Origin of the sequence: Grimontia sp. SpTr1, assembly GCF_947387585.1 — a bacterium.
Taxonomy (GTDB): Bacteria; Pseudomonadota; Gammaproteobacteria; order Enterobacterales; family Vibrionaceae; genus Enterovibrio; species Enterovibrio indicus.
In genome coordinates this window covers 1-115,343 of sequence record NZ_CANDOD010000007.1, presented here as the reverse complement: position 1 = coordinate 115,343, position 115,343 = coordinate 1, and the positions used below count along the sequence as shown (strand labels likewise).

The 115,343-nt window shown below is 49.3% G+C and carries 104 protein-coding genes and 5 pseudogenes (1 of these 109 running past the window's edge); 45 read left to right on the top strand and 64 right to left on the bottom strand.

Features of this window, described 5'->3' with window-relative positions:
- The 10 genes from QL223_RS12210 to QL223_RS12165 all read right to left on the bottom strand — a co-directional run.
- Positions 1-713: the 5' portion of a CpaF family protein gene (locus QL223_RS12210; protein ID WP_281544905.1), read on the bottom strand. It extends 565 nt beyond the left edge of the window; the window shows 713 of its 1,278 coding nt (coding positions 1-713); its start codon is at positions 711-713; the stop codon falls past the left edge of the window.
- A gap of 6 nt (positions 714-719) precedes the next feature.
- Positions 720-1,982 carry a type II/IV secretion system ATPase TadZ/CpaE, associated with Flp pilus assembly gene (locus QL223_RS12205; protein WP_002539831.1) on the bottom strand — a complete coding sequence of 421 codons (1,263 nt, stop codon included), beginning with the start codon at positions 1,980-1,982 and terminating at the stop codon, positions 720-722.
- Positions 1,983-1,993: 11 nt separating this feature from the next.
- Positions 1,994-2,527: a hypothetical protein gene (locus QL223_RS12200; protein WP_002539832.1), complete on the bottom strand. Its 534-nt coding sequence runs from the start codon at positions 2,525-2,527 to the stop codon at positions 1,994-1,996.
- Positions 2,524-3,795, bottom strand: coding sequence for a pilus assembly protein N-terminal domain-containing protein (locus QL223_RS12195; RefSeq protein WP_239643988.1), 1,272 nt, complete (start codon positions 3,793-3,795; stop codon positions 2,524-2,526). The genes QL223_RS12200 and QL223_RS12195 overlap by 4 nt, the downstream gene beginning before the upstream one ends.
- A 98-nt stretch (positions 3,796-3,893) precedes the next feature.
- Positions 3,894-4,670, bottom strand: a complete 777-nt coding sequence (gene cpaB / locus QL223_RS12190; RefSeq protein ID WP_002539835.1) for a Flp pilus assembly protein CpaB — start codon at positions 4,668-4,670, stop codon at positions 3,894-3,896.
- A 3-nt stretch (positions 4,671-4,673) separates the two neighbouring features.
- Positions 4,674-5,102, bottom strand: a complete 429-nt coding sequence (locus tag QL223_RS12185) for a prepilin peptidase (RefSeq protein WP_348651394.1) — start codon at positions 5,100-5,102, stop codon at positions 4,674-4,676.
- Between the two features lie 25 nt (positions 5,103-5,127).
- Positions 5,128-5,325, bottom strand: coding sequence for a Flp family type IVb pilin (locus QL223_RS12180; protein WP_002539837.1), 198 nt, complete (start codon positions 5,323-5,325; stop codon positions 5,128-5,130).
- Positions 5,326-5,972: 647 nt separating this feature from the next.
- Positions 5,973-6,419, bottom strand: coding sequence for a YeeE/YedE family protein (locus tag QL223_RS12175; protein WP_281544903.1), 447 nt, complete (start codon positions 6,417-6,419; stop codon positions 5,973-5,975).
- A gap of 11 nt (positions 6,420-6,430) precedes the next feature.
- Positions 6,431-6,856 (bottom strand): YeeE/YedE thiosulfate transporter family protein, encoded by a 426-nt coding sequence (locus QL223_RS12170; RefSeq protein WP_281544902.1) that lies wholly within the window; start codon positions 6,854-6,856, stop codon positions 6,431-6,433.
- A gap of 138 nt (positions 6,857-6,994) precedes the next feature.
- Positions 6,995-9,052, bottom strand: a complete 2,058-nt coding sequence (locus QL223_RS12165) for an ATP-binding protein (RefSeq protein WP_281544901.1) — start codon at positions 9,050-9,052, stop codon at positions 6,995-6,997.
- Positions 9,053-9,169: 117 nt separating this feature from the next.
- Between QL223_RS12165 and QL223_RS12160 the strand changes: the two genes are divergently transcribed.
- The 4 genes from QL223_RS12160 to QL223_RS12145 all read left to right on the top strand — a co-directional run bounded on the left by QL223_RS12160 (position 9,170) and on the right by QL223_RS12145 (position 14,848).
- Positions 9,170-10,516 carry a sigma-54 dependent transcriptional regulator gene (locus QL223_RS12160; RefSeq protein ID WP_281544900.1) on the top strand — a complete coding sequence of 449 codons (1,347 nt, stop codon included), beginning with the start codon at positions 9,170-9,172 and terminating at the stop codon, positions 10,514-10,516.
- Between the two features lie 270 nt (positions 10,517-10,786).
- On the top strand, positions 10,787-11,791 hold the full coding sequence (locus QL223_RS12155; RefSeq protein WP_002539844.1) for a TAXI family TRAP transporter solute-binding subunit: 1,005 nt from the start codon (positions 10,787-10,789) through the stop codon (positions 11,789-11,791).
- Between the two features lie 105 nt (positions 11,792-11,896).
- Positions 11,897-14,017, top strand: a complete 2,121-nt coding sequence (locus tag QL223_RS12150) for a TRAP transporter permease (RefSeq protein ID WP_281544899.1) — start codon at positions 11,897-11,899, stop codon at positions 14,015-14,017.
- Positions 14,018-14,410: 393 nt separating this feature from the next.
- Entirely contained in the window at positions 14,411-14,848 is a 438-nt protein-coding gene (locus QL223_RS12145; protein WP_281544898.1) for a DUF4399 domain-containing protein, read from the top strand.
- Positions 14,849-14,919: 71 nt separating this feature from the next.
- Here QL223_RS12145 and QL223_RS12140 read toward each other — a convergent pair whose 3' ends face one another.
- The 12 genes from QL223_RS12140 to QL223_RS12085 form a co-directional block, all read right to left on the bottom strand.
- On the bottom strand, positions 14,920-15,576 hold the full coding sequence (locus QL223_RS12140) for a sugar transferase (RefSeq protein WP_152442379.1): 657 nt from the start codon (positions 15,574-15,576) through the stop codon (positions 14,920-14,922).
- 22 nt (positions 15,577-15,598) lie between these two features.
- The gene (locus QL223_RS12135) at positions 15,599-16,777 is read right to left on the bottom strand and encodes a glycosyltransferase family 2 protein (RefSeq protein ID WP_281544897.1); all 1,179 of its coding nucleotides are present in this window, start codon (positions 16,775-16,777) and stop codon (positions 15,599-15,601) included.
- Positions 16,767-17,849: a glycosyltransferase gene (locus QL223_RS12130; protein ID WP_039850174.1), complete on the bottom strand. Its 1,083-nt coding sequence runs from the start codon at positions 17,847-17,849 to the stop codon at positions 16,767-16,769. Before QL223_RS12130 ends, QL223_RS12135 begins: the two co-directional genes overlap by 11 nt.
- 167 nt (positions 17,850-18,016) lie before the next feature.
- Positions 18,017-20,377: a hypothetical protein gene (locus tag QL223_RS12125; protein ID WP_281544896.1), complete on the bottom strand. Its 2,361-nt coding sequence runs from the start codon at positions 20,375-20,377 to the stop codon at positions 18,017-18,019.
- Between the two features lie 13 nt (positions 20,378-20,390).
- Entirely contained in the window at positions 20,391-21,869 is a 1,479-nt protein-coding gene (locus QL223_RS12120; protein ID WP_281544895.1) for a chain-length determining protein, read from the bottom strand.
- Positions 21,866-22,990 carry a glycosyltransferase gene (locus QL223_RS12115; RefSeq protein ID WP_002539852.1) on the bottom strand — a complete coding sequence of 375 codons (1,125 nt, stop codon included), beginning with the start codon at positions 22,988-22,990 and terminating at the stop codon, positions 21,866-21,868. The genes QL223_RS12120 and QL223_RS12115 overlap by 4 nt, the downstream gene beginning before the upstream one ends.
- Complete coding sequence (locus tag QL223_RS12110) at positions 22,987-23,709, bottom strand: acyltransferase (protein WP_281544894.1); 723 nt, start codon at positions 23,707-23,709, stop codon at positions 22,987-22,989. Before QL223_RS12110 ends, QL223_RS12115 begins: the two co-directional genes overlap by 4 nt.
- Positions 23,710-23,714: 5 nt before the next feature.
- Positions 23,715-25,538 (bottom strand): glutamine--fructose-6-phosphate transaminase (isomerizing), encoded by a 1,824-nt coding sequence (glmS, locus tag QL223_RS12105; protein WP_281544893.1) that lies wholly within the window; start codon positions 25,536-25,538, stop codon positions 23,715-23,717.
- Between the two features lie 169 nt (positions 25,539-25,707).
- On the bottom strand, positions 25,708-27,135 hold the full coding sequence (locus QL223_RS12100; RefSeq protein ID WP_002539858.1) for a lipopolysaccharide biosynthesis protein: 1,428 nt from the start codon (positions 27,133-27,135) through the stop codon (positions 25,708-25,710).
- Positions 27,132-28,274: a glycosyltransferase family 4 protein gene (locus QL223_RS12095; protein WP_281544892.1), complete on the bottom strand. Its 1,143-nt coding sequence runs from the start codon at positions 28,272-28,274 to the stop codon at positions 27,132-27,134. Before QL223_RS12095 ends, QL223_RS12100 begins: the two co-directional genes overlap by 4 nt.
- Positions 28,274-29,524, bottom strand: a complete 1,251-nt coding sequence (locus tag QL223_RS12090) for a glycosyltransferase (RefSeq protein WP_281544891.1) — start codon at positions 29,522-29,524, stop codon at positions 28,274-28,276. The genes QL223_RS12095 and QL223_RS12090 overlap by 1 nt, the downstream gene beginning before the upstream one ends.
- A 414-nt stretch (positions 29,525-29,938) precedes the next feature.
- The gene (locus tag QL223_RS12085; protein WP_281544890.1) at positions 29,939-30,946 is read right to left on the bottom strand and encodes a glycosyltransferase family 4 protein; all 1,008 of its coding nucleotides are present in this window, start codon (positions 30,944-30,946) and stop codon (positions 29,939-29,941) included.
- A gap of 423 nt (positions 30,947-31,369) precedes the next feature.
- Between QL223_RS12085 and QL223_RS12080 the strand changes: the two genes are divergently transcribed.
- Positions 31,370-32,308, top strand: a complete 939-nt coding sequence (locus QL223_RS12080; protein WP_002539864.1) for an NAD-dependent epimerase/dehydratase family protein — start codon at positions 31,370-31,372, stop codon at positions 32,306-32,308.
- Between the two features lie 81 nt (positions 32,309-32,389).
- On the opposite strand, the gene QL223_RS12075 is transcribed toward QL223_RS12080, so the two are convergent.
- From QL223_RS12075 to QL223_RS12020, 12 genes and pseudogenes are all read right to left on the bottom strand, one after another.
- Positions 32,390-33,826, bottom strand: a complete 1,437-nt coding sequence (locus QL223_RS12075) for a sigma-54 dependent transcriptional regulator (RefSeq protein ID WP_281544889.1) — start codon at positions 33,824-33,826, stop codon at positions 32,390-32,392.
- An 83-nt stretch (positions 33,827-33,909) separates the two neighbouring features.
- Complete coding sequence (locus QL223_RS12070; protein ID WP_281544888.1) at positions 33,910-36,969, bottom strand: PAS domain S-box protein; 3,060 nt, start codon at positions 36,967-36,969, stop codon at positions 33,910-33,912.
- Between the two features lie 57 nt (positions 36,970-37,026).
- The gene (locus tag QL223_RS12065; RefSeq protein WP_002539869.1) at positions 37,027-38,568 is read right to left on the bottom strand and encodes a response regulator; all 1,542 of its coding nucleotides are present in this window, start codon (positions 38,566-38,568) and stop codon (positions 37,027-37,029) included.
- A gap of 3 nt (positions 38,569-38,571) precedes the next feature.
- Positions 38,572-39,279 carry a hypothetical protein gene (locus tag QL223_RS12060; RefSeq protein ID WP_002539871.1) on the bottom strand — a complete coding sequence of 236 codons (708 nt, stop codon included), beginning with the start codon at positions 39,277-39,279 and terminating at the stop codon, positions 38,572-38,574.
- The gene (locus tag QL223_RS12055) at positions 39,279-41,378 is read right to left on the bottom strand and encodes an SLBB domain-containing protein (protein ID WP_281544887.1); all 2,100 of its coding nucleotides are present in this window, start codon (positions 41,376-41,378) and stop codon (positions 39,279-39,281) included. Before QL223_RS12055 ends, QL223_RS12060 begins: the two co-directional genes overlap by 1 nt.
- Positions 41,375-42,184: an OmpA family protein gene (locus tag QL223_RS12050; RefSeq protein ID WP_002539873.1), complete on the bottom strand. Its 810-nt coding sequence runs from the start codon at positions 42,182-42,184 to the stop codon at positions 41,375-41,377. The genes QL223_RS12055 and QL223_RS12050 overlap by 4 nt, the downstream gene beginning before the upstream one ends.
- Positions 42,185-42,209: 25 nt before the next feature.
- A complete protein-coding gene (locus QL223_RS12045; protein WP_281544886.1) occupies positions 42,210-42,536 on the bottom strand; it encodes an STAS domain-containing protein in 327 nt (108 codons plus the stop codon).
- A gap of 369 nt (positions 42,537-42,905) precedes the next feature.
- The gene (locus QL223_RS12040; protein WP_002539875.1) at positions 42,906-43,142 is read right to left on the bottom strand and encodes a hypothetical protein; all 237 of its coding nucleotides are present in this window, start codon (positions 43,140-43,142) and stop codon (positions 42,906-42,908) included.
- Between the two features lie 165 nt (positions 43,143-43,307).
- Positions 43,308-45,131 carry a response regulator gene (locus QL223_RS12035; protein ID WP_002539876.1) on the bottom strand — a complete coding sequence of 608 codons (1,824 nt, stop codon included), beginning with the start codon at positions 45,129-45,131 and terminating at the stop codon, positions 43,308-43,310.
- A gap of 191 nt (positions 45,132-45,322) precedes the next feature.
- Positions 45,323-46,831, bottom strand: coding sequence for an O-antigen ligase family protein (locus tag QL223_RS12030; RefSeq protein WP_281544885.1), 1,509 nt, complete (start codon positions 46,829-46,831; stop codon positions 45,323-45,325).
- A 182-nt stretch (positions 46,832-47,013) separates the two neighbouring features.
- Complete coding sequence (locus tag QL223_RS12025; protein ID WP_281544884.1) at positions 47,014-48,024, bottom strand: succinylglutamate desuccinylase/aspartoacylase family protein; 1,011 nt, start codon at positions 48,022-48,024, stop codon at positions 47,014-47,016.
- Between the two features lie 98 nt (positions 48,025-48,122).
- Positions 48,123-48,373: pseudogene (locus QL223_RS12020) on the bottom strand (hypothetical protein); the annotation flags it as partial.
- A gap of 103 nt (positions 48,374-48,476) precedes the next feature.
- On the opposite strand from QL223_RS12020, the gene QL223_RS12015 reads away from it, so the two are divergent.
- On the top strand, positions 48,477-49,079 hold the full coding sequence (locus QL223_RS12015; RefSeq protein WP_231590930.1) for a hypothetical protein: 603 nt from the start codon (positions 48,477-48,479) through the stop codon (positions 49,077-49,079).
- A gap of 157 nt (positions 49,080-49,236) precedes the next feature.
- On the opposite strand, the gene QL223_RS12010 is transcribed toward QL223_RS12015, so the two are convergent.
- The gene (locus tag QL223_RS12010; protein ID WP_281544883.1) at positions 49,237-50,115 is read right to left on the bottom strand and encodes a DMT family transporter; all 879 of its coding nucleotides are present in this window, start codon (positions 50,113-50,115) and stop codon (positions 49,237-49,239) included.
- 177 nt (positions 50,116-50,292) lie between these two features.
- Positions 50,293-50,928 (bottom strand): DUF1826 domain-containing protein, encoded by a 636-nt coding sequence (locus QL223_RS12005; protein ID WP_281544882.1) that lies wholly within the window; start codon positions 50,926-50,928, stop codon positions 50,293-50,295.
- Positions 50,929-51,138: 210 nt separating this feature from the next.
- Here QL223_RS12005 and QL223_RS12000 point away from each other — a divergent pair, with 210 nt between their 5' ends.
- On the top strand, positions 51,139-51,645 hold the full coding sequence (locus tag QL223_RS12000) for a hypothetical protein (protein WP_281544881.1): 507 nt from the start codon (positions 51,139-51,141) through the stop codon (positions 51,643-51,645).
- Positions 51,646-51,778: 133 nt separating this feature from the next.
- On the top strand, positions 51,779-52,165 hold the full coding sequence (locus QL223_RS11995; protein WP_281544880.1) for a DUF2306 domain-containing protein: 387 nt from the start codon (positions 51,779-51,781) through the stop codon (positions 52,163-52,165).
- A gap of 45 nt (positions 52,166-52,210) precedes the next feature.
- Here QL223_RS11995 and QL223_RS11990 read toward each other — a convergent pair whose 3' ends face one another.
- The 7 genes from QL223_RS11990 to QL223_RS11960 all read right to left on the bottom strand — a co-directional run bounded on the left by QL223_RS11990 (position 52,211) and on the right by QL223_RS11960 (position 57,899).
- Positions 52,211-52,939, bottom strand: coding sequence for a MipA/OmpV family protein (locus QL223_RS11990; protein WP_281544879.1), 729 nt, complete (start codon positions 52,937-52,939; stop codon positions 52,211-52,213).
- Between the two features lie 73 nt (positions 52,940-53,012).
- Complete coding sequence (locus tag QL223_RS11985) at positions 53,013-54,395, bottom strand: methyl-accepting chemotaxis protein (RefSeq protein WP_281544878.1); 1,383 nt, start codon at positions 54,393-54,395, stop codon at positions 53,013-53,015.
- Positions 54,396-54,399: 4 nt separating this feature from the next.
- Positions 54,400-55,542, bottom strand: coding sequence for an ABC transporter substrate-binding protein (locus tag QL223_RS11980; protein ID WP_281544877.1), 1,143 nt, complete (start codon positions 55,540-55,542; stop codon positions 54,400-54,402).
- Positions 55,543-55,639: 97 nt separating this feature from the next.
- A complete protein-coding gene (locus QL223_RS11975; RefSeq protein ID WP_281544876.1) occupies positions 55,640-56,134 on the bottom strand; it encodes a GNAT family N-acetyltransferase in 495 nt (164 codons plus the stop codon).
- 33 nt (positions 56,135-56,167) lie between these two features.
- Positions 56,168-56,365, bottom strand: coding sequence for a hypothetical protein (locus QL223_RS11970; RefSeq protein ID WP_281544875.1), 198 nt, complete (start codon positions 56,363-56,365; stop codon positions 56,168-56,170).
- A gap of 312 nt (positions 56,366-56,677) precedes the next feature.
- The gene (locus tag QL223_RS11965) at positions 56,678-57,196 is read right to left on the bottom strand and encodes a lipocalin family protein (protein ID WP_281544874.1); all 519 of its coding nucleotides are present in this window, start codon (positions 57,194-57,196) and stop codon (positions 56,678-56,680) included.
- Between the two features lie 67 nt (positions 57,197-57,263).
- A complete protein-coding gene (locus QL223_RS11960) occupies positions 57,264-57,899 on the bottom strand; it encodes an SGNH/GDSL hydrolase family protein (RefSeq protein ID WP_281544873.1) in 636 nt (211 codons plus the stop codon).
- Positions 57,900-58,191: 292 nt separating this feature from the next.
- Between QL223_RS11960 and QL223_RS11955 the strand changes: the two genes are divergently transcribed.
- The 11 genes from QL223_RS11955 (at position 58,192) to QL223_RS11905 (ending at position 71,631) form a co-directional block, all read left to right on the top strand.
- Positions 58,192-59,523, top strand: coding sequence for a glycine cleavage T C-terminal barrel domain-containing protein (locus QL223_RS11955; protein ID WP_281544872.1), 1,332 nt, complete (start codon positions 58,192-58,194; stop codon positions 59,521-59,523).
- A 48-nt stretch (positions 59,524-59,571) separates the two neighbouring features.
- Positions 59,572-60,462 carry a methylenetetrahydrofolate reductase gene (locus tag QL223_RS11950; protein ID WP_281544871.1) on the top strand — a complete coding sequence of 297 codons (891 nt, stop codon included), beginning with the start codon at positions 59,572-59,574 and terminating at the stop codon, positions 60,460-60,462.
- Between the two features lie 114 nt (positions 60,463-60,576).
- Complete coding sequence (locus QL223_RS11945; protein ID WP_281544962.1) at positions 60,577-62,265, top strand: formate--tetrahydrofolate ligase; 1,689 nt, start codon at positions 60,577-60,579, stop codon at positions 62,263-62,265.
- A gap of 141 nt (positions 62,266-62,406) precedes the next feature.
- Positions 62,407-63,561: a sterol desaturase family protein gene (locus QL223_RS11940; protein WP_281544870.1), complete on the top strand. Its 1,155-nt coding sequence runs from the start codon at positions 62,407-62,409 to the stop codon at positions 63,559-63,561.
- A gap of 134 nt (positions 63,562-63,695) precedes the next feature.
- Complete coding sequence (locus QL223_RS11935; RefSeq protein ID WP_281544869.1) at positions 63,696-64,676, top strand: dipeptidase; 981 nt, start codon at positions 63,696-63,698, stop codon at positions 64,674-64,676.
- A gap of 22 nt (positions 64,677-64,698) precedes the next feature.
- A complete protein-coding gene (locus tag QL223_RS11930) occupies positions 64,699-65,232 on the top strand; it encodes a DUF5943 domain-containing protein (protein WP_002539904.1) in 534 nt (177 codons plus the stop codon).
- Positions 65,233-65,366: 134 nt separating this feature from the next.
- Positions 65,367-67,427: an NADH:flavin oxidoreductase gene (locus QL223_RS11925; RefSeq protein ID WP_281544868.1), complete on the top strand. Its 2,061-nt coding sequence runs from the start codon at positions 65,367-65,369 to the stop codon at positions 67,425-67,427.
- Between the two features lie 20 nt (positions 67,428-67,447).
- Positions 67,448-69,364, top strand: coding sequence for a (Fe-S)-binding protein (locus QL223_RS11920; RefSeq protein WP_002539906.1), 1,917 nt, complete (start codon positions 67,448-67,450; stop codon positions 69,362-69,364).
- Entirely contained in the window at positions 69,365-70,561 is a 1,197-nt protein-coding gene (locus QL223_RS11915) for an electron transfer flavoprotein subunit alpha/FixB family protein (RefSeq protein WP_281544867.1), read from the top strand. It abuts the gene before it with no gap.
- Entirely contained in the window at positions 70,548-71,324 is a 777-nt protein-coding gene (locus QL223_RS11910) for an electron transfer flavoprotein subunit beta (protein WP_281544866.1), read from the top strand. The genes QL223_RS11915 and QL223_RS11910 overlap by 14 nt, the downstream gene beginning before the upstream one ends.
- A 76-nt stretch (positions 71,325-71,400) precedes the next feature.
- Positions 71,401-71,631 (top strand): glutaredoxin family protein, encoded by a 231-nt coding sequence (locus tag QL223_RS11905; RefSeq protein ID WP_281544865.1) that lies wholly within the window; start codon positions 71,401-71,403, stop codon positions 71,629-71,631.
- Here QL223_RS11905 and QL223_RS11900 read toward each other — a convergent pair.
- From QL223_RS11900 to QL223_RS11890, 3 genes are read right to left on the bottom strand one after another with little or no spacing between them, the layout of a single operon-like run.
- On the bottom strand, positions 71,628-73,256 hold the full coding sequence (locus QL223_RS11900; protein ID WP_281544864.1) for a choline dehydrogenase: 1,629 nt from the start codon (positions 73,254-73,256) through the stop codon (positions 71,628-71,630). The genes QL223_RS11905 and QL223_RS11900 overlap by 4 nt on opposite strands.
- Entirely contained in the window at positions 73,257-74,807 is a 1,551-nt protein-coding gene (locus tag QL223_RS11895) for a long-chain fatty acid--CoA ligase (RefSeq protein WP_281544863.1), read from the bottom strand.
- 48 nt (positions 74,808-74,855) lie between these two features.
- Complete coding sequence (locus QL223_RS11890; RefSeq protein ID WP_281544862.1) at positions 74,856-76,364, bottom strand: coniferyl aldehyde dehydrogenase; 1,509 nt, start codon at positions 76,362-76,364, stop codon at positions 74,856-74,858.
- A 161-nt stretch (positions 76,365-76,525) separates the two neighbouring features.
- Between QL223_RS11890 and QL223_RS11885 the strand changes: the two genes are divergently transcribed.
- The 3 genes from QL223_RS11885 to arsB all read left to right on the top strand — a co-directional run bounded on the left by QL223_RS11885 (position 76,526) and on the right by arsB (position 79,105).
- Complete coding sequence (locus QL223_RS11885; protein WP_281544861.1) at positions 76,526-77,554, top strand: AraC family transcriptional regulator; 1,029 nt, start codon at positions 76,526-76,528, stop codon at positions 77,552-77,554.
- Positions 77,555-77,650: 96 nt separating this feature from the next.
- On the top strand, positions 77,651-77,998 hold the full coding sequence (locus tag QL223_RS11880; RefSeq protein ID WP_002539914.1) for a metalloregulator ArsR/SmtB family transcription factor: 348 nt from the start codon (positions 77,651-77,653) through the stop codon (positions 77,996-77,998).
- Between the two features lie 81 nt (positions 77,999-78,079).
- Complete coding sequence (gene arsB / locus QL223_RS11875; RefSeq protein WP_039850183.1) at positions 78,080-79,105, top strand: ACR3 family arsenite efflux transporter; 1,026 nt, start codon at positions 78,080-78,082, stop codon at positions 79,103-79,105.
- A gap of 49 nt (positions 79,106-79,154) precedes the next feature.
- Here arsB and nadN read toward each other — a convergent pair whose 3' ends face one another.
- From nadN to QL223_RS11860, 3 genes are all read right to left on the bottom strand, one after another.
- The gene (gene nadN / locus QL223_RS11870; protein WP_281544860.1) at positions 79,155-80,981 is read right to left on the bottom strand and encodes an NAD nucleotidase; all 1,827 of its coding nucleotides are present in this window, start codon (positions 80,979-80,981) and stop codon (positions 79,155-79,157) included.
- A 204-nt stretch (positions 80,982-81,185) separates the two neighbouring features.
- The gene (locus tag QL223_RS11865; RefSeq protein ID WP_002539916.1) at positions 81,186-81,560 is read right to left on the bottom strand and encodes a hypothetical protein; all 375 of its coding nucleotides are present in this window, start codon (positions 81,558-81,560) and stop codon (positions 81,186-81,188) included.
- 94 nt (positions 81,561-81,654) lie between these two features.
- Positions 81,655-82,080 (bottom strand): hypothetical protein, encoded by a 426-nt coding sequence (locus tag QL223_RS11860; protein ID WP_281544859.1) that lies wholly within the window; start codon positions 82,078-82,080, stop codon positions 81,655-81,657.
- 264 nt (positions 82,081-82,344) lie between these two features.
- Here QL223_RS11860 and QL223_RS11855 point away from each other — a divergent pair, with 264 nt between their 5' ends.
- Positions 82,345-82,671, top strand: coding sequence for a gamma-glutamylcyclotransferase family protein (locus tag QL223_RS11855; RefSeq protein WP_281544858.1), 327 nt, complete (start codon positions 82,345-82,347; stop codon positions 82,669-82,671).
- Positions 82,672-82,735: 64 nt separating this feature from the next.
- On the opposite strand, the pseudogene QL223_RS11850 reads toward QL223_RS11855, so the two are convergent.
- From QL223_RS11850 to QL223_RS11825, 6 genes and pseudogenes are all read right to left on the bottom strand, one after another.
- Positions 82,736-82,948: pseudogene (locus QL223_RS11850) on the bottom strand (thiamine-binding protein); the annotation flags it as partial.
- 260 nt (positions 82,949-83,208) lie between these two features.
- Positions 83,209-83,307, bottom strand: a pseudogene (locus QL223_RS11845) (thiamine-binding protein); the annotation flags it as partial.
- 144 nt (positions 83,308-83,451) lie between these two features.
- A complete protein-coding gene (locus QL223_RS11840) occupies positions 83,452-84,315 on the bottom strand; it encodes a hypothetical protein (RefSeq protein ID WP_281544857.1) in 864 nt (287 codons plus the stop codon).
- Positions 84,303-85,193 (bottom strand): protein-ADP-ribose hydrolase, encoded by an 891-nt coding sequence (locus tag QL223_RS11835; protein WP_281544856.1) that lies wholly within the window; start codon positions 85,191-85,193, stop codon positions 84,303-84,305. Before QL223_RS11835 ends, QL223_RS11840 begins: the two co-directional genes overlap by 13 nt.
- 68 nt (positions 85,194-85,261) lie before the next feature.
- Positions 85,262-86,128: a hypothetical protein gene (locus QL223_RS11830; RefSeq protein ID WP_281544855.1), complete on the bottom strand. Its 867-nt coding sequence runs from the start codon at positions 86,126-86,128 to the stop codon at positions 85,262-85,264.
- 138 nt (positions 86,129-86,266) lie between these two features.
- Positions 86,267-87,133: an AraC family transcriptional regulator gene (locus QL223_RS11825; RefSeq protein WP_281544854.1), complete on the bottom strand. Its 867-nt coding sequence runs from the start codon at positions 87,131-87,133 to the stop codon at positions 86,267-86,269.
- Positions 87,134-87,262: 129 nt separating this feature from the next.
- Between QL223_RS11825 and QL223_RS11820 the strand changes: the two genes are divergently transcribed.
- From QL223_RS11820 to QL223_RS11810, 3 genes are all read left to right on the top strand, one after another.
- Complete coding sequence (locus tag QL223_RS11820) at positions 87,263-87,613, top strand: hypothetical protein (protein ID WP_281544853.1); 351 nt, start codon at positions 87,263-87,265, stop codon at positions 87,611-87,613.
- A gap of 90 nt (positions 87,614-87,703) precedes the next feature.
- On the top strand, positions 87,704-88,474 hold the full coding sequence (locus QL223_RS11815) for a prolyl oligopeptidase family serine peptidase (RefSeq protein ID WP_281544852.1): 771 nt from the start codon (positions 87,704-87,706) through the stop codon (positions 88,472-88,474).
- A gap of 34 nt (positions 88,475-88,508) precedes the next feature.
- Positions 88,509-89,102, top strand: a complete 594-nt coding sequence (locus QL223_RS11810) for a pentapeptide repeat-containing protein (RefSeq protein WP_281544851.1) — start codon at positions 88,509-88,511, stop codon at positions 89,100-89,102.
- 48 nt (positions 89,103-89,150) lie between these two features.
- Here the strand turns inward: QL223_RS11810 and QL223_RS11805 are convergent, their stop codons facing one another.
- Positions 89,151-90,383 (bottom strand): DEAD/DEAH box helicase, encoded by a 1,233-nt coding sequence (locus tag QL223_RS11805; RefSeq protein WP_002539926.1) that lies wholly within the window; start codon positions 90,381-90,383, stop codon positions 89,151-89,153.
- Positions 90,384-90,585: 202 nt separating this feature from the next.
- Here QL223_RS11805 and QL223_RS11800 point away from each other — a divergent pair, with 202 nt between their 5' ends.
- From QL223_RS11800 to QL223_RS11785, 4 genes are all read left to right on the top strand, one after another.
- On the top strand, positions 90,586-92,055 hold the full coding sequence (locus tag QL223_RS11800) for a glutamate--cysteine ligase (protein ID WP_281544850.1): 1,470 nt from the start codon (positions 90,586-90,588) through the stop codon (positions 92,053-92,055).
- A gap of 58 nt (positions 92,056-92,113) precedes the next feature.
- Positions 92,114-93,124, top strand: coding sequence for a succinylglutamate desuccinylase/aspartoacylase family protein (locus QL223_RS11795; RefSeq protein WP_281544849.1), 1,011 nt, complete (start codon positions 92,114-92,116; stop codon positions 93,122-93,124).
- Positions 93,125-93,663: 539 nt separating this feature from the next.
- Positions 93,664-94,602 (top strand): class I SAM-dependent methyltransferase, encoded by a 939-nt coding sequence (locus tag QL223_RS11790; protein WP_281544848.1) that lies wholly within the window; start codon positions 93,664-93,666, stop codon positions 94,600-94,602.
- Positions 94,603-94,816: 214 nt separating this feature from the next.
- Positions 94,817-95,539: a hypothetical protein gene (locus QL223_RS11785; protein WP_281544847.1), complete on the top strand. Its 723-nt coding sequence runs from the start codon at positions 94,817-94,819 to the stop codon at positions 95,537-95,539.
- A gap of 37 nt (positions 95,540-95,576) precedes the next feature.
- Here the strand turns inward: QL223_RS11785 and QL223_RS11780 are convergent, their stop codons facing one another.
- From QL223_RS11780 to malI, 3 genes are all read right to left on the bottom strand, one after another.
- On the bottom strand, positions 95,577-96,362 hold the full coding sequence (locus QL223_RS11780; RefSeq protein ID WP_156168234.1) for a class I SAM-dependent methyltransferase: 786 nt from the start codon (positions 96,360-96,362) through the stop codon (positions 95,577-95,579).
- A 110-nt stretch (positions 96,363-96,472) separates the two neighbouring features.
- The gene (locus QL223_RS11775; RefSeq protein ID WP_281544846.1) at positions 96,473-97,555 is read right to left on the bottom strand and encodes a site-2 protease family protein; all 1,083 of its coding nucleotides are present in this window, start codon (positions 97,553-97,555) and stop codon (positions 96,473-96,475) included.
- A gap of 61 nt (positions 97,556-97,616) precedes the next feature.
- Entirely contained in the window at positions 97,617-98,633 is a 1,017-nt protein-coding gene (gene malI / locus QL223_RS11770; RefSeq protein WP_281544961.1) for a Mal regulon transcriptional regulator MalI, read from the bottom strand.
- 331 nt (positions 98,634-98,964) lie between these two features.
- Between malI and malX the strand changes: the two genes are divergently transcribed.
- From malX to QL223_RS11755, 3 genes are all read left to right on the top strand, one after another.
- Positions 98,965-100,545, top strand: a complete 1,581-nt coding sequence (malX, locus tag QL223_RS11765; RefSeq protein WP_002539934.1) for a maltose/glucose-specific PTS transporter subunit IIBC — start codon at positions 98,965-98,967, stop codon at positions 100,543-100,545.
- A gap of 86 nt (positions 100,546-100,631) precedes the next feature.
- A complete protein-coding gene (locus QL223_RS11760; RefSeq protein WP_281544845.1) occupies positions 100,632-101,801 on the top strand; it encodes a MalY/PatB family protein in 1,170 nt (389 codons plus the stop codon).
- Between the two features lie 143 nt (positions 101,802-101,944).
- Positions 101,945-102,412 carry an Sbal_3080 family lipoprotein gene (locus tag QL223_RS11755; RefSeq protein ID WP_281544844.1) on the top strand — a complete coding sequence of 156 codons (468 nt, stop codon included), beginning with the start codon at positions 101,945-101,947 and terminating at the stop codon, positions 102,410-102,412.
- 37 nt (positions 102,413-102,449) lie between these two features.
- On the opposite strand, the gene QL223_RS11750 is transcribed toward QL223_RS11755, so the two are convergent.
- Positions 102,450-102,920 carry a DUF2846 domain-containing protein gene (locus QL223_RS11750; protein WP_281544843.1) on the bottom strand — a complete coding sequence of 157 codons (471 nt, stop codon included), beginning with the start codon at positions 102,918-102,920 and terminating at the stop codon, positions 102,450-102,452.
- Positions 102,921-103,197: 277 nt separating this feature from the next.
- Between QL223_RS11750 and QL223_RS11745 the strand changes: the two genes are divergently transcribed.
- Together QL223_RS11745 and QL223_RS11740 are read left to right on the top strand one after the other, a co-directional pair.
- A complete protein-coding gene (locus tag QL223_RS11745) occupies positions 103,198-104,226 on the top strand; it encodes a hypothetical protein (protein ID WP_281544842.1) in 1,029 nt (342 codons plus the stop codon).
- A 246-nt stretch (positions 104,227-104,472) separates the two neighbouring features.
- Entirely contained in the window at positions 104,473-105,438 is a 966-nt protein-coding gene (locus tag QL223_RS11740) for a hypothetical protein (protein WP_281544841.1), read from the top strand.
- Between the two features lie 67 nt (positions 105,439-105,505).
- On the opposite strand, the gene QL223_RS11735 is transcribed toward QL223_RS11740, so the two are convergent.
- A complete protein-coding gene (locus tag QL223_RS11735; RefSeq protein WP_281544840.1) occupies positions 105,506-106,531 on the bottom strand; it encodes an ion channel in 1,026 nt (341 codons plus the stop codon).
- 170 nt (positions 106,532-106,701) lie between these two features.
- Between QL223_RS11735 and QL223_RS11730 the strand changes: the two genes are divergently transcribed.
- The 6 genes and pseudogenes from QL223_RS11730 to rodA all read left to right on the top strand — a co-directional run bounded on the left by QL223_RS11730 (position 106,702) and on the right by rodA (position 110,982).
- Positions 106,702-107,049: a YkvA family protein gene (locus QL223_RS11730; protein ID WP_281544839.1), complete on the top strand. Its 348-nt coding sequence runs from the start codon at positions 106,702-106,704 to the stop codon at positions 107,047-107,049.
- 19 nt (positions 107,050-107,068) lie between these two features.
- Positions 107,069-107,458, top strand: a complete 390-nt coding sequence (locus QL223_RS11725) for a cupin domain-containing protein (protein ID WP_281544838.1) — start codon at positions 107,069-107,071, stop codon at positions 107,456-107,458.
- 81 nt (positions 107,459-107,539) lie between these two features.
- Positions 107,540-108,502 (top strand): annotated as a pseudogene (rlmF, locus tag QL223_RS11720) (23S rRNA (adenine(1618)-N(6))-methyltransferase RlmF); the annotation flags it as partial.
- A gap of 188 nt (positions 108,503-108,690) precedes the next feature.
- On the top strand, positions 108,691-109,086 hold the full coding sequence (locus QL223_RS11715) for a hypothetical protein (RefSeq protein WP_281544837.1): 396 nt from the start codon (positions 108,691-108,693) through the stop codon (positions 109,084-109,086).
- A gap of 29 nt (positions 109,087-109,115) precedes the next feature.
- A complete protein-coding gene (locus QL223_RS11710) occupies positions 109,116-109,793 on the top strand; it encodes a DedA family protein (protein WP_281544836.1) in 678 nt (225 codons plus the stop codon).
- Between the two features lie 76 nt (positions 109,794-109,869).
- Entirely contained in the window at positions 109,870-110,982 is a 1,113-nt protein-coding gene (gene rodA, locus QL223_RS11705) for a rod shape-determining protein RodA (protein ID WP_281544835.1), read from the top strand.
- Between the two features lie 163 nt (positions 110,983-111,145).
- Here the strand turns inward: rodA and QL223_RS11700 are convergent, their stop codons facing one another.
- Complete coding sequence (locus QL223_RS11700) at positions 111,146-112,375, bottom strand: ISL3 family transposase (RefSeq protein WP_281544834.1); 1,230 nt, start codon at positions 112,373-112,375, stop codon at positions 111,146-111,148.
- A 308-nt stretch (positions 112,376-112,683) separates the two neighbouring features.
- Between QL223_RS11700 and QL223_RS11695 the strand changes: the two genes are divergently transcribed.
- The 4 genes from QL223_RS11695 to QL223_RS11680 all read left to right on the top strand — a co-directional run bounded on the left by QL223_RS11695 (position 112,684) and on the right by QL223_RS11680 (position 114,663).
- A complete protein-coding gene (locus tag QL223_RS11695; RefSeq protein ID WP_281544833.1) occupies positions 112,684-112,980 on the top strand; it encodes an immunity 53 family protein in 297 nt (98 codons plus the stop codon).
- A 76-nt stretch (positions 112,981-113,056) separates the two neighbouring features.
- Positions 113,057-113,590, top strand: coding sequence for a hypothetical protein (locus QL223_RS11690; protein ID WP_281544832.1), 534 nt, complete (start codon positions 113,057-113,059; stop codon positions 113,588-113,590).
- Between the two features lie 103 nt (positions 113,591-113,693).
- The gene (locus QL223_RS11685) at positions 113,694-114,050 is read left to right on the top strand and encodes a hypothetical protein (protein ID WP_281544831.1); all 357 of its coding nucleotides are present in this window, start codon (positions 113,694-113,696) and stop codon (positions 114,048-114,050) included.
- 190 nt (positions 114,051-114,240) lie between these two features.
- Positions 114,241-114,663 carry a hypothetical protein gene (locus QL223_RS11680; protein WP_281544830.1) on the top strand — a complete coding sequence of 141 codons (423 nt, stop codon included), beginning with the start codon at positions 114,241-114,243 and terminating at the stop codon, positions 114,661-114,663.
- 170 nt (positions 114,664-114,833) lie between these two features.
- On the opposite strand, the gene QL223_RS11675 is transcribed toward QL223_RS11680, so the two are convergent.
- Entirely contained in the window at positions 114,834-115,007 is a 174-nt protein-coding gene (locus QL223_RS11675) for a hypothetical protein (RefSeq protein ID WP_281544829.1), read from the bottom strand.
- A gap of 2 nt (positions 115,008-115,009) precedes the next feature.
- Positions 115,010-115,343 (bottom strand): annotated as a pseudogene (locus QL223_RS11670) (hypothetical protein); the annotation flags it as partial.

The window sequence follows — 115,343 nt, the reverse complement described above, 5'->3', positions numbered from 1 at the left end:
TGCAATCTCAGTTCTGCCGCATCCTCAATAGTGACGACTCGCTCTTTCTCCGAAATATAGTGAGATAAAGCATTCATCATGGTTGTTTTACCGGAGCCCGTACCTCCTGATATCACAATGTTTGCGCGGCATCTCGAAGCAATGACCATCAATTTGGCTAATTCAGGAGTCATGGCTCCAAATTCAACTAGATCCGCAAACATGATGCTTTGCTTTTTAAACTTACGGATTGAAACGGAAGCACCATCAATCGCAATTGGAGGGAGCACGATATTTACCCGGCTGCCATCCTCCAAGCGTGCATCACACATCGGCACCGACTCATCCACCCGACGACCCACGCGTGCCGCAATGCGCTTTGCAACATTAATCAGTTGTTGGTTATCGATGAATGTGATTGGAGATTTTTCCACCAAACCATTTCGTTCGATGAAGACATCAGACGGACCATTAATCATGATGTCAGAGATTGTGTCATCTTCGATTAACGGTTGAATGGGACCTAAACCTCGAAGCTCATCGTACATCATTCGTACGAAGTCACTTCTCAACGCATTGTTAATAGGTACGTTGTCTTGATCGGCCAATAGGTTAATGGCCTCAATTAACTGCTGCTGCAGATCTTCACGTTTCAGTGAGGCAATGGCTTCCGCATCGATAGCATCAAAGATTCTCTCGCGAAGCGAACGATATAAGTCTCTTGTTCCCTGCATATGCGGTTACTTGCCTCCAAGACGAGGAAGAGAGAAAAGAGGCTTTCGCTTGGGTGACAAATCTTCACCAATAATAAGTGAGCACAAACGGCGAACTTCCCCACCAAACTTGGACTTGGTGCTTCCTGGATTCGTGCCGCTGACCAAAAACTCCTCAAGTTTGGTCTCGTACGGCAATACAATATCAACAGGCCGGTTTAGGTATTTTTCTACTTCAGCCTGCGTCACACTGGCAAATCTTGGTGCTCTATGCTGGTTTAGAACCAATAGAGTTCGAAAATTCTTCGGCCTCTCAGCTTCTTGAGTCTGCTTGGCAAGCTTATTCAACATGGCGGAAGTTTCGCGCAAACACGAAATGGTTGGTTCCATCACAATGACGGCAACGTCGAGCATTTGATGGATGGTATGTGGCTGCACATCGAAACTCACGGATGAAGAGAGGTCATCCAATATAAAGTTGGTTTCTGATGTCAAATAAGAGACGACGAGACTGTTCGTTTCGAAGAGGTCTGCTGAGCTCTCATTGTTTAGTCCTAAAGCCAGGTAATCCAATCGGTTGGAGATGCGAGTGACGAGACTTTTGGCAGAGGTGTGGTCCAACTCTGTACCGACTTCGTTATCTGTTAATCGTCTCTTGTCGCGATTTTTTAAACCAAGGAGAAGATCGAGATTACCTGAAAGATAGTTGTGGTCTACCACCATGCAGGAGGTTTGTTTGTCGTTCGTTAGTACCCAACTGAGCTCAGCGGTAAGCAATGACGCACCAACACCACCTCTCGTTCCAACAATACCCACACGCTTTGCTCGACGACGGTTTTTTAGAGAAGATGTTTCTATGTGTCTGGAGACGACAGACTGTACAAACTCTGCCAAATCGACTTTGTCTACTGGCCAAAGCAGGTAGTAGAAACCAAGAGACTTGAGTTCTCTAACAACGGAAATAGAGTCGACATCACCTATGATGATAATTGAAAGTGATGTTGGTAGACGCGCCGATAACTGACGACATTCTTTTAATGTGTCGGGACAACCAATCAGATCAATGACGGCTAATTGCGCTTTATTTTCTTCAACCTGAACAGCGACATCTTTGAACTTGTAAGGTTGGGTAATTGGAGGCTCATGACCATCGAAGCGAAAAGTTTCCTCAATCAAAATACGAACTTCATCTGTACGATAAAATTGTATTGCGCCCAAACTGTTTTTTGATGATGAAGTAGCTGTGGAGTCTTTCTGATCTTTCTTTAATAGATCGCCGAAATCTAACATGGACGACCCCTTTACATTGGACTTTGTGGCAGTACGCCAGAAATTTGAGACTTACCTGCAATCTTACGCTCTGGATACACCATCGATTCCCAACGTAGAGATTCGACAGTACAACCGTGATTGCGGAGATTATTCCCGGATATAACTGTGTAATCACACGACGGTGCTTGAACTTGGTGAACCACGGTAGAGATTGTGATGCTGTTTTCCTCTGTTTTCGCTGAGTTTTGTAAGGACACTTTCTCAGGCGATACACCTTGTCGAATTAGCCAGCGATAACTTTTTTGCGCCAATTTTTGCCCTTGTTTTCCGTTCCAAGAAATCTTGGCGCCATAAACCAGTAGCGCTTTGCGATTAAGGATCAGATACGCATCAACCTCATCACGAGCTCGCATCATGCCGTTCTTCTGCACTGAAACACTGTATTGATAATTCACTGATGTTACTGATAAGTGGCTTCCATCAACCGCGGGTGAATTCGCGGAACATGCAGTGAGAGCTAAGGCAGTTAAGCTTGCTATCAATGACAATCTTAATGAGATCATTTTTTGAATCCTCCGGTTGATAATATTTCCTCTTGCCACTGAGCGACTTCCGGTGAAGCCTCGAGGTTGACGCCAAAAAACCTGGATAGGGTTGAGGTTCGTTGCATGGAAGGGATACGCACGTTGCCGGAAGATATTGGTTCTACGAGCGAAACAGTAGCGACAATGACCAGTTCAGTTTTCCTTCGCTCTGTAGTGGTGTTTCGGAAAAGTGCGCCAAGGATGGGTACGTCGCCAATAAATGGGATTTTGGATAAGGCTTCTTCATCTTCGGTGCTTAATAGCCCTGCTAAGACAAAACTATCGCCGTCACCTAATTCCAAAGTTGTGCGTGCACGTCGCACTTTGAACGAGGGGATATCAAGTAGTTCATCACCAAATTGAGCATCAACTGAGCTGACTTGAGGAACAATCGAGAGCTTGATTTTGTCGTCCCGTAGCACTTCTGCAGCCAGATCTAAACCGATGCCGAATTCTTTATATTGAATGCGGTATCCATCATCCACGCGGTATGTAATAGGAATCTCTCCGCCGACAAGAAAGCTTGCAGTTTCTCCTGAAATTACTGAAATATTGGGTTCAGAAAGTACCTGTCCAACGGTGTCATCGTTGATAGCGGAAATATAGGCTGCGACATTGGTGGCGCTCCCTCCTAGGCCTGAAATTCCTCTAAAGAACTGTCCGTTTCCTGCAAAACCATCGCTTAAAATGGTTCCCCATTTGATACCTAGTTCGTTGACAAGAGAACTGTTAACTTCAGCAATGGTCAGTTTGACGTTGACTTGTTTAGAAACGCTTACTTCCAGGTTATTTACTAAACCTTCATAGGTACGACGCGCCATAAAGTCGATGTCGTAGCTTTCGTTATAAGAAGTTTTCCACTCAAGACGTTTCTCAGTAAAATCCTTTTTGAGCAACTCACCAACCATGGCGTAAATGTCGTTTTTCTCTTTTTGCGTGGGAACAAATCCAGATAAGACAACCTGGTCACCTAAATTTTGGACGGAGATATTGATATTCGGATAATGCAGATTGAGGATCTGCTCTACTTTGGTGAGGCTTTTATTTACAACAATTTTTCGACTTGAAAGCGTATTGCTGTTTTCACCAAAAACAATTAATGAGGTCTGTCCAATTTTTCTTCCAAACACCACCAATTTGTGATTGTCGATCACCTGATAGTCTGCGGTTTCTGGGTCAGCGATGAATACAGTTCCAATAACTTGGTCAAATTGAAGCGATCTTGCGTCGCCCACACCAAGGTTCATAATACCTGCAGCTTTTACTGTGGCTGCTAACAGTGTGCTGGTAAGCAGGATTGAACAAGTAATGAATCGATTCTGAAGGCGTAGCATATCCCTGCTCTCTAATTAAAGGCCCTTTGTTGACCGCGAATTTCTGTGACTGATTTGAAGTTGGGTAGTACGTCGTGCGTATCAGCACTTAAACTGTTTGAAGGCTTTAAAAAGTTGTCTGTTGACTTGATGACTTCCAAGATTCCGATGCGACGTGCGATAACCATTTTGGCTATTTGTTCGCGATCTAATTCGATGGTCAATGGCAATAGCCCCTCATCATGATCTTCGTCGATGGCTAACACGCGCACATTTTGTAGAAGTGGAGATACTGATAGTGTTCGAAAAGAGTCGATAAACTTGCTCTTGGAGGATTCACCAATATTCTGGTCATCAGATGTCAAAATAATGATATCTACATTGTCACCGACTGATATCCCGGATCCAATAAATTTCTTTTTCTCGATGGTGAGTGAATATGGCGCCATACCATCTTCGATCACTGCATCAACATAACCGGGATCTTCTGGAGTAATGAAGTCACTTTGGGATAAATACTCCTGCGCTGAAATACTGCGTTTTGCCACCATTCCAGAAATGATAGAGATATTGGTGTCGTAGAGGATCCCTTGCTCTAATGCGGTTTCCTCATTGATACGGAAGTAACGAAAATTACCACTTTTCAACATCTCTCCTTTTAACAGTGGCTCTTTGAGTTGAGCAACTTGATAGGAGATGTGAGAAATACCTGAAGCTGTCGATGGTCTGCTCTGGAAAACGCCGCTAAGACCTAGCACACCAATGCTGATCGATAACGTGGCTATAATGAAAAAAAGACGTTGGCTCATGGTTTAACTCAATTTGCTTAAATAAATCCAGAACAAGCAGGAAACTACGATAGGAACTCCATAAGGCACACCTCGCACACTGCTTTTTCGATATCTGTTGATGAGGAAAATGATGATGGCGGTAAAAAAACCAAAAATGCCTATCATCACAACACTCAGCAAAAAATATTTACTATCAATAATGAGCGCATAAGACGAAAACAATTTCGTATCGCCAGCTGCTAGAGTACCCAGCAGAAATAGAACCAGCCCTACACCTAATATCAAAACACTCTGGCTAAGTTGTAGTGAGTAATCCTCACTAAAAACGGCTAAAGATAAGCAGATAAAGCAGACAATTAAGTTCAATTTATTGCTTATGCGCCTATGCGAGATATCCGATAGTAGTACAACGATAGAGCTGGTTATCAGAAGCACCTCCAGAATGAACATTCGGGATGCTAAGCCGCTTCAACCATTAGTTAGTTGCGCCAGCGGTTCCGATGTTAGTCGTGATAGTTGACAATGCTGTGGTCAGAGCTGTGTTCAATTCACCATTATCCGCGAACACTGCAACTACCAATGCAGAAATCGCAACACCGATTACAGCATACTCAATCGAAGTTACACCGCGTTCATCACGTGCAAAACGCTCTACGATCTTTGAAAGAAACATGAGAAAACTCCATTTATATAGTTTGAGAGTGTTTAACTTTGGCAAAGTTTTTAAGAACTCAGTAATTAAAAAATAATCTTAAATGCCAAAGTTGGATCATAAGATATATCTGATATTCGAATTAATCTACCTGACTTACCAGATCTGTTTATTTCATTAATGAACCAGAAAATCACATATGACACAGATTAAGGTGGAATTAAACTTGTTGTATAGTTATAGGGTTGAATATAAATTGGAGGATAATTTGATTTTAGTCACGAATAAACATATGAAACATTTACTCTTGTCTAATGCTTAAACCAGATGAGATTTGTCATTATTTTTTACTTTGTTTGAGTTGGGTCACGGAATTTTTTTGTCAGAGAAATGTTAAATATTCCTGACCTATTGCAATTGGTTTAATGACTATATAAATAGAATTACATATATTTGCAGATTATTTTATGCATGGTGACTTTTTATATGGACACCCATTTTATCAACTAAATTGTAACAAATGTAAATGAAGCACAAATTTTGAGCAAAATAAGAGGGGGTGATTAGGAGGAGTAAAACTGACGCTGATCAATTTTTGAGCGGAAATGTAAATGATCGGATTCCCACTATAGACAAATATAATGTGACCTGTTTAGTAAAGATATTTCTTATCCCTGAATTTGGTAAGAAAATTTGGCTTTATTTTCTGTGAACACGTTAACCAAATACATGCCACATACCATGCTAGCACCAAACAGTGCTATCATGCCTGAACCCGATCCTATCGCTGTCACGGCTGGCCCGGGGCAAATGCCTGCAAGCCCCCAACCGATACCGAAGATGAGTGAACCACCCACCAGTTTTTTGTCGATCTGTTGGCTTAGATTGACTGAAAAAGAATCTGCCAGCGTTGGTTTAAGCTGTTTTCGTACCAAAAGGAAGTAGCCTGGAAGGAATACGAGCAAAGCGCCGCCCATGACAAACGCCAAGCTGGGGTCCCATTCGCCGAACACATCTAGAAAGCCGATGACTTTGGCGGGATTGACCATACCAGACACCATCATCCCCAATCCGAAAAGAAAGCCTGACATCAGGGCAACTAGTTTAAAAAGCATGATGATATTCCTTAAAGGTGAAAACGGATGAAAACGGTCGCAAAGGCCGCCGCCATGAAAACAAGTGTGGCGACAATAGAACGCTTTGAAAGTCGACCCATGCCGCAAATGCCATGACCGCTGGTGCAGCCATTGGCGAGTTTAGTACCAACCCCGACGAGAAGGCCGGCACACATTGTGAGGAGGGGAGAGGTGTCAGCTGACATGGCTGAAAAGTCAGGGTAGGGGAAACCAATGAAAGACGCTATCAGTCCGGCTGCCACCATGCCGCCTACAAACAGCAATCGCCAGGACACATCGGCGTTGTTAGGCTTCAGTAAGCCGCCGACGATACCGCTGATACCAGCAACACGACCATTCAATGCTAATAAAACTAAACCTGAAACACCTAGAAGCATGCCACCTAGCAGCGCGTCCCATGGTATTTGAAATGCCATAAATACTCCCGAATTTTAATGAGTCTGCCGCAATTGCAGCGAGTCCTAATATTTAAAATTCTAATGGAGTTGATATATAAGTCAATGCTAAATTAGATAAGGGTTATTTATTGACTGTGAATGATTTTGGGCGTTGATTTATTCATCTGGTTTTGTCTTTCCCAACTGGAACACCAACTCAAAGTCCATGCCGCCATGATTGTTCTTTCTGGCAGTAATGCCCCCTTCCATGTCCCGCATATTGTTGGCGCAAATAGAAAGACCTAAGCCCAAACCCTTTCCGATTTTTTTGCTGGTGGTGAAAGGCTCAAACAAGGTTTCCAAGGCCTCCTCTTCTACACCGATACCATTGTCTGACAGAGTAACGATGACCGAGGACTTTTCAGCAACAACCGAGATGATGAGGTGAGGCTGGGCAGTATTTGCCATGGCATCACAGGCGTTGGAAATCAGGTTGCCTAAGACCTGTCTGAGGCGCTGGTCTTCTGCCAATATGCTTGGCGTGTTTTCAGGCAAACGAACCCTAACGTTCACGCGATCCAGAGGCTGTTGATAGATGCGCAGGACTTCTTCCAACACATTTGGGAACGTAATGGCATCAAGCTTGTCCGGTTTGTTGTAAGCGAAGGTTTTAAGCTGGGTGGTCATATCGACCATGCGTTCAATGAGCTTATCAATCAGCAGGTTGTTCGAGAGGATTTTCTCGCCTTCACCCCGATCGAATAACACGCCGTTGGTTGTGACCAGCGTGCGAAGTCCGGTGAGTGGTTGGTTCAACTCATGGGCAATCGCGCTCGACATCCTTCCCATTGCGGCCATTTTACTGGACTCTATCAATTGAGCCTGCGCTTCATGTAGCTCTTCCGTTCGCTCCTCTACGCGCTGTGCTAAAAGCGTGTTGGCTTCAAACAGGGCTTCTTCGGCCTTCTTCCGCTTGGTGATATCCAGCAGAGTTGCAAGATAGAAATGGCGATCATGAAAAGGGAATGCCGTAAGAGAAACCAAGGCGGGAAAGGTGCTGCCATCATGCCTTTTCGCGAGGCTTTCCTGCGCATTGATGTTGATGTCTTCAATCACTTTTTTGTACTGATCGAACAGCAACATGATGGGGGAGTGTCTGTCCTCAATCAGTTGTGAAATCTTGATATTCGGAGTGGGCTCGTCGGTAAAACCAAACATGCTGATAGCCATGGCATTGATATCAACGATTTGCCCTTTTTCATCGATCAACAAGAGACCAACCTGTGTCTTGTTGATCATCTGGTTGAGTTTTTGTTCTGACTCTTCAATCAGCGCCTGAATACGGCGCTGGCTCAGGTTTTTCTGGTGGCGCTGATAACTGATCACCCCCAGCAGGAACAACAACAAAAGCAACATGGCAACGCTCCAACCAGCCGCCGATGCGTTTCTCTCCACAGAGCTGATAGGGGTGAGGTAGCTCAGACGCCATTTCAAATCGTCCAGTTGAATGGTCTGAGCAAAATAGCGGGTGCGATCAAGCTGCCAGACGCGGATAGTGTCTCCTTGCCACAGGCTGGATACCTTGGTTTTGATGTCTATGTCGCCATCGTTCAACGCATCGGCGGAAAACTTGTCGCTACTGGAAAGAAAAAATAGCCCTTCCGGGTTTTGTAGCAACATGATGTCAGAACTCGCGAGCCACTGATCAGTCAGCAGACGTAAATCAAGTTGTACAACGACAATGCCGACAATATTCAGCTCGCTGAAAATGGGCGATGAAAGGTAGTAGAAAGGGCTCACCCCTTTGGTTTTGCGTACCATGGATGTGCCTTCGCCGAGGGCGTGGACATCGCGCACAATCGCATCCAAATCCTGACTGGTGATGTAATCGCCATCCACACTGGAAGCCAGTACTTTTCCCTGATCAGACAGGATGTACCAACCTTTGGTATTGGCTGCTTTGTCGAGTTGACTGAGTGTGTTTTCAACCTCGTCACTGATTGAGGTATCACCCAAGGTTAAAGCAACCACGTCAGGATTGTTATTGAGCAAATAGGGAAGGTGATAGAAGCGCAGCAAGGCATGGCGAATCTCAGCGATGGCGTTGAGCAAATCCTGCTGTGCGGAATGTTGCGCTTGCACGGTGAGCCATTGGCGTGCGGTTTCTCTACCACCCCAGAAAAATACTGACACCAGGATCAGCGAAATACCGATAAGACTCCATTTACGGCGCATAGCAAGATTCCGTTTGCTGGTTTCGTTTCTTGTAGAACGTTGAGTATATTAACACTATAAGCGCTTTTCCGATGGGTGGAGCATAGCGCTATCTGAGAACTGAGGGATATGGAAACAATGCAGAGTGCAAGGATTGCCCTGATTGAAGATGACGAAATCGTCAGGCAAGCAACCTCCCAATGGCTGCAATTGGCAGGCTTTGATGTGGTTGAGTTTGGCTTGGGGAATGAGGCTTTCGACGTGATTCAGCATCAGGCATTTGACGCGATTATCAGTGATGTCAGATTGCCGGATATTGATGGGATCACGCTGTTAGAAAAGCTTATCGACAGTGGTGTGAGTGCGCCAGTGCTAATCATTACTGGTCATGGAGATGTTGATATGGCTGTGAAAGCCTTGCACCTCGGCGCGTTTGATTTTATTGAAAAGCCTTTCCAGCCGGACAGGCTATCGAGTCGTGTTTCTCAAGCGGTTGAGCAATTCCGCGCACAAACCTCGACCCAGCTTCGTGGAGAATATCTTGCAAGTCTCTCGGGGCTGGAAAAAGTACTTGTCGGTCAGAGCGAAGTGATGAAGCGACTCCGCGAGCAGGTTGCACGAATCGCACTTATCGACACCAATGTAATCATTTATGGCGAAACCGGATGTGGTAAAGAGTTGGTCGCCAACAGTTTGCACAAGGGAAGCGGCAGGAAATCCTATCAGTTTGTGCCGATCAATTGCGGAGCTATCCCGGAAAACCTGTTTGAAAGCGAGCTTTTTGGCCATGAAGCAGGAGCTTTCACGGGCGCCGCGAAAAAGCGCATTGGTAAGCTGGAGTATGCCGACAAGGGCACTCTGTTTCTCGATGAAATTGAAAGTATGCCTACGGCAATGCAGGTCAAAGTGCTGCGCAGCTTGCAGGAAAATACGGTTGAGCGGGTGGGCGGCAACAAGCAAATCAATATCGATCTTCGCGTGGTCGCAGCTGCCAAAGAAGATCTGCGCGATCATCCTGAGTTCCGGCAAGATCTCTATTACCGCCTGAACGTGGCGCAAATCTATATCCCGCCGCTTCGCGAGCGCGGGGAGGACATCCTCACGCTGTTCGAACACTTTGCCAAGGAATCCAATCCCAATGCGAGACCAGTGAGTGATGCAGATAAGAAAGCCATGATGTCCTATGGCTGGCCGGGGAACGTACGTGAACTTCGTAATGTTGCCATGCGCTTTGCGCTGGACGACACCATGTCAGTACTGGAAATTCTTTCAAATCGGCCTGTGACATCCAGTGAACCCAACAGCATGGGTGTGCCTTTGGCAGTACAACTGCATAACTTTGAGCGAAAGGTGTTGGAAGAGGCGCTGAGTCGGCATCAAGGACGCATCAACGATGTGATGCAGGAACTGGATTTACCCCGCCGTACACTGAACCAGAAAATGCAAAAGTTCGGCTTAAATCGCACAGATTTTACGGATTCCTGATAGTCCTGAATGAACTCGCGATATGCATCGGCACATTTTTGCTCATCGCCATCCGATAATCCTCGCAACCCCTTGCCAATACTGGACTTCCACAATAAGCAAAATCTTGCCAATGGTTTTTTCCTCCTATCAGCAGGATTTTGCTCATTTCTCTCTCACGTTTTCAAATAATTAAATAAAATCAGACAGATAAAATCTGGCATCTACTTTGCTCTTACCAAATCCAAATAACAAATTATTAACATGGAACGCAGTAAACAGGAGTGAAGTATGAAACTGAAAAAGATGCTGGCAGCAATGGCCGTAGTGGCTTCAATGGGCACAAGCGTGAACGTTGGTGCGGAAGAGAGAAGCTATATTCTCGCAACAGCTTCAACTGGCGGTACTTACTACCCGGTAGGTGTTGCGTTAGCGACGCTGAGCAAGGTGAAGCTGGGTCCTAAGTATCAGTTCTCCCTTTCCGCGATTAGCTCTGCCGGTTCGGGTGAAAACGTTAAATTGTTGAACGAGAACGAAGCCCAGTTTGCGATTTTACAAGGGCTTTATGGCGCGTGGGCTTGGCAGGGATCAGGTCCATACAAGGGCGTGAAGCAAGATGACATCCGCGCAGTTTCGATGCTTTGGCAAAACGTTGAGCATTTTATTGTACGTTCTGACTTGGCAGAAACCGGCACGGTGGCGGATTTGTCGAAACTGGACGGTAAGAAGTTCTCGATTGGCAAAAAGAACTCAGGGACAGAGAACTCAGGCCGCCACATTATGAGTGAACTTTCCATCTCTCCGGACAACTTCCACCTAGCGTTTATGGGCTATGGTGCCAGTGCCAATGCGCTGCAAAATGGCACCATTGAAGGAATGAATACTCCCGCAGGCGTGCCAGTAGGCGCGGTTACTCAGGCATTTGCTGCCATGGGTGATGATTTGAAGATTCTTTCTTTTACGGATGAGCAAATCAAGCAGGTCAACAGCACCTATAACCTTTGGACAGCTTACGAAATTCCCGCCAACACCTATCCCGGTCTTGATAAACCAATCACCACGGTCGCCCAGCCTAACTTCCTCGCGGTGCGCGACGATGTGTCGGATGACGATGTTTATCAACTGACCAAAGCCATCTATGAAAATCTGCCTTTCCTCCAGGGCATTCATAAAGCCACCAAAGCCATGGCGATTGAAAAAGCGATTGCTGGTCTTCCGGTGCCGTTGCATCCAGGTGCCGTGCGTTATTACGAAGAAGTGGGTATCGACATTCCCGCAGAGTTGAAAACGCAATAAGCCCTTTTTCCCCAATTGGGAGATTGAAAACGACATACAGCCCTGCTTTAGGGCTGTCTAGCAAGAGAGTAGTAACGCTCCTCGAAAGGAGTGCTGGAGCCAATCATGACGGATGCTGTAAACAAAGAGCTCGAAAAATTCGAGCTGCCTAATCGCATCGATATTCCCTGGGTGAACCTGACCATTACCGTTTTGGCGGTGGCATTATCCTGTGTTCACATCTGGTTCAACACCTTATCGACTTGGTCGGAACTTTGGGTTTCGGCGACCCACTTTGCCGGATTTGCGGTGATTTGTGCGCTGTGGTTTCCCGCCGCCAATCACCTGAAACATAACAAAATCGCTTTGGTGATAGACCTATGGATTGCCATCGCGGCGGTCGCTTGTCTGCTTTACATCCCCTACGCTGAAGATGCCCTTTATGAGCGCGGCGTGAAGTTTGTAGCGAGCGATTGGGTATTCGCCACGATAGCTATCCTGATTGCGATGGAACTGGTGCGTCGCACCATGGGTTGGTTTATCCCTGTGCTCATCGCGGTATGCCTGAGCTATGTCGTGCTGTGGGGGCAGTGGATGCCCGGCGTATTCCATTTTCCGGGTTTGAGCTTGGAAACCGTTTTGTACCGAAGTTTCTTCTCGTCTGAGGGCATGTTCGGCCCTATTTCCCGTATCAGCTGGAGTTATGTCTTCATGTTCATCCTGTTTGGTGCATTTCTGGTGCGATCCGGTGTGGGTGACTTTATCGTTCGTCTATCAAAAGCCGCGGCAGGGAAAATCATTGGTGGGCCAGGTTTTATTGCGGTGTTGGGCTCGGGCTTGATGGGGTCGGTATCGGGATCGAGCGTGGCAAATACCGTCTCGACGGGTGTTATCACGATCCCTTTGATGAAAAAAGCGGGCTTTCCGGCGCGGTTTGCTGCAGGGGTGGAAGCGGCAGCATCCACGGGCGGGCAGTTGATGCCACCAGTGATGGGCGCTGGCGCCTTCATCATGGCGTCTTATACCCAAATCCCTTACGTCGATATCATCGCTGTTTCCTTTATGCCAGCGCTGATCTACTTCCTTTCCGTTGCTTTCTTTGTTCGCATAGAAGCCAAGCGCAGCAATGTGCAGAAAGTATCGGAAGACGAAGAGTCGGTTCTGGGTGTGCTCATTTCAGGCTGGCACAACCTTATCCCGCTCGCGGTGTTGGTGTTTTTACTGATCCAAGGGTTCACACCGACTTACGCCGCGGGCATTTCCATTCTTTCTGTGATTGCAGCCAGTTGGCTCTCGAAAGATAACAAAATGGGACCCAATGCTGTGATCGAAGCATTGGCGTTAGGGGCCAAGAACATGGCGCCGACGGCGATTCTGCTCGTTGGTATTGGCTTGGTGGTTAACGTTATCAGCACGACAGGCATTGGTAATACCTTCTCACTGATGATTGATGGCTGGGCAGGCGGTAACCTGATGGTGATGTTACTGCTGATTGCGTTGGCTTCTTTGATCCTCGGAATGGGTTTGCCAGTGACCGCAGCTTATATCGTACTTGGTACTTTGTCCGCACCCGCGCTTTATACCTTGCTGGCAGAAAACCAGTTGATTGATCTGATTGTCGCTGGCGAGCTGCCTGAACAAGCGAAAGCCATCTTTATGTTGGCGGGGCCGGAAACCTTTGAATCGTTGAGCGCGGCGATGTCCGTAGAACAAGCCAAAGAGCTGCTGACGCTGGTGCCACCGGATTTCAAAGAAACCCTGATGGAACAAGCGCTGGGCGTTGAAGCTGTCGGGCTGGCATTGCTCTCTGCGCATCTGATTATATTCTGGCTGTCGCAAGACAGTAATGTCACGCCGCCTGTCTGTCTTACGGCCTTTGCTGCTGCGACCATCGCACGCACGCCACCGATGAGGACGGGCTTGACGGCATGGAAGATCGCCAAAGGACTTTATATCGTGCCACTTCTGATTGCCTACAGCTCGCTGGTGAGTTGGGACTTCACTGAAGTGTTGGTGGTGGGCATTTTTGCCATCTTCGGCATCTATTCACTTATCGGTGCCTTGGAAGGGTATCTGGAAGGTGCCTTGAACCCTTTGCTGCGATTGGTATTGATTGTTGCGGCAATCGTCATGGTCTGGCCGGGCTTACCACTTTGGATGAGGTTACTCGGTGTGATGACTTTCCTAGCACTCTTTATCTACAGTGGCCGAAAGGTTCCGGCTCAGACTGCAGCGTCATCCCACTAATGTCTTCTTTCATCTGGTTTAGGCATCAAGCCTGGACCAGATGTTTTTCCCCGTTGTCCCAAATCCTGACACCTTTTGTCAGCAAACTTTGCTCATGATTGTTTTAGGTTTGTGCCAGGGGCTGTTGACCTTTGGTGGTTAAATTTTGTTCTAGCCCTAAACGTTTTAGGCGCGGCGAGGTGTGTGTCGCCTAGTCACTCTAAGCAAATACACCTCAACAAAGCATAAAGCGTTTAGGGCAGAACCCTTTGGGCAGCGTTTGTGGGGACTTTCTGCTGCGTTATCGGCTTCTCATGTAGGCGAGCTACACATCGAAGCCTCTGCCTTGCATAAAACCCCCACAAACTGCTGCAAAAATCATCACCAAAGGTCAACAGCCCCTAAGGGTTATTCATGAAAAGTGACAGCTTTTTAGTGTTATGCGTCATGTCGATGCTTCTTGCCCCCGCACTTTTGGGCACTTTGGCGAACGCCACGACACCTTCTCCGCCCAATGCGCGCGTCTTCTTTATCACTCCACAAGATGGTGAGGTGGTCCCGCAGACCTTTAAGGTCAAATTCGGGTTGGAAGGTATGCGGTTGGCGAAAGCGGGTGAGAGAGTACCCAATTCAGGACATCATCATCTTTTGATCAACATTGACTCGCTGGTGGATTTTTCGCTGCCTTTACCAGCAACAAATAACATCCTGCATTTTGGTGGTGGGCAAACTGAGACGCAATTGACGCTGCCGAAGGGAAAACACACGCTGCAATTACTTCTCGGAGACTACCTTCATATTCCTCATGTTAAACCTGTTATTTCCCACAAAATCACCATTATCGTCAGATAAAAAAGCGCAGACTCCGGTGGTGGAATAGGAGCCTGCGCAAGGGTGCAGTGGATAGATAAATTGGATTTGTTTTATTGGCCGCGGCCGCACACCATCACAACCAAAGTGCGGAAGATGATGTAACAGTCCATTCTCAACCAACTCATTGGTGAAGACAGTGACAGTGCGTAAGAGTGGTCAAAGCCGACTTTTGAACGTACATCTTCAATGCAGGTGTCATAGCCTTGGTTAACCTGAGCAAGACCGGTGATGCCTGGCGTCACGCCATAAGTGCGGTCGGCAAAGTAAGGAATAGCAGTTTCCAGTTTTTGGTAGAAACCTGGGCGTTCTGGACGAGGGCCAATCAGCGCCATATCACCGGCCAGCACATTCAGAAACTGTGGCAGTTCATCCAGACGGGTTTTGCGCAGGAAACGACCTACGCGGGTCACGCGAGGGTCTTCTTTGGCTGCCCAAGCCGCGCCGCCAGCTTCTGCGTCAGCACGCATAGTGCGGAACTTAATCATGTTAAAAATCAGGCTACGGTCTGGCAGTGAACGACCAATGCGCATCTGGCTGAAGAAAACGGGGCCTGGGCTGTCGAGTTTGATAGCGAGTGCAATCAAAGGAAACAGCGGCAGTGTGAGTGCCAGTCCGATAAGAGAGCAGAAAATGTCCATCGAGCGCTTCGCTTTTGCAGTGATGGGATTGATGTCCATTTGCGCGTTGAGATTCATGTTCAGGTTCATGATGATCGTCCTCTTCCTAAATTCATTTGCCAGACGTGACACGCTGCCAATGTCCTTTTTCTAATCCAATGATGTAGCGCAGAGTACCAATCAGGTTTGCCGTGTGGCCGGCAACCAGGTAGTTCAGCGCCTTGCTAATTCTGTTTTTGGGCTGACAGCCGATCAGCTGACATATCGCCACGATGCTGTAAATACTGAGTTGTCCTGCCGCTGCAACCATGAAGAAGGGATTGGTCTTGGCAAGGTAGATGCTGCCTGCCAACGCAGTCAGCATCAGAAACGGCATCAGCACGCGTAACGCTTTGCCAGAAGCAAAGGTGAATGCGACACCGCGGTGGCTGGGGTGCAAACATTCTGCGAGGCGAATAAGCTGCTGACAGTTACCCGCACCAATGCGCAGACGGCGACGGAAGTCCTGCGCGTGGTTGGAGGCTTCCAGCTCCACAGCCTGAATATCTTCCAGCACCACTGCGCGGTAGCCTTGCGCCACGATGGACATTGGCAAGATGAAATCATCATTGATCGTGTCCAGCGCCAACGGCTTGAATAATTCACGGCGGATAAAGTACAGCGCACCATGTGCTCCCAATGCCGAGCCGAGTTGTGCTTCGTTGCGTTGGATTTTGTTCTGATAGTGCCAATATTGCTGTTCTTCTTCGCAAGGGTTCAGGAAACAGTAACGACTGTTTACTACGCCAACTTCTTTGCACTGAAAGCGTTTGGCCGCCAGACGCAGTGCGTCGTAAGAAATCAGGGCTGAAATATCGCTCATCGCCACCAGGTCGGTATGAATGGTCGCCATGGCTTTGTTGAGCACAATCACCTTGCCGTGATTGTCGATGTACTCAAGCACACGCAGGTTCAGGTGCTGGCACAGCGGTTCTCTGATGGTGTTGCGGGCAACTTCTGCCGTGTCGTCAGTGCAGCCATCGCATGCCAAAACGATTTCCAGCTTTTCTGCGGGATAGTCCAGCATGGCCAGATTTCGGATTTTCTCTGCGATCCATTGTGCCTCGTTGTAAGCAGGCAGCAGCACGCAGATGGTTGGCAGTGCTTTTTCATCCGCCATGGTTGCTGGCTCTGAGGCTGTGTTAGTGGTGAACCGCACCAACAGTTTCAGTAGCAGGGGGTAGCCAATGTGGTGATAAATCACCAGCGCGATACTCGCCGTTGTGAGCCAAAAAATCAGTTCATATGCCATAGCTAAGACCCTCCGCCAAAGAATCATAGGCTTTTGCCATGTTTCGGACATCGGCATGGCACATTACGAAATCTCGTGGGTTTTGAGTGCGGCTTTCATACAGGAATGGCAGGATTTTCTCCGCCATGTCTGCAGAATCCCCCGCTTTCAACAGTAAACCTGTTTTCGGGCAAAGCGTTTCGACAGCGCCACCCACATCGGTAACCGCAGTCGGAATGCCGCAAGATTGTGCTTCAAGGGGGGCCAGTGGAAAGCCTTCGTTGAACGATGGTAAGCAGAAGAGATCCAGTGATTGGTAGAAGGTTGGCATGCTCTCGACATGGCCAAGGAAATGAACGCGATGGTCAATCGCCAAACGTTCAGCCTGATCTTTCAGCGCGCTTTCCAGTGAGCCGGAGCCCGCAATAGCCAGATGATAGTGAGCAGGCAAATCGGCCATCGCTTCAATCAGCACGCCGTGGCCTTTCACTTCTTCGAGACGGCCACTGGCACCAATCAGTTTGACGCCAGAAGGCAGGTTCAATGCCTTGCGTGCTTTGAATTTGTCACCAGGAATGAATCGGGAAGTATCGATACCGTTCTTGATGACTTTTAACTGGTGAATGCCGGGTAAATCCATCATGCCCTGCGCCACGATGTCGGCATCTGCAACTTCGACAGGTTTGGCAATCAAGGAAACGATACGGTGTAGAAGGCGATGGCTTTTTTCACTGTAGTGCCAAGCGTCGTGCTCGGTGTGCATGTGAGCCATACCATTAAGGCGAGATGCCAAACCACCGTAAAAGAAGGGACCGATATGGTGGGTATGAACCACATCTGCTTTCAACTCACGAAGAACACGTTTCAACTGCTTCACCAGGGCATAAGACAGGCCAGGTTGCTTGTTGAGGAAAATGAGCTGGTCTTTGTGAGCCTCGAGACGAGGCCACGCTGCAATCGCAGATTCCAGATTACCTTCGAGACTCACTATCTTCATGTTGTTGCGGAACGTGGAGAAGTTCATCAGCTCGAGCGCCATGACTTCGAGTCCACCGGGTCTGAGATGTTGTACTACCTGCACTATGGTCTTCATGGTTTTCCCCAATTCGATTCAATCTTTAGGAACCTTGTTGATGAAGACCTTAGTGCATAGGGTGTGCCAATTCGTGTGTGGCATTTAACTCAATGATATGGCGAAGAATTCTAAAATGGTATTTGGCAGGAGAGTTGAATTTCTCATTCTGAGAATCGCCCTGACAGTCATCGGGCGAGTCCCATGATTTTTTCACGCCAGTTTTCCATCGTGCGGGAATTTACCTTTTCCATTTGCTCCCAACGGTCCGGAATGTCATTTTTTATCGTCGCCAGAAGCTGACGTGCATTGGGATCGCTTTGGGCTTGTTGCTCCAGCCATAACAGCCAGCGGTAATCGACAATGCCGTTCATCATGTCATACAGATCGTTGTGGATATCAGGCTCTTCCGGACAAGGATTGACGGAAGGGTAGAGCATTTGCACATCAAACTCCCGCCCATCGGTAGGGTCGAATGGGTCTGCGGTTGGCATACGTCCGTGCCATTTCAAAAAGCCATCCGCACCGGTTCGCCACAGGTAGTAGCCAGATGCCGCGCGAGCGTTAGAGAGGTTATAGAGCCATACTTCGCGGTCGTCTTTCTGCGTCTCTTTGACCTGATCCGCATCAATGCCAAAGCCGTCGTTCACTAAGACCAAGTCGAACATGGGAAGGTAGGCTTTATCATGATCACTGTTTAGGTGCCCAGCGAGCTTGGCGTCTGGGGCGAGCATGCTAAAGCTTCGGTGCATTTCCTTAAACAGATCAACATTGCCGGGATTGCTTGGTTCATCAGCAATCGACCAATAGGGTGTTGGTTGCAACCGCTGTTTATAGCGGGCTTCAATGTCTGCCACAACATTGGCAGCATTGCCTGTGCCTATGGACTGGCTGAGCCGTTTAGCCGGGGCGTAAGCCATCACGGAGCTAAAGCCCAGAACATTCAGGTTATCGGAAAGGTTATCGAATTCCTTTTGTGTTTCCTGATTGTGGGGTGTGGAATAAGGCGGAGAGATACCGGTCAGCCCGATTTTTCTCAGGAACTTCAAATCGCAGATCATTGCCATGTCACCAATGGGTGCCAGATCTTTGAACCAACCAAACTGCACCTGTTTTTCAAGGTAAATCCCGACGGGTTTGGTCAACGCAGGTAAGGCAACATCCAGAACAGAAACGGTGAACGGCGCTTTAAGGACTTTGCCCTGCATCATCACCTGCACTTCGCCGCGATAGTCACCGGGAGGCTGGTTGTCTGGTACATCAACTCGCACCATTAGCCGCCTTGGCAGCGCAACGCCTTGGTTTTCCGGCATCAATCCATGTCGGAGATAATCATCGTTGGGTGCCAGCAAGGTTGATGAAAGGTGGGTTCGGGTCAGTTGCCACTGGCTCCAGTGCCAACTGGCCGCCAAGGTTTGCTGTTCTTGGCTGGGTTGTCTGAGCAACACCATGGGAGCGCCGGGCAGGTTGCCTTGTTCGAACGCCATGGTGAATAACACGGGTGTTCCGGGAGCAGCACTGATTGTGTCCTTTTGAACCTGTAACCTTGGCTGCCCAGTTGGCCACTTTTTCCATGCTGCTACCGGCCAGTTTCTGTCCCACCAGAGTTTTCTTTGGCGGGCCAGCATATCCAATATCAGTGGGTTATCCGCAGGTGTTGCCAGCACACCGCTGACAAACTGTGCATCTGGGCTGTCGCCTTTGAGGGTGATCTTCACCGGATTGCCGTTACTGCTGGCACTGAAAGTGACGCGGTCACTTTTTCTGGCGCCAAAATGATCCCAACTGCTGCTTTCCGGTGAGACGGTCACGTCGCGAAGGCCAAGGTAGACATTTTCAATCCAGTCCTTTGGAGAAAGACGTTGTCGGTAAACGGTTTTTCCATCCACTTGAATCTGGCGTTCCAGTGGATGGGGGAGAAACTCCCATTCACCTGCGTCGCGCAGCCAGAGGGTGATTTGCCATTCACCGGCAGGTAGTGGCAGTGTCAGGTTATCAATGCCACGGATGCCATCAAACGTTAAGGCGTCAGCAGCCTGCATGCGGGTACTTCTGTCCAGTGCATGAACTGAACGTCCGGTGACCAGCGGCGAGCCGGGTGACAAAGGCTGAAATCCAGGCCAAATCGCGCTTCCTTCTGGACCTAAATCCCACGCAAAGATGTTTTTGCCCAATGGCTTGGGGGTAACAGCCTTGATGCTGGTCAGCGCAAAACCGCGCTCTGCACGTCCGGCAAAAACGATAATTTGCTCAAGACCTTGCAGATCTAATCGTCTACCTTCCGGGGTGCGCAAGCTGGCGAAAGGGACTTCCAGATTAAATTCACCGGGTGGTATGACTCGCTCGATGTTGGCGCGATCGGCATAACCCGGGTTTTTGGTGTCATCGGCTCGGATGACGGCGATAGCGTCGGTTTTCGAAAGGTTATTACCAGAAATCACCAGCATGCTGGTTTCCGAGATGTCTTGCAGTTCCGTGCTGTCGAGACGGAGGTTGGCCATCACCAATGAAGGACAAAGTAACAGCAAGGTGAGAATCCATGGCTTCATCTTTGTCACTCCATTATTTGGCTTCGATAACATTGCCGTCTTTGGGTGAAGGCAGTGCAGGGTGTTCCTGCTTCACGAATGGAATGCGCGTGAGTACCGGCGCACCTGTGATGGTTTCCAGTGTATCTATACGGCGAATGGTGGTGTCAGTCAGTTCCATGATGACGGCAAGCCCACAGCCAAGGAATACACCGCCCACCATGCCAGCGATGGCAAACACAATGATGGGGAGATTGCTTGGTCTGCTCGGTGAGTAAGGGCGGTCGATAATCTTAATCCGCTTATCTTGTTCGAACACACCGAGAGAGCTGGTTAAACGTGCTTTTTCCTGACGTTCCAGCAACTCTTCAAACAACATACGTTTCACCTGCAGGTCACGCTCGAGCTTGCGGATTTGCTGCTCTTTCTCGCCGGACATATTGGTCTTTTCTTCCAGCTGGGTGATCATTTTCCGCAAGCTGGCCGTTTCCTCTTCCAGCGTTTCCACTTTGCTTCTTGCAGCCTGAAGGCTTTCTAGCTGGGAGATAAGCAGGGGTTGGGATTCACTGTCACCATTCATGCGTGCGCTGCTGGCGATATCCCAGAGCTGTGCGGTGTCAATGGTCTCGCGGGTTGATTCAACCAGTTGGGCGCGTTGTTCTTCGAGGCGGCGCAGGTTCCTGAGCGCCGCCTGAACCAGGCTGTGTTGGTCGGTGTAACGCGCTTTCAGTAATGCCAGCTCGCTGCGAATTTTCACAATCTGATCTTCAATACTGCCTATCACCGGGTTGGTGCTGGAAAGTTGTTGGTCAAGGCCACCCAGACTCTTCTGTGCGCCGGCCATTTCGGCTTCCTTTTCGGAAAGGCGTTGCTTGAGCTGTTCGATACGGGCATAGTTTGCGACTTGGAGTTCCGGCAAACCATCCGCATGCTTGCTGCGAAAGTCAGCCAACGCCGCTTCTGCATCATCCAGTTCTTCGCGACGCTTATTGATGTGTTCTGAAAGGAAGAAGCTGGAGTCTTTCATGGAGGAGCGTTCCGGTGCTAAGAGCTCTTCCACCACATAATCGCTTACGGTTTCCAGCGTTTCTTTCATACCTTCTGGATCGTTAGAGCGGTAATCAATTCTGATCACGTCTTTACCAATGGTGACCATATTCAGCCCATTGGAAAGCCGTGCGATGACTTCATCGAGCTTTTGCGGTGAGTCGTCTTCGCCCACATAGCCTCGTTCAAGCGCGACCTTCCCCAAAATGTGGCGACTGTGCAGCAGGGTTTGTAAGCCACTGAAACGCTCTTTCATCTGGGCCGACACCGCGAGGTCCTCCAGAAAAGGGTTCATTTTTGAGGTTTCCTGAACCAGCATGCTGGTGTGCGAAATATACTGCTTTGGGCTCAGCAGGCCGATGGCAATCCCCATCAAAGGAAAGATGAGTATCGGCATCATAACCACATAGCGACGACGCCAAGCGCCATCGAGCAGGATCAGGAATTTGTAGGTCAAGGAGTTCATAGCGCATCCAACCAGTCAGCTAATTTTTCAGCTCGCGCATCCCAGGTATGAGGGCTGACCGCCGCTTGCTGGTGTGAATTGTTTTGCTTCTGCCCCGCACGTTCCAGTGCTGAGATCATTTCGTCCACATTATTAACGATAGACACATATCCACGATATTCACTGACAGCAGGGAAAGGTGTGCTAATCACCGGACGTCCCGTGGCGAGATATTCACGTAACTTCAGAGGGTTACACGCCTGAATCTGGCCGTTGTCGGTAAAAGGCAGCAAGCTGGCTGACCAATGTTGACTGTAACCAGGTAGTTCGTGGTGAGGGCGAGGGCCCATCAGGGTGACGTTATCGTGCTTTGCCAAGGTTTTGGCTTCGTCGCAGGCATGTCCGATGAAAACAAAATGCCAGTTTGGCAGTGCCTCAATGGTGCTGTGCAGCATGGGGTAATCCAGCCATTCAGACAGCGAGCCGTAGAAACCAGCGATGGGCTTACCATCATTAGGCAAGTCTTTAGCGCGGGGTGCCGGCGTAGAAAACAGTGAGTAGTCGACACCGTGTGGCAGCAGACGTGTGCGCATGGCAGGAAAACGTGTGTAGAGGGTTTCACTGGCAGCGAGGATGAGATCTGCTTTGTTCACCAATTCAGTTTCTCGTTCTGCCACGGTGTCGTGGTCGACACCCGCCAGCTTGGAAAAGTCGTCACCGCAATAATAAACCACCGACGACGCCCCCAGTTTGTCTGAAATATCCACTGCCGTTGGCAGAGAAGTCCAGAGGATTGGGTTGTGCAGGTTGGCTTTTTCAATGATAGGCAGCAGTTGGTTCATCAGCATACTGGATGCGATGGTTCTGCCGAAACGGGTGCGCGGTGCAGGCAGCGTTGATGGATTCACCAAGGTGAAGTTCGCAGGCAAGCTTGCCTCACTTTTTGCTGCAGTTGGAAGCGATTTTGCGGTGAGCTTTCTCCACGCCCGACGCACATCGTTCATGGTGAGTGTTGGTCGGCGAAGGCCGATGGAGTTGACCCAAACCACTTTGCGCTGTTCCGAAAGACGACGGATAAGGTGCTGGGTGCTTGAAGGCAAACCGCCCCAGTCTTCACCGAAAACAATCAAATCGCGGCTCACCGTTTCATCTCCTCATCCGTGAGTGGACGAATCACTTTTGCTGGCACACCGCCAGCGACAACAAAGGGTGGCAGGTCGTGAGTGACCACGCTGCCAGCGGCGACAATAGTGCCTCGGCCGATGGTGACACCAGCCATCACAGAGACACCGGTCGCCAGCCAAACATCCTGTTCCAAAATGACATCGCCCACTTGGCTGTCGAGTTCAGACATGCCTGCGGCGCGGTCTTCTGCATTGACAGGGTGCCCGGGATAGCCAGCGATAAAAGCACGGCCTGCGATGCGAACGTTGTCGCCCAACACCACTTTGGAGCCAACTGCGATGGTGGTTTGCCAGCCGATATCAATATTGCTGCCCATGATCAGCTCTGGTTGGCTGTTACCGCTGGTGCGGCCCGAGATGGTGGATTGCCCTGATACGCGGCAGTCATCACCCATGGAGATAGAAACCGGACCGCTGACGAAAGGCATACCACCGTAGAGATACAAACCACGACCGACATGCTGCAGGCGACCCTTGAATACCGGTGTCCACCACAGAGCGCGAGTCAGGTTGCCCCAAAGGGCCTGAATCACGACCGTGATTTTGTAGAGTGGTACAACAATGAGTTTTGGTGCTGGCATGCTCATATGGAGCATACCTTTCAGCATTTTGAACAGGCCGCGAGCGACGGGGCTCGGGCTGTGCTTCAACCAATGTCGGGTAGCTTGCATGTTCATGATGATTACTCCACGGTCACTGATTTTGCGAGATTACGTGGTTGGTCAACGTCGGTGCCTTTCAGCACAGCAACGTGATACGCCAGCAACTGCAAAGGCAGGGTGTAAAGCACGGGCATCAGGATGGGGTCGCAATCCGGCATCTCAATCGCATGGGTAATGTGGTCTGATGCCAATTCGATACCCTCGTGGTTACTGACCAGAATCACTTTGGCGCCACGTGCGGCCACTTCGCGAAGGTTCGAGAGTGTTTTCGCCATCATTGGGCCCGGAGGCGCAACCAAAACTACAGGCATACTGTCATCAATCAGGGCAATAGGGCCGTGTTTCAGCTCGCCTGCCGGATAAGCTTCAGCGTGGATGTAGCTGATCTCTTTGAGCTTCAGCGCGCCTTCCTGAGCCAGAGGGAACCCTGTTCCTCGGCCGAGGAAAAGTGCGTGCTCAGATTGCATCATGGAAGCAGCGACAGACTTAAGGGACGCCAGTTGGTCAATCACATTAGATAAGCCTACCGGTAGGCTGAACAGCGCCTTGATCGCCGCTTTTTCGGCTGCGACATCCAGTCGGCCACTGGCTTTTGCCGTGCGTAGGGCGGTCAGCAGCAGAACCATCAACTGTCCGGTGAAGGCTTTGGTCGAAGCAACACCAATCTCAGCGCCAGCCAGTGTGCGCAGGAAGCAGTCACTTTCAGCGGCCATGGTGCTGGTATCAACATTAAGCAGTGACATGCAAGATAAGCCTTGCTCTTTGGTGTAACGAAGCGCGGCGAGGGTGTCAGCTGTTTCGCCAGATTGGCTGATAAACAGCGACAGGGTGTTTGGTGACAGTGGAGATTCGCGGTAGCGATATTCAGACGCAACATCCGCCTCGACGGGAATCGCTGCGAATTGTTCGAACCAGGTACGGGCGACCATGCCTGCATAGTAAGAGGTGCCGCAGGCAACGATAGAAAGACGGTCAAAGCGTTCCAGATTGGCTGGGAACATTTCATCTTTTAGTGTAAATGTCGCGTTGTCACAGTAGTGGTTGAGCGTATTGCGAACCACTTCTGGCTGCTGGTGGATCTCCTTCAGCATGTAATGACGATAGCCTTGCTTGCCTTGGTCGTGCTCGGAGACCTGCAGTGCTTTCATTTCTCTGTGCGTGGTTTTGCCATCGGTGGTGGTGATCACCAAGCCATCAACGCTTACTTTGGCAACATCACCGTCTTCCAGCAGGCAGAGGTTGCGTGCAACACTCGCTAAAGCAATCGAATCAGATGAAATAAAGTGACCCGCTGCGCCCTGACCAATCACCAATGGACTGTCGAGACGTGCGGCATAAACCGTGTTTGGCTCAGAAGCGAAGATGACTGCAATCGCAAAGCTGCCTTCCAACGTGGCGACAGCTTCTCGCAGCGCAGCTTCTGGTGACAATCCTTTATCAAGGTTGCGGGTAATGAGCAGCGGGATGCACTCGCTGTCGGTTTCGCTGTTAAAGCAATAACCATCACTTTCCAGATCGGCTTTCAGTGCACTGTAGTTTTCGATGATGCCGTTATGAACCACCGCAACTTTAGGTGTCATGTGCGGGTGGGCATTGGACTCGGAAGGTGCACCGTGGGTCGCCCAACGGGTATGGGCAATGCCCACAAAGCCTTCTAATGGATGCTCTTTCAGCAGTGAGCTCAAAGCATCAAGTTTGCCCGGTGCACGGCGACGTTGTAATCCGGTTCGTTGTGCGATCACCAGACCACTGGAGTCATATCCGCGATATGACAGGGCACGAAGCCCACCCACTAATGCTGAGGTGACTGACGTTTCTGAAACAGCTGCGAAGATTCCACACATAATCGTTCTCCTTGGTTTTCTTTTCCGCTCATTAATGAGCGCCTTTTCCAAAAAGAGAGCACTAACTGTGCCAAGATGTAATGGTTTAATTTTCAGACAGATAGAGTAAAACGCCGTGCGATAAAACGGCGTTTTCTCATTATGAAAGTCAGATTAATCAAATTGACGCTTAGTTTGCTGTTTGCCTTTTCATCGCCTGAATGGAAAATTTTGGTAGCAGGCTGAAGCGTTGTGCCAGCAGTACCATAGAACCTATCGCCATCATCAGTAGCATAAGGCGTGCGATGTCTGACCATTCATAAGTGGAAACGTAAAGCCAGAAGAAGCAAAAACCACCGCAGAAGAGCAAGGCCGTTAATGGGTAAGGCAGATGGTAAAGGTGCTGGCTCACAGCATAGAACAACACAAACCTAAGACCTTGGGTAAAGGTGAGTGCCATTAGCACACCCATCACGCCGTAGCTGTTGCCCCACCAAATCAAGGTACCCACAGCAACCAGAGCTGACACCACATTAATCGCCATTTGACCATAAGTGGTGTCTCCGGCGAAGCTGCCAAGATTGACCAGTTCAGCCAGCTCTTTGAACAATGCTGCAATGATTAGAAAGACGGTGAAAGTCGCAGCGAGTTGATAGGTATCAGGGAGTAACCAAGTAATGGCGAGTGGGGCCAAAAAGGCAACCATCACAGAAATGAGCATCACTGCGGTAAGTCCAAAACAGGTATAACGTGTCGCTGTTTCGCGTCCGTTGACGTCATAAAGCACATCGAAGCGTTTTGGCATCCACCACATACCGAAAGGTTGCAGTAAAAGCACCACTGCCAGCCCGAATTTCGCGGCGACACCAAACTGTGCTACCTCTTCGAGAGAACTGACTTCTGCCAGTACCCAGCGATCGAAACCGTTCATGGTGAAAGCCATCAGGCCGCTCGCCATGATAGGAATGCTGTAGATGAGTGATTGCTTCGCAACAGGCATGGAAAACGCCAATCCCGTTTCACGAACCTGAATCACAAACAGAATCACCGCCTGTACGGCAGCCGCAATGATCCCGGCTTCCAATACGCCATCGATGCCTCGGCCTGAAAGCAGCATCACCACAGTGAGAGCCGCTTGCAGCAGGGCACGGCCAACGGCGACGGAGAAGAAGGTGAAGGCACGATTCTGCATGCGAATCCAACCGAGCGGTACAGCGATACAACCCTCCAGCGCCAGCATCAAAAGTACCAGACGCAGTTGATAGGTGGTGAGCCCACCGGGAACCATACTGTCGAGCCAAGCCGCCAGTGACCAGGATAAAGGGATCACCACAGCGCAGATAATCAAAGTGAGCGTGAAGATTCGTGCGGACATGGTGAGCCGTTCTGCCTCGGATTTACAACGCCCGACAAAGCGATACAAGGCGTCTTCAAGTCCCAAACCAACCAGAATGCTGCCGAGGGCGGCGATACTGCTGACAATCTCCAATTTCCCGAATTCAGCTTGAGGCAACTGATGGGTAATAAAGGGCAGCATCAGCAGAGAGATCCCTCTCATCAATGCCATGCTGCTGCCATACAGCAGGGTTTGTTTCATCATTGGCGATAACGCTTTCATCCTTGAACCTCATCGCGGGCGAGCGTGGCTTCATTGCGTGCGCTTTGTTGAGTGAGTGCGTCACAAATGGCGGAGAAGCAAAGTTCGGCGCGGTATTGACGCGCAATTTGGAACGCTTCCTCGCCCAACTCTTTCAGTGACTGCATGTTCTGCTGCGCTTTAGCCAGTGTACGGGCAAGATCCGCTTCATCGTCCGGCAAGTATTTCAGGCAGTTTTCGCCATCAGTCAGTTGGGTGTCCCAGTAGGCACCATCGGAAGGAATGATGACGCACATACCCGCAGCCATGGCTTCGAGAATGGATAAACCGAAGGGTTCTTTGGTGCTGGTGGAGACAAAAATATTGCTGTGCGCGCGAATGGCATCCAACTGTTCAGGCGCTTCATGCCAGAACACTTTTGTGATGCACTGTGGCGCGTTGCTGACCGCAAGATTAGTCTGTTTGGGGCGGATAAAGCAGATGTGCGTTTCCGGGCGTTCAGACGGTGTCATGTGCGACAGTGCTTTGGTTAATGTGTCCAACCCTTTCCATTTCAGGAGAGAAGCCGCCCAGAACAATACCGCATAGTCATATTGGCATCGGGTTGGCCAAAGCGTCTTAGGCAGACCATTTCTGAAAGTCTGGAATTGAGGAAAGGCGGAAACATCTTCCAACGAGCCTGTTGCACTGATGGCGTGGTTTAACGAATCCCGCGTGGAGTCAAGATAATAGACTTCATCGGCGGACAGTAAGCAGCGGCCAATGGTTCTTGAGCGTGCAACCGGGCCATGTACCATTTGCACCAGACGGTAACCCAGCAGAAAACGGGCGAGGTAAAGGCCAAGGTCGACGCCCGGGCCTGATGCTGCGAGCGCCGTATCCATTCTTCCAACAAACAATCTTAGCCAAAGTAATTGCAGGGCAATCAGAAAATGACGGGCGAAGTAGCTTAAACCCTGTTCGGCTTTTTTCAGTTGCTTTGGCATGTACAAGGTTTTTACGTACGCCTGCGTTTTCGCCCAGGTGTCAGGGTCAGATGTCAGAATCGAAATGCGAACCGGCTTTGATTCCAACTGGCTAAGGATATGTTTGGTGGATACCTTAGAGCCGCCCGCAAAAGGGATCGGGTCAAGAATCACGATATGCTTTAAACGTTTCATTACACGGCCTCCGAAGGTTGACGACGGAGTTTGCGAACAATGTTCAGTGATGCCTTAACAGGAGGCACAAATTGCCATTGGCTGGTCCAACGGGCGGTCATGCTTGGATTAGTCAGCAGTGATTGATATAGGGCTTCAAAGCGTTGGGTATGTTGAGTGATGGTGAATTCCGCCATCACGCGGCGATAGCCATCCTGCGAAAATTGCAGGCTTTGCTCTGGATTCGTAAACAGATGGTAAGCCGCTTTTGCAATAGCATGGGCATTGTCGGGTTCAACAAGAATGCCGGTTTTCTGATGGGCGATCACGCCTGGAATGCCGCCAACTCGTGGGGCGACAACCGGTAAACCTGCGAGGTTTGCTTCCGCGAGGGTTAAGCCGAACACTTCTTCTCTCGCGCCGGAAAGATACACATCCGCACCGCCACGCATCAGGCCGACGACGTTTTCCTGTTCGCCAATCAGGTGAATGCGATCCTTCATGCCGGCTTCTGCAATCTGGCTTTCCAGTGCCGCGCGTTCACTGCCTTCACCGATAACAACAAGGTGGGCTGGCAAGCGCAATTCCCGCATCTGGCGGCAGGCTTCAATCAGCAAATCGACGCCTTTGCGGTGAATGAGTGAGCACACAGTCACGGCAACGAAAGCATGGTAAGGAATGCCGCATTTCTTGCGTAAATCCTCAACTGGCTGGCTCAACAGTTTTTGAGTGTCGATGCCATTGGGAATGACCTGACAGCGATCTTTGTTCGCGCCGTCGCTCAGCAATTGGTCCACCACAGGTTGGCTGACACCAACGGCCATGCTGGCATGATGAAAACCGAGTGTAATACGATCACGCAGTGGATAGCGGGAGTGTAGGTGAAGTACCAAAGGTAATTTGCGGGCTCTGGCAACCAGATTCAGCCACTGTGATGGGGCACCACTGTTTGAATGCAGAAGAGAAATGTTGTGCTTATCAACAATACGAAGGCCTTCGTTGACCAACTTGATGTAACCGACCACGTCCCACTTGGGCGCTTGTTCCCCGAACAGCAAAGTAAAGTTGCTGACGTAAACCGGAATATCGAGTTGGCGAACCTGTTCAGCCAATGCTTCATTGTTACACCAGAGCACAGGTGCAAACGCAGATTTATCGAGGTGGGTCAGCAGGTCGATCAGACAACGTTCGCTGCCACGAATCCAGTTATCACCATAATGCACAAAAAGTACGTTCTGACGGGTTTGTTGAGTTTGCAGTGATGCGTTCATTATTCTTCCTCCAGCCCTTTTGGCGATGAATGCGCCGGACTTGTGTATATGAGTGTGATTGCAAAGAGCGCACCAATTTTTAAGTGATTGAAATGAAAGAGCTTGAGTGCTTTTCTCGCGTCAGGCTCAGTGGTTTCTTTCATTTTGAGAGTCAGATTAAAGGGAATATACCCAAACGACCTGAAGATGCAGGATTCAGCGAGATTGACTGGCGTTGTGATCGCGGCGTTCCTTTGCAGGTGTAGTCACCTCCATCAAAAAGGAACAACAAAGAGCATGGCGTCAGTCAACTCGCCCGAAGGGAGGTCATCAATGCGCCCACTTCTTCGTTAAATTCCACGGAAATAGAACGACTATTCCTCGCGAAATTTGCCTCGAATTGAACGCATTGATGGCCTCTGAATACGAGCATCTTCAGGTCGTTTGGGTATAAGCCTTCAGCAATTTCGGAACGACAGCTTCAGCGGAGTAACGCTCTTTAATGGTTGAAATCGCGTTGATTTGCCACGTTGAACGCTTTTGCGGATCGCTGTTTCGCCAGTCATGCACCACATCGACCATGGATGTCACGTCCCCTTGTTTCAGCAACCAACCATTTTTATCGTGCTGGATGAGCTTATCGAGCGCACCGACATTGAAAGCGGCCACCGGAATCCCCCGCGCCATGGCTTCAAGCGATGACATAGGGAGACCTTCAGCGCGGGACGGCAACACCAACAGCCCAATGCGCGGCCAGACCCTTCTCATGTCTGTCTGAGCGCCATGGAACACCACGTTAGCAGGTGCAGACTTTTCAAGATCCTTACGCATGGGGCCATCGCCATAAATGTGGAAGTCCATATAAGGAAAGTGTTTGGCAAGCAACACGAAACGGTCAGGCGCTTTTTCTTTGCTGAGGCGACCGACAAAGGCAATCTCTTCGCCGGATGATAAAGAGAGGTCTTTGGTATTAACAAAGTTGTCCGACAGTTCAGCAGGGCAGGGGATCGTTGACAGAATGGGCGTGCTGACAGCGAACACTTTGTCGGCCAAAAAAGCGGTATGACGGTCAAACCAGTCGTACATTTTTAGCTTTCCTTGCTTTTCTTCGCCGCTGTGGAAGGTGCTTGCGCAAGTGATACCCATCATCTTACACATAGGGCGAACCAGAATGCCGGCTTTGTAACCATGGGTATGAATAACATCAGGCTTGTGCTTGCGTATTTGACGCCAGAGGGTTGTCAGACGTCCGTCTAGCACCTCACACTGGAGACCTGCATAAAGGAGGCGGCGTTGGACAGGATGGCTGCCGTAGTTATTGAGAAAGACCACAGTCACTTCATTCCGCGCACTGTTCAAGCCAAGCGCCAGGTGCTCTACGTGAGACTCGATACCGCCGAAACCGCGACTGTCCAATATTAACCAAATCTTCTTCGTTTCCATTTTTACCACCCATTTCCAATGAAAAAAGTGAAAAGACCCTACAGAAAGCCTTTCAGCAAACTTAGTGCCAGTGTGCTAACTCATTGAAATAGCGAAGAGGGCGTTATTACGCAGTGTGTGCAAGGTGTTGAAATTCATCAAAATGAGAAAAGGAGAAAACGGAATTAGTCAAACCGCATGTCAAAATGACGAAATGATACGAGCCCACTTCTTTCTCACAAAGATAGAAAGAGGTGGTGGCTTGTTGGTGATGGAAGAATTCTATCAATGGCAATAACGTGAAATGATTTTATATCCATGTTTTTATTAAATAATCTATCGAATTTGAGTCGTCTTTCTTTCTAAAATGACCCTCGGTTCAGAAAATCTGGCAAACCCTTTGCAGAGAGTGCCGATAGAATCTCGAAACGGACAGAGGTCTTTATGGCAAGTTATTTAGTGACAGGCGGATGCGGATTTATCGGCTCCCACTTAGTCGAATCGCTTCTGGCAGAGGGTCATCATGTCAGGGTCGTCGACAACCTCTCAACGGGCTACCGCAACAACGTTCCACGACACTGTGAACTTCGTGTTGCTGATATCTGCCAGCCGGGTGTGCTGGAAGAGGCGATGAAAGAAATGGATGGTTGCTTTCACCTCGCCGCCATCGCTTCTGTTGAGCGCTCAAATGAAGAGTGGATAGAAACCCATCAGGTGAACCTGACCGCCAGCATTCGTGTGTTTGAGGCTGCCCGCGCAGCTAAGACGCCTGTCGTCTACGCGTCTTCTGCTGCTGTATATGGCGATAACGCTGATATGCCTCTGTCAGAGCGCTCGATCCCCCGACCATTGACCGCCTACGGCGCAGATAAGCTGGGCTCAGAACTTCACGCCAGAGTGGCTTCCATGGTTCATGGTGTTCCGACAGCGGGAATGCGCTTTTTCAATGTGTTTGGGCCTAGACAGGATCCTAAATCGCCTTATTCCGGCGTGATTTCTATCTTCGCCGATAGAATCATGGCCTCTCAACCCCTGACAATTTTTGGCGATGGCGAGCAAACACGCGATTTCATTTATGTTGGCGATGTGGTCCGTTTCCTCCGTGGTGCGATGCAGAGTATCTCCACGACACCTGAGGTCTTTAATGTATGCCGTGGTGAAGCGCTTTCCGTTAACCAACTTGCCAATACCTTGATGACCTTAACGGGGATCAAAGTCAGTGTCTCCTACCTGACAGCGCGAAAAGGTGATATCCGTACTTCGATTGGCAGCCCCATGCATGCCCAAAAAGAGCTGCGTCTGGTAGCGAAAACCTCAGTCACGCAAGGGCTGAGAGAGTTGATTGATTACCTCAACGAAGACGGTGAACGCTCGGTGGGATAGCTCGGCAATCTCAATAAGATTCGAAAAGAACAACGCCGCATATATGCGGCGTTGTTTTTGGTTTGAAGATGGAAATGTCGGTCAGACTTCGTCAGTTTCCCAAGCCTGCTTTTTCCGATAAAGCGTGGAAGGGCTGATTTGCAATAGAACGGCGGCCTTCAACACGTTCCCATCACAATAGGCGATGGTTTTCTGAATGGCTTCCCGCTCAATCTCGCTCAGTGGACGAATGTCAGAATCAGGTGCTGCGTCTTCGTCCGATCTATCCTCAATAAATTCGGCTTTTACAGGCTCAATCGGTTTCATTGTTTTGGTGATGGATCGGATTTCCTGATCGCTCAAGGTTTCATTCAAAGGTGGCGGTAACTGTTTGATGGTAACCGCCTCCCCATCATGAAGAACCACTACATTTCGAACCACATTCTGCAACTGGCGGACGTTGCCCGGCCAGGGGTAATGGCGCAGCACGACTTCTGCCTCGGGGGAAAAACGGGAGAAGAGTTTTCCTTCTTCCTCGGCGTAAGAAACCAGGAAGCTGGTGGCGATGGAAAGAATGTCATCGCCCCGCTCGCGAAGGGGGGGCATGGCGAGTGGTACCACGTGGAGACGGTAGTATAAATCTTCGCGGAAACGACCTTCTGCCACTTCTTTCATTGGGTCGCGGTTGGTTGCACACAAAAAGCGAATGTCTACGCTCTCTTCTTTGCTGGCACCGACTTTCTGATAACGTCCCGTTTGGATAAATCTCAGCAGTTTTTTCTGCAGTTCTAAATCCATTTCGCAGATCTCATCAAGGAACAGGGTGCCGCCATTGGCTTGTGCCGCCGCTCCCTTTCTGTCACTGCTCGCGCCGGTAAAAGCCCCTTTGATATGACCGAAAATTTCGCTCTCCATCAAATCGTGAGGAATAGCGCCGCAGTTCAATGCAACAAATGGTTCATCTGCACGAGGGCTCTGGTTATGAATGGCTTCTGCGCATACTTCTTTCCCGGTACCGCTTTCCCCTGTGATAAAAACCGTGGCTTTGCTTGGGGCGGCAGAGTCGATAATGCGGTAAACGTTCTGCATAGGCAGGCTGGCACCGATAAAACCATGATAGGTCTGCCGCTCAAAGCTGCTTTGTAGGTCTTCCACCAAACCTTGAAGACGTGCGTGCTCTAATTGATTCTTAATGGTTGTTTTGAGCCTTTCTGCACTGACCGGTTTTTCGAGAAAGTCCACCGCGCCTTGGCGCATCAAATCGACGGCGGTATTTAGCGTGCCGTGACTGGTGACGATGATAACGGAAGAAGGAATCCCCTGTTTTTTAATCCACTGCAGGATTTCTTCCCCAGGCATATCAGGCAGTTTCAGGTCGAGCAAAATCAGGTGGGGCGTGCATTCCTGGAGGTAATCGAGCGCCGCCTGACCGGTTTCGACGCAGGCCAGTTCAACAGACTCGTTGGCCAGATATTGTTTGTAGAGGTTAGCGAGTGGTAGCGAGTCTTCAATGATCAGGACGCGGTACGTTGACTTCATGTGGGCTTTTTCCTCTTTGTGACCGTCGGCTTAGCACGGCAAGCGATGGTTAGTTTTTGTCTTAAGTGTAAGACATATTCGACCTACTGTTCCGTAAAGCCTTTTTCTGCCCGAGTTTCTAACGCTTCGAAAGACTTTTCAGCAATATCAGAAATGGCTTGTGCACTTGCGAACGCAAGGTCAAAGCTTTGCTCAAGACAATGCTTTTCGATGTCTCTACAGAACGCACAAAGCTGTTTGTTGCCATGGGCTGCAGCACTGCTGCCGAGGGTATGTGCTTCAAACTCAAGCGTGTAATGGTCGTTCTCATCTGCCGACTGGGCGATTTTTTCCACCCGCTGACGGGCATCTTTGATGTAAAACTCAATCAACTCTGGCACTAATTCTGCGGACGTATCTTTGGCTAATTGTGCCAGAGTGGCTTCATCTACCATTGGTGCGTCGTTATCTGTACCGGTATCGGCTTCGGCGTTAACGTCCGCTACGCCTGTTAGGGGTTTGGAGGCCATTGAGAGTGCACTGTCTGGCGCAGATTTGGGACCAATCCCTACGTCATTCGGTTGCCAGCGGTTAAGGCAGTCAAGGATGGATTGTCGGGTAAAGGGTTTGGAAACAAAGTCATCCATGCCAAGTTCGATAAAGTGCTCCCGATCGCCACGAAGTGCATGGGCGGTGAGGGCGACAATCACGACATCTTTAGCAGGAGTGTCCATTGCACGGATTCTCTTGGTGGCTTCCATGCCGTCCATGTGTGGCATCGAAATGTCCATCAAAACAATGTCGTAAGGAATACGTGAAACGGCTTCGACGGCTTCGACGCCGTTACTGACGATATCGACAGAAATACCGGAGAATTCCATCATGGTGCGCAGCACGATTTGGTTTGCGGGATTATCTTCTGCCACAAGGATGCGCAGGTTATCTGAAATATTGGTTGGGTTGATGTCTTGCTTACTCTTGCTGGTTACCTCACCAGATTCTTGCTCATCCGCAATGGCCAACTCAATGGTAAAAGTGAACGTGGATCCTTTACCCACTTCACTGATCACTGAGATTTGCCCGTTCATCTGACTGACCAACTGACGGCAAATTGCCAAGCCTAATCCGCTTCCTTCATGGGTACGGCTGTAGGTGGCCTGTGCCATCGTGAATTCTTCAAACAGGGTAGGAATGTGTTTTTGGTCAATCCCTATTCCTGTGTCTTTCACATCGACCTGAAGTTGCACCGAATCATGCCGGCGGTGTAAGCATTGAAGGTTGATATTGACGGTGCCAGTGTTGGTGTATTTCACCGCATTGGAAAGCAGATTCAACAGAATTTGGCGGACACGATCACCATCGCCGACCAAATATTTTGGTACACCGTCTGCAATACGGGAGTTCAGTTGGAGGTTTTTGTTCTCTGCCTGAGGGTAGACGATATCGACCGTATGTTCGAACAGGTCATACATGTTGAATGGGTTGTCCTCGAGCGAGAGCTTGCCTGCTTCCATCTTGGAGAAATCAAGAATGTCGTTGATGATGGCCAGCAACAATTCACCGGATTCACGGGCGGTTTTCACCAGCTTTTTCTGTAAGTCATCGAGCTCGGTTTCTTTCAAAAGCCCAAGTACGCCAAGTACGCCGTTCATTGGCGTGCGGATTTCATGGCTCATGGCGGCCAGAAAGTGGCTTTTTGCTTTATTGGCGTTCTCTGCAGCCTGCTGCATTTCTTTGAGTTTCGCTTCGCCCCGTTTTTGTTCCGTTAAATCAAAGAAGTGGGCAACATAGTGGCTGAGTTCGTTGTTTTCATCGGTAATGGACGTGATTGACATAAATACCGGAATGTTATGTCCGGCTTTGTGCCGTAAGCGCATTTCTCCTTCCCAACTGCCTTGGGAATTCAAAATACGCCATATCTTTTTGTGGAAGCCGAGATCTTCTGGGTTCGCTGTCAGTGAACGGGGTTTTTTGCCAGCGACTTCGCTGCTCTGATAGCCAGTAATGTTCGAGAAGGCAGGATTACTGCGGATGATATGGCCTTTGTTATCAGCAATGAAAACTGGCTGTGAGGTATCGAAAGCGTGAGCGGCGATTTTAAGTTCTGTTTGGTTCTGCAAACGTTGGGAAATATCGCGGATATAGGAAACAAAGATGTGCCCTTTCTGTGTTTTCGCTGCAGAGATGGATATCTCGATAGGAAACTCCCGACCGCTACGACGAATGGCGCTGAGTTCGATGCGTTGGTTGAGGACTGGGCCTTCACCGGTTTTTAAAAAATGGCGCATACCCTGAATGTGCATGTCTCGCATGGGAGTTGGGACGATGGTCTCCGCCATCGATTTTCCGACGATGTCATCCCGATCCCAGCCGAAAATTTGTTCTGCCACCGGGCTGAACTCGATGATGATGCCCTGATCGTTGGCCACGATGATCGCGTCATGTGAGGCTTTGTAGATGGCTTCGCTTTGCTCTTCAATCTGGCGCGCTTCAATGTACGAATACTTTTGTTCTTTGAGCGAAGCTTCGAGCTGAGCGTAGCTTTTATCCAACTTGTCTTTGGTGTTGAGAATATATTCGACGGTGGCGCTGATATCATCGGCGTAATTGACCAGTTTGACATCCTGAGGTGCTGTGTCGGTGCCTTGCAGATGGTTTAAGCGTTTCAATGGTCGCATTGCGCCGACCATCATAAAGTAGATACTGAATATGGCGATGATGGCGAGCGCCACCGTGCTGAATATGATGATTTGCCCTATTTCTGACGATGCTGATTCAAAGTGTTGAGCCTGAAAACCAATCACTGCCTCAACGTTTGGAACCGGGCTTTTTTCGATGGGAACCGAAACGGTGGTGACTTTAATGGTGGGATCCCGCGATGAATGAGAGTGAGCCAAAACGTCCTGCCCTTTTTCAATTGTCAGGTACAAAATCCCCGGTTGCTTGGTGATTTCGTCTGAGATACGTTGCAACCCTTCCAGATCTCCCCGTTCCAAATAAGGCAGGGTGGTCAGCGTGACCAATTGCGAAATATGTGCCTCGAGATGATACACATCATCATGCTTTTCTTTTTCCAGCAATGTTGCAGCGAAAGCGATCATCACTGCCAGCCCAATGGCGAAAAAAAGAGCAACGCGATAAATAGTTCTAATGCGAATCTTCAAAGCGGGCCTCTGCTTACAAATATGAGCTTGGTGGCATAAAAAATGAGCGATTTACTGTCAGTCTAGTACAGGCTCGGCATATTCCAACAGCACAATGGTGGCATCGTCTCGGTGCCAATCTCCATAGTTATCAAAAACCTGCATAACATGCTGAACAGCCTCTCCGACGGGTAATGAGCGCGTGTTTTCCAGTTCACGCATCACCGCTTTCTCGAGTACCTGTCGACTCTCCGTGGAGTCTGCCGCCTCAAACAAGCCATCGGTATAAAGCGCAATGCGCTCTCCTGAACTGAGTCTCGAGGTCAGGGTTTGGTAGTCTGCGCCATAGAGCACGCCAGGCATTATGCCGCCGACATCCATCAGTTCAGCGCCTAGTACGCTGACTTTAATTGGTGGAGGATGACCAGCGGTTGCCATCGATAAGGTGGCATTGTCGTAAAGCGCGACAGAGCAGCAGGTTAAGATGACCTGTGAGAGCAAATTATCGTCCATTGCGCAGTCGGAAAGACGGCTTAATAGCGTGCCGCATGGGTCACTAGTGTCGTCGACGTGATACATCAATCCGCGCAGGTAGCCGCCATAGGCGTAAGAGAAGAATTTGGCTGCCACATCATGGCCCATCACATCGACCATGTTGATCATCAGGAAATCATCCGTGTTGCGATGCAATACCAAATCGCCACCCCCAATCCCGGTATTTCTGGTGGCAATCGCAATTTGCCAGTTGCGGGATTCTGTTGGCAGTGACGGGGTCAAAGAGTGCGTAATTCTATGGTTTACCTTATCGGTAAGCTGGCGATAGATCTGCTCTGAGCGGTGTAATACCCTTCGAGCGCTTTGTACCAACGCGGATTTGGTGACAGGTTTGAGGATATAGTCATCAATCCCCAATCCCATGGCGTTGTCCCGCACTTCCTGGCTGTCCGCATAGGTGAGGAAAATGAAAGGGGTGAGCAGGGTATTGGTTTGTTTATGGAGTGCTCTTTTTAGGTCTAACCCGTCCATACTGGGCATACGAATATCAGAAATCACCAAATCAACGTGGTTATTCATTAGGAACTGCAGGGCTTCCTGACCATTTGCGGCTTCAGAAACCTTAAAGTGTTCGGAGAGATACGCGCTGATCAGGCGACGCTGGCTATCATCGTCCTCAACAACTAATACGCTGGGCTTAGTCGCGACCTGTTGTATCTTCCATTTCAGTGTGAGGCGGTTGGCACCAAATGTGGTGCGTTTCACGTATTCGAGTCCGTCGGTCAGGCTGTGGATCAGTGCAAGTCCTCGGCCGCCCTCTTTTTCTTCAAAGGTATCGAGTGATTGTACCCGGTCCGCCAAGGTTGGGTCCCAGTATTCGCCGTCATCCTCAATGTGCAGCATCCAGGCACCGTCAACACATTCCAGAGAGACGGCAATAAAGGTTGGGTGAGGCTCTGTGTGCTCTATCAGGTTAGCGGCCGCTTCAGAAAAACAGAGTTGGATTTTGTTGGAAAGGTGATCAGCCACGCCACGTTGCTTGAGTGTGTCGCCTAAGTGCTTTCGTGTGCTACTCACTTTAGCGAGTGTAGCGGGGCGGCATTCTTCCTTTACCACGGAGACCATACGCTATATCTCCAACGATAACAGATGGCTACTGAAAATAGATTTACGTAACCTTTGGGTGATTTTCGGGAATCGTTTGGACAGCCTGCCGACCTCGCGAAGAATTTCCGTCTTCAGCGACGGATTATTTTTGTCGTTCATCACACAGCCCAATAGGTGGCCGCCCGCATCATGTAATTTCTTTACTGATTCGGACGCCTGAGCTTCTGTGGTTTGCCCTGACATCACAACCAGAATGGTTCCGTCCGACGCGGACGCGACCCTTTCGGGAGGAATGTTGTTGGCGTTCAAACGTGCCATTGGCGAGGTGTCGAAGATGATGAGATCATAGTCTTTATGCCACTCTTCGACATACGCTTCCAAAGACCCTGGGCGACGAAGCTCCATGATGGTTTCGCGTTTGGATGGTGCAATGATCCCGGTGAAGTAAGTGCTTTCACCATCCACGCCCACTAGTTCAGGGTTCGGCAAGTAATGATTGTCATACGTCGTGACCGTCATGCCCTGACTGACGAGGCTGGGGTGGTAAAGGTTCAGGTCAACCACAAGGGTAGACTGTCCAGCCAGCAGGGAACGGTGTGCAATGGCAGAAGCAAGAGAAGTCACACCTTCGCCTGATTCCGTGGCGGTGATGGTCAGGGTTTTGTAATTGTTGCGAACGATCTGAAAGTAAATGCGTTCGATCTCGACGTTGAGCGGCGAAATAAACATCACAATATTCCTATCAGTGCGGCGATACCGGCTATTTGGAACAGGTCGGTAATCCCTTGGCGGATTTTTTCTGCGGTGCTTTCATCCTTGCTGGGTATATAAACGGTATCACCGGCGCGAAGCACGGGCAGATCCTGAAAACGGGCGGTTCGGCTGAATTCTGAAAGATTGAAAGTTCGCGCCTGATCTCGGCAGCAAGAGAGGTTCACGACGGTGATCTTCTCTACATAGGCATTGTTGGAAGTGCCTCCTGCTTCAGCGAGCAAGTCCAGAATAGTCATATGATCATCGAAGCTATAGCGACCGGGTTTGTTAACAGCACCCAGTACGCGGATGGTTTCTTCTTTCGGACGATCCAACCAGTTGCGATCTTTTTCTGGAACATAAATGGTGTCGCCGATATTCACTTCTGGCAGCAAATTCGCATCACCGGTTTCGAAAAACAGGGCAAGGTTGAGGCGACTGACGCGGGCATGTTTTCCGTCTAAGTGCGTGATACGAATATTATGTATATCGGCATCAGTGGTTGGGCCGTCCGCGGCGGAGAGGATGTCGAGAAAGTGCATTTCTTCAGTGAAACGGTAGCGCCCCGGCGCGCCGACCTGACCGAATATGTAGATGGAGCTGTCTGAGCTCTGACGAATCCATTTGGACTTGTTGTCCGTCGGATCATCTGGCAAATCATGGACCCTGACGGTCGAGCCGGCACGAATCTCTGGTAATTCGCTGTCAGGTCGCCCTTCGTTGATGAAGGTATCAAGGTTCAGCACGTAGGTTTTAGTGCGATTCCCTCCAATGGGCGTGACGACTTCAATACGGCTGGTATCGGCGCGTGACGTGGGACCACCAACATGGGCGAGTAAATCCATCAGCGACATTTCATCTGACCATTCAACCCGGCTGGGTCTAAGGACTTCCCCGATCACGCGGACGGCACGGGTAGGTGATACCTTTAGCCAGGATTTTTCATTTAAATCCAGTTTCTCTGGCACAAAGATAGCGTCACCCGGCAAGATCTTAGGCATGGCATCTGTCATTCGTCCTTCCGAGAACAAGGTGAGGTCGAACGGAACGTTGGTGCCGTTTCGTCGGATAATACGGATTCGCCGACTTTCAGCGAAACGTGTGGGGCCTCCCGCATTAGCAAGAATATCAATAAAGGTAGCGCCTTCTTTGCCTTCGTAAGCACCCGGCTTGGCGACTTCACCCATCACATACACAGTGTTGGAACCAGCTTTGATTTCCTCTTCCTGCTTAGGTACAAAAATCGTCGCGCCTGCCACAATGTTCGGTAGAAGGCTTTCATCACCCGAGTCTAGATAGCGTTTGAGGTCGAAGATTTTTGGCTCGTTGTCAGAGATAACGCGGATTTGTTCCACTGCCGCGTAGCGGGTCACGCCGCCTGCACGCATCAGCATGTCCACCAGGTTGTTTTCCTCTTTGGCGGAGAAACTGCCGGGGCGCAGTACTTCACCAAACACTTTGATAGCTTCTCTGTCTTCTGCGGCATCACCGGAATCAGCCAGTGCGGTAGGGTCAAACGTTTGTTCAATGTTGCCAATCATTGGAGAGGCAGGTACAAACAGGGTGTCCAGCGAACGCAGTTCAGGTAGCAGGCTTGAATCGCCAGTATCGAGAAATTTCTTGTAGTCAAAAATAATCACTTCGCCGTTTCGGCGCAGCTGAAAGCGGTCTAATTGAGCACCGGCACGCAGGCCGCCTGCGGCATACAGCGCCATTTGCACTGAGGCATTTTGGTTTAGCGTGAACTCACCTGGTTCTTCCACGTAGCCCTGAATGGTGACGAGGAGCTGTCGCTTACTAATGAACACTTGCAGAGAGGACAGATCACGGAACACAGCGCCAAGCGTTTCTTTCACTGCGACATCCAGCTCAGCTTCTGTCATGCCGTTGGCTTCAATCATGCCGACTTCTGGGAGGGTGAGCCTTCCCTGACGATCAACCTGAAACTCTTTGTTGAGCGTGACTTCGCCGGGCAACATGATGGCAATCTGATCACCCACCTGCACACGATATTCGTCCGCGGTCGCTGAAACGCTGACCATCAGCAGAAAAATGAGGGTGATGAAACGGGTCATGGTTGACTCCCATCATCTTTTGAATTGGCGCCAGCTTCGACCAACTCGATAGAAACACGGCGGTTTACGAGGCGGTTCTGAGGCTCACTGCCTTCAAAAAGCGGGTCGGTAGAACCCACTGCATCGACTGTGATGCGCGAAGGGGATAAACCGAAAATCTGCAGGTAACGTTTGACCTGAATCGCACGTTCGAGAGACAACTTTTTGTTGGCGGCAGAACCGCCCACTGAATCCGCATGTCCGGTGACATGAAGATTGTACTGAGGCAGGTCACGGAGCAGATGAGCGGCTTCCGCTAGATGCCCCATGTATTTGGGGTTCACTTCAGGTGAATTAAAGGCAAATTGGTTATCGACATTGAGTAAGGTGTAGATCTCTGCTGCGAGGTCTGAGGCGTTGCTGTAACCCATCGCAGAAGAAGGCACACAAGCGCCACTGCGCTTCACTGCATCTAGCTGCTTCTCAAGCCTTTCAAGAGTAGCACGTTGGATAATGATGTCGTTGGCGGCGTCAAATTCCAGTCCGCCATGCAGCTCACGAACAATGCGGTCTTGTAGGCGGCGTGCTTGTAATACGGTAGCAGGGAAGCAAAGCTCTGCCCCTTCCAGCACAAGAACATCGAGGTGTCTGGCGCCTAACTCCCATTCGAATCGCAAACCATGCTCAGGGCCGAGAGGTTCATCAGGCATGACGGGAGAGATTGACGAATGATAACCTTCGGCCATACCACCTTGACCGTGGTCAGGAAACGCTGAACAACCAGAGAGCAGTAGTATCGTGAAGAAAAGTGTAAAGCGGTTTGTCATCCTAATTCTCCCTGGGAAGAAAGCCTTACTGAGTCGTTTGGGCGGCTTCTACGGTAATTGCACTGTTAATACGTAGCAGGGTGATGATCTCCATCGGTTGACCATGAACATTGGTCAGAGACAGAGTGTGGCCTTTTGCTTTCAGGCGTTTGAACAGAAACACAATCGCTCCAATGCCTGAACTGTCGAGGAAGTCCACTTCACCTAAGTTCATGGTGATATCCGTCATTTTCTCATCGGCAACGAGCTCGTCCAGTATGGGTTGTGCTTCGCTGCATCCCTGAGCGTCCATGTCGCCACGAACTATCAGCAGCAGGGTTTCATCAGGCTGTTTAATGGATTCGATTTGCATGACTTTTTTGCCTCACCTGTATAGATATGGGTTCTAATGCGAATTCCATACCATGTTGTAATATTGTTTAAAAACAGTCGGATAGATATTTTTAGTGGAGGGCATATATTGGATTTCTCATTTTGAAAACAGAAATGGGAAACTCATGCTCTCTTCAATGTCGATTGCCAATTAACGCTTATTACAGCGGTTTGTCTTAAATATAAGATAGAAGTAAATCGATGATTTTGCGGGAGGTCGTAGAGGATTTGTTGGTGAGTTGGCGGAATAGGAAATGATGACTTTTCATGTTGATCCAACTTTAAGCGACACCAGTAGGTGAGCAGTCAAAGATAAAGTTGGGGGTAAATGGAGAAAGCCAGCGATAGGCTAATCAGGGATTCGAGGGTCAATCTCTGCCAGCACTTCGCCGTTGGTCTCTCTAATAAACAGAGTTTTGCCCGTACACTCGATCAAGATTTTTTCTTCTGGCGGGAGCTTGGATAGCACTTCGACTAATCTCGCTGTCCCCTCCACAATGTGGGCGTGCGGGTGAGTGATTCCAGGCGCTTGCATGTTTGCGCGGTCTTGGTAGATCTTTAAAAGGTGTTTTGCGGTCACAGCCATCGTACGAATCCTGATTCTTTATACTCAAACAACCTGAATACGAGCATATTGGGGTTGTTTGGGAGTAGATGCCTAATTAGAACAAAGAAGGGCATCATGCACAGGCTGAGGTTTGAGAAAACAGCCTCTCCCTCTTCGTTCGAGACAAAGGGAGAGGCTGTCAGGCTAGGCGTTAAAGCTGATGTGCTTTTTACCCGTCCAACTCTCAATGACGTCAATCATCTTGCGCTTATTGACGGGCTTCGCCAGAAAATCATCCATGCCGACTTCTTTGCATTTCTCTCTGTCTTTCTCTGTCACATTGGCGGTCATGGCGAGAATTGGCAGAGTACGACCATGTTCATTGAGTGCCCTGATGGTTTCACAGGCAGTGAAACCATCCATTTCAGGCATCTGCAAGTCCATCAGCACCAACGCAAACTCTTCTTTCTCTATGGCAGATATCGCCTCTTTGCCGTTGTTGGCGGTGGTCACTCTGAACCCCGCGCGCTCCAGCATGGTGCGGGCGATCAATTGGTTGGCAGCGTTGTCTTCCACCAAGAGAATTGCAGCGCCTGTGTCGCTTTTAAAAGCTGTTCTGCTGTGTGGGTTAGGTACATACTCTTCGGGGTAATGCAGCTCACAAGGCAGCACCACGGTAAATTCACTGCCCAATCCGACATGACTTTCCAACTGGATGTCACCACCCATCAATTCAACCAAACGCTTGGAAATGGCTAGCCCCATACCGACGCCGCCGTAGGTGCGCGAGAAGGTCGCATCTTTCTGGGTAAAGGGTTCAAAAATGATCTTCTGATACTCTGGATCTACCCCAATCCCGGAGTCTCTGACGTGAATGCGAAGACCTTGAGGGAAGTGATGGCTGAGCATGAGTTCCACTTCGCCACATTGGGTGAATTTGATGGCATTGCCCACCAGGTTAGTGACAACTTGGGAGAGCTTGCCTTCATCAGCTTTGGCGATGATATGGTGGTTCAGCCTGTCATCTAATCTCAGGCTGATGCCTTTAGTCTCTGCTGACTTTTCAAACATAGAGATCACGCCACGCGCCATCTCAGCAACATCAAACTCTTTTTCTTCGACCTTGATGGCACCGACATCGATTTTTGAGTAGTCCAGAATGTCGTTGAGTTGGTTAAGCAGCAAGTGCGCAGCGTCATCAGCCATATTGGTGAGGGTTTGGCATTGCTCTGGGAGTTTTTCTTCTTTGAGGATATCAATCGCCCCCAAAATAGCATTCATCGGAGTGCGTATCTCATGGCTCATGGTAGCAATAAACTGGGATTTGGCGAGGTTCGCAGCGACAGCATGTTCCCTCGCCTGCTCGAGTTCTTGCTCTCGATACCGCAAATGCTCAATGTGAAATTCCAGATCATCGACTGACTTAGACAGGCGTGTAATTTCGTTGACATGCTGCGGTGCTCGGCCTTCTTGTTTGGCAATGTCTATTAAACGCTGATTGATTTTTGATAGCGGGCCAAAAACCATCTTTTGCGACAGCAAGAAAATGAGAAAACCAAGCGAGAGTAAAGCCAGTGCTGTGTAAAAGCGCACGGTTTCTACGTGGATTTCAATGTCGGCCATCATTTGTTTTTTACTCATGGAGATCTGCATGTCGCCGACTTGGGTGTCACGATAGGTCACAGAGTTGACGAAATTGAGAGCCATTGGGTTGTTGTCGTGCGGTTTATCGCCCCATTGTCCAATTTGCACGCCACCGTCAGTAACGATGGAGATATAGCAGAGATCGGGGTAATGCTCTGCCATCAGTGCGAGCTTTTCATTCAGTGCGCCAGAATTCTTGATGAGTACGTCTGAAGACAGTGCTGCCGTCAGCGCTGAAAAATTCGCGCGGATTTGATTGTCCATTCGATCAGAAAGATATTGGCGTTCAAATGAACGAGCGGCTTCGCCCGCAATAAAGCTAAGGGCCATGGTTATTGAAAGTACGGACAGCATGTATTTAAGCCAGAGTGGTAACTGTTTCATCATCATCTCCTTCGCCGTCCTCGCGGCCTGCTCGTTTCCTTGTCAGGCTCTCAGTTTGACAATGACTTTGCGTGTCACTTTGAGCAAATTGAGCGCGATTCCTGCTTTATTTAACGTATTTAGCTGTGTTCTTAAGAGGACTATGCAGGGACTTTGCCAAGTTTTTAAATGCAAGGATCAGCAGCCCCTAATTAGCGCTTATCGAAGGGAAATGCTGAAGAGTCATGTGGCTCTTGTGAAGGAGGCGATATGTCGGCGTTTTGGTCGTCTGCTTGTTTTTCCGCTTCGCTTTGCTGGAGAAATGCTTTTTCCTCCAGCTTCACATACCGGTAAACAGAGGCGGTCAGTGCGATTAAAATATAGATCGGCCAAGTGAAGCCTTGGGTGAGAAAGGTACCTGACACACAGAACGCGATGATACCAGAGTAAAGCCCTTCCGATATGGCACGAATAACAGGGCTGTACCTTTCGGCGTTTTCTTTCACGATATTGGTAGCACTTTGGGCTGAGCGGTAAACGGTGATGGTCATGACAAAAAAAGCGATTAAACCGACAAACCCCGTTTCACCCAGCACGCCAAACCATGTGCTGTGAACGGCGTGGTTCAAACCATCCCAGTGCTTTGAATAGTAGAAATAGTTGAAGTAGAAGTTATTAAGGCCAACGCCAGACAAAGGATTTTCCAACGCCATGTAGAAAGCCGCTTCCCACGCATAGAGTCGGCCTTGTGCCGATGCATCAAGACCTTCTTCCGCTGCACCACCAGATTTTCGCCCACTGATACCTGCCACTGCGAACAGCACCGCAGCGGCAATCCCGCCACCAATGAAAAGCAACGTTTTCGACTTCACGCGGCGCCAGGCAAGAATGCCGACAGCAGACATGATGCCCAGCAATCCGCCACGGCTTTGAGTCGCGATAATGGCAAAAAATATGGTGATAGTCGCAATCAGTGCAAAGAAGCGGGTTTTCTTGGAAAGTTCGGGTGTCAACAAGATGCTGATGGTAAACGAAAAGGGGAACAGTAACACCAGCGCTAAATCGTTGGGGTCACCAAGCACGGAGCCAAGTTCACGGCCCACGGTGACACGCGTTTCTTCCACTAAGCCAATGCCATTGACTTTATTGAAAAGGGTGACAATTGCCACCACGACCCCAGATACGGTAATCATGACGAGCGCATTGCGATAGTGGTGAACTCCCGTAAGCAGCCACGCCAGTGCGGGGGTCATAATGCCAATTTTGACGTAGATGTTTTTGAAGTAGGCAATGGCTTCACCCACATTGCTGGAGAGAGGGATGCCAATCACGACAAGTGCAAAAAAAACGTAGAAGGTATTCAGTTCTTTAGAAGACCACATTTTGAGCTTGCCACTGATACCTATGTGCCATGTCAGGGTGGTCAGGGTACCGAGGGACAACAACAGGGGGATTTTGAAATTGTAGAGTGGCGCAAAAGCCTCATGAAGGCGGAAAAAAGAGAAAGCGATAAATAGCAGCCCCAGCAGGACAGGTTGAGAAAGGGTAATAAGAATGGCAAGGGGCACCAGACCAATTGCAATGGGGATGACGGGATGAGGAATGACCAACCACAGCAAACACGACAGCGCGACAAACGCGGCGGTCGCGTGTACGAAGTGTGTTCTGATACGGACAAGCAACAGCTGGCGCTGGTCGTTAAGCCATTCGATTAATTGCATTTTTCTGGACGAAGAAATCCCATGCATTGAGTAAAGCAGAGATCGCAGCAAAATGTGCGCCAGAGAAAGTAGAGTTATTAAATGTTTTTAAAATAACGGGTTACAGAAAGTGAAATGAAAAAACGCGCCAGTGCGGCGCGCTTTGTTTGATTTTGCGTGTCAAATTAGGAAATGAAGCGTATTCAGAGCGTTGCGCCAGGATGAATCAGGCGAATCACCAACGAACCTGCTGCACGCATTGATTCGACATTGTGGCTTAATACCACACCGCCTTCCGGCGCATGGTAGCGGTATTCCTCTTCACCAAAGCTGTCGTATTGAATGGCCAGCAGCTGATCTTTTTCTACAGTCTGCATCAATTCAACCTGCGGAAGAATAAAACCACCTTGAACAGCGCGAATACTGGTCACACGGGCGCTTTCAATGGCTGGCTCAACCGCGGCAAATTCGCCATCAATCAAACCGTAAAGGGTGAAGATGTTCAGCATTCCACGTACGGTGCGGTTGACCATTTCCATATCAGTATAACGGCCGACACCGGCTTCAACCGTGATGCTCGGAATGCCATTCTGATTCCAAACGGTTTCCAGGATGCCCGGGTCGCCCGGATCGTTCAGAATGGCATCTGGGTTCATCAAGCGCGCCATGTTTACGGCGTCATCTAAACGATAATCCGCGAACACATAAAGCGGATAGCGGGTGCCAGATGTTTGCGTGTGTAGGTCAATCGCCAGATCGGCATTTGGCTGGAGAAGGTTACGCCAGATAGGATCAAGATAGCGCTGAGGTTCGTTACCTTGCGGATTGCCCGGGAAATGGCGGTTCAGGTTGCCACAGGAAACGTCAGGGTCAGAGGAAAAGAAATCGCGGCTGTGGTGCAGCATACCGCTCAGGTTGACGGTAGGCACGATGGTCACACAGCCTTTCAGTGATTTACCATGCAGCGCACGGGCAATCGCATGTGCTGACAAAACGCCATTATATTCGTCACCGTGAACACCGGCGGTGATCATGATTTTCTTACCCGGCTCAGTGCCCTTAAATACCCAGACCGGAAGGTGTTGCCACTGTGCTAATGCATCGGTCGCCGCACGGAACCAAAACTTGTGTGAGCCTGCATCCAGTTGGTCCACATCAAGTGAAGAGATCACGGACAAGCCGTCGATTTTGTTTCCTTCAATACACTTCGTCATTACGTAGGTTCTTATTTTTAAGAATTTTACAGGTCGTTAAAACTCAAAAAAGGCGAGATTGTCATCCCGCCTTTATTCATGTCGATAATACTTTAAGCTTACGCGAAGCCAGTGAGATGTGCACTCACAACTGTGATACTTGCGATGACAAAAAGTAAAAGCATAAACCGCCAGACAAACTTCGCCCAATTACCCCAATCTATGCGACATACACCCAGTGTAGCCATCAATGAAGCAGATGTCGGTACAATGATGTTGGTCCATCACACAACTGGAAAGCCAGAAACGTAATTTGAAGGGGCACACCAGCAATATCAGATAATGGTGCCAGCATTAGCAAGGGCAACGACAAGGAAAATGACTGTGTCCAAAAACGTTTGAATTCGTCAATGGGATCCAGTGATGCCCGATGGCAGTTGGAGCGACGTTGGTTAGAATGAAAGAAGTAGGGCATGGATGTAAGAGGTGAAGCAATGTCTTTTGATCTCAAGACGCTGATTGAGCGTTGTGAAGAAGCTCTCGAACAGGAAAACCCGCAACAAGCCATTAAGCGATTGTTGAGAGAAAGTCTCCGCGATCCCGGTTCGGTCAAATTAGCGCTCATGCCTGGTAACCGAGCAGATTTCGAGTTTCTGTATGAGTCAGATGATCTCACCATTCTTCATTTTATTTGGGCACCTAAAATGACCATGCCCGCACACAATCATAACCTTTGGGCAGTTGTGGGTGTCTATGAGGGAAGAGAAGATCATATTTTTTGGCAAAAAGCTGGAGACAGTAGATTTGGAGAAGCCGACATTCGTGCTGTTGGTGCCGCTTCTATCGCTGCAGGAGAAGTGCTGAGTATGGATAATCAAGCCATTCATTCAGTGACTAACCCGACACATCTTTTCGCTGCAGGTATCCACATCTACGGAGGAAATTTCAGAGAAGCGGACAGAAGTGGCTGGGATCCCATCCTTCTTCAAGAAACGCGATTGGATGCCGAAAAAAACCAAGCCATTTTTGATGTGGAAAACGAGGTATTGGATTTGCTTGAACGCAGGCATAAATAGCAAAGACCAACTCAATCTAAAGTGGTTAACACGAAGCAGCTGAATATGGGGGAATCAGTCGTTGCTATCCTCTCTGTGCTCAGAATTTGTGCGCCGCCCCTGGGGTCTGTTCACCTTTGGTGATAAAAGTTGCGGGTTGATAGCCGACCTAACCTTGTCAAAGACCAACACGCAACTTGGGAGCTTTCATAACAAGGAACACGGCGAGTGCGCAGACTATGAAGCCAATAATGGTGGCCGTTGAAAACGCTTCATCAAAGAACAGCCAACCCTGAATCGCGGTAACGGGCGGAACCAGATAAATCACCGAGGTGACTTTCGATGCGGCGCCCTGGCCAACCATGTAAAGGTAGAGCAGCACTGCGATGACTGACAACGCCAGTACTGACCAAATCATGGTGAGTGTAAACGTTAAAGACCAAGTCACTTCAAACCCTTCCACCAACCAGGCAATTGGCAAAAAGAACACACCAGCTGCAACATATTGCCACATCGCACAAGCGACCAAATCAACGCCCTGACAAAAATGCTTTTGGTACAAAGTGCCAAGGGTAATGCCAAGTAAAGCAAGGAATACAAACATGTAAGCGTAAAAAGGTTGGGCGTCGATATTCCAACTCATCTTACCTTGCACGACTAATGCGATGCCGAAAATACCCGCGAACAAGCCAACCCACTGTGCCGGATTAAGCCGCTCGCTGGAAAGATTAATCACAATCAGTGCGGTGAGGATTGGCTGGAACCCAACCAATAAGGATGACAAACCAGCGGGCATGCCAAAGCCAATCGCGGCAAACACGCCGCCGAGATAAAAACCGTGGATTAACAGCCCAGACACTAGAACGTGAAACAGTACTTTCCTTTTGGGCATCACAGGTTTCATTACGCCTAGAATGACCACAAAAACCAAGACGTTCAACACCATGCGAATAAAGAGGAAAGTGGCAGCATCCGCATAGGGAAGGCCAAATTTGGCCCCGATAAAGCCTGTGCTCCAAAGCAAGACAAAGACAAAGGGAATGGCGCTTTTCAGCATGAGGCAGCAATCCTTGCGCGATGAGAGTGAGTCGAGAAGTGATTAAAACGCAATCAGTGTGCGACAACAAGGAAAATGACTGCGTCCAAAAGCGTATGAATTCGTATGAGTAAGAAGGTAAGTGTACGAACGACGAAAAAGCCCACAGATGTGAGCTTTATGCGTTGGAACGAGAGGTTAAGACAACCAATCCAGACTGAGCAGTAATCTTGGGGCACTTCCGGGAGCGGGAGAGCGATGAACAATACCGCGGCCTTCATTGCCGACCCAGGCTTCACCTTTCAATATCGCTACGGCACCGGTGGGGATTTCTTTGATACCAGATGGGGCGACAGATTGCTCTGGTAATTGCCCCGGTGAGCTAGAACGCTCAACGTTATTCTCATCTATCCATTCTGTTCCGCGACCAGAGTATGTCACCAGTAATCTGGCTGGGACACGGTCGATATGGAAACGTGGGCACATGGTTGTATCCAACACCTGAAGGCGAACGCCTAACGCGTCGGGTTCGAAAAGGCATCGATACATTTCGACCACATCTTCCACATCCGCTAACCAGCTTTTTATGCCTTTAAGTTCCAACGCCCATTTAGGCAGAAGTTCCCAGATAGACAGTGAATTTTCGAGAGCGACAAAGCGATTGTATTTGCCTACCCGTGCAGCGAACTGGTCGGCAAACTCTCTGCAATCTTGCGAAAGCTCGCGCTGCCAGACGGTAAGATTCACGTCTTCCCGGAATATTTCGGTTAGGCATTCTGGGTGGGTATTCTGAACCGTCACTGGCCGGGTGACTGTTTCGAACTCCGCTATCATGGACAGTCTCCAAATTGTCTCGCAATTGAAATGTTATAACATAACATTTCAGTGTATGCGACTACATGGAGTATTGCAGATAGAAGTTGTTTTGATTCTCTTCGAACTGAAATTCGTTCTTGAAAATGAAGCATCTAGGGAGGAGGCGTCTGGTTCAAACTAGATCATTGATTAAAAAGATATTTACTATGGTGCCAAGGATAGGTAAGCATGACGACTGAATCTTCGATAGAGACCCGAACATGGGATTTTAACAACCGCTTACCGCTCGCATGGAAATTGTCCTTTTTGCCACCACTGGCATTCTTCGTGATTTTCTTGATGAATCACGAATTTGAACTGACGCTGTTTTTAGCATCACTACTCGTTTTCATCGTATTCTTTTTGTTCTTTGGTTACCTGTTCAGCCATGAGTTGGTAGAAATTAACTCGTCTACACTAGAGCATTCTTATCATCTGCTTGGTGTGACCTACAAAAAGAGAAAGTACCCACTTGGACACATACATAACTTGCGTGTGTACCCAAGCATGTCAAAGCCGTCTTTTTTCGACCCTCAAGGCCCTTTTTCAGAACAATTGAGGCTGCATATGCTTGGCGGCTCGGTAGTGTTTGATTATGGCCCTCTACATCGAAGTATTCAGATGTTCAAGGGAATGCCGGAGAAGGAGGCGCTAAAGTGTGTCGCCCAAATGACTGAGTTGCTGAATGAATATTGATTGAGAGGTCGCTCGCTAAGCATCCTCTTGTTTCTGAAGCCAACTCTGGCTTTTGATACTTTCGCCGAAAGCTTGAAAGTTGCCCGCTATCTGCGTGTTTCTGGAGAGATGATCTGAAGGGGAGCAAGAGCACATGGAAAGTTTGGGGCTGATTTATTTTCATCTGGTAACGGCAGTACTGTCATTTCTGCTCGGAACCTATTTACTTGCCCGCAGAAAAGGGAGCCCGCTGCATAAACGGCTCGGAAAGATATATATGCTGTTGATGGTGGCAACGGCCGTCTCTACCTTGTTTATTCCGTCGCAGGTGGGGCCTCAGGTGTTTTATCACTTTGGCTATATTCATATCCTCAGTATTGTCACTCTCTACACCGTGCCTGAGTCCTTCATTGCAATTAGAAAGGGTAATGTGAAAAAACATCAGCAAGGCATGGTGATCTTGTATGTTTTGGCGCTGTTGGTCGCGGGTGCATTTGCGTTTACGCCGGGAAGATTACTGCATACTTGGCTGTTTGCTTAGTCGCGTCGAATAATAAAAAAGGCTGCTTGGCAGCCTTTTTTATTATCAAAATTTATAGACAGCCCCAAGGCTGAACTCCCAACCCAAATCATTTTGCACAAGGGGGCTGTTGCTATCATGGTGCTCAAGTGCAACTTCTGAAATGGCCAGCCAGTCTTCAGAAAGATCGTAAAGGGCGATAACACCGCCTTTGTACACCCAGGTTTCGTCAGCGCTGAATTCAGCCAAGCCAGAGGCAGAGGACTCCTGAGCTGAGATGGAATACAGATGCTGGGAAAGCTTCTCGTCGCGATAATTCACTTCCACGTAGGGTGACAAGACAAAGTTGGTGATGGGCGTGTCGAACGCTCGGCCGAGATGCAGTTGGATTTCGTAGCCGTTGTGCTCGTCGGTAACATCATGAAGATAAGTGAGGCGGGCACCGACAGTACCCAGCGTAATACCAAGCTCGCCGTTGCCATCTCGGTTATTTATCCCTGAAGGGATGTCGTCGAAATCGTCAGAAACTTCTGCAAAGCGAAGGTTACCGGAAAGGCCAATAAACGGGATAGGGTTGTAAGTGAACAGACTGCCATCAATAAAGCCATGTTCACTGTTGTAAAACAGGTATGGTTCAGCCCCAGCCTTTGCGCCTTGATTTGAAAAGACTGATTCTCCGACAGTCAGTCCGGCACCGACAAAACCAAAATCCTTGTATTTATCCTGTGCTAAAGCTGGCGTCGCGATGACAGACAGCAACAAAGGGGACAGGATTAATATGACGCGTTTTCTCATTGCAGCTCTCCTTTTCTATGAAAAAGAAGAACTGCAATGGAGGAGGTTTCTTTCAGCGGACTTTGGCAAACAGCTAGCTTTGCCGGTTACCTTTGATGAGATCCTCGATGGTCTCAGTCACTTGTTTGAGTTTCAGGCTTTGCTCTTTGTAACTCATCGAAACTTCAGAGGTTTCATTGGCAATCTGGTGGTTGTTGTTGACGATTCCTGTCATGGATTCCATGGCAGAATTCACCTGAATGAGGCCTTTCATTTGCTGGTTGAACGCCTGACTAAAGGAATCAATTTCCTGAGCCAACCCTTCAATTTTGTTGGAGATATTCGAAAAACTGACCTGGGTTTGCTCCGAAAGCGCCTTACTTTCCTTCACCCGCAGTTCTGTGTCTTGCACTATCTGGCCAACGGTGACCATCGAGTCTTTCAGCAGCTTATCGATATCTTGCGATGCCTGACCCGACATTAAGGCCAACTGGCCCACTTCCTGAGCCACAACAGCGAACCCGCGTCCGTGCTCGCCTGCGCGTTCGGCTTCTATAGAAGCGTTGAGTGACAGCAGCTTGGTTTGGAAAACAATGTCATGAATGACCTTGGTGTAGTCGGAGATCTTTCTGATGATCTCGTTTATCTCCTGCAATTGCTTGTTGGAGTTTTCAATCAGCACGACCGAATGCGCCATCTTGTCCATGTTTTTGCTGCCGTCAGAGCTGAGCGCTAACGTGCCTTTGGACACATCCAGACAGGTCAGGACGTTTTCATTGGTGCGTTCCACCATCTCCCTGATTTCAGACATGGCAGAGACGTTGGAATCCAGCGCGCTTCGCTGTTTCTCAACCCCATTGGCAATGTCTTTTGCGCCTTGCAGAACAAGCTGGGAATTTTCCTGTGCAGCTTCAGATACATAGGCGAGGTCTTTGGTGATTGAAATGAGCGGCTTAGAAAGTCGCATAGAAACGAAATAGATGATTAAGAAAAGCAGAATGATGATGCTGACAAAGCAAAACAGCACCACTTGCAGATTCCTTTGCAGTGCCGCCGTTGAAGCCTTCTCGTTGTAGGTAATATTCAGCACACCGAGCAAAGTCCCATCAGGAGCGAGGATTTCTTCCGAATACTTCAATGCTCCTTCACTGGCTTCCTTGGGGGCGGTTTCTGTGTAAGGCACCCCAAGGCTGTCCATAAATTGGATATGATCAATATCCTTATCTTTCATTCCAACTTGAACAAACTCCTCCAACGCCGACAAGTCATAATTCATGATGTATGTCTTGCTGGATTGATTCAGAAAGTTGGCCAATGACTGCACTTTCCCTTTTTGTATTTGGGATAGCTCTTGAGCAGTCATGTGGTGGAAGAACACAGCCGCCAATACCAGCAATGCGGTGATACTCCCGATCAAGGGAACAAGAATCCGGTACTTAAGCGACAACCCTTTAAAAAACGACATCCACTTATTCATGGCTTCACTTCATGCTGCTGACTGGGATCGCTTTGCCATTCTCGATTTTCGTCAGGTATACATCGTCCAGGCCCTGTCTATCAGACTTACTGAAGTTCACGTAAAGGCCACCAAAGTTCTTGTTGCTGATGTTCTCCATCGCATTGACAAAGTTTGAACGGGTGAGTGACTGACCTGCCTGCTGTAAGGCTTCAACAATCACCATGGCATTCAAATAGCCTTCCAGTTGGGTGTAGTAAGGGTTTTTAATACCTTGGGCGGCGAGATCTTTTTTGAAGTCTTCAATAATGCGAAGGTCACTTTCATCTGGATTAGGCATGACCTGGGAGATATAACTGCCGTCGCCGTCAGCACCTAATTCTGCAATCAGCTTTTTAGTGCCCACAAAAGAGATATTGGCGAATTTAGCGTCAAAGCCTTTCTGATTTGCCAGTTTGATGAAGGCACCACAGGCTTTGTAAGCGCCGACCAAAATCACGGCATCCGGATTTTTGCTCATGATGCTGTTCAGCCCTTGCTCGACATCCAATGTATTTCGCGTATATCTGCCTTCTGCATGGATTTTGAGGCCGCGTTTTCTGAGCGCGCGCTGTACGCCTGCTTTACCTGCTGCGCCATAGCCGTCGTCCTGGATAAACACGGCAATTTTCTTGTATCCCAAATCACTGATGAAATGGTTAACCAGCTTTTCGGTTTCATTGAAGTAGCTGGCACGGATATTAAAAATATTTGGATTCGCAGGGGTGCGGAGGAACTCTGCACCAGTGAAAGGGCCGATATAAGGGACCTTTGCACGGTTTACTTCGGGAACAACGGCTTTTGAAGTGGGTGTGCCAACGAAACTGACAAGGGCAAAGACTTTGTCAGTGTAAATCAGCCTTTTCGCGTTCTTGGCAGCGCGATCCGGCTCGTAACCGTCATCAAGGGATATGACCTTGATCTGCCTGCCATGAACGCCGCCTTGCTGGTTAATTTTCTCAAAGTAGGCGAGGGTACCCGCTTTCACCCCTGTGCCTAAACCCGAGGCTGGGCCGGAAAGTGCATTACTCATGCCGAAAGTTATGGTGGTATCAGTGACACCGACCTCAGCAAAAACGGTATATGGTAGCGCGAGAAAAGACACCATTATCCAGCGTAAGAATTTCATCGCAAAGCCCCTTACTAACTATTTGGTTATTAGTGAGTATAGGAAACATAACCAATGTTTCATCATTGAGATTTTGTGATGTCGAAATCAGTGCTGGTTACAGGCAGGGATATTCGTAAAGCGCGGCATCAAAGCCTTCTACTTCCCGTCGGTCAATGAAATAAAAACCGAACGATTCGTAGAAATTACGAAGCCTCGGTCTGTCACCGTGGCAATCACAGCGCAGCCATTGTCTCCCCTCTGACTTAACTAAGTCCACCATAGCCTGTAAAACGCGATGACCAATACCGCGGGTGATAAAGGCATCGCCAATCACTAGTTTGTGAAAAAACAAAGAGTCATCAGCAGTGATTTGAGGCCAGAAAAGAGTATCTCTTTCGAGGATGAAGACACCGCCAATGATCTGGTCTTCTTCTTTGACCAAATACAGGCTGTCATCGCCGTATGCTTTTTGCAATGCAGACACCGAGACCTCTTCACGCTCCCAAAGAGGGATCCCCGCGCTTTCGAGTCTTTCAATGGCTTCAAAAAGAAACCCTTCAATTGTTCGCCAATCGTCAGGATGATTAGATTTTGTCAGTGATATCGGCATAGTTCCCGGTGTTCTGCGACCGCGGCGTTGAGTTTAGACCTCTGACGTTTCAGACAGGGACTTTTTCAGCGAGCGGGCTTTGTTAAGTTCAATTTTATAGGCAGCCAACAGGGTGGAAAGATCACTCACTTTCACCGTACAGTTGCCCTCGTTGTCCATCGTGTTTAGAACGTCATCGTTAAGTCTGGCGAGTGCATCACGGGTCGCCGGAGTATCAGTTGTAATAGGCATTGTTATTAACTTTTTTGTTATTAGTGTTGGGCTATTTAATCAGAAAGCGACTCAAGGAAACAATCTGGTTTTGAAACGGATTGTTTCAGTCAATCGAAGTGTAGCGCTTGGTGTCATAAGCGGCAGAGTTGGTGCGAAAATTAACCAGAAAATTAGACTTGTCACCCAATTGTAATGAAATTAGCCGCTTAAAGTTACTCAAAGCGGCCATTCATTAAATTGTTAGGATGTCATTTCAAGCGCTCAAAGCACGTATTACTTGCTTTCCAAGAGCACTGAAGTTTTGCGATTAATATCGAAAAATGCAGACGCCTATTCGCTGTGACTAGGGTAAATCAGAGCCTCAGTATCAAAGCCACGGGATTTGGCAGCTTCGATGAATTTCTGCATTACCTCTTCCGAAACCTCTGGTGTTCTCGCTAGCAGCCATAGGTAATCTGTATTGAAGCCAGAAACGAAGGCGTAATCGTAGTTTTCACCCAATCCAAACACCACGTAAGACGAGTAGAAAGGACCAAAGAAGGAGACTTTCAAATGGGCGACATCACGTTCGGCGACGAAGTAGGCTCGGCCTAACGCTTCACTCCATTCTTTGTCTTCATCGCTGTAACCACGGTTAATGACGTTGATGCCACCATCTTCGCGTGGTGTGTATTCCGCTGAGACGGAAGAAAGGCCGCGTTCGAAGGAGTGGTCGAGTCTGGCGATTTCGTACCATTTCCCGAGGTAGCGTTGTTCGTCAAATCCAGTGACAGGCTCAACGCCTTCAGGAATGGATTGGCAGGCGGTCAGGCCAAAAAGAGAGGCTGCAATCAAGAGCGCTTTAAACATAAATCGTGTCTTCTTTTTATTGTTGGTGAGTATGGCTTAATACGATGCCAAAACCCTAGTGGCTCATTTAACGAAGAATCTTCGCCAGTGCATCAGCCAAAGCCGCATGACCTGCTTCATCAAGATGGAGGCCATCAATAGGTGATGCCTCACAGACGGTGGCTGCTTCGAAGAAATCGCAGCCTTCTTCCTCAGCCACTGCACGGAAAAAGCTCGCAAGCTCAAGAGACTTCTGCCGACCATCACGAAAACCTGAAGCCCAGTTGTTGGCGTCGTGCATTGGCGCGGGTGAAACAATCAAAATACGTGGTATTGGATGGCCTGCGTTGTCGCACTCTTTGACCTGGCCAATCAGTTTGCGAATGCCTTCTGCAATCCAAGCGGGCTCGGAAGGGAACTGGGATTTCAAATCATTGGTACCAAGTGTGATCACCACGCAATCCAATGGGCGGTGAGAGAGCAGCAGCATGGGCAGAGCAGCGCTTCCATTGCGGTAAGGCTTCATTGGGTCATTCCACACTGTGGTGCGTCCATTGAGCCCTTCCTCAATAATCACAAAACGGTCTTCGGAGCCGTCGTCTTTGTCAATGTTGAGCGCGTCTTGAAGGCGTGATGTCCAGCGAATGTCTTCGCCCCAACGCGAGCCATTTGAAGGGTTATAACCCCAAGTATTTGAATCACCAAAACATAAAATCCGTGGCATTGAGATATCCCTTTATATTGATTGCTTCCATTTTACGATGATTGATGGGATTCGTCGTCAATTGACTGCGATGGTTTGACGCTTTTCATTTTTACCGTGTCGCGTGTTGAATGGCTTGGATGTTTAAAACGCCTCAGTTTAGGCAACAGGATGAGGCTAGCTAATCATCCGTTTTAGAAAGCGCTTTTCAACAAAGGGCGAAGCATCCAATCAACGGACGGTGGGGGATCTGCCTTAAGGAACGTCAGAGTTTTGGACAGATAGGGTTCCGAATACAAGGAGTTCAGATGCAATGAATGAAAAAACACCCATGCAGAAGCGAGCGGCAGCAGCCAGGCACACAACCTCTGTTGATCAATCTAACCGACGAGTGCCGATTAATCTCAGGCAGTCGGGTCCCACACCGGTCGAGCTTCTGATCTCCACACGGGTTAGGAAATCTCCCTATTGGCATCTGTCTTATGAATCTGACTGCTGGCAGGCCACGATTTATAATCGCATGTATCACCCCCGCGCTCATATTCCCAAAGAGCAAGGCGGTGTGATGGCAGAGTATGATGCGTTGGTCAATCATGTGGCAATGTGGAATGTTGCGGTTGAGCGCCAGATTCAGGTGAAAGGGCCGGACGCTGAAAAGTTCGTCGACTTTGTTATCACTCGCCCAGCGAACATCATCAAACCCATGCGCGGAAAGTACGTGATCTTGTGTAACGAAGAAGGCGGGATCATGAATGACCCCGTGCTTTTGCGCATTGCGGAAGATGAATTCTGGTTTTCGATTTCAGACAGTGACATCGAATTTTGGCTTCGTGGCGTGAACATTGGTAAAGGCTTTGATGTCACCATTGCTGAAATTGATGTCTGTCCGGTACAAATCCAAGGGCCGAAATCCGAAGCGCTGATGACGGATCTGTTTGGCTCAGCAGTCAGTGACATTCCTTTTTATGGCTTGATGGAAGGCACGCTAAATGGCGCGGACGTAATTATCTCCCAGACCGGGTTCAGCGGAGAAAAAGGCTACGAAATCTACTGTTTGGACGCGACGTTGAACGCGGAAAAAGTCTGGTATGGCGTGCTGGAAGCAGGTGAAAAGCACAACCTGAAAGTGACCGCCGTCGCCCATCACCGCCGCATTGCCGCAGGCATTCTTTCCTGGGGGCAGGATGTTGATCAGGAGGTGTCTCCCTTCCAATGTAACCTCGCCTATCAAGTGCCGAAAGACAAAGAGGGCGACTACATAGGCAAATCAGCACTAGAGAAAGCCAGAACGCAAATCGAAGCCGGAGAATCTCCGTATCCCCTTGGTATGGTTGGGATTGTCTTTGGTGGCGAGCCAGTGATTGATTACGCCAACGATTTTTGGCTGATTTATGGCGAAGAGGGTGATGATGCAGTCGGCTACGTGACATCGCCTTGGTACAGCCCAGAACTGGAAACCAACATCGCGCTTTGCCATGTGCCTTGGAATGGACGGGATGTCGGCACCAAATACAGGGTAGCGTTGCCAACGGAATTTGGCGGAGAGGTTGTCGGAGCCGAGGTCGTCAGTATACCCTTCCGGCCTTCGGTGAACCCTAACTCCCGGGAAGTGGAGAAATCGCGCACCAGTGCGCCTGTTTCCTGACCTATATGCTGGCGGTGCAATGCGCCGCCTCCTTCTGGCGAAATGCTCATGACCATGAATTTTGAACAAGGCAATGTTGATTGTATGCCTCAGCTTCCCGATCCTGTTTTTGCTGCGGCAAAGCTTATTTGTCATGCCTCTATAGAGGCGACACCACGTCAAGTGAGTGCATTGGAAAGCCGTCCGGAATGGCTGCCAAAGGGTATCCGTGTGTACGTGCCTTTTCTTCCTTCCTCAAACTTTGAAGATGCTTTCGATACCTGTAAAACCCTGTTGATTTGGGGTGTGGTTCCGGTTCCTCATCTTCCTGCACGCGCTGTCCCGAGCGAAGAGAAACTTCGTGAATGGTTGTTAGCGCTCAAAGTACTGGGCGTAAAGCAATTACTACTTATCGCCGGGGACATTGAAACTGTTCAGGGACCTTATGCGGATACCATGCAACTTCTGCAATCTGGTCTGTTGCAGGAATATGGCATTGAAAGCTTTGGTGTTGCGGGGCATCCCGAAGGACACCCCCACGCTGAGCAAGCCACATTGAAACGCGCACTTGAGTTCAAGCGTAACTATGCCAAAACACATGGGCTGAGTCTTTGGGTGGTGACGCAATTCTCGTTTGAACAGACGGTTTTGGAGCAGTGGCTCGATGAACACCAAACCATACTTGCTGGCATTCCGGTTTATCTCGGACTTGCTGGGCCTACGCGTTTGAAAAACCTGCTTTCGTACGCGGCGCAGTGCGGGGTAGCAACATCCGCAAAGGCGCTGACCAAGAACCTAAATGCCGTCAGGCTGCTGAGGCCTTGGACGCCAGATTCATTGCTGGAAGGGCTGGCAATTTATCAATCGAATAGGTCGGAATCTGTGTTGAAGGGGATCCATTTGTTTCCGTTTGGTGGGCTGAAACAATCCGCTGAATGGCTCGCTAACAAAGCCAGATAATCCAATTCACTGGTAGTAACCCGGCATTTAATCTTGATGCCGAGACTCTGAAATAGTGAAATTTGGGGCACTCTAATGAATAATCAAAATAATACCGTATTAGTGACTGAAAATATGACAGCTTTACCTCCACCCGGCGCGCCGGATATTGAAATCGCCCGTGCCGTCAAACCTTGGCCGATCTTTGAAGTGGCCCAGCGTAAACTCGGCGTGGCCGCACATGCTTTGATCCCGTTTGGGCATTACAAAGCCAAACTGGATTTGTCACAGATTGATACCACCTCGAAAGTGGGCAAACTCGTGCTGGTCACCGCGATTACGCCAACCCCAGCAGGGGAAGGCAAAACAACCACCAGCATTGGTCTGGCAGATGCCCTGAATGCTATCGGTGTTAGCGCCAGCGTTTGTTTGCGTGAACCGTCATTGGGCCCTTGTTTTGGTGTGAAAGGTGGTGCAGCTGGCGGTGGCCGCGCGCAAGCCATCCCGATGGAAGATTTAAATCTTCACTTCAACGGCGATTTCCACGCGATCACCTCCGCGCACAATCTGTTGGCAGCCTTGATTGATAACCATATCCACTGGGGTAACGAGCTTAATCTGGATGCGCGCAAAGTATCATGGCGACGTGTGATGGACATGAATGACCGCGCGCTTCGCCATACCTTGGTGGGATTGGGCGGCCCTGCTCATGGTCAGCCGCGCGAATCTGGTTTCGACATTACCGTGGCGTCTGAAATCATGGCAATCCTTTGTCTGGCAGAAGACCGAAAAGATCTTCAGCGTCGTCTGGGTAATATCATCATTGGGCGTGACCGCGACAACAAGCCAGTGACCGCACGTGATTTAGGCGCAGAAGGCGCAATGACGGTGCTTCTGAAAGACGCGATTCAGCCAAACCTGATCCAGACCTTGGAGCACAATCCGGCGCTGATTCATGGCGGTCCGTTCGCCAATATCGCTCATGGCTGTAACTCCGTGATGGCGACCCGCACAGCCATGGGTCTAACCGATGTTGTGGTGACGGAAGCGGGCTTTGGTGCGGACTTGGGCGCAGAGAAGTTCATCGACATCAAATGCCGTATTTCTGGTTTGAAACCGGATGCTGCGGTATTGGTATGCACCGTACGCGCTCTGAAAATGCAGGGTGGTGTCGCGAAAGACAATCTTGATGCAGTTGACGTTGACGCGGTGAAGCTTGGTTCAGCCAACCTCAAACGCCATATCGAAAACATGCAGAAGTTTGGCCTGACGCCAGTGGTTGCGATCAACCGTTTTCCGACTGATGATGCCAAGGAGCTTTCTATCATCAAAGAAGTTTGCCTGAGCCTGGGGGCGCGCGTCGAAGAAGCACAGCATTGGGCAGAAGGTGGTGTGGGCGCCAAAGCGGTTGCTGAAGCAGTGAAAACCATCTTGGATGGTGAAGCGCCAGATGTGCAATTCCTCTACGAAGATGACCTGCCGATTGATGACAAAATCCGCAAAGTTGCCACCTCACTCTATGGCGCGGAAGACGTGCAGTTCAACATCGCGGCACAAAAGCAGCTCGATGAAATTCACCAGTTGGGTTACGGACATCTCCCTGTGTGTATCGCGAAAACGCCTTACAGCTTCACTTCTGAGCCATCGGAGCTTGGCGCACCATCAGGACACATACTGCCTGTGCGAGAACTGCGCCTGATGGCGGGAGCAGGCTTTGTTGTCGCGATTTGTGGTGATGTCATGACCATGCCAGGACTACCGCGTAAGCCCGCCGCGCTCAGCATCTCACTGGATGATGATGGCGAGATTGTTGGACTGTTCTGAGTGCCATCTGATTTAAGTGTCAAAAAGCGCTACCTTGAGTAGCGCTTTTTGTTACTTATTCCTTGAACGTTTTTCTCCTGCCTTGAAGCACGTAAAGTACATGTCATTCAATTCCAAGCGATTTGGCAGCAGGAGCAAGTGATGTGTAAAAAGGACAAACCGTATCAGTATCAGGAACGTCGGGTTGAGTTAGATACCGACCGCGCGTTTCGTCTTGGTGAAGGCAAAATCAGCGGCTATCTGTCCGTGATTTTGGGTGGTTTGTCGCTGCTTGCCGTGCTGGCTTATCTCTTTCCTTCCTATCTCACCACGACTGAACTTCGTAAAACCTACGATGCGGAAAGCCTGCAACATGTTTTGAAATACGGCATGTATTTTTCTCTTTTCTTTGGTGCCATGACTCACCTGCTGAAAAGGTATCGTCGTCTGGGTTGCATCGGCATACTGCTGACGCTGGTGGCTTTTGCTTTGGGTGGGTACACCGTTCCCGTTGGCCCGGTTGAGCCGAAAGAACTCTCCTTGGGAGTGGATTGGTTAATCCTGGCGTTTTTGGGCTCTGCGGCGATTTTTATGACGCTGGAAAAGCTACTGCCGAAGTACAAGAACCAAGTGATCTTGCGTAAAGAGTGGGAAACGGACTTCTTCTATTTCTGCTTCAACCATCTGGCGATTTCCGCCATCCTGATTTACGCCAACTACCATACGTCCCACTTTGACTGGGCAGTGAGTGCTTCATTGCAAGAGTCAGTGCAATCCCTGCCTGTCATTGTTCAATTCGTACTGATTCTGATTGCCGCAGACTTTGTTCTTTACTGGGAACACCGCCTGTTCCACGAAGTAAAAGTGCTGTGGCCGGTTCATGCGGTTCACCACTCGGTGGAAGAACTGGATTGGCTGGCAGGCTCTCGAGGTCACTTCATTCAAGTGTTTTCAGAGCGTGCGATGGTGATGGTGCCGCTGTATTTACTGGGGCCTTCAGAGGCAGCATTGAATGCGTACGTCGCATTCGCAGCGCTGCAAGCGGTATTGATTCACTGTAACACCCGAATGCACTTTGGTTTTCTGAAATACATCTTTGTGACGCCGCAATTTCATCACTGGCATCACAGCTCAGAAAAGCCTGCAATTGATACCAATTACAGTGCGCATCTGGTGTTGTTTGACTGGTTGTTCGGCACCATGCACATGCCTAAACAGCATTGGCCGGCAAAATATGGCACCACCAAACCCATGCCGAAGGGCGTCATCGGACAAACTCTGTATCCGCTTACTGCACTGATTAAAAAGCAAAAATAAATTCATAATTTTCCTCTATGCGCCGTTCGCGGCGCATTCAAAATACATCCTGTCGCATTCGCATCGCTGGATCAGCTGAGTGTTGTTTAAGTTGGCTAAATATACAAAAGGAAAAACCAACTAAGGACGCACCCATGTCAGACGCTCTAGCGCTGCATCGAGACTCCATCATCATTGATGGTCTGATTATCGCCAAATGGAACCGGGAACTGTTTGAAGACATGGCAAAAGGTGGGCTGACCGCTGCCAATTGCACGGTCTCGGTATGGGAAGGTTTTCAGGGTACCGTCGATAACATTGTCGAATTCAACCAATTGCTGCGTGAAAACAGCGACCTCATTCGTCCGGTGCACACCACAGAAGATATTCTTGCAGCCAAGCGTGAAGGTAAAACCGGCATCATGCTGGGCTTTCAGAATGTTCATGCGTTTGAGGACAAACTTGGCTACATCGAGATTTTCAAAAAGCTGGGTGTAGGCATCGCGCAAATGGCTTACAACACCCAAAACTTGGTCGGTACAGGTTGCTACGAGCGCGATGGTGGCTTATCCGGTTATGGCCGTGAAGTCGTCGCGGAAATGAACCGTGTCGGCATCATGTGTGACCTTTCCCATGTTGGGCCAAAAACCTCGGAAGAAGTCATTCTGGAATCGAAAAAGCCGGTTTGTTATTCCCACTGTTTGCCGCTTGGCTTGAAAGATCATCCCCGTAATAAATCCGATGAAGAGCTGAAGTTCATTGCTGACCACGGCGGCTTTATCGGCGTCACCATGTTCGCCCCTTTCCTGAAAAACGGCATCAATTCCACCATCGAAGATTACGTCGAAGCCATCGATTACATCGTTGATCTGGTCGGTGAAGATTGTGTTGGTATCGGCACTGACTTCACCCAAGGCCACGATCAGGAATTCTTTGAATGGATTACCCATGACAAAGGCTACGCAAGAAGGCTGACCAAATTTGGCGAAATCATCAACCCGAAAGGTATCCGTACTGTCGGTGAGTTCCCGAATTTGACGGCAGCGTTACTCGACAGCGGTTGGTCGCCAGAGAAAGTGCAGAAAATCATGGGTGGCAACTGGGTCAAAGTTCTTAAAGACGTTTGGGGCGAGTAAGCCAGAAAGAGAGGAAGCATTAATGGGTCATCATCCACCGGAAATCCCTATTCAGGTCGACGACGAAACTGGCGTTTGGAGCACCGATGGCTTGCCCATGCTCTATGTCCCCCGACACTTTTTCATCAATAACCACGCAGCGGTGGAAGACGCCATTGGCGCAGATCAATACGCGGATTTGCTCTACAAAGCAGGCTACAAATCCGCTTATTTCTGGTGCGAGCAGGAGGGGGAAACCCACGGCATCTCAGGTGCAGAAGTGTTCGACCATTACATGAAGCGTCTTTCCCAGCGCGGTTGGGGACAGTTCTTTATCGAGCATTTGGATGTTTCTCAGGGAACGGCACGAGTGCGGCTCGAAAACTCCGCGTTTGTGTATTACTACGGCAAGGTCAACCGCAAGGTGGATTACATGTTCACGGGCTGGTTTGCCGGTGCCATGGATCAGGTGACGGAGAGTGTCGGCTTTCCGTTCAAAACCCAGGCAGTGCAATTACAAAGCGGCTCTGAAGAAGGCTGCGATTTTGGACTGTTTGAAGTGAAACCGATTGGTTAAGAGAAGATCCTGGATCCTAGGAAAAGCAGGTCCTAGGGGGAGCAAAGAGTTTGAATCTGAATCTAGGCCTCTTAAATCTGTGCAGGACCTAGGACCTAGGACCTAGGACCTTAAAAACTAAAAAAGGAAGTGCAATGTCTCAGTTCGACGCTATTTTTCAGCCGCTTGCGATCAACAAGCTGACGATCAGAAACCGGGTGATCAGTACGGCACATGCCGAGGTGTATGCGACGGAAAATGGCATGCCGACTGAGCGCTATATCAAGTACTACGAAGAGAAAGCCAAAGGCGGTATTGGCCTTTGTGTCTGCGGCGGTTCAAGCCCAGTGTCTATCGATAGTCCACAGCATTGGTGGAGTTCGGTGAACGTCAGTACCGATGAAGTCATTCCACACTTCCAGAACCTTGCTGATGCCATGCACAAACATGGCGCGGCTATCATGATCCAACTGACCCACATGGGACGCCGTTCCCGTTGGGATGGTGGCAACTGGCCGACCCTGATGAGCCCGAGCGGTATCCGCGAACCGGTTCACCGTGCGACCTGTAAAACCATCGAGCCTGAAGAAATCTGGCGTATTATCGATGATTTCGCGCAAGCCGTCCGTCGTGCAAAAGAAGGTGGCTTGGACGGCGTTGAGCTCTCATTTGCCCACCAGCACTTGGTCGATCAGTTCTGGAGTCCGCGTGTTAACCGTCGTACCGATGAATGGGGTGGCAGCTTCGAAAACCGCATGCGCTTTGGCGTAGAAATTCTGAAAGCGGTGCGTGCGGAAGTGGGGCCGGATTTCGCAGTGGGTATCCGCATGACGGGGGATGAATTCCATCCTGACGGCCTTGACCACGAGAACATGAAAGAAATCGCGGCTTACTATGATGGGCTCGGCATGATCGATTTCTTCAGCGTGGTCGGCTCGGGCTGTGATACCCACAACACCTTGGCGAACGTCATCCCGAATATGACTTACCCGCCAGAGCCATTTATTCACCTTGCCGCAGGAATTCGCAGCGTGGTGAATGTGCCTGTGATGCATGCACAAAACATCAAAGATCCGGTACAGGCTGCGCGTGCGCTGGAAAGCGGATTGATTGACTTTGTCGGTATGACACGCGCCCACATCGCAGATCCTCATCTCATCACCAAAGTGAAGCTGGGCCAGACAGATCAAATCCGTCAGTGTGTCGGTGCCAACTACTGCATTGACCGCCAATATCAGGGTATTGATGTCCTCTGTATCCAAAACGCAGCGACATCTCGCGAAGCCAAAGTACCTCATATCATCAGCAAAACCGACGGCCCAATTCGCAAAGTGGTTGTTGTTGGCGGTGGCCCCGGTGGCATGGAAGCCGCGCGTGTCTGCGCCGAGCGTGGTCATCAGGTCACTTTGTTTGAGAAAAACAGCGAACTGGGTGGGCAAATCACGCTGGCAGCGGCTGCACCGCAACGTGAGCAGATCGCAGGTATTACCCGCTGGTTCGATCTGGAACTGCGCCGTTTGGGGGTGAACCTTGTATTCGACACGGCAGCGGATGAAGCCACTATTTTGGCGCAATCGCCCGATGTTGTGGTACTGGCTGTCGGCGGTAAACCGTTTATCAATCAGGAAGCCAAATGGGGCGGTGATGACGGTCTGGTGGTGAGCAGTTGGGACATTCTAAGCGGTGCAGTTGAGCCGGGCAAAAACGTGGTGGTGTATGACACTATTTGCGAATTTGCGGGCATGTCTGTGGCGGATTATCTCGCGGCGAAAGGCTCGTTGGTGGAAATTGTCACTGATGATATCAAGCCGGGTGTCGCTGTGGGCGGTACCAGCTTCCCCACATACTATCGCAGCCTTTACGAGCGCGATGTGGTGATGACGCCGGATCTGGTGCTGGACGAAGTCTACAAAGAGGGCGACAAACTGATTGCCCGCTTTGAAAACGAATACACAGGTGTGCGCGAAGAGCGCGTGGTCGATCAGGTAGTGATTGAAAACGGCGTCAGACCGGACGAGGCGCTCTACTATGCGCTCAAAGAAGGCTCCCGCAACCGCGGCCAGGTAGATATCGACACTCTGTTTGCCTTCGAGCCACAACCCGCATTTGCTGAGCAGGCGGACGGTTATCTACTTTATCGCATCGGGGATTGCAGCGCGCAGCGCAATATTCACGCTGCCATCTACGATTCACTGCGTCTGTTTAAAGACCTCTGACCGACTGCGGGGTATCTGTGATGTGGACGTCGCTTATCGGTCCCTTGTTAGTCATCATGATTGCGCTGGCGATTGCGGGCGCAGTCAAACGGATTCGTCTCTGGCAGCAAGGGAAGCCAGCCAGCCTTCCTATCGGGAAAGCCCTTGCTGCCATCCCCAGACGCTATTTGGTCGATCTTCACGACGTGGTTGCACGTGACAAAGCGTTTGCGAACACGCACGTCGCCACTGCTGGGGGCTTTGTGGCATCCGGCATTTTAATGGTGCTGGTTTTCATTCTGGGGTTCGACAATATACTGACATTCGCACTGATGAGCGCGACGTTTGCTGCGATGGCGTTTGGTGCAGTGAAAGTGAAAAAACGTCGCGAAAACCCGCCTGCGAACCTTTCCAAAGGGCCTTGGCAGAGGCTACCTAACAGTCTGCTGGTTTTCTCCTTCTCTGGCTTGATGATGTCGTTGCTGTTGTTATTGGGCATCGGCAATGTGCCCATCATCGTCGCGGCACTGCTTATCGTTGGCATTCTGCTAGGTTTAGCAGACCTGCTGTTTGGCATGACCTGGGGCGGCCCAATGAAACACGCCTTTGCGGGTGCCTTGCATCTTGGTTTTCACCGTCGTCAGGAACGTTTTGGCGGTGGCCGATCAACGGGATTGAAACCAATCAATCTTGACGAGCAAACTCTGGGCGTCGAAAAGCCATCCGATTTTTATTGGAACCAGCTGTTGGGATTTGATGCCTGCGTGCAATGCGGGCGCTGTGAAAAAGTCTGTCCCGCGTTTGCCGCAGGTCAGCCGCTGAATCCGAAGAAACTGATTCAGGATATGGTGGTTGGCATGGCTGGCGGTGACACCGTAAATTACGCAGGCAGCCAGTACCCTGGCAAATCTGATGAAGCCCGTTGCGGAGCGCCGGATAAACCTTTGTTTGAAGGTCTGCTGGATGCAGAAACCGTCTGGTCGTGCACCACCTGTCGCGCCTGTGTTGAAGAATGCCCAATGATGATCGAACACGTCGATGCCATCGTCGATATGCGCCGTCACCTGACGCTCGCAAAAGGTGAAACAGTCGGAAAAGGCGCAGAGGTATTGGAAAACCTGATTGCAACCGATAACCCGAATGGCCTGTCGCCCAACAGCCGAGCGAACTGGTCCGTCGATCTGAAGCTCAATCATCTGTCAGAGGTAGGTACTACAGATGTGTTGCTTTGGGCAGGTGATGGCGCCTTTGATTTAGCTTACCAACGCACGCTCCGTGCGGTTGTAGCACTGCTTCGAAACGCCAATATCGATTTCGCCATTTTGGGTAATGAAGAATTGGATAGCGGCGATCTGGCGCGTCGTCTGGGCGATGAAGCGACCTTCCAGCGCTTGGCGATTGCCAATGTCAAAACCCTGAACAAATACCAATTCCGATCGATTGTTACGCCGGATCCTCACGCTTTCCATGTGTTGAAAAACGAGTATCCGGACTTTGGCGGCAGCTATGATGTTTTCCATCACACCGAGTATCTGGCGAAGCTGGTTGAGCAAGGTGATATCAAGCTGAATCAGGCCAAAGCCCAATCGGTGACGTATCACGATCCTTGTTACCTTGGGCGTTACAACGGTGGCTATGACGCACCGCGTTACCTCTTGAGTAGTATGGGATTCACTGTCAGTGAGATGGAGCGTTCAGGTTATCGCTCGCGTTGTTGCGGCGGTGGAGGTGGTGCGCCAGTCACCGATATTCCGGGCGAACACCGTATTGCAGATATGCGGATGGATGATGCCAGGGAGACAGGTGCAGAAATGGTAGCGGTTGCCTGCCCGCAGTGTGCAGTAATGCTCGAAGGCGTGGTGATGCCAAGGCCAGAAGTGAAAGACATTGCGGTCATGCTGCTCGATGCCGTGGCAGAAAACGCCGACGCTGGCCAAGCAAAAGCGGTGGGGGAGTAAATGGACGACATCAAACGACGCGATCCCCGTAAAGAACATATCCTGAGAAATCGCCTGCATCCTCAGTATGATGAGATGGCTGTTGACCATGACTTGCTGCTGTCAGGCGGTACAAACCGCAAAAATCCCCACAAGCAGGGGTACTTATCGGCGGAAGGCATCAAACGGATTGACCGCTCTGGTGCTGCGATCGCCGCGGCTGGCGTGGCGAAAAAACAGCAAGAACAAAGCCTGCCACTCAGGACCATTGTTAATCCTTCCAACTATATTGTGGTGTTCTCGGATTCTGACAGTGCCAAGCTGACGGTGCTGGATAAAGACATGTTAGGACTTGCGCATTCGCTGGCTGACGATGGCACAGCCGTCGTAATGATTAACCTTCACAGCCGTGAAGATGACCTTGCTTCGGCCGGCGCAGACAGGGCGCTGACGCTCGATGCAGCCAGTTACTCACCTGACAGTTGGCTCGCGATATTACAAACCATTGATTCAGAGCTATCCCCCAAACATTGGATATTCGCGGATGGCACCTTAGTCGGTGGAGATTTAGCAAGAAGATTGGCGGTCTCGTTGGGTGTCCGGCCAATCACCCGCGGCAAACAATTTGCAGATGGCGAGCTGAACTGTGGTGGTGACGCTTCGAAAAGCGTTAACCGGAAGCTTTCCAGAATATTGCTGGTGGAAGAACAAGTGGCCGACCCCATCGCGGGCTTTATCACGGAGGCGTCTTCTCTGGATGTCGCAGAAGTGGCGGGCGTGATCCCGAAAGTCACTGATCTTGGTGGTGTTGCCGTTGATCCGGCTGACATTCCTTTGGCGGAAACCCGCTTTATTCTCTCCGGTGGTAACGGAATTCGAAACTGGGCCTTGTTCCATCAATGTGCGCAAGCTTTGGGCGCAACAGAAGGGGCCAGCCGCGTCGCTGTCGATAACGGACACATGCCGAGAACGACTCAAGTGGGTGCAACCGGCACTTACGTGAATGCCAAAGTCTATGTCGCGGTAGGTATTTCGGGCGCGATTCAGCATTTGCAGGGGATGACGACCTGTGAAACTGTCATCGCACTCAATACCGATGCCAACTGCGACATGATCAAGCGCGCTGATTTCAGCATTATCGCTGACAGCAGCGAGGTGATGCAGGCATTGGTTGACGCAACCTCTGGTGGTGAAGGAGAGCTTGATGATGTCGGATAACCCAAACATCCTCGTACTGGTTTCAGCCGGTCAACACCCGCTCTCTGGCCGCCCAAGACGGGCAGAGCGAGATGCCAAGGCGCTGGAAATGGCTTTGACCCAGTCTCAATCAGCAATGGTTGTGTTTGCCGGAGATCCGCAATCACCTGCTATTCGGGAATATCTTGGTATGGGCGTTTCCAAGGTCAATGTGTTGAAGCAACCTGAAGGAGCAGACACTAGCATGGCACTGGCGGATTTCGTTGCATCCCAGAAGCCCCAACTGGTTTTCTGCGGTGCCCGGGCAGAGCACGGTGAATCGTCCGGTATGGTGCCGTATCTTGTTGCTGATGGGTTAGGTGCAGCCGTTGTGCCGGAAGTGGTCGATGTGATGGAACAAACCGATTCCCACGTTGAAGTGCTTCAGGCTTTGGCGGGTGGTCAGCGCAGAAAACTAAGGGTCGAACTACCTGCCTTGCTGATTGCCAGTTCATCAGCACCGGCAGCGAGGCAAAGTGCGTTTACCAGAGCGCGAGATGGTTTAGTGAATGTGCTGGAAGTTGAAGTGAAAATGGATTTGGAGCAACAGGGCTGGGAATGGCAGCCTGCTAAGAAACGTCCGAAGCGCACCAAAACCGTCGCTGCGAAAGCCTCCAGTCGAGACCGCTTTAAAGCCGCTACCGCAGCGCCCGCATCTTCAGGTGGCAAAGTGATGATGAACCCACGCCCGCAGGAAGCGGCAGAAGCGATTCTCTCTCTATTGAAAGAAAAAGGACTCGTCTGAATCTGATCTGAATGTTCTCCCCGCCTTTGTTCGGTGGTAACCTCCTCAAAAATTATCATTGAACAAAGGCTCCTTTTTGAAACGCATCGTGTTATACACCAGCAAGAATTGCGCGCATTGCCAGTCAGCCAAACAGTTTTTCGATAGCAAGAAAATCGCCTACCGTTTGTGCGATGTGGGTACACCAAGAGGCAGAAAAGAGCACGCCTCGCTGGGAGCGCGCGGCGTGCCGGTGATAAAGATTGGTGACAAAGTTCTCCACGGCTTCAACGCGAAAGCCGTGGAGAAAGCGCTGAAAGGTGATTAATTCGCCTTGGCGATGGTTGTGAAGGTTTGTCGCTGCTGCTTAATGATGTCGGCGACTTTCTCCGCAATCATAATGGTCGGGGCATTAGTGTTACCACCTACCAGCGTCGGCATAATGGACGCATCCACCACGCGTAATCCTTCCAAACCGTAGACACGAAGCTGGTTATCCACCACGGCCATTGGGTCGTCTTCCGTTCCCATTTTGCAGGTGCCAATCGGGTGATATTGGGTGTCAGCGCGGTTGCGGATGTCCTGCTCGATCGCTGCATCATCAGTGGCATCGACCGGATAAAAAGGCTTGCCTCGAATGTCTTTAAATGCGTCGCTTTCAAGCAACTGATATTGCTTCTTCCAGCCTTCAATCATCACTCGCATATCATCAGGGTCAGCAAAGAAATTGGGGTCGATACGCGGAGAATCCGAAGGATTGGTACTGTTGAGTTTTACGGTACCAATGCTCTTGGGGCGAAGCAGGGTGAGGTGCGAGCAAAAACCGTGGCTGGCGTGAATTTTACGGGCATGGTCGTCGACGACGCCAACGACGAATACGATTTCTAAATCCGGCACATCAATGTCGTCCGATGAACGCAAAAAACTAATACCTTCCGCGAAATTGCTGCTCAGTTTACCTTTGCGTTCTTTCATCCACTCGGGCAGGGCTTTCGCCATTTCGATACCCATTTGCAGCGACACACCAAAGCTGTCGCGTTTAGCGGTGCAGCGGTAAGAATGCACCAGATCGATATGATCCTGCAGGTTTTCACCCACGCCGGGAAGATCGTGAATTTGCTCAATGCCGTGGGTATCCATATCAGCTTTCGCCCCGACACCTGAAAGCATCAGAATTTGCGGTGAACCAAACGCACCGGCTGACAGGATCACCTCTTGCTGAGAGCGGATCTGAACGCGTTGTCCTTGTTTTTCGTATTCCACCCCAACCGCTTTTTTGCCTTCGAACAGCACACGACAAGTGGTGGCATTGGTGATCACAGTCAGGTTAGGGCGCTTAAGATTGGGCGTGAGATAGGCTTTGGCAGCGCTGCAACGTTCACCATTAAGCTGAGTAACCTGAGTCACCATCGCACCGAATTGCTCTGCGCCGTTCACATCTGGGTTTCTTGGTACGCCAATGCTTTCACAGGCATCCAGAAAACGCTCAATCAATGGACTTGGCGAGCGAAGCTCAGCAACGTTCAGCGGGCCACCTTTGCCATGAAACTCATCGTGGTGAACTTCGTTGTTTTCCGCTTTCTTGAAATACGGCAGGCATTCATCATAGCTCCAGCCTTGGTTTCCCAAGGTTGCCCAGTGATCGTAATCGAAACGGTGTCCGCGGCAGTACATCATGGCATTGATTGAGCTCGAACCGCCAAGGGTTTTACCGCGCGGCTGATAACCTTTGCGTCCGTTTAATCCCGGTTGGGGAACGGTTTCAAATCCCCAGTTATTGATTTTGGTTGGCATCATTGCCACCACGCCAACAGGGGTGTGGATGAGGGCGCTGGTGTCCTTGCCGCCGGCTTCCAGCAGGCAGACAGTTACTGTCGGGTCTTCGGACAGGCGGGATGCCATCACACACCCAGCTGAGCCACCGCCGACAACAATGTAATCAAAGCTATCCATTTATGCGTCTCCATCATTGGAAGGGTGGAGGTCACGCTTGAGGATTTTGCCCGTTGCGGTCATTGGGAAGCTGTTACGGATAATGACGCGGCGCGGGTATTTGTAATCCGCCAGTTGTTCCTTGCACCAAGCAATAATCTCGGCTTCTTCGCAGACCTCAGCATCTTGCTTTAACAGTGCATGAGCATGGATTTCTTCGCCAAGTCTCTCGTGGGGTTCGCCCACCACAGCTACCATTTCGATAGCAGGGTGACACATCATCACTTCTTCGATTTCACGCGGATAGACGTTATAGCCACCACGCAGGATCATGTCTTTCACGCGATCAACGATGAAGAGATTGCAGTGTTCATCGAGATAGCCGATGTCACCACTTTTGAACCATCCGTCGACAAAGGTTTCTTCCGTCGCTTCTGGGCGGTTGTAATAGCCTTTCATCACGCTTGGGCTTTTGATGCACACTTCACCACGCTCGCCCGTCGGGACGCTGTTTCCGGCCAAGTCGATAATCTTGATCATATGACCACACAGCGGTTGGCCGACACTGCCGGGAAGTCTGTCGCTGTCGATATGGTTGAAAGTCGCCACAGGTGCGGTTTCAGACAAGCCATAGCCTTCGAGAATGGGAAGCTCAAAGGCCGCTTCAAACTGGCGCAACACTTCAACAGGCAAAGAGGCACCGCCAGAAATGCCTAGTCGCAGACTCTGGCGCACTTTCTCGGCTTTCTCTGCACAGGCTTCGCTGGCACGTTGCAGGGCGATATACATGGTAGGAACGCCAGCAAATACAGTCACCCGTTGTTCGATGATTTGTTCAATCACGCTGGCAGGTTCAAAGCGGGGCACCAGCACCACAGTCGCGCCAGTGAGTATGCTGGCATTCATCATCACGGTTTGTCCGAAGCTGTGGAACAGTGGCAGCGCCGCCATGGTGGTGTCGCTGTATTCCAAACGCATCAGGTTCTGCGACGCCATGGCATTGGTCATCATGTTGGTGTGGGAAAGCTCAGCACCTTTGGGCTGGCCTGTGGTGCCAGAGGTATAGAGGATAACCGCCGTATCATCGCCCAGTCGGGAAACCGCTTCAAATGGCTGTGATGCTTCTGACAGCCAGGCTTGAAGGGAATGGGCTGACGAATCATTTCCTGGCATGGACACAAAGTGCTCGCAGCCTTCCGCGTGTTTAAACCCTTCCTGGCCAAAGGTGCCCATCGGCAATTCTTCTGTGCCATCGAAACAGAGATAGGCTTTAGCGTCGGAATCATTAAGGTGATAAGCAACCTCGCGGGGCTTGAACAATACATTCATCGGTACTACCACGCAGCCTGCTTTCAGAATGCCGTAATACGCGATGGGGAAGTAGGGGATATTGGGACAGGAGAGGGCAACTTTGTCTCCCGGTTCCAAGCCGAGTGAAACAAGGTGATGGGCGACGTTGGCGGCGAGTTTGTCGAGCTGTTCGAAGGTGAAGGCGGTGTCGGCCATTCGAACAGCAACTTTATCGGAAAAGAGCGCCGCACTGCGCTCCAGATTGACAGCAAGATTGTGCATCCTTGTACTCCTTATCTTCCTTTTAGTTTGCCTTGTTTTTATCGAGCACTATCGTCCAGAAGCGATGTCTGGGGTTTCAATAGCGGCGTTGGCATTGTCTTGTGTGGAAAGCATGGGATCGGGTTTGCCGATGAATAGTCGCATCACCAGTCTTTGCGCGAGGTTGCCATATGGCGGCGCGAACAGGCTGATTGGGAACCAACGGCGCATCTGCAAAACGGTCCGGGCATGGCTAAGTTCGCGAAAGCCCTCTTCGCCGTGGTAATTCCCAATGCCAGAGTTACCAATGCCACCAAACGGCACGGCATGGTTCAGGGCATGCCAGCCCCAATCGTTGATAGTGACGCCGCCACTGTGGGTGCGCTCAAGCATCCATTCCCGACGTTCTTTATCGTGACTGAACAGGTAGCAAGCCAGTGGTCTTGGGCGGTTAGTGATGTAATCAGCGACCTCTTCAAGGCTGCTGTAGCCATGAACGGGCAGCAGGGGCCCGAAGATTTCTTCCTGACAAATCCGCATGTCCGTCGACAGATTGGTTGCAATGTGCAGCGGCATTTTGCGTTTATCGCTGTCATCGCGACATTTGATGATGTTGGCACCTTTGGCTTTGGCGTCTTCAACGAGAGCCTGAAAGCGTTCGAACTGGGCATCATCAACCAAGGACGTGCAATCAGCGTTGCCCGCGATACCTGAATACATCTTGTTGTAAGCGCGGGATAGCGCTCCAACAAAGGCATCCACTTTTTCGTTTGGCACGAACGCATAGTCCGGTGCGATACAGATTTGCCCGGCATTAAAACTCTTGCCGTGGGCAATGCGGTTGGCTGCTTGCTGGATGTCGTAATCATCAAAGATCACCGCAGGGGATTTTCCACCCAGCTCAAGGGTGACTGGCGTGAGGTTCTTTGATGCGTTCGCCATGATGATCTTTCCGCTGTTTGGTGATCCGGTAAAGACCAGATGATCAAACGGTAGATGACTGATGTCCATTGCCTGAGGATGATCGCCCGGCACAACGCAAACACGATCTTCTGAATAGATTTCCGCCAGCATGGTTTTCAATGCGGAGGTGGTTTTTGGGCAGTTTGGCGGCATTTTGATCATGCAGCGGTTACCCGCAGCGAGCGCGGTGATCAAGGGACCCAATGAGAGATAAAGCGGGAAATTCCAAGGGCAGATAATGCCAACCACACCCTTCGGCTGGTAACGAAGTTCCAGTTTGTTGCCTTTGAACAGCCATTCCGTTGGGCGGCGTTTCGGACGCATCCAGCGGCGAAGGTGACTTTGTACGTTATTGATGTCGAGGATCGGCCCCAGCACATCTGCCATCAGAGACTCAGAATGGCTGCGGCCACCAAAATCTTCACTCATGGCCTGAGCCAACACGTTCTGATAACGGCGAAGCTGGGTTTTCAGCGCGGAAAGCTGAGCTTTTCTATCTTCCAGTGTGGGCTGGGTATCTTGCTGATAGGCTGATTTCAGCGCGTAAAACCACGTCTCTAATTCACTAAGCGCAGTGTGTTGGGAGAAAGGTGCGGTACTGCTTTGACTGTTCATTCCCGATTTCCTGATGGTTTTGTCATTTACCCATTGATTACAACACCCGGTCAAACCCCCGAACAGGTGACAAAAAGACAAAATCCGGTGATATTCGGACAAAATTGCGGTATTTATAGACCTATCACTGTTTCCGGTGACGAGCAGCTTGGGGAAGCGCCATGAAGTACACTGCGGTTTATGAGCCAGACATGAAGTCCTGTGGCGTGTTGGATTTGCAGCTTTTAAGCCGTTATCTGCAAGATCGCGTGCCGATGGAAACCCTTCTTGAAGGAACCGGATTGCAACAAGACAGGCTTTACGCGCCTGATACTCACATTACCCTGATGCAAAAACTCGCTACCTTCAGCAATGCCATCAATAACACCTCAGAGCCGGGGCTCGGGTTGAAGGTCGGTCAACAGGCGAGGTTTAGCGACTTTGGCGTCCTGGGCTACGCCGTATTCAGCAGCAGTACTTTGCTTGACGCCTTGATGATGGGTTTCAAATACCTTCGCTTGGCGGGACCCGTGCTCAAGAAAACCATGTGGGTAGAAGACGATGTCGGCTACTTCCGTGCTGATCAGCTGGTGGAGCTGGATTCATTGCTGCCGTTTTGTTCTGAATACTGGTTTGCGGCGATCTTGAGTTTGTGTGAAGAGGTGATTCAGCAACCGTTCCCTTCCAAAGCCATTTATTTTCCCTTCCCTGCGCCGGAATATGCCGAACTCTATGAAGAAACCTTTCACTGCCCGGTTTATTTCAACAGCAAACACCTTGAATGGCATTTCGACGCTACTAAGCTTTATGAGCCGCTGCCAACCGCAAATCCGATGACGCTGAGTATGTGCCTTAAATCCTGTGATGAGATGCTGGAGAAAGTCTCGGGTGCGCTGACGTTGAATGAAAAAATTACACAAATGTTGTTGGAAAACCCCGGTCGGTATCCGTCGATTGAAGTGGTTTCTTCAGAGCTTGGTATGTCTTCCCGAACACTCCGCCGTCACCTGAAAAATGAAAACACCGGGTTTCAGGACATTCTGGATCATGTGCGGTTCAGTCTTGCCCGCCACTACCTGCGCTCAACCCAAATCAGCATTGAAGACATTTCCGAGCGGGTGGGTTTTTCAGATCCCGCTAACTTCCGTCATGCTTTTCGTAAGTGGAGTGGCGCTTCGCCGAGAGATTATCGAAACCAACTTTGCGCCTGATTCAGTGAAGGAAAAGTGCTGACATCCAAATGTCACTTTACATATGGAAAAACATATATAAAGTATGCTGGGTGAACGATAATCTGGTGAATATGAATGATCTCTCCCGTTAATTTCTACAAATGCTTAGCTGATGAAACCCGTTTGAAAACCCTGATGTTGCTGCAACAGGAAGGGGAGCTCTGTGTGTGTGAGTTGATGGAAGCGCTCGAAGAAAGCCAGCCAAAAGTATCCCGTCATCTTGCTCAATTGCGTAAATGCCAACTGCTGACCGATCGCCGTCAGGGCCAGTGGGTGTTCTACAGCATTTCCAGAGCATTGCCGGCGTGGGCGAAAGAGGTGCTTGCCGTGACGACCGATTCTAATCCGGTCTTCCTGCAAGAATGTATGACCCGCCTATGCAAAATGGGCGATCGCCCAGAGCGCGTTTCTACCTGCTGTTAAGAGTAGAGAGCCAGGATGATGGTGTTTTTATGGCTCAATATATATGAATTTTCATATATTAAACTGACTTAGGACTGAATGATGGGGATGTTTGAACGCTACCTTTCCGTGTGGGTAGCAGTGTGTATTGGTGCGGGTGTACTGCTTGGAAATCTTGCTCCTTCTGCTTTTGAAGTGGTGGCCAATCTGGAATTTGCACACGTAAATTTGGTAGTTGGGGTACTGATTTGGGTGATGATCTTTCCTATGATGGTTCAGGTCGATTTCTCCGCCATCAAAGACGTGGGAAAAAAGCCAAAAGGTCTGGCTCTGACGCTGGTAATCAACTGGTTAGTGAAGCCTTTCACCATGGCAGCGTTGGGCTGGTTGTTTTTCAAAGGAATCTTTGCAGATTGGGTTGACCCACAAAGTGCAAGCGAATACATCGCGGGTATGATTCTTCTTGGTGTGGCGCCTTGTACCGCCATGGTTTTTGTATGGAGCCAGCTCACCAAAGGAGATGCCAATTATACCTTGGTTCAGGTGTCAGTGAATGATCTCATTATGGTGTTTGCTTTCGCCCCTATCACGGCATTCTTGCTGGGTGTGACAGATATTCAGGTGCCTTGGGAAACCTTGATTCTCTCCGTTGCCTTGTATGTTGTTCTTCCGCTGGTCGCAGGTGCTTGGGCTCGTAAACACTTACTCGCGAAAGGTGAGGAAAAACTGCAAAGCTTCCTGACGGCTGTAAAGCCTTGGTCGATTGTGGGACTTCTTGGCACTGTTGTGTTGCTGTTTGGTTTTCAGGCGAAGACCATCGTCAGCCAGCCTCAAACCATTTTGTTGATTGCAATACCTCTGCTTATTCAAACTTACGGCATCTTCGCGATTGCTTACGGTGCAGCCAAATGGCTCAAGCTTCCACATAACGTTGCAGCTCCTGCTGGGATGATTGGTACGTCTAACTTCTTTGAGCTGGCAGTCGCCGTCGCGATTTCGTTGTTTGGTTTGCATTCAGGTGCGGCATTGGCAACGGTTGTGGGCGTGCTGGTGGAAGTCCCCGTGATGCTATCTCTAGTGTGGTTTGCAAACAGAACAACCCACTGGTTTGAGCCTGCAAAGGCCTAGAATAACAAAGCCCGCATTTGCGGGCTTTGTTGATTAGATAGGTGTTTGATTACTGCAGGTTACCGTCAGCGTCGTAAAAACGCTGGGTGCTGTACTCTTCGAGAGGAAGTTTGCTCAGTGTGCCAACCGCTTCTGCGTAATCTACGAAAGCTTTTGCGTAGTCAAGGTAAGTATCAACTGCTCGACCATCATTGGTGACATCACCAAACACGAAGTAACCGTCGCGACCACCGCTGACAAAGCTGTTGGTTACCACCTGAATATTAGTTTCGGTACTTGCTGTATCCAGCGTTACCCAATCACCTGCTAAGCGCGAATTGATTTCGATATTGGTGACACGCTCACCAAACGCTTTCGAAATATCCACATCAAAACGCAGACCCGAAGCGTAAGGGTAGGCACCGCTTGAACTGTCTGGGTTCAGAACATAATCCACGCCTTGTTCCAGAGCCAGTTTGATTTCAGCACCACTCATGTTCAGGTTCACCAAGGTATTACCAAATGGCAGCAGTTGATAGGCGGTCGCGATAGTCACATCACCCATAGGGACGTCGGCACGCACACCTCCCGCATTCTGAATGGCAACATCTGCTTCTAGGCTCTGCAACATGAAAGCTTTCGCCACCAAATTTGAAACATCAGAGCCGTTAGACTGGGTTTCAGTCACATCACAGAGCGAGCTGATACCTTGCCCTGGAACACGCTCAAGACACAGATTAGAGGTCGCGTTCGCGATGACAGTTTGGGTTTCTTCTTCGATGCGTTGTGTGTAAGTGTCCAGCAGAGTTTGCGTTTCTGCATCACGCTCAACAATTGAAAGCACGGGGTTTGCGTCAATATCTGCGTAAACGGCATCGCGGTCAGCACCTTCCAGTTCTACACGGGTACCTTCAGCGTTGCGGCGCTTGAAGGTGTCACCCAGCATCAGGTGAGGGGTACCCGAACACGCTTCAACGACACCTTTGCGGTCGAAGCTGATATCCAGCTCGCCAACGATTGAGGAATATTGCCAAGCTTGCGCGACACAAACCGGGTCGCCATCTTTGTTCGTCACCATGGTTGGGTAGTCGCCCGCGCTGTTCAGACCGACCGCATCGAAATCGCCCAGCAGGCTGTGAGAGTCACCACCGATGATCACGTCAACACCACTCAGATTCTTCGCTAGCTCCAGATCGTTGCCGTATTGGTAGTGAGTCAGCAAAACAATCTTGTTCACGCCTTTTTTCTTGAGCTTGTCGATGTACTTTTGCGCGGTTTCCGTTTCGTCCAAAAACTCAGTGGTTGAATCCGGATTAGATGAGTTCTTGGTTTTGGTGGCGATATCAATACCTATGATACCGACTTTCTGACCATGGAAGCTTTTCACCACGAATGGGCGGAAAGAGTCCCAAGGACCTTCTGGTGTGAGTGGAGATACACCGACTTCTGGGCGAACGTTTGCTGCGACTACTGAGGTGTTACAGTCACCGCTTGCCAGCTGATCCAGGAAGGTTTTCAGGCCCGTATCGCCGTCATCAAATTCATGGTTACCCAGCGCGAAAGCATCGAAACACACCTGGTTCATCATGGCTGCATCGGCTTCACCGCCAAACAGGGTGTAGTAGAGATCGCCAGTGATGGCATCGCCCGCGTGTAGCTTCAGAACGTTCTGTTTTGATTCGTCGATTTCGCGGATTTTGGTTACGACGCGCGGGAAAGCACCCACTTCTACACGTGTGCTTTCACCACCAACGGTGATGTCTAAACCATCGTCAGCTTCCAGATGAGAGTGATGGTCATTGATATGTGCGATGGTGAGATCCATTGGACGTTCAAAGCAGCCCGTGAGCGGGAGAGACAGCGCTGCGACAGCCGCAGCGAGAACCTTGGTTTTCATTCTTCGTTCCTTCCTTAGTGAAGATAGCGCTTTCTTTAGCGGACTAAGCTATTGAAGCTTTGTGTCACTCAAGTAAAGAAAAAAAGACAAAACAAAGATGATGCAAGGGTGAGACGGATAATGTGTGGAGTGCTTTCAAAGGGTTTTGGGAAACAGCGATAAGAGGTTTATATGAAATTGTGGCGCTATCAATTCATGCCGGAGCTAGTGTGAAACCCCAAAATACACGGCCAAAGTGACAATCAAAAATGCTATCCAGGAGAGGTGCTTACCTTTAGAGCCGACAAGCGCAATAACGAAATGAATAAGGAAGGTGATAGCAATGATTGTGGCAATAAGGGAGACATTAACCGTTGGGAGAGACAGGGCGATGATAACGCCTGCAAAACCCAGCCAGGCGATAGACGTGACATGCCAAGCGAAGCGCAATGTCCGCTTGGTAAAATCATCATTCCCAAACAACTTGGGCAAGTTATCCCTTCTGAAAAGACGTTGCAGAATATAGCGTTCGCCCAAGTAGGAGTGAGCGGCTGCCAGACAGACAAGAAGAATCACAGCGATTAAAACCAGATAGTTCATGCTCTTTTTCCTTTTATCCCTAGTTGCGAACGCTTTTTTACTTTCTCATTAATCTGCTCATTCGAACAGTTTTCCAGTGCTGAGGCTCTGAAGATTAAACCTTCACCACTTTCCACGAACCTCGGCAGGGCGCATTTGATACCTTCCACTCGCCATCAATTTGACCGTTTAGCGCCGTCCCTTTGAAATCGTAACCCCAGCGCTCGTTATCGCTGTAGAGTTCAAGCTTTCCATCATCGGCAATCCAACCCTTCAGCAGAGTGTTGTTATACATCAAGCGAAGGGATACTTTGCCTTCTTCAATGCTTCCGAGAATGCGGGTTTCGAGGCAGATGTTGTCGCCGCTGATATCAATACGTTTACCTTCCCACTGGCCGTCGAAGTTTGATGAGGCCTCAAAGGCAGGAGCTTCAGGCAGAGCTTGCGCATAATTAATGCGTTCTCTTTGTTCACGGTTTGCTTCTGAGTAGATGATAAAAGCCGTGAGGCCTATAGCAGCAGCGATGATTAGTTTCTTCATGGTCATGAGCCCGTTCTTAACACACTAAGTGGTTGTGGTGTGAGAGTAATGGGGAGATGTTAACGTTTGCTAGTGAAGACGCGGGGTATGGGGCATAAAAAGGCGAGTGATATCCAATTATATGATTGATTATTATTCATTTATTTGATGTTGGGACAGGATGTAACACCTTCCAGATATAAACTTCATTCCGTCCAAAATTCGATAAAATCCGCTAGCAATTCCGGTGCTAGGATAGCGAAAAAACCATTGGAGGAGTTGAAGATGGTTTCTCGTCTATTTGTCTATGGAACGCTGGCACCCGGGCGTCCGAACGAGCATGTATTAGCACTGGTTCCAGGCACGTGGGAGCCCGCATCGGTGAAAGGAAAGCTGCTACAGGAAGGCTGGGGGGCAGAACAAGGTTACCCCGGTATTATGCTTGAAGAATCATCGGATAACGTGGAAGGGTTTATCTTCAGTTCTGAAGCCTTACCTTCATACTGGAAACGCTTAGATGAGTTTGAAGGCGAGGGATATCAGCGAGTATTGACTCGAGCAGCCTGTGAAAATGGCAAGGTTGTTGAGGCTTATGTCTACGCCCTGAAATAGTATTTATCGGGAATATTGAAACGAAAAAATCCACCCTCGGGTGGATTTTGTGTTTCTGGCTTTCTTACTTTTCCACAAACATATGGTTCGCTTCTGTCACGCCACGGTGATAGGTGCAGAAGGTATCTGTCGCAGCGTCTGTTTTGCTGTGGATTTTGATATTGGTGATCACTTCCACTGCGCCTGCATCGTAGCAAGCCTGCTGCGCTTTTTTGACCACTTCCAGTAAGTAATCCAGCTCGCCTTTCATAGTGGTTTCCATCGCGCCGACCTTATATACCCAAACGACCTGAAGATGCTCGCATTCAGAGGTCATCAATGCGTTCAATTCGAGGCAAATTTTGCGAGGAATAGTGGTTCTATTTCCGTGGAATTTAACGATGAAGTGGGCGCATTGAGGGCCTCCCTTCGGGCGAGTTGACTGACGTCGTGCTCTTTGTTGTCCCTTTTTGATGGAGATGACTACACCTGCAAAGTGACGCCGCGATCACAACGCCAGTCAAACTCGCTGAATCGGCATCTTCAGGTCGTTTGGGTATATGGCACATTGGCAGCTTTCACCACGTCGATGGCTTTGTCGACCACTTCGAAATTGTTACCTTCTTTGAGGCGTGGAATGACCTGAAAGGCCAGCATGACTTGGTTTTCAATGGTATTTACAGCGTTGTTCTGAGACATATTTATTGCCGTTTGTCACATTAGATGCGGCATCTTAACCCAGAAAACTGTCGCTGTAGAGGAAGGAAAAGGGCAGCACTTTCTGCCCTGATATGGAGGTGATCACGCAACCATCAATGTGCGGGTTTGATGAACAAATTCTGCGATATCTCCTTTTATAGACGTCGCTTTAAACCCTAACTCTGGCGGCGTGGAGGCATTATCCATATTCACCCTGACCAAACTTGCATTCGGAAACGCATGGGTGATGTGCTCCATGGGAATTCGGATAACGGTTGGCGTGTTAAAACCTGAACCTAAATCCAGCACCACGACCTTCTTCTCTCGGTTGTTGTCCAGCCATTGGATCAATGCTTGGCGCTCGTCTTCATGCACGGTGTCGATAAATGAACCGTCGACGCGGGCATGAATGAACATGTCTTCGCCACAGTTTGGACATTTCGGCACACCTTGCTCTGATGTCAGCACCTGTTCGACAGGATCAAAATAGGGCTCCATGCGATCGAGGAAGGGTTTAATGTCCCACACTTCCTGTGAACACGGCTTGGTGCACTGAATTTTTCCGTAGTCGCCCTGTGGTGCGTAAAAACGTTCGCGGGCAAATCCACTTTTGTAGAACAGACCATCCACATTGGAGGTCATTACAAAGTAGTCTTTGTCGCGCACGAGATCATACAAAGCTTCATACAGCGGGTTCGCACCCTGAGAGAAATACACGTACTCCAGATGGACTTTGTAGTAACCCCATTGCTCCTGTTTCGACCAATAGGGATAACCCATGAGCTCGTATTGGGCGTTGAAGCCTTTCTTTTTCCAGCCCGGATACACTTTGGCAAACTTGTCGCGATCGAGGTAATTGATCCCCGCAGCTGCCGTCAGCCCGGCACCTGCACCAATCAAGATCGCGTCGGCGTCTTTGATCAGAGTGGAGACATTTCTCAATGTTTGAAGATTCAGTTTTTGCATACAAACTCCTCCAGTTCTGATTGGTAAACATCGTAATCCTGTTCACTGAACACGTTGAAAACTACCGTATCCAGTTTGCTGGGGTTGTCTTTCAGCCAGTTAGCGACGGTGTGAATCGCCACTGGTGTTGCCTGTTCAATCGGGTAGCCAAATACACCGGTAGAAATCGCACAGAAGGCGACACTACGTGCATCTTCGACTTCCTGAGTAATATCCAAAATGTGCTGATAGCTGGCGGCGAGTAATTGCTCGCTCTCTTTAGTCACACTGCCTTGTACAATTGGCCCAACTGTGTGGATGACGTATTTTGCAGGCAGGTTATAACCCCGTGTAATTTTTGCTTCGCCTGTTGGTTCCTCTCCACCTTGAAGCTGTATGATGACATCGCAGTCTTCACGTAATTGAACACCCGCTCGATTGTGAATCGCGTTATCAATGCATTTGTGCTGGGGCAGAAAACACCCGAGAAGCTGGCTATTTGCGGCATTTACAATTGCGTCTGCCTTCAGTGTGGTAATGTCTCCACGCCAGAGCACTACCTTGGTGTCACCGATTTTTAGAAATGGCGCTAATTCGCTGACATCTGTGATTGATTGGCTTTGGCGCTCTGCATATAGCAGGGTATCCAGCGCACTTTTACCGTTTTCACTGAGATAACCTGGCGGAAGAACAGTAATGGCGGAGTCCAGCAGAGTGCGTTGCTTATCGGAACCCAACTCGCGAACGTCTTTGATGCCAGATTTTTGCAGAACGGGTGTCAGTTCCTGCAATACTCTGAGTACCAATGCAGTGTTCGTCAGGCGTTGCAATAGCGTTGGGACATACGGGCGATGGAGCGAGATGCGATCGGCGTAGTCGCTGACAGTCAATTTTCTCATGCTGACCTCCGAATAACTGAGGCCACGTTTGTGGCCTCATGATGGATGTTTGACAGTGGAAGATACGCTTATTGGAAGCCGAACTTGCCGTTATCGTTTTTCCACTCGCTGCGTGGTGGAATGGTTTCAATCACATCCCAATGCTCAACGATTTTGCCGTTGTCGACGCGGAACAAATCGTAGAACGCGACGTGCTCATCTAGGAATTTCCCTTCGCTGATCGTCAACACGAAGTTGCCTTGACCCAGGATCTTGTGGTTTTTGGTGTAAGACATCGGCATGCCTTGCTCAGCCAGCGCTTGCAGTGCTGCCCCCAAACCTGCCAAACCGTCAGCTACCATCGGGTTATGTTGCAGGTAGGCCTCTGGTTCGTTGTCGATAAAGTCATTGATACGCGCCATGTTGCCTTCCATCAGAATGGTCTTCACGAAGTCTGCAACAATGGCTTTGTTCTCTTCAGTTTTATCCAGATCAACCGCTACGGTTGGGCCATCGAGCTGGGTGCGACCGCTAGGGTTTGTCGGGGCGATGTCTTGCAGGTTGTCCCAATGCTCAACAATTTGGCCGTTTTCGAAGCGGAATACGTCGAAGCCAACTTTAGGGCCAAAGAAGTCGTATTCAGTGTGCAGGAACACGTAATCGTCATCCTGAAATGCACGTTTCACATCGGCTTTCGCGCCACCTTCAGGCAAGGCTTTCATTAATTCACCGAATCCTTCCAGACCATCCCCAACTGCGAGGTTGTGCTGAATGTATTTGTTCGGGTTTACATAAGCGATTGGCGCGTGGTCACCGGTTTCAATACTGCTGATCAGTGCGACGGCTTTGTCCTTGTTTGAGAGCGACTCCGACGCTGACTGGGCACTGTATGCAGCAATTCCCATCACACTGGCTACAGCAACAGAGCGAAGAAGTTTGTTTGTCATTGTTTTCATTGTCTCGTCCTTTTGTTCGGTGTTGAAGCCATGTTAGGACGTTGCACTGAATCCGTGCAGAGTGGAAATAGGCAGAAAAATGGTCAATATCGAACCTGAGAAAACTAAGTTCAGTGCAAGCCCTTTATACACCAATAGTCATCGATAGTGATTTCTGAACTTGCTAGGCGTGAGTCCGGTTTCCTTTTTGAAGTATTTAACGAAGTTGCTTGGGTCTTCGAACCCGAAGTCATAGGCGAGTTGTTGATAGGTGATTTTGCTCACCACCAAACGCCGTTTGATTTCTGTAATGGTGAAGGCATCAATCATTTGTTTGGCGGTGAGAGACGTAGATGCCTTACAAACCTGATTGAGAGTTTTATAGGTGGTAGCAAGTTGGTCGGCATACCAGTTTGCATCGCGCGTACGTTCAAAATGTTCCTGTAGGAGTGCGACAAAGCGCGAGAGGAGACGACTTTGCGAAGGAGAAAGGTTGTCGACTTCCCCGACAGTTTTCAAACGTCGATGAAGTAAGGTCAACGCTGAGAATAAATACATCACGATCAATGGGTCACCACCTTCACAGGTGAGCTCTGCGATCATTTCATTAAGTAATGAAGATGTGCGTTTACGGTTTTCTTCATCCAGTTCAAAGGCCGGCGAGTATTGGCTGTTGAGGTACGTCGGCGTGAAACTGGGCAGCTTCATGTTGGCGTGAACCGCATCCAGATATTCTTGTGTAAATATCAGGATTTTCCCTTCGGGCTTATCCCCTAAATCAAATGCTGTCACTTGTTCACGCTGCACGCTGATTACCGTGCCGGGTTTGAAGGTGTGTTCCTTGAAATCGACCATCTGCTTACCTTCCCCTTTTTCAAAAATCACTGTCATGAAGAAGGAAAGGCGGTGCGGTGCTTGAGGATCGTGATCTTTGAACTTGCGGGTATAGAGTTTTGAAAGCTCGATGATCTCCACGTCCTGTAGGGCGGCTTCACGCTGTTTAAAGTCGATCAGTGGAATTGCCATATGCGTCGCGAAAATTTGGAAAAAGATGGAATCATCTTAGCGCATTGTGAATGCCAGACGTGACTGTTGTTACAACTATGCAATAGATTGAATGGGTTAGAGAAATAGCCATCGTAGAGGGAGGTCACGATGTTAAAGCTGGCGGGATTTGTGCTGGTAAGTAACTTGATAGTGGTTGCAGGAATTTGGGGCTTTGACCAGGTCACAGGCTTATTTGGTATCACGCGCTGGATTGATTATGTGTTTGGCGCGGTGACGAGCTTGTGGGGCTTGTCGATACTGTTTCTTTGGCTCGACGATAGTGACTCTCTCGTTGATGCAGATAAAGCAAGCGTGGCCGCTTCCAGCTTGGTAGATAACACCATTGCAGCAGAATTAAATGCAGTGCGTCGGTTCTACGACAGCCGAATGTTTCTCAAGCTCTTCTTCGCGGGATTGCCCGCGTTTGGTCTCTGTGTCAGTTACGCGGTTCTTAGCTAAACTAGCTCGTCCTCATTATTTATACCTCGAGTCAGTCTAAGGCTGGCTCGTTTTGCTCATACATAATCCAACCTTTCAAGGAGCGTTCGCTTGGAACTCAACATAGATAACCGCAGAACCATTGTCGACATTCACGAAAATGGTGTGCGGGCTCATCCTTGTCTGGTTGTGGCAATTCATGGCGACAGTCCTTTTGGTGCGGTGACTTATCAAAACCAGTTTGCGAAAGCCATTGCTAAGCGCACTAGCAATGTCGTATCTGTCGGGTTAATGAGGCCGGGTTATAAAGATAATCTGGGACGAAAATCCGGGGGTTGGAAAGGTTTTACCGTTGGGGACAATTACAACCGCAAACGTATCGAGCATATTGTCTTGGCCATTCAAGCGCTAAAAGATCTCTATAGCCCATCAAAAGTGGTCATTTGTGGTCATTCCGGTGGCGCGGCGATAACGGGAAAGATCATCGCGTATTATCCAAGCCTTGCTGATGCAGCGGTGATGGTTTCCTGCCCTGCGGATATTAACCGTTGGCGCAAAGACATGTATGAACAACGCCGAAATCCGCTGTTTTGGGGCAGCCTTCGGGTAACCTCACCGATTGCGCTGGTGGACAGAATCGATGCCAAGACAGATATCCATCTGATTTGCGGCATGGAAGACGATGTCACCCAGCCTTACCTGACTGAAACCTATGGTGACGTGTTGAAGGAGCAAGGCAAGACAGTGAACGTCGATTTAATTCCCGGTGGTCATGACATTTTTCTGGATGAGTTTGTCGTGGATGCGGTGGTTAGAAAAGTGAATGTGCTTTTGAACCAAAGCAAGAATACTCAGGCAATAGAGGCGGATTGTCAGGCATAATGCTGTCTATTGGCCATATTTGGGAACATTGAGAATGATTGAAAGTGGCGAAAGTTTTTACGACGAGCTGTTCGCGAAGAAAGACCTTCAAGGCGAATCGTTCACGGGCATTGAATTTGAAGAGTGCCGTTTTGAAGAGTGCGACTTCTCCGATGCCATTTTCAAAAACTGTAAGTTCATCAATTGTGAGTTTTCACGCTGTAATCTGAGTTTGGTGAACCTCTCCGGCACGCGTCTTTTTACCGTGCAGTTTGAAGAGTGCAAATTGGTGGGCGTGGATTGGAGCAAGGCAGACTGGCCTTCATACCATGTGGATTTCGAACTCAGGTTCAAGCAATGCATTTTGAATGATGCGTCATTCTTTGGGCTGACGCTTCACGAGCTCAAACTCGAAGAGTGCAAATTGCATGAAGTGGACTTCAGGGAGGGAGACTTCCAGCAATCTTCGATGACATACTGCGATTTTACCCACGCTCAGTTTATGCGCACCAATCTGCAAGAGGTCGATTTCAGTGAATCGACAGACTACGCCATCAATGTGTTGGAAAATCAGCTTAAAGGCGCCAAGTTTTCTCGCTATGAAGCGTTGAATTTGCTGGAAAGCCTCGGCATAGAATTGGTGGACTGAACACAAAAAATCGGCGCTGAATGCGCCGTTTTCTCTTTTACTTAGCCCCTAACGTTTTTTAGCCCCTGCTTTTTTCAAAAGCTGGCGCTTAAGGCGACGCTTCTCTCCGCCGCGACCACCACGCTTTTCATGGTGCTCTTTATCTGCGTTGATATCTGGTTCGAAACCCGCCAGCCACTCCTGAGGGAGGCGTTGGTCAATCAAGGTTTCAATTGCGTTCAGCATGCCTTCTTCTTCACGACTGACCAGCGATATCGCCATGCCGGATTTTCCCGCGCGACCGGTACGGCCGATTCGGTGAATATAGTCTTCCGGCTGGTGTGGCAGTTCGTAGTTGAACACGGTATCCAGTGAAGGGATATCCAACCCCCGTGCAGCCACATCGGTTGCTACCAATACGCGCACAGTACCGTTTTTAAAGCCTTCCAATGCGCGGTTACGTGCGCCTTGGGTTTTCTCGCCGTGAATCGCTTCTGCTGCCAGTCCGTCGAGCTTGAGTTCGTTTGCCAACGCTTCAGTGCTTTGGCGGGTTTTAGCGAATACCAATACCTGCTGCAAGTTACGGCTGCCTATCAAGTAGGAAAGCAGTTCGCGCTTACGTTTTCTGTCAACCGGATGCACCAACTGATTGACGGTTTCAGCTGTGCTGTTAGCGGTTGATACTTCCACTCGTACAGGGTCGTTCAGCAGGCGGTAAGCCAAATCCATAACCTGCTTTGGATAGGTGGCGGAGAAAAACAGCGTCTGGCGTTCCTTTGGCATTTTCTTCATCAGGCGCTTGATGTCTGAAATAAAGCCCATGTCGAGCATGCGATCAGCTTCATCGAGAACCAGCGTATCCAGGCTGTTAAGCTGCAAGGTACCAATATGAAGGTGATCGAGCAGGCGACCCGGCGTGCCGACAATGATTTCCGGCTTCTTCGCCAACTGATTCTTCTGAGGATTAATGTTCGCGCCGCCATATAGCGCCACACATTTCAGAGAAGTGTGCTGGCCATACTCTGCAACTTTGTCATACACCTGCTGAGCAAGCTCTCGGGTTGGCGTGACGATCAACACTCGCGCAGAACCTTTCACACCACGTTCCAGAAGTTGGTGGATCAGAGGCAGCGTAAAAGCGGCGGTTTTGCCTGTGCCTGTTTGGGCAGCACCCATCACGTCTTTTCCTTCCAACACTTTTGGAATCGCTTGCTGCTGGATATCAGTGGGCTCGCTGTAACCAAGTTCACTCAGCGTTTGCTGAAGCGTGGGATGAAGAAGTGAAAATACGTTGTCTGACATGGGTAAAAAGTTCCGCCGTAAAGAAGGGGCGCGAGTGTATCAGATAGTCTGATTTCACGGAAATGCTGTGCATAATCCGCACTCGTATACTAGCTCAGGAATGCGAATGTTGGCGCGAATCTCGGCTTGGAAGTCGCTACTTGCCTGTAACTGCGCGCTTTTTGTTCTATGTTAAACATTGAAGTCAAGCGAGGGTAAGACAGTGGGACAGAATATTAATAAAACCTCGTTTAGCGCCAGCGATCATGAGCAATTCGCCAAGCAGCTAAAGTCAGAATTGGACCAACTCGAAGGGTTACTGGAAACGCCGGGTTGGGGAATAGGGAAATGCACCTTAGGTGCCGAATTGGAGCTTTATCTCACCGACAAACATCATCGACCCGCGCACTACAATCTCGATATTCTCGACAAAGCCTCAGATCCACTTATGACGGCTGAAATCAATCGCTTTAATGTGGAATACAATTGCCCCTATACCGAATTTAGTGGCGCGCCTTTCACCTTCCTCAAGCAAAAAATGGACGAACGACTGCAATCGCTGCAGGCTATCGCACAAGCAGACGGTATAGATGTCACGCCGATTGGGATATTGCCCACACTGAAAGATGGCGACTTCGGACTGGCGTCTATGACGGACTCCCCCCGTTATCACGCTCTGACCGATATTCTTTGCGAATCCCGCGGTGGGCCATTCCATATCCGTATTCATGGCGCAGAAAGCCTGGAAGTGGATGCTGATGATCTCACGCTGGAAGGCGCCAATACGTCTTTTCAGGTGCATTATCGTGTCAAACCTGATGAGTTTGCTCAGTGGTACAACGGTATTCAAATCGCCACCATTTTCACCTTGGCGATGGCAGCGAATTCCCCCGTCTTCTTACAGAAAAAACTCTGGCATGAAACCCGGGTACCGCTGTTTAAGCAGTCCATAGACAGCCGCAATCTTTGTGGCATGAACTGGCACACGCCTGCACGGGTATCCTTCGGAAAAGGGTATGTGCGAAAAAGCGCGCTGGAACTGTTCAGACAGGGTGTCAGCCTTCAGCCAGTGTTGTTGCCTGATCTGCCGGAATCTAAATGTAAGGAAGGCTGTGGCCCAAGGCTTGACGCGCTGCGTCTTCACCAGAGCACAATTTGGAGCTGGAATCGCGCTGTGTATGACGATGCAGACGGTGGACATCTTCGTATTGAACTCAGAAGTTTGCCCGCCGGGCCAACCACCATTGACATGGTAGCGAACGCGGCGCTTTGCATTGGTTTGGCTCATGCGCTTCAACGCGACCTGGACAGGCTGATGGACAGGCTACCTTTTGAATTTGCAAAGTATAATTTCTATAGAGCAGCTCAATATGGTGTGAATGCCAATATCCTTTGGGAATCAGAAAATGGCACGTTGCAAGAATATCCACTGGTGGATGTGTTGGATAAGTTGTTACCACGCGTTGCCGATTCGTTGGTTGAACTGGGCATTTCCAGGGTAGAGGCTGACATGTTGATGGTGGTGATAGAGCACCGTTTGGCAAAACGTCAGAACGGAGCGAGTTGGCAGCTTTCGACTCTGGTTGAGCTGGAAAGAAAATACGGTCGTGAAGTCGCCCTGAACAAGATGTTCGCCCTGTATCAAAAGCAATATTTATCAGGCGCACCAGTTTCACACTGGCCGATTTTATGATGCAGTGGGTGCTAGTGTTAACAGACCCTAAGAATTTCACAAGGAGTGTAAGAAAGTCATGATGCTGCATGATGTTAGCTGGCCTAACGATGAAGATTTACGACGCGGATTGGTTGCCTGGTTGGATACGCTGCCGGGAGCCAGTTGGCTGACGTTGCCGGGCCGGGATCCTGAACGACATCGTGTGGTGGTGACATTACTTCACGGCAATGAACCTTCCGGAGCCAAGGCACTCTGGCATTTTGCCCAGAATTCTCCTGACTGTGCAGTAACTACGCATTTTTGTTTGGCCAATGTGAAAGCTGCGCTCTACGACAAGCCTTTTACCACCCGACATTTCGCTGATAAACCGGACATGAATCGCTGCTTTGGGAAAACGGGCGAGGATGACAGCTATGGCATCGCGGCTGAAATCATGACACGTATCGCCAAGTTAAAACCTGAAGCGGTTGTCGACCTCCACAACACCTCCGGCACCAGTCCTTCATTCTCGGTCTCTATCATTGATGATGAAAAACACCAGCAGATTGCCTCACTGTTTACTGAGCGAATGCTTTGCACCAGTGTTCGTTTGGGCGCGCTGATGGAGCAAACCACTGACGAGTCACCTATCGTTACCGTCGAATGTGGAGGCGCTGCCGATCATTCCGCCCATGAAGTGGCAAAGAATGGGCTTCATCATTTCCTGACGGCCGACAATATCTTCGCCAATCATTCTGGCTTCTGGCCACTGGACTTGCTTTACCACCCTGTGCGAGTGCAATTGAAACAAGAGTTGGAACTTTGCTATCACGACCGGAAGGTCGAGGATGCAGACCTGACCCTTCCACCTGATATTGACCGCCATAACTTCGGTTGGATGGCGGCAGATAGCATGATTGGGTGGCTCGGAGAGAAAGGACTGGATGGCATGACGACCAATGATGGCGAAGGTGGACACCCTATCGATGCACTTTTCTATGAACATGATGGTGAGCTTCGTTTAAAACATGCCTCCAAGCTTTTCATGATCACCACCAAACACCATATTGCCCTATCAGACTGCCTGTTTTATATGGTGGTTGACTAAACTCGCTAACATTTTGTTTCGTTGAATAATTTTATTTTCAATAAGGTGTCATGCATAATTAATACACATTGCCAGGCTGAAATGGCATAATGGATTTTATCGAATTGAATGCATTTCTATGCACGGTGTCTTGATCGGTATTCACGGGTTATTCCGCATAAAATATTGCCGTCAAGGCGCTGTCAGAAAATTGAAAGTTTTCCGTATGGTGTCTCGGAAAATAATGTTTTCTAATTTATGCATTACTAATATTGTAAAGAATTCCCTACCTATCCTTTTAATCAATTGTATTAAAAGGAAATAATTTAAGTTCCTCTCAATTGTATACATCCTTTCTACAACTATTCCTTTCTTTGTATATGGGGATTATTTAGTCTTTAAGTCCTATTTTTTTATTAAAGGATGATTATCCCTAGATCCTTTACCATAAAGTCTATAAGGTCTATCACATAATAATGAAATGCTAAAAGTTCAGATTTTTTAGACTTAGACAAAGGTTCAAACGCTTAGTATTTTGCAGTAAGGGATTAGGGCTAATAATGCTTTTGGATCAAAAAGAAGTTTTAGCACTGTTGCGCTGTCCGCGTAGTGGCGCTGAGCTTGATAAATTGGACGATCAAAACGCCAAGGTGGCGTCAAGCACGGGGGACACACACTACGAAGTAGTGGGAGGTTACCCGATTTTGTTGTGTTCTGAACGCTGCAAAGGATTGGGATGGCAATTGTCATCTGATGCTTCCGCTGTACCACGACACACCTATTCTGGTGCAATGAAGGTGATGAAGCGCCTGGTTTCGCCACCTTCCGGTGTGACGAAGAAGAATGTCGACACGCTAATATCCACACTGTTTGAGTTACGCAGAAAGCCACGCGTGTTGATAATAGGGGGAGGTACTATTGGTGAAGGCATGGAACGCTTCTATGAAGACGAGAATATCGAATTAGTTTCTTTTGATGTTTACGCGTCTCCAAACGTTCAATTTGTGGCTGATGCTCATTGTATTCCATTGAGCGACAACAGTTTCGACGCTGTGATCATTCAGGCCGTGTTAGAGCATGTTATGGATCCGGGAATGGTCGTCTCTGAAATCCATCGTGTACTGAAACCCAATGGTTTGGTGTATGCGGAAACCCCCTTTTTACAGCACGTCCATGAAGGCCCCTACGATTTCATGCGTTTTACCGAAAGTGGACACCGTTTGTTATTCCGTCAATTCAGTTTGGTTAAGTCAGGAGTCTGTTCCGGCGCTGGTACGCAGCTATTGTGGGCGCTTGAAGGTTTCTTCAGTGGACTTTTCCGTTCGCACTGGGCGGGGAAAGCAATCAAGCTTTCGCTGTTTTGGGTGATGTTGTTCGATCGTTTGATTCCTGAAAAATACAACGTAGATGCAGCCAATGGCGTGTTTTTTCTTGGTTCCAAGTCAGAGCGTTCAATTGGCAATGCGGAGATAGTGGCTCATTACAAAGGCGCTCAATAAAAATTGGCGCCAACAAGAAAGCGCTTTCTTGTTGTGTCGATATTGTAAAGTGTGCAGTAGCTCTGCTTTAAAGAACAAATTTGGGCTTGCTGTTTTTCTATTTATATTTCGTCTCGTTTTCAAAGCAAATTCTCCGAAATACGGTCGATAGAATCGATAGATATTTCGCTTGCGAAGGGCATTCTGCCCATGGATTGCAGTTGGAGAATGAAGTATGAAGTCGTATCTGTTGTTCTTAAGTGGCGCACTTTTTTTAGGAGGATGTGGAGGCAGTAGCGGAGACGGAAACACAGTGGCCCAGCGTGCCAATTCTTCGGCTTGTTTTAACGAATCGCTTTACAGCGTGGGTACTGTGGTCAATGAGGTTAATGCCGTTATTTTTGACGGTGAATCATTGTCAAATGATTCTGAAACCACAGAAGTCATTCAAAAAACAACCTATCGTGGCTACCCAGATGCGATTGAAGAAAAAATCACAGACGGTAGTGGTAAAGATAATCGGCTTTACATCTTGGTTGATACGACAGATAAAAATATTACAACGCTGGGTCAAGTCATCGATAGTGATGAGAGCACCTATCGCCCTAATGGATTGACGCTTAACTTCGACTTAGCTTTGGGTGAGAAGAAAACGTTCCCGACAGTATCAGAATATGAAAATGATGTTCTAAGTAACACAACTGACTATTCACTGGAGTATTTACGTACAGAGAATATCACTGTCCCTGCTGGCACCTTTGAAACCTGTGTATTACAACTGGTAGCGGATAATGTTGACTCGAAGGGTGATAGAATCAGAGCGGTGTTCACTCAATATATTGGTGTTGGGAATGGGATAACCATCAGGGAAGATGTTGTCTCGACAGTTGAGAGTGGGACAACCTTTACCAGCTCAGAAACCTTGGTTTCCGCCACCATCAATGGCAATCCAATCTAATCAAAAAAGGCCGGATTCAATCCGGCCTTTTCTCATCTTATCGCTTTACACACACGAAAATGGCATTGCCTGACGTGGTGTTCCACATCTCCAGCTTTTCGTAGTCGTGTTCAAACACAGTGACTTCGAAGTATGGATCAAGCAGTTCTTTTAGCTCGTTGAAGCTCACGGCGACCATTGGGTGGTCGTCATGCCATTCCTCGGTCACCTTGTCTGTGGTCTTTTCGATGCTGAGTTTCAGTGCTTGTCTGTCGCCTTCTCCGGAATAGAACCAGCCTGATTTGAAAGCAAACTCACTGCCTTCGTGCTGAACAATATGGCGCACGAAAGAGTTGTTGTTGATCAGGTTCTTCTCAACGGCGTTAAAACAGAACACACCACCAGGCTTAAGCGCTGCGTGAGCACTTCGAATACAAGCGCTGAGGTTTTCGATATTGCCACTGTAGTGGATCGAATAAAGAAAACAGGTGATGAGATCATAAGGCGCATCTACCACAAACTCACACATGTTCTGCAGCGAGAATTGTGCTTCCGGACAGCGCAGTTTCGCTTGGTCCAGCATTGGCTGGTTCAGATCAAGACCATCGCTTGAGAAGCCGGTATCGATAAAATAACGAATGTGTGGGCCTGTACCACACGCCAGATCCAGATGACGTTTCCCTTGGTTACCAAACAGTTGATGAAGCCTGCGCACACAGTCACTTTGAGACTGATAGTTAATGTCTGCGCACATCAGATCGTAATAACCCGAGAGATCTGTATACAGCGCATTTGATGATGGAGTAATCACGTAAAACACACCGAAATGAAAAAGGTGGCGCATCGTACATCGGTTTTCATTTTAGTGCGATATAAATCACATCATGAATTTTTGCTGAAGCTGGAAAGAAAAAACGCCAGCAATGGCTGGCGTTTTATGAGAAGTGCTTTCAGTTAGCTCTGTAGAATCAATAGCGGCAGTGCCAACATCTCGTCGCCTTTGGTGGCGAAGTAGATAATCACGCCAACCAAAGCAGCAACCGTTGAGAAATACCACACGGTACTGAAGATTTGGCCGTAGCGGCTCAGCGGTAACAGATGCGAGTGATGACGGTATTTCCATTCGAAAACAATTTCTGCACTGCCAATCAGCAATAGGAAGCCGAGCAGGGCCAATCCGAACGCGTAACTGACATATACCCCCACCGCCGCACCGGCAATACAGGCTACCAAGCCTGCAACGCTGTTCATCGAAAAGCTGATGCTTTTGAGGATGTGTCCGCCATCAAGGGGCAAAATCGGTAGCAGGTTGAACAGGTTTAATAATGCATTAAAGGTCGCGAGACCGGCAAAGAACACATTCCCTGTTACCCAATAAGCCATGAGCGCCGCCAAAGACATAAACAGGCCGAAGGTTGGCCCCATGATGGAAATCACCACATCCTGCCAGCGCGTATTTATTTTCTCATCCGAAAGCGCCAATCCGCCCATAAACGGGATGAGGTAAATGCCTTTGGTTTTCATGCCAAAGTACTTCATGGCGCGGATGTGGCCGTATTCATGCACCACTAGGCAAGCAATCAACGCCAGGGCGAATTGCCAGGAGAACAACCAGGAATAGGCAGCGACACTTGCGCCCGCGAGTACCACTTTGATGACCTTGGCACTCTTGAAGAGTTTCAAGCCCAGTGACGCCAGACCAATCAGGCTGAATTTCTGTTTGGCTTGAGGTTTCACTTCCGGCTGCTGGCGCTCTATGTCTTTTTCATTGCGCGAGCCAGACTCCACTACTTCTCCGTCGACCGCGACTTTGTAGTCGATGTTGAACGGCTGCCAACTGAGGCTGGAGGAGACATCGACGGTAATGATTTGGTCGTTGGCCGTCAGTTGGAAAGTGTGGACTTTCTCGCCGTCGTTATCGGCGCTTGCGGCGAGTTGAGAAACGAGTTGGTTGTCCCAGTAAAGTGCTTGCCAGCCCGCCAGCGATCCTTCAAGACGCAGAGGCTTACCGAGACAGGTGATGTTGAATAGTTCCAAAGTGTTAGTGCTTCATCAGAAAACGTTGGCGCTAATGTACCAGCATTAGCGCTGGATTTCTCTAGGTAGGCTGATTGATCAATGAAGGTGTGACAATGATTTTACGCGGGGCGGAATCGCTTTTCTCTAACTGCTCAATCAAGCGTTTTGCGGCTTGTCGCCCAATCTCTTTGGCATCTGAATTCACAAACACGATGGGCGGCTCGGTGAGTTCCGCCTCTTGAACGGCATCAAAACCTACGATGGAGATTTCTTTATTGAAAATGGTGTCGTTCCCGACGTTTCGGCCAAGTCGGTGAACGCCCTGCACCGCGCCGACTGCCGTTGAGGAGTAATGGCAAAGTACCGCACTGATTTGCGGATGGCTGGCAAGCAATGCTTCGACTGCTTTTGCAGCGGGTGCCTGGCCAGGTTCACATTCCACCACCCACTCCGGTTTAAATGGCAAACCAAACTGCATTAGCGTGCTGCAATAGCCGCCCACGCGTTCAGCGCGACAAAGTGAGCTACTTTTCCCACCGACATAAGCAATGCGACGATGACCTTGTTCAATCAGGTATTCCGTCGCCATTTTCGCCGCACTGGCGTTATCCGGCCCGACGTAATCAATCTGGTGATTGACCGATGCGCGTGAGATACACACCAACGGCAAGTTATGCGCTTTAAGCACATCCGCATCAACCTGCTGGTTTTCATTGGTCGGGCAGAAGGCAATGCCGCCCACACCCTGACGCGCCATGGTCAGCATGCACTGTTCAAATTTTTCAGCATCACCACTTTGCGCCAGAAACACCATGTAGCCTTGTTTTTCGGTTTCTTCGCAAAGGCCGGCGGCGACTTGCGCGTAATAAGGGTCACTGATGTCTTTCAGGATCAGGCCAACAATTTCGCTGCTGTTGGAGCGAAGGTTAGCAGCAGCACGGTTTCGGACATAGCCAAGTTCAGTCACGGCTTTGTTGACCTTCTCAGCTGTATCCGGAGAGATACGTCCTTTGTTGCCCAAAACCATTGAGACCGTGGTGACTGAGACGCCTGCGTGCTCAGCGACATCCGTGATCGTCACTTTCTTCAAGTGAATTCCTTATTTGATATTTAATAACCAGACGACGTGAAAATGCAGGATTCAGCGAGCATCCTCATGTCTTTTGAATATGGGGTTAGCGTGACATTAGTAAAACGTTTTACCAAGAAAGGATACTGCCAAATTCCCAATATTTAAACCTGATCAAATTTGTGGATTAAGCATCGATGCGCAGATCACAAATGTTTTGATAAAACGTTTTACCAAAATTTTGTTTCCCTAATATGAGCGGCGAAAACACATAGTCCCGTGTGTGGGGCAGACAACCGATTCATGCTTTGGTTGAGGACTCCACACCAGTCATATGCTCATAATTCGGAGAGTTGTAATGACGAAGAAAGCCACCAAAACCACCATGTGGGAATTCCTCCAAAGTCTTGGTAAAACCTTTATGTTGCCTGTCGCGCTGCTGGCGTTCTCAGGTATTTTGCTCGGTGTGGGTAGCTCGTTATCGAGTAATGCCATCCGCGAAGCGATTCCTTTCTTAGATAACACCCTGCTTCAATACCTGTTTATGTGGATGACCAAGATTGGCTTGGTGGCATTCATCTATCTGCCAGTGATGTTCGCGATTGCGATTCCGCTGGGTCTCGCACGCGAAGAAAAAGGCGTGGCAGCCTTTGCGGGTTTCGTGGGTTATGCCGCGTTTAACCTGGCGATTAACTTCTTCCTGACCGTCAACGGCGTGCTGGGTGACGAACTGGAACGCAAAGCCTACGGCGTGAAGAGCATTATCGGCATTGAATCTATCGACACCGGTATTCTGGGTGCTGTGATGGTGGGTATCATCGTCGCCAAACTGCACCAGCGCTTCTACACCTTCAAGATGCCGGATGCACTGGCGTTCTTTGGTGGCGCACGTTTCGTTCCGATCATTTCAGCAATCACGCTGGGTGTTGTGGGTGTGCTGATCCCATTCGTATGGCCTTACTTTGCAGCAGGCATCAACGGTATCGGTAACCTGATTGCAGGTGCTGGCGCGTTCGGTCCGTTCCTGTTTGGTACTGGTGAACGTCTGCTGCTGCCTGTTGGCCTTCACCACATTCTGGTTGCGCTGATCCGCTTTACTGAAGCGGGTGGCACCATGGAAGTGTGTGGTCAGACAGTCTCTGGCGCGCTGAACATTTTCTACTCTGAACTGGCGTGTGCAGACACCAACGGCTTCAGTCCTGAAGTGACCGCATTCCTGTCTCAAGGCAAGATGCCAGCATTCCTAGGTGGTCTGCCGGGTGCAGCACTGGCGATGTACCACTGTGCGAAACCTGAAAACCGCAGCAAGATTAAAGCGCTGCTGATCTCTGGTGTGGTGGCGTGTGTGGTTGGCGGTATCACGGAGCCTCTGGAATTCCTGTTCCTGTTCGTGGCACCGGCACTGTACTTCATCCACGCTATCCTGACTGGCCTTGGCTTCATGGTTATGGGTCTGCTGGATGTGACTATCGGCAACACCGACGGCAACATCATCGACTTCCTGGTGTTCGGTGTTCTGCAAGGCACAGCAACCAAGTGGTATCTGGTTCCAGTCGTGGCAGGCGCATGGTTTGCGGTTTACTACACCGTGTTCAAGTTCGCGATTACCAAGTTCAACCTGAAAACCCCGGGCCGTGAAGTGGATACTGCAGAAGTAGACTCAGAACTGGAAGCAGCGTTCATCAACGAATCTGGTAAAGGTGCAGCGATTCTGGCAGCACTGGGCGGCAAAGAGAACATCACCGCGCTGGACAACTGCATTACCCGCCTGCGTCTGTCTGTCGACAACATGGAACTGGTAGATGCAGACAAGCTGAAATCATACGGTGCGCTGGGTGTGGTTAAGTTGGACGCTCACAACCTGCAAGTCGTGATTGGTACTCAGGTTCACCTGGTGAAAAATGAAATGCAGGCACTGATGACCGCAACAGCAAGCTAATCTGTTATCCCCCTAAACCCCCGCAACTTAATAAGTCGGGGGTTTTCCTGTTTGTCTAGAACATAAAAAACGGCAAGAAGGCACACATGACATTTAATTTTAATACCCCCATTGACCGCATGGGCACCTACTGCACTCAATGGGACTATGTGCAGGACAGATTCGGCAAAGCAGGGCTGCTGCCATTCACGATTTCAGACATGGACTTCGCAGCGCCAGCACCTGTGATGGAAGCCTTGAAAGCGCGCTTGGAACATCCTGTTTTGGGCTATTCGCGCTGGAATCACGATGACTTTAAAGGCGCGATTGAAAGCTGGTATCAACGCCGCTTCGACGTGCAAATCGACAAAGACACCATCGTTTACGGCCCCTCAGTGATTTACATCATCGCCAAGCTGATTGAAAAGTGGAGCCATGCAGGTGATGGCGTGGTATTCCAAACGCCCGCTTACGATGCGTTCGACAAGTTGGTGGAAGGGGCAGGGCGTCGCTGTGTGCGAAACCCACTCGTCAAAACAGCATCCGGCTGGGAAATAGACTGGGACTTACTGGAAGCGCAATTGGCAGAAGCGGACACCACGATTTTCTTGCTGTGCAGCCCTCACAACCCAACCGGCCGTGTTTGGCAAAAAGAGGAATTACAGCGCATTGCTGAGCTTTGCGATGAGCATGATGTGGCGCTGATCTCCGATGAAATCCATATGGATGTCGCCTTCAAAGCGCATACCCCTTGGACGGGCTTTGGCATGACGCAGCGTTGGGCGCTGGTGACCTCAGCTTCCAAGTCTTTCAACATTCCGGCATTGAATGGCGCTTACGCTTTCATTGCTGAAGACAAAGTGCGTAATGATTACCTGTTCAAACTGAAAGAAGTGGATGGGCTGTCATCGCCTTCTATTCTCGGTGTGATAGGGATGATGGCCGCCTACAACCATGGTGAAGCATGGCTAGACGCATTGAATGCTTATGTGCGCGAAAGCCACGGGATTGTGCGCGATACACTCAGCGTGTTCCCTGAGCTGAACTATGTGGTTCCTGATGCGACGTATTTGGCATGGATTAATTTGTCGCCTTTAAACCTTGATATGCAGAAGTTACAAAGTGATCTGATTGAACACTTCAATGTCGCCATTATGGACGGCAGCGTTTATGGCGAGTCGGGCGAAGGGTATGTCCGACTGAATCTGGGCTGTCCGCGCTCGAAAGTGGAAGCGGGTTTGAAGGCGCTGGTTGGGGCGATAAGGCGACAACGCTAAACCAAACTCAAATCAACAATTGTCTTTTGGAATGGCTCACTTCGGTGAGCTTTTCTTATTAAATCGACGCGTAAGGGGTTGGAACATGGCTATACCCATATATTATTTCTACAAAAGGAAATAAATAACACGGATGAATGACAATGAAGAAGATTACCCTTGGCTTGCTTCTGGTAACCATACTTGCTGGTTGCTCTGGTCCCAAATACACAGCGACGCCAATCAGCAAAGCGAATCAAAGCACCGAGGTTACCATCGTAGAGCACCCAGCGACCCGCAGTGTGTTTCTCGATAACATGCTGACGTGGTGTATGGATGAAGGCAAAAAATGCAAAGTGGCGAAACCCAATACCACGCCCGATCCAAGTGAACTGACCCTGACATATATCTCCCGCTGGAGTTGGGATATTCGAACCTTTGTTGCTGATGCGAAAATCAAAGCCTACAAGAATGATGCCCAAGTAGGAGAAGTAGAATTTAAAGCGCCGAACCACGCTACATTCTCGAAGTATGGTGATGACAACAAACGTATTCAGGCCATGATGGATATATTGTTTGGGCGAATAACCGTTTCTGAAGCGCAACAGAAGTTGAGCGCCGGAGAGTACTGAAGAAAAAGCCCGCATTTGCGGGCTTTTCCTTTCAATTCTATTTCTTGGCCGAACATGTTCCCTTTATTGCCATCTTCAACTTAGAAACTTCTGCTTTACCCGTTGCTTCATCAACAAGCTCGACCCCTGCGCCGCCGACAAAAGCGCCCATCTTAATGTACTGTTCTACAAAATAGAGTTGGCCTTTTTCGGTATCAACCAATAGATCATTGGGTGAGAATTCAGACTCAGTTGATACCTTCACCTGAGCACCACCCAATACTTCATGGTAAAAGAAGACGCCTGGAGCGGTTTCGCCAATACATTCCCCTTCAATGAAAACATCTTTTTTCAGTGCTGCACCTACTGGAGAATCAATACGGTATACGTAGATGCCTGCGTTATCTGAGGAGGCTGGTGGATTGAATTGTTTTGCGGCATTGGTATCAGCATCCGAAACGGTAGGCACAGTCGCACAACCTGATAGTGCAATGGCGGCAAACAGAGCCAAACTAACGACTTTTTTCATGTTATTCCCTCAACACTTAGTGAAGTGGCTAATTGAACCAAATAAGGCGGTACAGGATTGCGATGTATCCGAGCGTTTGGGAAATTATTATATTGAATAGTCAGAATTATTTACGGCCGCCACGATTTCAATACGTTGAATGCTTGGATTTTTCGAACACATTATTAATTGAGAATCCTTACTTTCTATCAACAGCGAGACACTTGGTTACGACATTTTATGCATATAGTGGTGGATGGTTCCGTTGTGAATCTGATTGAAGAGGAGAACCACCACCATGCAGGGAAACCACTATGTCGATACTCAGTTGTTCAAAAAACTGAGCGCCTTAAAAGATGAGAATGCCAATTCATCTGTGCCCGACTATACCTTCTTTGACCGCGTGCTTAGCCAGGTCGAAAACAGCGTTGAAATGGAACATGGGTACAAAGCGAGGTTGAAGCGCCGCCTTCAGGTACTCGCCGATGAATCATTAAACGTTCTCGTGCTCGGCTCGCCTCAAACAGGCAAGTCCGCCATGTTGTCAGCGATGTTTGGAGAGAGGGATTGGTCTCGCTCGGCCAACGAGATTCAGCGTACAGAACTCAACCGAGTGACGCTTTGGGAAGCTAACCTTCCTGACTACAGCCCAGAATCTAAGCCGCTAATACAGGAACTTTCTGCGCTATTGTCTGAAACCGATGACCACAGCAAACCACTGATTGATCTGGTCATGGTGGTGTTTGATGCCTCCTCCAGCAACATTGACGATAGTTACCTCGATATCTGCCGCACGATCATCTCCATGATGGGCAGAAACGCTGATGGTCGATTGATGGTACTTTTCAGCAAGTGCGACAAAGTTGCTCATGCCATTCGTGGAGAGTACGTAAAAGATGTGATGCCGATGGATGCAGAGATCTGGTTAGATTGCACGGCTGCAACGCTTCGGTATCGACTGATTGACAACGCAGGTGTTCAGACCCGTCCTTTGGCTTTCAGCGCCGAAGCGGGAGAGTCCCCAAGTGGTCGTCCTTTCAACCTGCTTAAACTTCTGGCCCGCACTATGGAAACCTTGCCGGAAGATAAATCACTCACCTTGTTCAATCATGTTCTCAGTCGCGGAGATGACCACTGGCGTGAGCATGATGACAACTTGCTTTATCTGCAGCTCATTGAAAATGCCTGCTTCGATGCCATCCATCTTGGCGCGCACGATGGTGATCGTTTCGGTGGTCAGCTAGGTGCGTTTTTGGGACGTCATGGCCGTGCGCTTGGAAACATTGTTTCAGACGAAATCCGCGGTCAACTGGGTATTTCCATCTAAATCCCCAAAAGGGCTCACTACTCGGTGAGCCCTTAACTTCCGTAGTTTCATCAGCTTCAAACCGCACATCATTCCTTAAGTAAACAAATTGTTAAATGCTATCAAGAGCGAGACAAATCGCCACTTGTGCATTGCGTATAGTTGCAGATGATAAATTGGTTACGTGAATGGTAATACCCAAGCTGACAGGAAGTCGCTGGCGTGAAAAATGTTTGGGTATAGGAAGTATTTACCGAGGACACACCCATGCAAAACAGCAAGTCATTTTCTCAACAACTGGCCTGGGACATCAGCCACTCTTCGCTGGTGGACGAGTTCAAAAAGTCCACCTTGCAACTGCGTCTGCATGAGCTGGAAGATCAGCCATTAAACATTATGGTTGCCGGCCCCAAAGGTGTAGGTAAAACCGCCACCATCAAAGCGGTGTTTGGCGATAACCTGACTGAAGAATTCAATGCTTCTTCCGGTATTACCCGCTTCCAAAATGGCAATCTGGTGGTGTGGGATTATCCCGGTCATAACGGCGATGAACAACATGACAAAATGCTGGATATGCAGATTGGATCAACGCTGAGCGAAAGCGATGGCGAGGGTAACCCGCTTATCGACATGGTCGTCGTGGTGCTGGATGCTGCTGAGCGCAATCTTAACCAAGGCTATAGACTGATTTGTGATGTGATAGTGCCAGCATTAGGCGAGGAGCTTGATAACCGTCTGGTGGTTGGACTGAACAAAGTGGATATTGCCAGCCATAGCTATGAGTGGGATTTCCTTAACGATTCGCCGTCACCAGAAGTGGAAATCTGGCCGGAAAGCACGGCGTCTTTGATTCGTCACTGCATGCTGGATGAGTCCGGTCTTGAGATCGCTCCAATTTGCTATGCGGCAGATTTTGAGCGCTCAAACGGCGAAGGTCGCCGTCCGTTCAACACCATCAAATTGCTGAACCAAATCGTGGCAAAACTGCCAGCGGAGAAAAAAATCACCTTGGTCGACACGCCGCTTAACAAGCAATCACTGGCGTGGTTTGATAGCGATGACCGCATGAATTACATAGTGGAAGTGGAAAACACCCTGTTTGATTCTATCTACGAAGGCTCGCGTGGCGGCGCACGATTTGGCGGATTGCTTGGTGCGTATATGGGTAAGCAGGGACGTGAAATAGGTTATCTGCTTCGTCGTAACCTGCGTCAGCGTCTGAATCTGGCTTAAGCGCCTATAACTAAAGAGAAAGGAGCCGAATGGCTCCTTTTTTGTATTTGCTATCTGTGGGGTTAAATCAATCCCACTTAAAGTCCAACACCCTTTCATCGGCAATGTAGAACAACAAATCGTTCGGTTTGATTTCCTGATCAAGGGAAGGGTTCAACTGCACCTTGCTGTCACGACGGAAACCAATCAGCGTTGCATCATGCTCCTTCTTCATTCGTAGAAAGAGCGCTTCAACCGTGGTGTATTGCGCATCGCAAGGGTAGGTGACCGCGTATTGCGTCATGCCTTTGCGGGTGTTCAAAAGCTCATGATGAAGCTCAGAAGAGCCCGGATCCACAGCTGATTTCGCCATCATTTCCACCGACACAGAAGGAATACACTCTGCGTTCGGGCAGTGGGTTTTCAAAAGGTCAGAAAGGACTTCCTCCTGGAAGTACGCGAGAATGTGAACATCCGGATTTTTGCTGGCGCAGAACAGGGCAGCAGCGAAGGTGATGTCGTCTTCCGGGTTGTCGATGATGATGCAGTCCGCATCACTCACGCCTGCGCGGCTCATCGCGGTTTCGTCGGTAAAGCTTGTGGTGCGGACAAAATCGATTTCCTTCGGCAGAGGGTTTTCAATGTCAGCACGCACGCACAGCACGATGGGGCGCTTGTCTTTTTCTTCGTGCAGAAGCATGTCGATGAGGTGAAGGGTTCGGCTTTCGTTCCAACCCAAAATCAAAATGTGTCCGGACACGTCAATGCTCCTTCTTCCTAACAGTCCTTTGCGCCAATACTCAATGGTAATACCCGCCAAGCGGCCTACACCGATGGCAAAAATACTTAGTCCACAAGGGATCACAAACAGTGCGACAATCCATTTACCCGCCGTTGTAGTGGGAGACATGTCGCCGTAACCCACTGTAGAAGCGGTCACTAACAGATAATAGATATAATCAACGAAGGGAGAAGTAAGTGCATGCTCTCCCGCTAAGCGAAGCAGCACCCAGCTTATGACTGCGTAGGCCAACACTGCAGTAATAACGTGCTTCCCGCTTAAACGCTGAAATTGAGAGGTGATCCATCGGCGAACCATGTACCACTTGTTCATCAGCCGTTTTCCTTAACCTTCTTAGAGTTCAAACTAGCGTGCCACTATAACAGTCTAATCCATCAGCAAATTTCTCAATTTTGCCGACTGTGAAAAAGTTCTCAGATTCGGGTTAGGCAGCAGCATTGATTAGCGTGTAGATTGAAATCAGTGACGAGAAGGACCGCGCCATGAGTGACAACAAATATCTCGATGAGTTTTCTGACGATGGCTTTTGGACCAAAGCCCGTAACTTTGCGCAAAAGGCAGGTTACGACGTATTGGAAAATGCCCTCAAGCTCTACTATTCCGCGACAGATGACGACACACCCAAATGGGCGAAAACCACTATTTTCGCCGCGCTTGGCTACTTTATCGCGCCTATTGATGCCATTCCTGATCTAACACCTGCCGTTGGCTTCTCTGATGACCTCGGCGTACTGGCGGCAGCGGCTGCAGCGGTCGTGATGCACGTGAAAGCAGAACACGGCCAGAAAGCAGGCGCGAAGCTGGATCAGTGGTTTAAGAAGCTCAATTAATTTACCCAGAGGAAAGGGCATGAAAGGAAGCAGAGTCAACCTCAAGGATGCGTTTGAGAAAGTCACGTTTCTGGAAGATCGAACGCCGGAACACTCGCTGAGCGGTGAGGGGGAAGATGCTTTTGCGACGCTGGCAGATTACCGGGATGGTGGCGTTTTCATTGCCCACTACGAAGGAAAGAGTGAATGGGAGCGTCATCCGGGCGACGAACTGGTGCATGTGCTGGAAGGGCAAACCACCATCTTCCTTCTCAATGGTGAAGAAGAAACACCCATTTCCTTGTCTGCCGGGGAGTTGGTCGTGGTGCCGGAAAATGTCTGGCACCGCTTTGATACGCCAAGTGGCGTGAAGGTGATGACAGTGACACCGCAGCCGACTGAACACAGTATCGAAAGACCTGACAACTAGCGGAAATCAGCTCGGAATTTCTGGCTGTCGTGCTAGAATCGCTGCCCTGCAATTTCCGGACAAAGTCGACTAGGCGTCATCATGACAAAACCGAACAAAACCACTTCACAACCTAAGAAAGGTCTGCACCCTAGAAATCCCCATCGTGCGCGATACGATTTCCCGGCGCTGATGAAAGGCACCCCAGAGCTCAAAGCCTTTGTGAAGAAGAACCCGTTCGGTGATTTGTCTGTCGACTTTTCCAACCCGCAAGCAGTGAAAACCCTCAACAAGGCTCTGTTGCAACACTTCTACCAAATCAGTTTCTGGGATATTCCAGAAGGCTATCTTTGCCCACCAATCCCTGGCCGCGCGGATTATCTGCATTACTTGGCAGATCTGCTGGCTGAATCCAACGGCGGAGAAATTCCAAAAGGCAAAGCCGTGAAGGGGCTGGATATCGGCATGGGCGCAAACTGCGTCTACCCGATGGTTGGTCACCGCGTTTATGGTTGGCAGTTCGTGGGCGCGGATATTGACCCAGTATCTGTAAAAAGCGCCAAGCTGATGGTGGAGATGAACCCAAGCCTCAAAGGGGGCATTCAATGCCGTCTTCAAAAGAACCCAGACCACATTTTCGCGGGCATGATTAACGACAAAGAGCGTTTCGACTTCACCATGTGCAACCCGCCTTTCCATGCTTCGATGGCAGAGGCAACAAAAGGCTTTGAGCGCAAAGTGAAGAACCTTGCCGCCAATGCCCGCAAGAAAGGCTCAGAACCCTTCAAAGCGCAGCCAATGAAAGGCAAGGGCAAACCAGTGCTGAATTTTGGCGGACAGAACGCAGAGCTTTGGTGTCCTGGAGGCGAAGCCGCTTTTATCAATAGAATGATAGAGCAAAGCGCCGACTTCAAGACTCAATGCCTGTGGTTCACCACCATGGTTTCCAAGAAAGAAAACCTGCCGGGTATCTACAAGCAATTGAAAGCGTTAAAAGTCGAAGATGTCCGCACCATCGAAATGGCGCAAGGGCAGAAAGTAACGCGTATTGTGGCATGGACTTTTCTCAGCGAATCCGCACGCCAAAACTGGTCGAAAAATGGCGAAAAATGGCGAAAAATAGCGCGCTTTTCAGGCGGTTTTTGGTTGGAAAATCGCCGCCTTATGCAAGGTCGTCATAAGCGATAAAAAGTGGTGTTCTTTTTGTGGTTTTAGCAGTAAATTCTGCCTGAATTGACCTTTGAGAATACGCTGTGAAAACGCCGACCAAGCGACTTTCCCTCTATGTTGCCCTGATGATGGTGCTGCTGTTAAGCGGCGCTGTGGGGGTTATTGGGGTCGATTTGGCGCAGGGGCATCACGCAGCTTTGCAGGATAGGGAAGGCGTGCCGCTGGCGAAGGAAGAGTATTCGCTGCTTCGCACCATGACATCACGCATTCTTCCCGATGACGTCGAGTTTATCGATGACGAACCCTCATCACTGTCAGCGTTTCCGGTTTCAGGCATTTCTCTGCTTCTCTTTGGCCTTTTGTCGTCAGGCTATTTCCGCACTCGCCAAAGCCGACAGAACATCACAGGCTTCTTCGCACCTTGCCATCTCCAGTTCCGTTTTATCCACTCAAGGGAAGGTTTCTCCAGCATCACTTAACCCTGTTAATTTTGATTCTTGGAGAGAATATGTTTGAAGCAATTCAGGAAGTGCTGGTGGCCTTATGGAACCAGGATTTCGATGCGCTGCTGGCTCCCGGCAGTGCGACCCTAATTTACATCATCGTGGCTGTGTTGATTTGCCTTGAAAGCGGCTTTTTACCGGCGGCTCCCTTACCTTGCGACAGCGTGGTTGTACTGGTGGGCACTTTGGCGGCCGTTGGTGTGTTAACGCCAGCTATCGCATTCCCACTGCTGATTGTGGCTGCTTCAATGGGAAGCTGGATGGCCTTCATGCAAGGTCGCTGGCTGAACAAATTGCCGATGGTGCAATCCTGGCTTAAGAAAGTGCCGGAAAAGAACATGAAAACCGTCGATGCTTTACTGCGTCAGCATGGTTTAGTGGCGCTTTTTGCAGCGCGCTTTATTCCGGGTGTCCGCTCGATTGTACCGATGATGATGGGCATCCGCGTGAAAGAAGCACCACGTTTCCACTACTTTGCATGGCTAAGCGCCACCCTTTGGGTATTCCTGCTGGCGGGCATCGGGTTCCTGTTGCCATCCCTGCCAGACGCGCTTGGACGAGCGGTAACCATGGGGCTGATGGCTGCTCCTGTTATCACGCTTTGTGCCGCGATTCTGACTGCGATTACCTGGCGAGTCCGCAAATTGCTGAGAGGCAGTAAGCCCCCTTCAGCACAAGCTTAATCCTGACCTATTTCATCGCCACGTCGCTTGCAAAACCGACGTGGCTTTTCTGATCTTAACGAAGACGTTTTAACCCATGAATATACTGCGCCCACGACTGGATATTCCGTTGCTGATCGCGATTGTCTCGCTGATCACCCTTGGCTCAATGAGCGTATGGAGCGCGAGCGGCTACAGTGTTCCTACCCTTGAAAGACACGTCGCCCGCGCCATGATTGCGCTTCTTGCCTTACTGATTTTCTCGTTGATCCCTGCCAAAACCTACCGGGCACTCACGCCGCACCTTTTTGGTTTGGCGATTGTGCTTTTGCTTGGTGTGATTGTGGCGGGAGACACGGTGAACGGCGCCAAACGCTGGCTCGCGCTTGGCCCTATCCGCTTTCAGCCTTCTGAAATTGTGAAAGTGGCGGTGCCTATGATTGTCGCATGGCTGATAGTGCGAGACCCCGGCAGGCCAGGTCTGCAAAAGATTGGACTTTGCGCGTTGGTCACAGCATTACCGGCAGGGCTGATTGTGATTCAGCCAGACTTGGACGGCGCGATCTTTACCGTGATGTACGCACTGTTCGTGCTGTATCTAGCAGGTATGAGCTGGAAGATCATTGGCTCAGTGTTAGCAGCAGTTGCGGCGACAGTACCGGTGATGTGGTTCTTCTTTATGGCGGACTATCAGAAACTGCGTGTCACCCAGTTTTTGAACCCCGAATCAGACCCACTCGGCGCGGGTTATCAGATCATCCAATCCCTGATTGCCATTGGCTCTGGTGGCGTGCGTGGTAAAGGCTTTATGCACGCGACACAAGGGCAGTTGGGATTCATCCCCGAAAGCCACACCGATTTTATCTTCTCAACCTTTGCAGAAGAGTGGGGCTTTCTGGGAAGTGCCGTCATGATTGCGCTATACCTGTTTATCTCAGGTCGTGCTTTATGGCTGGCAGTCAACACGGCTTCGCCGTTTTCCCGCCTAGTCAGCGGCGCATTGGCGATGAGTTTCTTCCTCTACGCCTTTATCAACTTGGGCATGGTAAGTGGCCTGCTACCCGTAATGGGAAGCCCGCTGCCATTTATCAGCTATGGCGGCACGGCGATGATCACCCAAGGCGCATGTTTCGGCATCATCATGGCACTCTGTTGCGGCAAGCAGCCAGTAGAAGCGACGTGGAGTGCGAGAACGTTCAGTAAGGCTTAACTTGCTCTTGGGGACTTCCCCTTTTTAAGGGGAAGGTTAGGATTTGGGGGCTCTTATATGGTTTTGCCTCAACGTGAGTTAACGTTGAGGCCATCTGAGTGCTCGAATCATCCCACAAAGCCTGAATTTTTCTGATGCATTTCCTCTGTATAAAAACGGCTCTTCACCGTTTATGGTGGAAAGACATATCAAGCTGTCCAAAGTGGAACAATATCGCCATTTTAAATCTGCTCTTGTTCCGATAACCCCTAGCACGCAACTTTATATATTGAATCTGTGCATTTATCGCCTCAGCAAGCCCATTGGATACGCGCATTCTCATTGCATTGAGTATTCTCGGTAGATGCTCCCTCACTGTGTTGGCAGCATTTATCATCGGCTTTATCCCGCTGGGTTTTATCAGAGCTAACCACTCTAGCCATTGGCTTTTGGCACCTCTCACTCGGTTTCTTTTCCAAATGAGTCTGGCTTGCTCCTTGAAAACCCAACTTAATCCAGTATTTACCATTATCTTTGATAATTCACAGATGCGAACTCTTAGCTGTTTATTGAGGCGATCGTTTCGTTTCAGCCAACCATAACGCGTTCGGTGACACTCTCGTTTCATTGATGACGGAAGAGATTCCACGTCTTGCTTACGCACATCATCTACTGCTTTGGTCAGGAGTTTAGCGATATGAAAGTGGTCAATAGATATGATCTGCTTGGCTCTGTGACCAAAATAGGTTTCTGTTGCATTGATAAAAGCACGGCTCATATCCATAGACACAGAGCGGGTTTGTAATTTGGCCTTCATCGGTAACACGGCGTAACAGGCTGTAAGGCTTTCTGCAGTTTTTCCATCGGAAACAGCGATAACTTGCCCCGCTCGGTTCGACAACACAGTGACATAGTCATGGCCTCGGCAGAACGCTGTTTCATCAACCAACAGGTGCTCAACGTTGTCCAATTGCCGTCGAGAAAGCCCTCTACTAACAGCTCTACCCATTATCCGGTCGATAGCTCCCCAACTGAGTCGAAACAGCTTGGCTACAGCAAGTAGTGACGTCGTTTGGAGTGCTTCAATGATTTTCGCTTCAAACAACTCAGTATATCGATTTCCCGAAGATGCCCAGGGAACTGGAAGCGTTTGCACCCCATGCTTTGGACAGTCACAGCGAGGAATTTTGGCTTCGATGTAGGTTTCAAATTGGCATGTATCTAGGTGGCGCCAAACCCGCTTACGTGAATCATGTTTTCTGACTGTTTTCTGGCAAGTTGGGCATTGAACAGTGTCTTTGGCGTACACAACCGTGACAGTGATTCTGTGAGACGATTCATCAAGCTGAACCGACGAAACGCTCCATGGTGAAACAAGCCCCAGTATGGCTTCATAAAGTGCAGTATCTTTCATTTTCAATCGAGCAGCTGAATTTCATTCTATTCTCGGGCTGATTCGATAGTTTGGAAAGAAAGACTTTCCACCACGAACGGTGAAGAGCCATAAAAACACAGGGGTATGTATATAGCAAAAATATGAACGCTTTTAATACGGGACGCCCGATTTCTCATTTTTGGGCCACAAGCCAATAAGTTAATCCACTGATTCTACTAAGCTATATGGTAAAGTGACTTAAGTGTACGCGGACTAAACGGGCGTCTCGATTTTGTACTAAACGGGCTTTATGCCCGCTAATAAGTTGTTAGTTGCCGAAGGTATACATGGATACATTAAAAAAATTACAAGATTGGTATCTCTCTCAATGCAATGATGATTGGGAGCATTCTTTCGGGATGAAAATTGACACTTTAGATAATCCTGGATGGTCAATAAAAATAGACTTAAGTGAAACTTCATTGGATAAACAAACTTTTACAACAGTAGAGGTTGATTATGAATCTGATAAGAATTGGATCTTCTGTAAGGTGGAAAATAACCAATTTATAGGGGCTTGTGGACCACTAAAGCTCGAAGCAATGTTAAATGTTTTTTTGGATTGGGCAGCAAATGGCAACTAACAAGGCAATCAACGAGGGACGCTTTGTCACTGCGGCAGCTTTTCAAAGTGTTGTGAATACAAAGGATTAAATCAGTATGGGCGGTTTGATAAGCGCCCGTTATTGCGACGTTATGCATCCAGTTGATTCCCAGACTATGAATATAAAGTTAGAGTTAGAGAAAGTAAGTGAAAATCCGGCCAAACAGAAAATAGTAAAGCGCTATTTGCTGGACTGCTGCGCAAAACTAGTGAGATTTAGATCTAGCGGTCGTTTACTAAAGAATTTACAAATTGCTAAAAAATTTTTGCGTGGTTTCGCCAGTCAGAAAGAAATTCACCAAGCCGAATGGGAATTGGAAGGCGAAGCCTTTGGTGTCGAGTATTTCTCGCAAGAAGGCGTAAAATTTTATTTTAGAGCAAGGAAGGATATTAGTACCGACCTAGTTAAGGTGAGAATTTCTAAAGGACTTTCCAATAACGCTTCTAGAAAATATTTGGAGGATATGACTTACTTTATAGATCATGTATTCAGTCATATTGAGTGCTCATCCAATTGGCTATTTAGAGAAGAGTGCGAGCAGTTTATGTGCCCAAGGATATATTCGAAGTATTTTGGAGTAGCTGCATAACAAGTCATTGAAGTAGGACAAAAAATAGATGGTTTTTGCTCCTTCGTCGCTTATTTTAACCAACTATTTTTAGCCTCTCAATGAGGCGTTATATGGTGAAAGTATGTTTGTAATTGAAGAGTCGCGAATCACATTAAGAATTGCTCTTGATGCATTGAGCCTGAATGAATGGTCTGTTGCTGAGTGGCGTGAAGATTCAATTAAAAGTGTGGATAGTACTGACGCATTCAATTCTGTCATGCCTGCTTTAGCGTTAGCGCTTGAACAAGCAGACGGTTATGCGTTCGATTCTTGTTGTTGTTTGGCACTTCAATACGCAAGAATTTCGTCTACCACTCAACAGCCTGAAGGGTTAACTGGAATCTTGAGTCAACTAAAGATCCATGAGTATAAACTAACTCAATCCGACCGCAGGACAGGCGAGTTAGCCAAATGGTTCAGGGTTGGAAATGCCATATAACAAAAGCTATCAACGGGACGCTTTGTTAATGCGGCAGCTTTTCAAAGTCTTGAGAATACAAAGGATTAAAGCAGTTTTGGGTGGTTTGGTAAGCGCCCGTTATTGCAACGTTAGCTTAAGTATGACCAGAGTACCTTTATTTATCTTACTCATATTGTCCTTCGCCACTCAAAGTAAGGAGAACGAAATTATGTTGCATCCAGATTTCCCAATTGTTGAAGGACATTATCAAATGACCAGCGATTGGGGCGTTTTTTTAGCCGAGAAATACAATCGAAGGATAGAAGACTCTGACTTGGTATTATGGCGGCCCGGCATGACTATTTGGGTATCTATTTGGGAGAATGACGATGGCAAATCGCAAGAAGAACTATTGTCTTGGATTAAAGAAGGTACTTCAAAAGATGCTTTTGAAGAATCGGTGTATACGAATGAAAGTGTGACATTTTATTCATATAGCCTCAGTGAAACGACGGATGATGAACGACAACCAGCGTTCTATTGTTTTGCTTTATCAAACACGAGCTATGTCCAAATGGCCATTTACTATGATGAACCATTGGCCAAATCGTCTGTTAAAGACTTGCACAGCAGCCTCGTGTATTCGGGTTAAATTAGCTAAGGCCCAGAAGCTAATGATAGCTAAAAGTGACTGTCCTTCTTTCGCTCTTTCGGTCCTTGTTTCCTACCGAGTCAGAGCAGTCAAAATCGCATCTAAAATTTCCTGATGATTTTCCGCTCGGGAAACCTGCCCCAGTTCCTGACAAAGTGCTTCTTCTCCTTCTAAGGCAAGGATGCTGAAACCACTCTCAGTACACTTAGAAATGCACTAAACTGGTTCGCGCCTGGAATGTCTTCAAGCGTTACTGAAGGAAGCTCAATCATTGATTGGGCAGGCACCAATGCAGGGTGTTGATTGGCAGACAGCTTAATCAACGTAATCGGATTGTCTATCACGGTCAGCGTATCGTCAGCAAAGGTGCAGTTAGCTCTGGGCTGATAACAACAACTGATCTCAGTTTGTTTTCAGTCTGAAGTGGGCGGAATTTTTCATCCGGTATAGTAGCAACGTCTATGTTGTTATTGCGTAACCAACGGCAGTCTATATTTTTGGTGCTGTCGCATGATGCCAGGTATTTCTCTGAGCTTATTTGGGCGCTGGATAGCATCAGCATCGATGTACCGCCCAGAAAAAAGCCGACACCGAAAACCTCACCCGATTTTAGTGTGTTCAGCCCAAGCTTCAAATCACTGGCTCTGAGTGTAATTTCATCGACTGCTTTGTCTGCCGTG

Coding starts and splice junctions, on each gene's coding strand:
- QL223_RS12205 (WP_002539831.1), bottom strand. CDS start 1,982: ATGTTAGATTTCGGCGATCTATTAAAGAAAGATCAGAAAGACTCCACA.
- QL223_RS12200 (WP_002539832.1), bottom strand. CDS start 2,527: ATGATCTCATTAAGATTGTCATTGATAGCAAGCTTAACTGCCTTAGCT.
- QL223_RS12195 (WP_239643988.1), bottom strand. CDS start 3,795: ATGAACCTTGGTGTGGGCGACGCAAGATCGCTTCAATTTGACCAAGTT.
- cpaB (WP_002539835.1), bottom strand. CDS start 4,670: ATGAGCCAACGTCTTTTTTTCATTATAGCCACGTTATCGATCAGCATT.
- QL223_RS12185 (WP_348651394.1), bottom strand. CDS start 5,102: ATGTTCATTCTGGAGGTGCTTCTGATAACCAGCTCTATCGTTGTACTA.
- QL223_RS12180 (WP_002539837.1), bottom strand. CDS start 5,325: ATGTTTCTTTCAAAGATCGTAGAGCGTTTTGCACGTGATGAACGCGGT.
- QL223_RS12175 (WP_281544903.1), bottom strand. CDS start 6,419: ATGCTTTTTAAACTAGTTGCCCTGATGTCAGGCTTTCTTTTCGGATTG.
- QL223_RS12170 (WP_281544902.1), bottom strand. CDS start 6,856: ATGGCATTTCAAATACCATGGGACGCGCTGCTAGGTGGCATGCTTCTA.
- QL223_RS12165 (WP_281544901.1), bottom strand. CDS start 9,052: ATGCGCCGTAAATGGAGTCTTATCGGTATTTCGCTGATCCTGGTGTCA.
- QL223_RS12160 (WP_281544900.1), top strand. CDS start 9,170: ATGCAGAGTGCAAGGATTGCCCTGATTGAAGATGACGAAATCGTCAGG.
- QL223_RS12155 (WP_002539844.1), top strand. CDS start 10,787: ATGAAACTGAAAAAGATGCTGGCAGCAATGGCCGTAGTGGCTTCAATG.
- QL223_RS12150 (WP_281544899.1), top strand. CDS start 11,897: ATGACGGATGCTGTAAACAAAGAGCTCGAAAAATTCGAGCTGCCTAAT.
- QL223_RS12145 (WP_281544898.1), top strand. CDS start 14,411: ATGAAAAGTGACAGCTTTTTAGTGTTATGCGTCATGTCGATGCTTCTT.
- QL223_RS12140 (WP_152442379.1), bottom strand. CDS start 15,576: ATGAACCTGAACATGAATCTCAACGCGCAAATGGACATCAATCCCATC.
- QL223_RS12135 (WP_281544897.1), bottom strand. CDS start 16,777: ATGGCATATGAACTGATTTTTTGGCTCACAACGGCGAGTATCGCGCTG.
- QL223_RS12130 (WP_039850174.1), bottom strand. CDS start 17,849: ATGAAGACCATAGTGCAGGTAGTACAACATCTCAGACCCGGTGGACTC.
- QL223_RS12125 (WP_281544896.1), bottom strand. CDS start 20,377: ATGAAGCCATGGATTCTCACCTTGCTGTTACTTTGTCCTTCATTGGTG.
- QL223_RS12120 (WP_281544895.1), bottom strand. CDS start 21,869: ATGAACTCCTTGACCTACAAATTCCTGATCCTGCTCGATGGCGCTTGG.
- QL223_RS12110 (WP_281544894.1), bottom strand. CDS start 23,709: ATGAACATGCAAGCTACCCGACATTGGTTGAAGCACAGCCCGAGCCCC.
- glmS (WP_281544893.1), bottom strand. CDS start 25,538: ATGTGTGGAATCTTCGCAGCTGTTTCAGAAACGTCAGTCACCTCAGCA.
- QL223_RS12100 (WP_002539858.1), bottom strand. CDS start 27,135: ATGAAAGCGTTATCGCCAATGATGAAACAAACCCTGCTGTATGGCAGC.
- QL223_RS12095 (WP_281544892.1), bottom strand. CDS start 28,274: ATGAAACGTTTAAAGCATATCGTGATTCTTGACCCGATCCCTTTTGCG.
- QL223_RS12090 (WP_281544891.1), bottom strand. CDS start 29,524: ATGAACGCATCACTGCAAACTCAACAAACCCGTCAGAACGTACTTTTT.
- QL223_RS12085 (WP_281544890.1), bottom strand. CDS start 30,946: ATGGAAACGAAGAAGATTTGGTTAATATTGGACAGTCGCGGTTTCGGC.
- QL223_RS12080 (WP_002539864.1), top strand. CDS start 31,370: ATGGCAAGTTATTTAGTGACAGGCGGATGCGGATTTATCGGCTCCCAC.
- QL223_RS12075 (WP_281544889.1), bottom strand. CDS start 33,826: ATGAAGTCAACGTACCGCGTCCTGATCATTGAAGACTCGCTACCACTC.
- QL223_RS12065 (WP_002539869.1), bottom strand. CDS start 38,568: ATGGTCTCCGTGGTAAAGGAAGAATGCCGCCCCGCTACACTCGCTAAA.
- QL223_RS12060 (WP_002539871.1), bottom strand. CDS start 39,279: ATGTTTATTTCGCCGCTCAACGTCGAGATCGAACGCATTTACTTTCAG.
- QL223_RS12055 (WP_281544887.1), bottom strand. CDS start 41,378: ATGACCCGTTTCATCACCCTCATTTTTCTGCTGATGGTCAGCGTTTCA.
- QL223_RS12050 (WP_002539873.1), bottom strand. CDS start 42,184: ATGACAAACCGCTTTACACTTTTCTTCACGATACTACTGCTCTCTGGT.
- QL223_RS12045 (WP_281544886.1), bottom strand. CDS start 42,536: ATGCAAATCGAATCCATTAAACAGCCTGATGAAACCCTGCTGCTGATA.
- QL223_RS12040 (WP_002539875.1), bottom strand. CDS start 43,142: ATGGCTGTGACCGCAAAACACCTTTTAAAGATCTACCAAGACCGCGCA.
- QL223_RS12035 (WP_002539876.1), bottom strand. CDS start 45,131: ATGAAACAGTTACCACTCTGGCTTAAATACATGCTGTCCGTACTTTCA.
- QL223_RS12030 (WP_281544885.1), bottom strand. CDS start 46,831: ATGCAATTAATCGAATGGCTTAACGACCAGCGCCAGCTGTTGCTTGTC.
- QL223_RS12025 (WP_281544884.1), bottom strand. CDS start 48,024: ATGACGAAGTGTATTGAAGGAAACAAAATCGACGGCTTGTCCGTGATC.
- QL223_RS12015 (WP_231590930.1), top strand. CDS start 48,477: ATGGATGTAAGAGGTGAAGCAATGTCTTTTGATCTCAAGACGCTGATT.
- QL223_RS12010 (WP_281544883.1), bottom strand. CDS start 50,115: ATGCTGAAAAGCGCCATTCCCTTTGTCTTTGTCTTGCTTTGGAGCACA.
- QL223_RS12005 (WP_281544882.1), bottom strand. CDS start 50,928: ATGATAGCGGAGTTCGAAACAGTCACCCGGCCAGTGACGGTTCAGAAT.
- QL223_RS12000 (WP_281544881.1), top strand. CDS start 51,139: ATGACGACTGAATCTTCGATAGAGACCCGAACATGGGATTTTAACAAC.
- QL223_RS11995 (WP_281544880.1), top strand. CDS start 51,779: ATGGAAAGTTTGGGGCTGATTTATTTTCATCTGGTAACGGCAGTACTG.
- QL223_RS11990 (WP_281544879.1), bottom strand. CDS start 52,939: ATGAGAAAACGCGTCATATTAATCCTGTCCCCTTTGTTGCTGTCTGTC.
- QL223_RS11985 (WP_281544878.1), bottom strand. CDS start 54,395: ATGAATAAGTGGATGTCGTTTTTTAAAGGGTTGTCGCTTAAGTACCGG.
- QL223_RS11980 (WP_281544877.1), bottom strand. CDS start 55,542: ATGAAATTCTTACGCTGGATAATGGTGTCTTTTCTCGCGCTACCATAT.
- QL223_RS11975 (WP_281544876.1), bottom strand. CDS start 56,134: ATGCCGATATCACTGACAAAATCTAATCATCCTGACGATTGGCGAACA.
- QL223_RS11970 (WP_281544875.1), bottom strand. CDS start 56,365: ATGCCTATTACAACTGATACTCCGGCGACCCGTGATGCACTCGCCAGA.
- QL223_RS11965 (WP_281544874.1), bottom strand. CDS start 57,196: ATGTTTAAAGCGCTCTTGATTGCAGCCTCTCTTTTTGGCCTGACCGCC.
- QL223_RS11960 (WP_281544873.1), bottom strand. CDS start 57,899: ATGCCACGGATTTTATGTTTTGGTGATTCAAATACTTGGGGTTATAAC.
- QL223_RS11955 (WP_281544872.1), top strand. CDS start 58,192: ATGAATGAAAAAACACCCATGCAGAAGCGAGCGGCAGCAGCCAGGCAC.
- QL223_RS11950 (WP_281544871.1), top strand. CDS start 59,572: ATGACCATGAATTTTGAACAAGGCAATGTTGATTGTATGCCTCAGCTT.
- QL223_RS11945 (WP_281544962.1), top strand. CDS start 60,577: ATGACAGCTTTACCTCCACCCGGCGCGCCGGATATTGAAATCGCCCGT.
- QL223_RS11940 (WP_281544870.1), top strand. CDS start 62,407: ATGTGTAAAAAGGACAAACCGTATCAGTATCAGGAACGTCGGGTTGAG.
- QL223_RS11935 (WP_281544869.1), top strand. CDS start 63,696: ATGTCAGACGCTCTAGCGCTGCATCGAGACTCCATCATCATTGATGGT.
- QL223_RS11930 (WP_002539904.1), top strand. CDS start 64,699: ATGGGTCATCATCCACCGGAAATCCCTATTCAGGTCGACGACGAAACT.
- QL223_RS11925 (WP_281544868.1), top strand. CDS start 65,367: ATGTCTCAGTTCGACGCTATTTTTCAGCCGCTTGCGATCAACAAGCTG.
- QL223_RS11920 (WP_002539906.1), top strand. CDS start 67,448: ATGTGGACGTCGCTTATCGGTCCCTTGTTAGTCATCATGATTGCGCTG.
- QL223_RS11915 (WP_281544867.1), top strand. CDS start 69,365: ATGGACGACATCAAACGACGCGATCCCCGTAAAGAACATATCCTGAGA.
- QL223_RS11910 (WP_281544866.1), top strand. CDS start 70,548: ATGATGTCGGATAACCCAAACATCCTCGTACTGGTTTCAGCCGGTCAA.
- QL223_RS11900 (WP_281544864.1), bottom strand. CDS start 73,256: ATGGATAGCTTTGATTACATTGTTGTCGGCGGTGGCTCAGCTGGGTGT.
- QL223_RS11895 (WP_281544863.1), bottom strand. CDS start 74,807: ATGCACAATCTTGCTGTCAATCTGGAGCGCAGTGCGGCGCTCTTTTCC.
- QL223_RS11890 (WP_281544862.1), bottom strand. CDS start 76,364: ATGAACAGTCAAAGCAGTACCGCACCTTTCTCCCAACACACTGCGCTT.
- QL223_RS11885 (WP_281544861.1), top strand. CDS start 76,526: ATGAAGTACACTGCGGTTTATGAGCCAGACATGAAGTCCTGTGGCGTG.
- QL223_RS11880 (WP_002539914.1), top strand. CDS start 77,651: ATGATCTCTCCCGTTAATTTCTACAAATGCTTAGCTGATGAAACCCGT.
- arsB (WP_039850183.1), top strand. CDS start 78,080: ATGGGGATGTTTGAACGCTACCTTTCCGTGTGGGTAGCAGTGTGTATT.
- nadN (WP_281544860.1), bottom strand. CDS start 80,981: ATGAAAACCAAGGTTCTCGCTGCGGCTGTCGCAGCGCTGTCTCTCCCG.
- QL223_RS11865 (WP_002539916.1), bottom strand. CDS start 81,560: ATGAACTATCTGGTTTTAATCGCTGTGATTCTTCTTGTCTGTCTGGCA.
- QL223_RS11860 (WP_281544859.1), bottom strand. CDS start 82,080: ATGAAGAAACTAATCATCGCTGCTGCTATAGGCCTCACGGCTTTTATC.
- QL223_RS11855 (WP_281544858.1), top strand. CDS start 82,345: ATGGTTTCTCGTCTATTTGTCTATGGAACGCTGGCACCCGGGCGTCCG.
- QL223_RS11840 (WP_281544857.1), bottom strand. CDS start 84,315: ATGCAAAAACTGAATCTTCAAACATTGAGAAATGTCTCCACTCTGATC.
- QL223_RS11835 (WP_281544856.1), bottom strand. CDS start 85,193: ATGAGAAAATTGACTGTCAGCGACTACGCCGATCGCATCTCGCTCCAT.
- QL223_RS11830 (WP_281544855.1), bottom strand. CDS start 86,128: ATGAAAACAATGACAAACAAACTTCTTCGCTCTGTTGCTGTAGCCAGT.
- QL223_RS11825 (WP_281544854.1), bottom strand. CDS start 87,133: ATGGCAATTCCACTGATCGACTTTAAACAGCGTGAAGCCGCCCTACAG.
- QL223_RS11820 (WP_281544853.1), top strand. CDS start 87,263: ATGTTAAAGCTGGCGGGATTTGTGCTGGTAAGTAACTTGATAGTGGTT.
- QL223_RS11810 (WP_281544851.1), top strand. CDS start 88,509: ATGATTGAAAGTGGCGAAAGTTTTTACGACGAGCTGTTCGCGAAGAAA.
- QL223_RS11805 (WP_002539926.1), bottom strand. CDS start 90,383: ATGTCAGACAACGTATTTTCACTTCTTCATCCCACGCTTCAGCAAACG.
- QL223_RS11795 (WP_281544849.1), top strand. CDS start 92,114: ATGATGCTGCATGATGTTAGCTGGCCTAACGATGAAGATTTACGACGC.
- QL223_RS11790 (WP_281544848.1), top strand. CDS start 93,664: ATGCTTTTGGATCAAAAAGAAGTTTTAGCACTGTTGCGCTGTCCGCGT.
- QL223_RS11785 (WP_281544847.1), top strand. CDS start 94,817: ATGAAGTCGTATCTGTTGTTCTTAAGTGGCGCACTTTTTTTAGGAGGA.
- QL223_RS11780 (WP_156168234.1), bottom strand. CDS start 96,362: ATGCGCCACCTTTTTCATTTCGGTGTGTTTTACGTGATTACTCCATCA.
- malX (WP_002539934.1), top strand. CDS start 98,965: ATGACGAAGAAAGCCACCAAAACCACCATGTGGGAATTCCTCCAAAGT.
- QL223_RS11760 (WP_281544845.1), top strand. CDS start 100,632: ATGACATTTAATTTTAATACCCCCATTGACCGCATGGGCACCTACTGC.
- QL223_RS11755 (WP_281544844.1), top strand. CDS start 101,945: ATGAAGAAGATTACCCTTGGCTTGCTTCTGGTAACCATACTTGCTGGT.
- QL223_RS11750 (WP_281544843.1), bottom strand. CDS start 102,920: ATGAAAAAAGTCGTTAGTTTGGCTCTGTTTGCCGCCATTGCACTATCA.
- QL223_RS11745 (WP_281544842.1), top strand. CDS start 103,198: ATGCAGGGAAACCACTATGTCGATACTCAGTTGTTCAAAAAACTGAGC.
- QL223_RS11740 (WP_281544841.1), top strand. CDS start 104,473: ATGCAAAACAGCAAGTCATTTTCTCAACAACTGGCCTGGGACATCAGC.
- QL223_RS11735 (WP_281544840.1), bottom strand. CDS start 106,531: ATGAACAAGTGGTACATGGTTCGCCGATGGATCACCTCTCAATTTCAG.
- QL223_RS11730 (WP_281544839.1), top strand. CDS start 106,702: ATGAGTGACAACAAATATCTCGATGAGTTTTCTGACGATGGCTTTTGG.
- QL223_RS11725 (WP_281544838.1), top strand. CDS start 107,069: ATGAAAGGAAGCAGAGTCAACCTCAAGGATGCGTTTGAGAAAGTCACG.
- QL223_RS11710 (WP_281544836.1), top strand. CDS start 109,116: ATGTTTGAAGCAATTCAGGAAGTGCTGGTGGCCTTATGGAACCAGGAT.
- rodA (WP_281544835.1), top strand. CDS start 109,870: ATGAATATACTGCGCCCACGACTGGATATTCCGTTGCTGATCGCGATT.
- QL223_RS11700 (WP_281544834.1), bottom strand. CDS start 112,375: ATGAAAGATACTGCACTTTATGAAGCCATACTGGGGCTTGTTTCACCA.
- QL223_RS11695 (WP_281544833.1), top strand. CDS start 112,684: ATGGATACATTAAAAAAATTACAAGATTGGTATCTCTCTCAATGCAAT.
- QL223_RS11690 (WP_281544832.1), top strand. CDS start 113,057: ATGGGCGGTTTGATAAGCGCCCGTTATTGCGACGTTATGCATCCAGTT.
- QL223_RS11685 (WP_281544831.1), top strand. CDS start 113,694: ATGTTTGTAATTGAAGAGTCGCGAATCACATTAAGAATTGCTCTTGAT.
- QL223_RS11680 (WP_281544830.1), top strand. CDS start 114,241: ATGTTGCATCCAGATTTCCCAATTGTTGAAGGACATTATCAAATGACC.